This is a genomic window from Allobosea lathyri, assembly GCF_900108245.1.
GTDB classification, from domain to species: domain Bacteria; phylum Pseudomonadota; class Alphaproteobacteria; order Rhizobiales; family Beijerinckiaceae; genus Allobosea; species Allobosea lathyri.
On record NZ_FNUY01000005.1, the window covers coordinates 280,560 to 393,598 of the forward strand.

General features: G+C 64.6%; 109 protein-coding genes and 1 tRNA gene (2 of these 110 cut by a window edge). 64 read left to right on the plus strand and 46 right to left on the minus strand.

What is annotated here, in order from left to right; genetic code table 11:
• The 3 genes from C4S73_RS14265 to C4S73_RS14275 form a co-directional block, all read left to right on the plus strand.
• Positions 1–933, plus strand: the 3' portion of a protein-coding gene (locus C4S73_RS14265; RefSeq protein ID WP_160115770.1) for an ABC transporter ATP-binding protein/permease. The gene continues 876 nt to the left of window position 1, outside the view; the window shows 933 of its 1,809 coding nt (coding positions 877–1,809); the start codon falls outside the window, past its left edge; it ends in the stop codon at positions 931–933.
• Positions 934–1,044: 111 nt separating this feature from the next.
• Positions 1,045–1,338 carry a hypothetical protein gene (locus C4S73_RS14270; protein ID WP_103873160.1) on the plus strand — a complete coding sequence of 98 codons (294 nt, stop codon included), beginning with the start codon at positions 1,045–1,047 and terminating at the stop codon, positions 1,336–1,338.
• A gap of 189 nt (positions 1,339–1,527) precedes the next feature.
• A complete protein-coding gene (locus tag C4S73_RS14275; protein ID WP_103873161.1) occupies positions 1,528–2,406 on the plus strand; it encodes a transglutaminase family protein in 879 nt (292 codons plus the stop codon).
• An 11-nt stretch (positions 2,407–2,417) separates the two neighbouring features.
• On the opposite strand, the gene C4S73_RS14280 is transcribed toward C4S73_RS14275, so the two are convergent.
• The 3 genes from C4S73_RS14280 to C4S73_RS14290 are packed head-to-tail and all read right to left on the minus strand — an operon-like array spanning position 2,418 to position 4,814.
• Positions 2,418–4,064, minus strand: coding sequence for a histidine kinase dimerization/phosphoacceptor domain -containing protein (locus tag C4S73_RS14280; RefSeq protein WP_103873162.1), 1,647 nt, complete (start codon positions 4,062–4,064; stop codon positions 2,418–2,420).
• Positions 4,064–4,624, minus strand: coding sequence for a sigma-70 family RNA polymerase sigma factor (locus C4S73_RS14285; protein WP_103873163.1), 561 nt, complete (start codon positions 4,622–4,624; stop codon positions 4,064–4,066). Before C4S73_RS14285 ends, C4S73_RS14280 begins: the two co-directional genes overlap by 1 nt.
• Positions 4,611–4,814 (minus strand): NepR family anti-sigma factor, encoded by a 204-nt coding sequence (locus C4S73_RS14290; RefSeq protein ID WP_103873297.1) that lies wholly within the window; start codon positions 4,812–4,814, stop codon positions 4,611–4,613. The genes C4S73_RS14285 and C4S73_RS14290 overlap by 14 nt, the downstream gene beginning before the upstream one ends.
• Positions 4,815–5,044: 230 nt before the next feature.
• Here C4S73_RS14290 and C4S73_RS14295 point away from each other — a divergent pair, with 230 nt between their 5' ends.
• Together C4S73_RS14295 and C4S73_RS14300 are read left to right on the plus strand one after the other, a co-directional pair.
• Entirely contained in the window at positions 5,045–5,842 is a 798-nt protein-coding gene (locus C4S73_RS14295) for a response regulator (RefSeq protein ID WP_103873164.1), read from the plus strand.
• Positions 5,843–6,568: 726 nt separating this feature from the next.
• Positions 6,569–7,132, plus strand: coding sequence for an extensin-like domain-containing protein (locus C4S73_RS14300; protein ID WP_160115771.1), 564 nt, complete (start codon positions 6,569–6,571; stop codon positions 7,130–7,132).
• Here the strand turns inward: C4S73_RS14300 and C4S73_RS14305 are convergent.
• The gene (locus C4S73_RS14305; protein ID WP_146071355.1) at positions 7,126–7,473 is read right to left on the minus strand and encodes a hypothetical protein; all 348 of its coding nucleotides are present in this window, start codon (positions 7,471–7,473) and stop codon (positions 7,126–7,128) included. The genes C4S73_RS14300 and C4S73_RS14305 overlap by 7 nt on opposite strands.
• Positions 7,474–7,547: 74 nt before the next feature.
• On the opposite strand from C4S73_RS14305, the gene C4S73_RS14310 reads away from it, so the two are divergent.
• On the plus strand, positions 7,548–8,051 hold the full coding sequence (locus C4S73_RS14310; RefSeq protein WP_103873167.1) for a DUF992 domain-containing protein: 504 nt from the start codon (positions 7,548–7,550) through the stop codon (positions 8,049–8,051).
• 119 nt (positions 8,052–8,170) lie between these two features.
• Complete coding sequence (locus tag C4S73_RS14315) at positions 8,171–8,608, plus strand: response regulator (RefSeq protein WP_146071356.1); 438 nt, start codon at positions 8,171–8,173, stop codon at positions 8,606–8,608.
• An 18-nt stretch (positions 8,609–8,626) separates the two neighbouring features.
• Here C4S73_RS14315 and C4S73_RS14320 read toward each other — a convergent pair whose 3' ends face one another.
• The 8 genes from C4S73_RS14320 to C4S73_RS14355 form a co-directional block, all read right to left on the minus strand.
• Positions 8,627–9,985 (minus strand): sensor histidine kinase, encoded by a 1,359-nt coding sequence (locus tag C4S73_RS14320; RefSeq protein ID WP_160115772.1) that lies wholly within the window; start codon positions 9,983–9,985, stop codon positions 8,627–8,629.
• A 94-nt stretch (positions 9,986–10,079) separates the two neighbouring features.
• A complete protein-coding gene (locus C4S73_RS14325) occupies positions 10,080–10,505 on the minus strand; it encodes a hypothetical protein (RefSeq protein WP_146071357.1) in 426 nt (141 codons plus the stop codon).
• 4 nt (positions 10,506–10,509) lie between these two features.
• Positions 10,510–10,869 carry a DUF883 C-terminal domain-containing protein gene (locus tag C4S73_RS14330; RefSeq protein WP_103873171.1) on the minus strand — a complete coding sequence of 120 codons (360 nt, stop codon included), beginning with the start codon at positions 10,867–10,869 and terminating at the stop codon, positions 10,510–10,512.
• Between the two features lie 119 nt (positions 10,870–10,988).
• Positions 10,989–12,119 carry an AI-2E family transporter gene (locus C4S73_RS14335; protein ID WP_160115773.1) on the minus strand — a complete coding sequence of 377 codons (1,131 nt, stop codon included), beginning with the start codon at positions 12,117–12,119 and terminating at the stop codon, positions 10,989–10,991.
• Positions 12,120–12,197: 78 nt separating this feature from the next.
• Positions 12,198–15,239 (minus strand): DNA polymerase I, encoded by a 3,042-nt coding sequence (gene polA / locus C4S73_RS14340; protein ID WP_103873298.1) that lies wholly within the window; start codon positions 15,237–15,239, stop codon positions 12,198–12,200.
• A gap of 192 nt (positions 15,240–15,431) precedes the next feature.
• Entirely contained in the window at positions 15,432–16,370 is a 939-nt protein-coding gene (locus tag C4S73_RS14345) for an aldo/keto reductase (protein ID WP_103873173.1), read from the minus strand.
• 208 nt (positions 16,371–16,578) lie between these two features.
• Complete coding sequence (typA, locus tag C4S73_RS14350) at positions 16,579–18,402, minus strand: translational GTPase TypA (RefSeq protein WP_103873174.1); 1,824 nt, start codon at positions 18,400–18,402, stop codon at positions 16,579–16,581.
• A gap of 260 nt (positions 18,403–18,662) precedes the next feature.
• Entirely contained in the window at positions 18,663–20,027 is a 1,365-nt protein-coding gene (locus C4S73_RS14355; RefSeq protein ID WP_160115774.1) for a TAXI family TRAP transporter solute-binding subunit, read from the minus strand.
• 195 nt (positions 20,028–20,222) lie between these two features.
• On the opposite strand from C4S73_RS14355, the gene C4S73_RS14360 reads away from it, so the two are divergent.
• The 4 genes from C4S73_RS14360 to C4S73_RS14375 all read left to right on the plus strand — a co-directional run bounded on the left by C4S73_RS14360 (position 20,223) and on the right by C4S73_RS14375 (position 25,152).
• Complete coding sequence (locus C4S73_RS14360; RefSeq protein ID WP_103873176.1) at positions 20,223–20,909, plus strand: phosphoribosylanthranilate isomerase; 687 nt, start codon at positions 20,223–20,225, stop codon at positions 20,907–20,909.
• Positions 20,906–22,153, plus strand: coding sequence for a tryptophan synthase subunit beta (trpB, locus tag C4S73_RS14365; RefSeq protein WP_103873177.1), 1,248 nt, complete (start codon positions 20,906–20,908; stop codon positions 22,151–22,153). Before C4S73_RS14360 ends, trpB begins: the two co-directional genes overlap by 4 nt.
• A gap of 192 nt (positions 22,154–22,345) precedes the next feature.
• Positions 22,346–23,083, plus strand: a complete 738-nt coding sequence (locus C4S73_RS14370) for an SIMPL domain-containing protein (protein ID WP_103873178.1) — start codon at positions 22,346–22,348, stop codon at positions 23,081–23,083.
• A 167-nt stretch (positions 23,084–23,250) separates the two neighbouring features.
• Positions 23,251–25,152: a glycosyltransferase family 2 protein gene (locus tag C4S73_RS14375; RefSeq protein WP_103873179.1), complete on the plus strand. Its 1,902-nt coding sequence runs from the start codon at positions 23,251–23,253 to the stop codon at positions 25,150–25,152.
• Positions 25,153–25,178: 26 nt separating this feature from the next.
• On the opposite strand, the gene C4S73_RS14380 is transcribed toward C4S73_RS14375, so the two are convergent.
• Both C4S73_RS14380 and C4S73_RS28245 read right to left on the minus strand, forming a co-directional pair.
• Positions 25,179–25,766: an SCO family protein gene (locus C4S73_RS14380; protein ID WP_244595597.1), complete on the minus strand. Its 588-nt coding sequence runs from the start codon at positions 25,764–25,766 to the stop codon at positions 25,179–25,181.
• Positions 25,767–25,812: 46 nt separating this feature from the next.
• Complete coding sequence (locus C4S73_RS28245; protein ID WP_160115775.1) at positions 25,813–25,989, minus strand: hypothetical protein; 177 nt, start codon at positions 25,987–25,989, stop codon at positions 25,813–25,815.
• Positions 25,990–26,215: 226 nt separating this feature from the next.
• On the opposite strand from C4S73_RS28245, the gene C4S73_RS14390 reads away from it, so the two are divergent.
• A complete protein-coding gene (locus C4S73_RS14390) occupies positions 26,216–27,418 on the plus strand; it encodes a BaiN/RdsA family NAD(P)/FAD-dependent oxidoreductase (protein ID WP_103873299.1) in 1,203 nt (400 codons plus the stop codon).
• A gap of 29 nt (positions 27,419–27,447) precedes the next feature.
• On the opposite strand, the gene C4S73_RS14395 is transcribed toward C4S73_RS14390, so the two are convergent.
• From C4S73_RS14395 to C4S73_RS14400, 3 genes are all read right to left on the minus strand, one after another.
• A tRNA-Gly gene (locus tag C4S73_RS14395) sits at positions 27,448–27,522 on the minus strand.
• Positions 27,523–27,600: 78 nt separating this feature from the next.
• Entirely contained in the window at positions 27,601–27,726 is a 126-nt protein-coding gene (locus C4S73_RS28915) for a hypothetical protein (RefSeq protein ID WP_280177597.1), read from the minus strand.
• Between the two features lie 56 nt (positions 27,727–27,782).
• Entirely contained in the window at positions 27,783–28,871 is a 1,089-nt protein-coding gene (locus C4S73_RS14400) for a 2'-deoxycytidine 5'-triphosphate deaminase (protein ID WP_103873182.1), read from the minus strand.
• A 257-nt stretch (positions 28,872–29,128) separates the two neighbouring features.
• Between C4S73_RS14400 and apaG the strand changes: the two genes are divergently transcribed.
• Together apaG and argE are read left to right on the plus strand one after the other, a co-directional pair.
• Positions 29,129–29,521: a Co2+/Mg2+ efflux protein ApaG gene (apaG, locus tag C4S73_RS14405; protein WP_103873183.1), complete on the plus strand. Its 393-nt coding sequence runs from the start codon at positions 29,129–29,131 to the stop codon at positions 29,519–29,521.
• Positions 29,522–29,565: 44 nt separating this feature from the next.
• Entirely contained in the window at positions 29,566–30,696 is a 1,131-nt protein-coding gene (gene argE, locus C4S73_RS14410; protein ID WP_103873184.1) for an acetylornithine deacetylase, read from the plus strand.
• A 64-nt stretch (positions 30,697–30,760) separates the two neighbouring features.
• Here the strand turns inward: argE and C4S73_RS14415 are convergent, their stop codons facing one another.
• Genes C4S73_RS14415 through C4S73_RS14425 form a run of 3 tightly spaced genes read right to left on the minus strand, consistent with a single transcriptional unit; the run spans position 30,761 to position 33,947 of the window.
• Positions 30,761–31,765: an Hsp33 family molecular chaperone gene (locus C4S73_RS14415; protein WP_103873185.1), complete on the minus strand. Its 1,005-nt coding sequence runs from the start codon at positions 31,763–31,765 to the stop codon at positions 30,761–30,763.
• Entirely contained in the window at positions 31,765–32,682 is a 918-nt protein-coding gene (gene argF, locus C4S73_RS14420) for an ornithine carbamoyltransferase (protein WP_103873300.1), read from the minus strand. The genes C4S73_RS14415 and argF overlap by 1 nt, the downstream gene beginning before the upstream one ends.
• 44 nt (positions 32,683–32,726) lie before the next feature.
• Positions 32,727–33,947 carry an aspartate aminotransferase family protein gene (locus C4S73_RS14425; protein WP_103873186.1) on the minus strand — a complete coding sequence of 407 codons (1,221 nt, stop codon included), beginning with the start codon at positions 33,945–33,947 and terminating at the stop codon, positions 32,727–32,729.
• 539 nt (positions 33,948–34,486) lie between these two features.
• Between C4S73_RS14425 and C4S73_RS14430 the strand changes: the two genes are divergently transcribed.
• Entirely contained in the window at positions 34,487–35,047 is a 561-nt protein-coding gene (locus tag C4S73_RS14430; protein ID WP_103873301.1) for a GcrA family cell cycle regulator, read from the plus strand.
• Between the two features lie 75 nt (positions 35,048–35,122).
• On the opposite strand, the gene C4S73_RS14435 is transcribed toward C4S73_RS14430, so the two are convergent.
• The 4 genes from C4S73_RS14435 to C4S73_RS14450 form a co-directional block, all read right to left on the minus strand.
• Positions 35,123–36,163, minus strand: a complete 1,041-nt coding sequence (locus C4S73_RS14435; protein ID WP_103873187.1) for an amino acid ABC transporter permease — start codon at positions 36,161–36,163, stop codon at positions 35,123–35,125.
• The gene (locus tag C4S73_RS14440; protein ID WP_103873188.1) at positions 36,160–37,323 is read right to left on the minus strand and encodes an amino acid ABC transporter permease; all 1,164 of its coding nucleotides are present in this window, start codon (positions 37,321–37,323) and stop codon (positions 36,160–36,162) included. Before C4S73_RS14440 ends, C4S73_RS14435 begins: the two co-directional genes overlap by 4 nt.
• A 193-nt stretch (positions 37,324–37,516) precedes the next feature.
• Complete coding sequence (locus C4S73_RS14445; protein ID WP_200828020.1) at positions 37,517–38,548, minus strand: amino acid ABC transporter substrate-binding protein; 1,032 nt, start codon at positions 38,546–38,548, stop codon at positions 37,517–37,519.
• A 96-nt stretch (positions 38,549–38,644) separates the two neighbouring features.
• Complete coding sequence (locus tag C4S73_RS14450; RefSeq protein ID WP_103873302.1) at positions 38,645–39,688, minus strand: GMP reductase; 1,044 nt, start codon at positions 39,686–39,688, stop codon at positions 38,645–38,647.
• A gap of 177 nt (positions 39,689–39,865) precedes the next feature.
• Here C4S73_RS14450 and C4S73_RS14455 point away from each other — a divergent pair, with 177 nt between their 5' ends.
• A complete protein-coding gene (locus C4S73_RS14455; RefSeq protein WP_103873190.1) occupies positions 39,866–40,519 on the plus strand; it encodes a glutathione S-transferase family protein in 654 nt (217 codons plus the stop codon).
• Here the strand turns inward: C4S73_RS14455 and C4S73_RS14460 are convergent.
• Positions 40,486–41,043, minus strand: coding sequence for a winged helix-turn-helix transcriptional regulator (locus C4S73_RS14460; RefSeq protein WP_103873303.1), 558 nt, complete (start codon positions 41,041–41,043; stop codon positions 40,486–40,488). The genes C4S73_RS14455 and C4S73_RS14460 overlap by 34 nt on opposite strands.
• 214 nt (positions 41,044–41,257) lie before the next feature.
• Between C4S73_RS14460 and C4S73_RS14465 the strand changes: the two genes are divergently transcribed.
• Complete coding sequence (locus tag C4S73_RS14465; protein WP_103873191.1) at positions 41,258–41,617, plus strand: nuclear transport factor 2 family protein; 360 nt, start codon at positions 41,258–41,260, stop codon at positions 41,615–41,617.
• 12 nt (positions 41,618–41,629) lie between these two features.
• On the opposite strand, the gene C4S73_RS14470 is transcribed toward C4S73_RS14465, so the two are convergent.
• Both C4S73_RS14470 and C4S73_RS14475 read right to left on the minus strand, forming a co-directional pair.
• Positions 41,630–42,565 (minus strand): acetamidase/formamidase family protein, encoded by a 936-nt coding sequence (locus C4S73_RS14470; protein WP_103873192.1) that lies wholly within the window; start codon positions 42,563–42,565, stop codon positions 41,630–41,632.
• A gap of 23 nt (positions 42,566–42,588) precedes the next feature.
• Positions 42,589–43,686: a DMT family transporter gene (locus C4S73_RS14475; protein WP_160115776.1), complete on the minus strand. Its 1,098-nt coding sequence runs from the start codon at positions 43,684–43,686 to the stop codon at positions 42,589–42,591.
• Between the two features lie 372 nt (positions 43,687–44,058).
• On the opposite strand from C4S73_RS14475, the gene C4S73_RS14480 reads away from it, so the two are divergent.
• Positions 44,059–45,177: an AbrB family transcriptional regulator gene (locus C4S73_RS14480; RefSeq protein WP_103873194.1), complete on the plus strand. Its 1,119-nt coding sequence runs from the start codon at positions 44,059–44,061 to the stop codon at positions 45,175–45,177.
• 26 nt (positions 45,178–45,203) lie between these two features.
• On the opposite strand, the gene C4S73_RS14485 is transcribed toward C4S73_RS14480, so the two are convergent.
• Complete coding sequence (locus C4S73_RS14485; RefSeq protein WP_244595598.1) at positions 45,204–46,007, minus strand: WecB/TagA/CpsF family glycosyltransferase; 804 nt, start codon at positions 46,005–46,007, stop codon at positions 45,204–45,206.
• 419 nt (positions 46,008–46,426) lie between these two features.
• Between C4S73_RS14485 and C4S73_RS14490 the strand changes: the two genes are divergently transcribed.
• From C4S73_RS14490 to trmB, 23 genes are all read left to right on the plus strand, one after another.
• A complete protein-coding gene (locus C4S73_RS14490) occupies positions 46,427–47,173 on the plus strand; it encodes an SDR family NAD(P)-dependent oxidoreductase (protein ID WP_103873195.1) in 747 nt (248 codons plus the stop codon).
• Positions 47,174–47,249: 76 nt separating this feature from the next.
• A complete protein-coding gene (locus C4S73_RS14495) occupies positions 47,250–48,509 on the plus strand; it encodes an allantoate amidohydrolase (protein ID WP_103873196.1) in 1,260 nt (419 codons plus the stop codon).
• A gap of 96 nt (positions 48,510–48,605) precedes the next feature.
• Positions 48,606–49,817 (plus strand): 5-aminolevulinate synthase, encoded by a 1,212-nt coding sequence (hemA, locus tag C4S73_RS14500; protein WP_103873197.1) that lies wholly within the window; start codon positions 48,606–48,608, stop codon positions 49,815–49,817.
• 161 nt (positions 49,818–49,978) lie between these two features.
• Positions 49,979–50,545: an ATP-dependent protease subunit HslV gene (gene hslV, locus C4S73_RS14505; protein ID WP_280177599.1), complete on the plus strand. Its 567-nt coding sequence runs from the start codon at positions 49,979–49,981 to the stop codon at positions 50,543–50,545.
• Positions 50,545–51,552 carry a hypothetical protein gene (locus C4S73_RS14510; protein WP_146071358.1) on the plus strand — a complete coding sequence of 336 codons (1,008 nt, stop codon included), beginning with the start codon at positions 50,545–50,547 and terminating at the stop codon, positions 51,550–51,552. The genes hslV and C4S73_RS14510 overlap by 1 nt, the downstream gene beginning before the upstream one ends.
• A gap of 50 nt (positions 51,553–51,602) precedes the next feature.
• Complete coding sequence (gene hslU, locus C4S73_RS14515) at positions 51,603–52,910, plus strand: ATP-dependent protease ATPase subunit HslU (RefSeq protein ID WP_103873199.1); 1,308 nt, start codon at positions 51,603–51,605, stop codon at positions 52,908–52,910.
• Positions 52,911–52,967: 57 nt separating this feature from the next.
• Positions 52,968–53,222 (plus strand): ribbon-helix-helix domain-containing protein, encoded by a 255-nt coding sequence (locus tag C4S73_RS14520; RefSeq protein WP_103873200.1) that lies wholly within the window; start codon positions 52,968–52,970, stop codon positions 53,220–53,222.
• 7 nt (positions 53,223–53,229) lie between these two features.
• Positions 53,230–53,544, plus strand: coding sequence for a type II toxin-antitoxin system RelE/ParE family toxin (locus C4S73_RS14525; RefSeq protein WP_103873201.1), 315 nt, complete (start codon positions 53,230–53,232; stop codon positions 53,542–53,544).
• Between the two features lie 22 nt (positions 53,545–53,566).
• A complete protein-coding gene (gene murJ / locus C4S73_RS14530) occupies positions 53,567–55,141 on the plus strand; it encodes a murein biosynthesis integral membrane protein MurJ (RefSeq protein WP_160115777.1) in 1,575 nt (524 codons plus the stop codon).
• 46 nt (positions 55,142–55,187) lie between these two features.
• Entirely contained in the window at positions 55,188–56,234 is a 1,047-nt protein-coding gene (gene trpS, locus C4S73_RS14535; RefSeq protein ID WP_103873203.1) for a tryptophan--tRNA ligase, read from the plus strand.
• An 83-nt stretch (positions 56,235–56,317) separates the two neighbouring features.
• The gene (locus tag C4S73_RS14540; RefSeq protein WP_103873204.1) at positions 56,318–56,812 is read left to right on the plus strand and encodes a universal stress protein; all 495 of its coding nucleotides are present in this window, start codon (positions 56,318–56,320) and stop codon (positions 56,810–56,812) included.
• A 104-nt stretch (positions 56,813–56,916) separates the two neighbouring features.
• Entirely contained in the window at positions 56,917–57,477 is a 561-nt protein-coding gene (locus C4S73_RS14545) for a NifU family protein (protein ID WP_103873205.1), read from the plus strand.
• Between the two features lie 185 nt (positions 57,478–57,662).
• Positions 57,663–58,346, plus strand: a complete 684-nt coding sequence (gene tsaB / locus C4S73_RS14550; RefSeq protein WP_103873206.1) for a tRNA (adenosine(37)-N6)-threonylcarbamoyltransferase complex dimerization subunit type 1 TsaB — start codon at positions 57,663–57,665, stop codon at positions 58,344–58,346.
• Positions 58,347–58,436: 90 nt separating this feature from the next.
• Positions 58,437–58,949: a GNAT family N-acetyltransferase gene (locus tag C4S73_RS14555; RefSeq protein ID WP_103873207.1), complete on the plus strand. Its 513-nt coding sequence runs from the start codon at positions 58,437–58,439 to the stop codon at positions 58,947–58,949.
• A 16-nt stretch (positions 58,950–58,965) separates the two neighbouring features.
• The gene (locus C4S73_RS14560; protein ID WP_160115778.1) at positions 58,966–59,772 is read left to right on the plus strand and encodes a lysophospholipid acyltransferase family protein; all 807 of its coding nucleotides are present in this window, start codon (positions 58,966–58,968) and stop codon (positions 59,770–59,772) included.
• Between the two features lie 106 nt (positions 59,773–59,878).
• Complete coding sequence (gene miaB, locus C4S73_RS14565) at positions 59,879–61,258, plus strand: tRNA (N6-isopentenyl adenosine(37)-C2)-methylthiotransferase MiaB (RefSeq protein ID WP_103873209.1); 1,380 nt, start codon at positions 59,879–59,881, stop codon at positions 61,256–61,258.
• A 294-nt stretch (positions 61,259–61,552) separates the two neighbouring features.
• Entirely contained in the window at positions 61,553–62,650 is a 1,098-nt protein-coding gene (locus C4S73_RS14570; protein WP_103873210.1) for a PhoH family protein, read from the plus strand.
• Positions 62,647–63,237, plus strand: coding sequence for an rRNA maturation RNase YbeY (gene ybeY / locus C4S73_RS14575; protein ID WP_103873211.1), 591 nt, complete (start codon positions 62,647–62,649; stop codon positions 63,235–63,237). Before C4S73_RS14570 ends, ybeY begins: the two co-directional genes overlap by 4 nt.
• Positions 63,234–64,217, plus strand: coding sequence for a hemolysin family protein (locus C4S73_RS14580; protein WP_103873212.1), 984 nt, complete (start codon positions 63,234–63,236; stop codon positions 64,215–64,217). The genes ybeY and C4S73_RS14580 overlap by 4 nt, the downstream gene beginning before the upstream one ends.
• Complete coding sequence (gene lnt / locus C4S73_RS14585) at positions 64,217–65,812, plus strand: apolipoprotein N-acyltransferase (RefSeq protein ID WP_103873213.1); 1,596 nt, start codon at positions 64,217–64,219, stop codon at positions 65,810–65,812. Before C4S73_RS14580 ends, lnt begins: the two co-directional genes overlap by 1 nt.
• A 127-nt stretch (positions 65,813–65,939) precedes the next feature.
• A complete protein-coding gene (locus C4S73_RS14590; protein ID WP_103873214.1) occupies positions 65,940–66,353 on the plus strand; it encodes a helix-turn-helix domain-containing protein in 414 nt (137 codons plus the stop codon).
• A 175-nt stretch (positions 66,354–66,528) separates the two neighbouring features.
• A complete protein-coding gene (gene metK / locus C4S73_RS14595) occupies positions 66,529–67,734 on the plus strand; it encodes a methionine adenosyltransferase (protein WP_103873215.1) in 1,206 nt (401 codons plus the stop codon).
• A gap of 250 nt (positions 67,735–67,984) precedes the next feature.
• Entirely contained in the window at positions 67,985–68,677 is a 693-nt protein-coding gene (gene trmB, locus C4S73_RS14600; protein WP_103873216.1) for a tRNA (guanine(46)-N(7))-methyltransferase TrmB, read from the plus strand.
• On the opposite strand, the gene C4S73_RS14605 is transcribed toward trmB, so the two are convergent.
• The gene (locus C4S73_RS14605) at positions 68,652–69,737 is read right to left on the minus strand and encodes a DUF2336 domain-containing protein (RefSeq protein ID WP_103873217.1); all 1,086 of its coding nucleotides are present in this window, start codon (positions 69,735–69,737) and stop codon (positions 68,652–68,654) included. The two genes, trmB and C4S73_RS14605, sit on opposite strands and share 26 nt — an antisense overlap.
• Positions 69,738–70,072: 335 nt before the next feature.
• Between C4S73_RS14605 and rimP the strand changes: the two genes are divergently transcribed.
• The 7 genes from rimP to C4S73_RS14640 all read left to right on the plus strand — a co-directional run bounded on the left by rimP (position 70,073) and on the right by C4S73_RS14640 (position 80,454).
• Positions 70,073–70,756: a ribosome maturation factor RimP gene (gene rimP / locus C4S73_RS14610; protein WP_103873218.1), complete on the plus strand. Its 684-nt coding sequence runs from the start codon at positions 70,073–70,075 to the stop codon at positions 70,754–70,756.
• A gap of 5 nt (positions 70,757–70,761) precedes the next feature.
• Positions 70,762–72,363, plus strand: a complete 1,602-nt coding sequence (gene nusA, locus C4S73_RS14615) for a transcription termination factor NusA (RefSeq protein ID WP_103873219.1) — start codon at positions 70,762–70,764, stop codon at positions 72,361–72,363.
• A gap of 32 nt (positions 72,364–72,395) precedes the next feature.
• Positions 72,396–73,106, plus strand: coding sequence for an RNA-binding protein (locus tag C4S73_RS14620; RefSeq protein ID WP_160115779.1), 711 nt, complete (start codon positions 72,396–72,398; stop codon positions 73,104–73,106).
• Positions 73,103–75,958, plus strand: a complete 2,856-nt coding sequence (gene infB / locus C4S73_RS14625) for a translation initiation factor IF-2 (protein WP_103873221.1) — start codon at positions 73,103–73,105, stop codon at positions 75,956–75,958. The genes C4S73_RS14620 and infB overlap by 4 nt, the downstream gene beginning before the upstream one ends.
• 155 nt (positions 75,959–76,113) lie before the next feature.
• Positions 76,114–76,542 (plus strand): 30S ribosome-binding factor RbfA, encoded by a 429-nt coding sequence (gene rbfA, locus C4S73_RS14630; RefSeq protein ID WP_103873222.1) that lies wholly within the window; start codon positions 76,114–76,116, stop codon positions 76,540–76,542.
• Positions 76,535–77,500 carry a tRNA pseudouridine(55) synthase TruB gene (gene truB / locus C4S73_RS14635; protein WP_103873223.1) on the plus strand — a complete coding sequence of 322 codons (966 nt, stop codon included), beginning with the start codon at positions 76,535–76,537 and terminating at the stop codon, positions 77,498–77,500. Before rbfA ends, truB begins: the two co-directional genes overlap by 8 nt.
• 524 nt (positions 77,501–78,024) lie before the next feature.
• Positions 78,025–80,454 carry a methyl-accepting chemotaxis protein gene (locus C4S73_RS14640; RefSeq protein ID WP_160115780.1) on the plus strand — a complete coding sequence of 810 codons (2,430 nt, stop codon included), beginning with the start codon at positions 78,025–78,027 and terminating at the stop codon, positions 80,452–80,454.
• A gap of 13 nt (positions 80,455–80,467) precedes the next feature.
• On the opposite strand, the gene C4S73_RS14645 is transcribed toward C4S73_RS14640, so the two are convergent.
• Complete coding sequence (locus tag C4S73_RS14645) at positions 80,468–81,388, minus strand: AraC family transcriptional regulator (protein ID WP_103873225.1); 921 nt, start codon at positions 81,386–81,388, stop codon at positions 80,468–80,470.
• Positions 81,389–81,710: 322 nt separating this feature from the next.
• Here C4S73_RS14645 and C4S73_RS14650 point away from each other — a divergent pair, with 322 nt between their 5' ends.
• Positions 81,711–82,076 (plus strand): Atu4866 domain-containing protein, encoded by a 366-nt coding sequence (locus C4S73_RS14650; RefSeq protein ID WP_244595600.1) that lies wholly within the window; start codon positions 81,711–81,713, stop codon positions 82,074–82,076.
• 42 nt (positions 82,077–82,118) lie between these two features.
• Here the strand turns inward: C4S73_RS14650 and C4S73_RS14655 are convergent, their stop codons facing one another.
• Positions 82,119–82,730 (minus strand): NAD(P)-dependent oxidoreductase, encoded by a 612-nt coding sequence (locus C4S73_RS14655; RefSeq protein ID WP_103873226.1) that lies wholly within the window; start codon positions 82,728–82,730, stop codon positions 82,119–82,121.
• 124 nt (positions 82,731–82,854) lie between these two features.
• Between C4S73_RS14655 and C4S73_RS14660 the strand changes: the two genes are divergently transcribed.
• The 3 genes from C4S73_RS14660 (at position 82,855) to pnp (ending at position 86,117) form a co-directional block, all read left to right on the plus strand.
• The gene (locus C4S73_RS14660) at positions 82,855–83,256 is read left to right on the plus strand and encodes a winged helix-turn-helix transcriptional regulator (protein ID WP_103873227.1); all 402 of its coding nucleotides are present in this window, start codon (positions 82,855–82,857) and stop codon (positions 83,254–83,256) included.
• Positions 83,257–83,409: 153 nt separating this feature from the next.
• The gene (rpsO, locus tag C4S73_RS14665) at positions 83,410–83,679 is read left to right on the plus strand and encodes a 30S ribosomal protein S15 (RefSeq protein ID WP_056803628.1); all 270 of its coding nucleotides are present in this window, start codon (positions 83,410–83,412) and stop codon (positions 83,677–83,679) included.
• Positions 83,680–83,948: 269 nt separating this feature from the next.
• The gene (gene pnp, locus C4S73_RS14670; protein ID WP_103873228.1) at positions 83,949–86,117 is read left to right on the plus strand and encodes a polyribonucleotide nucleotidyltransferase; all 2,169 of its coding nucleotides are present in this window, start codon (positions 83,949–83,951) and stop codon (positions 86,115–86,117) included.
• Between the two features lie 39 nt (positions 86,118–86,156).
• Here the strand turns inward: pnp and C4S73_RS14675 are convergent, their stop codons facing one another.
• Positions 86,157–87,701, minus strand: coding sequence for an anti-phage dCTP deaminase (locus tag C4S73_RS14675; RefSeq protein WP_103873229.1), 1,545 nt, complete (start codon positions 87,699–87,701; stop codon positions 86,157–86,159).
• 78 nt (positions 87,702–87,779) lie between these two features.
• Between C4S73_RS14675 and C4S73_RS27935 the strand changes: the two genes are divergently transcribed.
• The gene (locus tag C4S73_RS27935; RefSeq protein ID WP_146071359.1) at positions 87,780–87,986 is read left to right on the plus strand and encodes a hypothetical protein; all 207 of its coding nucleotides are present in this window, start codon (positions 87,780–87,782) and stop codon (positions 87,984–87,986) included.
• A gap of 18 nt (positions 87,987–88,004) precedes the next feature.
• Positions 88,005–88,634, plus strand: a complete 630-nt coding sequence (locus C4S73_RS14680) for a pyridoxamine 5'-phosphate oxidase family protein (RefSeq protein WP_103873230.1) — start codon at positions 88,005–88,007, stop codon at positions 88,632–88,634.
• A gap of 157 nt (positions 88,635–88,791) precedes the next feature.
• Here C4S73_RS14680 and C4S73_RS14685 read toward each other — a convergent pair whose 3' ends face one another.
• The 5 genes from C4S73_RS14685 to C4S73_RS14705 all read right to left on the minus strand — a co-directional run bounded on the left by C4S73_RS14685 (position 88,792) and on the right by C4S73_RS14705 (position 92,712).
• Positions 88,792–89,790 (minus strand): adenosine kinase, encoded by a 999-nt coding sequence (locus tag C4S73_RS14685; RefSeq protein ID WP_103873231.1) that lies wholly within the window; start codon positions 89,788–89,790, stop codon positions 88,792–88,794.
• A gap of 87 nt (positions 89,791–89,877) precedes the next feature.
• Positions 89,878–90,255, minus strand: coding sequence for a helix-turn-helix domain-containing protein (locus tag C4S73_RS14690; RefSeq protein WP_103873232.1), 378 nt, complete (start codon positions 90,253–90,255; stop codon positions 89,878–89,880).
• Positions 90,252–90,791, minus strand: coding sequence for a Smr/MutS family protein (locus tag C4S73_RS14695; RefSeq protein WP_342210574.1), 540 nt, complete (start codon positions 90,789–90,791; stop codon positions 90,252–90,254). Before C4S73_RS14695 ends, C4S73_RS14690 begins: the two co-directional genes overlap by 4 nt.
• Positions 90,792–90,817: 26 nt before the next feature.
• Entirely contained in the window at positions 90,818–91,921 is a 1,104-nt protein-coding gene (mltA, locus tag C4S73_RS14700) for a murein transglycosylase A (RefSeq protein ID WP_160115781.1), read from the minus strand.
• A gap of 59 nt (positions 91,922–91,980) precedes the next feature.
• Positions 91,981–92,712: a Tim44/TimA family putative adaptor protein gene (locus C4S73_RS14705; RefSeq protein ID WP_103873307.1), complete on the minus strand. Its 732-nt coding sequence runs from the start codon at positions 92,710–92,712 to the stop codon at positions 91,981–91,983.
• 253 nt (positions 92,713–92,965) lie between these two features.
• Between C4S73_RS14705 and secB the strand changes: the two genes are divergently transcribed.
• Together secB and C4S73_RS14715 are read left to right on the plus strand one after the other, a co-directional pair.
• Entirely contained in the window at positions 92,966–93,463 is a 498-nt protein-coding gene (secB, locus tag C4S73_RS14710; protein WP_103873235.1) for a protein-export chaperone SecB, read from the plus strand.
• A 165-nt stretch (positions 93,464–93,628) separates the two neighbouring features.
• Entirely contained in the window at positions 93,629–94,372 is a 744-nt protein-coding gene (locus C4S73_RS14715; protein WP_103873236.1) for a TerC family protein, read from the plus strand.
• A 301-nt stretch (positions 94,373–94,673) separates the two neighbouring features.
• Here C4S73_RS14715 and dnaQ read toward each other — a convergent pair whose 3' ends face one another.
• The 5 genes from dnaQ to C4S73_RS14740 are packed head-to-tail and all read right to left on the minus strand — an operon-like array spanning position 94,674 to position 98,342.
• On the minus strand, positions 94,674–95,384 hold the full coding sequence (gene dnaQ / locus C4S73_RS14720) for a DNA polymerase III subunit epsilon (protein ID WP_103873237.1): 711 nt from the start codon (positions 95,382–95,384) through the stop codon (positions 94,674–94,676).
• Positions 95,377–96,003 carry a dephospho-CoA kinase gene (gene coaE, locus C4S73_RS14725; RefSeq protein WP_103873238.1) on the minus strand — a complete coding sequence of 209 codons (627 nt, stop codon included), beginning with the start codon at positions 96,001–96,003 and terminating at the stop codon, positions 95,377–95,379. Before coaE ends, dnaQ begins: the two co-directional genes overlap by 8 nt.
• 31 nt (positions 96,004–96,034) lie before the next feature.
• A complete protein-coding gene (locus tag C4S73_RS14730; RefSeq protein ID WP_103873239.1) occupies positions 96,035–96,868 on the minus strand; it encodes a shikimate dehydrogenase in 834 nt (277 codons plus the stop codon).
• A 20-nt stretch (positions 96,869–96,888) separates the two neighbouring features.
• Complete coding sequence (locus tag C4S73_RS14735) at positions 96,889–97,515, minus strand: Maf family protein (protein ID WP_103873240.1); 627 nt, start codon at positions 97,513–97,515, stop codon at positions 96,889–96,891.
• Positions 97,512–98,342: a pyruvate, water dikinase regulatory protein gene (locus C4S73_RS14740; protein ID WP_103873241.1), complete on the minus strand. Its 831-nt coding sequence runs from the start codon at positions 98,340–98,342 to the stop codon at positions 97,512–97,514. The genes C4S73_RS14735 and C4S73_RS14740 overlap by 4 nt, the downstream gene beginning before the upstream one ends.
• Positions 98,343–98,803: 461 nt before the next feature.
• On the opposite strand from C4S73_RS14740, the gene hemE reads away from it, so the two are divergent.
• The 3 genes from hemE (at position 98,804) to rho (ending at position 101,763) form a co-directional block, all read left to right on the plus strand.
• Positions 98,804–99,838, plus strand: a complete 1,035-nt coding sequence (gene hemE, locus C4S73_RS14745; RefSeq protein WP_103873308.1) for a uroporphyrinogen decarboxylase — start codon at positions 98,804–98,806, stop codon at positions 99,836–99,838.
• A gap of 15 nt (positions 99,839–99,853) precedes the next feature.
• The gene (gene hemJ / locus C4S73_RS14750) at positions 99,854–100,276 is read left to right on the plus strand and encodes a protoporphyrinogen oxidase HemJ (RefSeq protein ID WP_103873242.1); all 423 of its coding nucleotides are present in this window, start codon (positions 99,854–99,856) and stop codon (positions 100,274–100,276) included.
• A 221-nt stretch (positions 100,277–100,497) separates the two neighbouring features.
• On the plus strand, positions 100,498–101,763 hold the full coding sequence (gene rho / locus C4S73_RS14755) for a transcription termination factor Rho (protein WP_103873243.1): 1,266 nt from the start codon (positions 100,498–100,500) through the stop codon (positions 101,761–101,763).
• Between the two features lie 38 nt (positions 101,764–101,801).
• On the opposite strand, the gene C4S73_RS14760 is transcribed toward rho, so the two are convergent.
• Complete coding sequence (locus C4S73_RS14760) at positions 101,802–103,802, minus strand: thioredoxin domain-containing protein (RefSeq protein ID WP_103873244.1); 2,001 nt, start codon at positions 103,800–103,802, stop codon at positions 101,802–101,804.
• Positions 103,803–103,836: 34 nt separating this feature from the next.
• Between C4S73_RS14760 and mnmE the strand changes: the two genes are divergently transcribed.
• From mnmE to C4S73_RS14785, 5 genes are all read left to right on the plus strand, one after another.
• Entirely contained in the window at positions 103,837–105,150 is a 1,314-nt protein-coding gene (mnmE, locus tag C4S73_RS14765) for a tRNA uridine-5-carboxymethylaminomethyl(34) synthesis GTPase MnmE (protein ID WP_103873245.1), read from the plus strand.
• Positions 105,151–105,228: 78 nt separating this feature from the next.
• Entirely contained in the window at positions 105,229–107,121 is a 1,893-nt protein-coding gene (mnmG, locus tag C4S73_RS14770) for a tRNA uridine-5-carboxymethylaminomethyl(34) synthesis enzyme MnmG (RefSeq protein ID WP_103873246.1), read from the plus strand.
• A gap of 3 nt (positions 107,122–107,124) precedes the next feature.
• Positions 107,125–107,772: a 16S rRNA (guanine(527)-N(7))-methyltransferase RsmG gene (rsmG, locus tag C4S73_RS14775; RefSeq protein WP_103873247.1), complete on the plus strand. Its 648-nt coding sequence runs from the start codon at positions 107,125–107,127 to the stop codon at positions 107,770–107,772.
• Positions 107,769–108,599 carry a ParA family protein gene (locus C4S73_RS14780; protein ID WP_103873248.1) on the plus strand — a complete coding sequence of 277 codons (831 nt, stop codon included), beginning with the start codon at positions 107,769–107,771 and terminating at the stop codon, positions 108,597–108,599. Before rsmG ends, C4S73_RS14780 begins: the two co-directional genes overlap by 4 nt.
• Before the next feature lie 29 nt (positions 108,600–108,628).
• A complete protein-coding gene (locus tag C4S73_RS14785; protein WP_103873249.1) occupies positions 108,629–109,507 on the plus strand; it encodes a ParB/RepB/Spo0J family partition protein in 879 nt (292 codons plus the stop codon).
• Between the two features lie 69 nt (positions 109,508–109,576).
• Here the strand turns inward: C4S73_RS14785 and holA are convergent, their stop codons facing one another.
• The 3 genes in view from holA to leuS are tightly spaced (at most 11 nt apart) and all read right to left on the minus strand, a layout consistent with a single transcriptional unit that may run on beyond the window.
• Complete coding sequence (holA, locus tag C4S73_RS14790) at positions 109,577–110,608, minus strand: DNA polymerase III subunit delta (protein ID WP_103873250.1); 1,032 nt, start codon at positions 110,606–110,608, stop codon at positions 109,577–109,579.
• 11 nt (positions 110,609–110,619) lie between these two features.
• A complete protein-coding gene (lptE, locus tag C4S73_RS14795; protein ID WP_103873251.1) occupies positions 110,620–111,171 on the minus strand; it encodes an LPS assembly lipoprotein LptE in 552 nt (183 codons plus the stop codon).
• A protein-coding gene (gene leuS, locus C4S73_RS14800; RefSeq protein WP_103873252.1) for a leucine--tRNA ligase crosses the window boundary here: on the minus strand, positions 111,158–113,039 show its 3' portion. Its footprint extends 743 nt past the window's final position; only the last 1,882 of its 2,625 coding nucleotides appear in the window; its start codon lies off the right edge, out of view; its stop codon occupies positions 111,158–111,160. The genes lptE and leuS overlap by 14 nt, the downstream gene beginning before the upstream one ends.

The following is a 113,039-nucleotide window of genomic DNA, read 5'->3' on the forward strand; positions in this document are numbered from 1 at the left end:
CTGCTCCTGATCGCGCCGAAATACCTTTCGGGGGAGGTCTCGCTCGGCGCGGTGATGCAGGTGGTCGCGGCGTTCAGCGCCGTTCAGGCGGCTCTGATCTGGTTCGTCGACAACTTCGTCAGGCTGGCTGAGTGGTTTGCCTCGGTCGGCCGCGTCGACGAGTTGCAGGAGGCGCTGGAGGGGCTCGACGTCGCCACCGTCATGGAGGGCGAAACGCAGATCCAGCTCGGCGAAAGCCAGGATGGCGCGATTCATATCGAGAAGCTCTCGATTGCCCACAGCAATGGCCGCGTCGTCATCAGCGACGCTTCGGTTGTGATCGAGCTTGGCGAAAAGGTCCTGATCGTCGGCGAGAGCGGCACCGGCAAGAGCACGTTGATCCGCGCCTTGGCCGGCCTCTGGCCCTGGGGCTCGGGCACCATCGAGATGCCACAGGGCAAATCGGTCGCCTTCGTGCCGCAGAAACCCTATCTGCCGATCGGCAGCCTACGGACGGTGCTGCTTTATCCGGAGGCGGACAAGCCCGTTTCCGACGAAATCGTGACCGCTGCGCTCAAGCGCTCCGGGCTGGGCTATCTCGGCAAACGGCTCGACGACGAGGACAAGTGGGACCGCATCCTGTCGGGCGGCGAGAGGCAGCGCGTCGCCTTCGCGCGCCTGCTGATCCAGCGCCCCGACATCATCATCATGGACGAGGCGACATCGGCGCTGGACGAGGACAGCCAGAATTCCCTGCTGGGCCTGTTCGAGAGCGAGCTCGCACATGCGACGGTCATCAGCGTCGGCCATCGGCCGGGCCTCGAGGATTTCCACGACCGCAAGATCACCCTTGAGAAGCGGCTTGCGGGCGCGGAACTGACGTCGCGCCGCCTCGGAAAATCACTGTGGCGCCTGTTCAAGACCCGCCTTGCTGCCAATGACGAGGCCGCCTGAATCATCGTCGATCGAGTCACCCCGTCCCGAAATGGAACCCTGGCGGCCTGCCCGCGTTCACTCTTTCGGAAGCCGGTCGATTTTGCCCGGTCATGGCGACGGGAGAGACAGATGTTGAATAACAGCCTTGCCCCCATCAAGCGCGCCTTCGTTTTCTTCGGGCTGATGGGCACCGCCGTAGCGTGCCTGACCTTCGGCGCTGACTTGCAGGGCTCGACCGACCAGAGTTCCGCTACCGTCGCTTTGGCCAAGGCCGAGCGCCAGGAGCCTGCCGATACCCGCTATGCCGCCGTTGACCCCGGCCAGAAGGTCGTTAGCAGCGCGAAGCGCGCCATTGCCACGTTGCATCAGGCGACGTCGCAGCAGGCGATGCTCGACCGGCCGAACGCGACTGTCACGCGTTGAATTTCGGATCAAGGCTCTCACGGCTACAGAATTTGTCCCGACATCTGGAACCTCCGACAGGTTTCAGCGTTTCAGATCCAGCGCAGCCCTCGTGCGCCACACTGCGAGCCGCCTTCGGGCGGCTTGTTTTTTGAGTGTCTTGTTCTTTGACTATCGTGCGGCTTGGACGAGCGGCAGGCTGGGGAAGCGATGTATCTGCGTATTCGGCACGCGACCACCTACCGCTATGCGGGGCCCGTGCAGTTCGGGCCACACCGGCTGATGCTGCGGCCGCGGGACAGCTTCGATCTGCGCGTCGTCGATACCTCCTTGTCGATCGCGCCGCAGGCCCGGTTGCGCTGGATGCACGACGCCTATGGCAACTCCGTCGCCGTCGCGAATTTCAATGGCCCCGCCGATAAGCTCGACATCGTCAGCGAGCTGCTGATCCAGCGCTTCGGCTCGGCCTTGCCGCGCACCGAAATCGAGCCGACCGCCAGCGTCATGCAGGTGGTCTATAGCCAGGCCGAGCGCGCCGTCCTCCAGCCGTACCTGAACCTGGCAGCCGCCGATCCCGATGGTGTGCTCGACCAATGGCTCGCCGATTTCCAGCAGCGGACGGTGGAAGGTTCCGGCCATCTGCTGAAGGATCTGGCGCATGCGATCTATACGGGACTGAGCTATGCCGTTCGGTATGACGAAGGCACCCAGCATCCCGCCGACACCATCCGCCAGGCAGCGGGATCCTGCCGCGACTATGCCTGGCTATTCATCGAACTCGCCCGGCGAATGGGCTTCGCGAGCCGCTTCGTCACCGGCTATATCCATGACCGGACACCTGACGCGACCGGACTCGTTTCCGCCGTCGGGCTGACGCATGCCTGGGCCGATGTGTTCATCCCCGGCGATGGCTGGGTGGAGTTCGACCCGACCAACGACCTTGTCGCCGACCGGCAGCTTCTGCGCGTCGCCGTCGCGCGCGTACCGGAGGACGCCTCGCCGGTATCGGGCAGTTTCACGGGGCTGGCAGGTTCGTTTCTCGGCCTCAGCGTCGGCGTGACCATCGAAGCCGTGAACGAACCAAAATAGGCCCGCCAGCTTCAGGCGCGATGCCTGACACGCCAGCTGCCGAGCCTGCGCCCCTCGGCACCGCCCGCCTGCACGGCTTCGATCTGCGCGAGCAGGCCGGCGAAGAGCTTCGGCGGCTGGCTATGGGCGATATCGCGATCGGCCTCCAGCGCGATTTCGATGGTGGATGCGTCGATATCGCTGACGATGATGGTGATGCTGACCCCCGGCGTGCTGCGCAACACGCGCGAGGCCACGTCGACGACCATGAAGCCGAGCGGGATGATGCGGTCGACCGACAGCGAGGCTCCGGTCTCGATCCGGCCTGAAATCCACTGGTCGCGCCGGCGAATGAGGTTTGAAATCATCGTCACGACATCGTCGATGAACAGGTCGACGCGCACCGGCTGCATCTCGCCATCGGCCAGCGTGAAGCGGTAGGCGGCTGAGAGCACGTGAACGCGGCATTCGGCATCGGCCAGCGCCCAGCGGGCCTCGCTGCGATAGTCCCGCTTGGTCAGCCCGATATAGCTCTGGACGACCTGGAGGCTGTTCTTAACCCGGTGATGCAGTTCCCGCACGAGGAAGCGATTATCGTCGAGCGCGGTCTGCAGCCTGCGCTGCCGCACCTCCTGTTCGTCGACCATCGTATTGAACGCCTCGGCGACGCTGCGAATGTCGCTCGGCATCTCCTCTGCAACGACTGCGCGGGCCGTCTTTCCCGTGGAGCGTGCGCGCGCCGCTGCCTCGATGCCGCGCAGCCAGCGCACGCAATGGCTGTCGATCGCCCGCAGATAGACCAGGCACAGCAGCGTCAGCGTCAGCAACGGCGCCAGCAGAAGCACGAGAAACTGAAGACGCGCCGCGCGAACCGGCGCATCGTCGAAGCTGGTGATGACATAGAAGTCCGGGTCGGCCACCATTCTCGCCGCATAGGCGCGCTCGCCGCCGACGCGGCTTGGCGCCTCCCAGCGAAGCTTGGATTCTGGAACGCGTTCCTGCGCCGGCAGCCAGGATATGTCCGGGTCTTCGCCCCGCGAAGCCACGACCCGGCCACCGCGCGCAAGTAGGGCCACGTTCATGCCCTCGCTGTCATCCCCGAGATCGAAGACCTGATCCAGAAGTTCGGTGTTCACCAGCAGGAGCGCTTCCTGCGGCATGGCCCCGCCGATATTGCGAGCATGGATAGCGAGATAGCTGCGCTCTCCCAGCGCAACATGATCGTAGCGCGCCTGCGCCAGCTCGTTGTCCGCCCAGATCCGTGTCGAGGGCAGTTCCTTCAGCTTGGCCGAGATCGCCGCCATGTCGCCTGCGGCAACGCCTGAGTCGAGGGAGGTCGAGCAGACGCGGCCATCGCTCATGACGAGGCGCAAGGCACGAAACCCGCGCACCTGATCCAGCAGCAGCCGACTGGAGGCGTCGCAATCCGCTTTCGAGGGCTGCCCGCTTGCAATCAACGCTCCCGATGCCAGCAACGTGCGCAATGCGCCGCGATACCAGACACGGGTGCGCACGGCGAAATCATCCGCCGCCCGCGCCTGCGACAATTCGATTGCCGCGATGACCGTCCGATAGGTCGTGACGGCGGCGACCGCCGTCAGCCCGGCAATCGGCAACGCAATCGCGATCAGGAGGGCGAGCAACCGCCCCCTGACCGTTTTGAAGCGTGTGAGCCGCATCAGGTCCCGATGATTTCGGAGCCGACCCTTTGCATCGCAGCCGCACTTTTGCGGTCCGGCCCAAGATCGTCCAGGCTGCCTATCGACAGCAATTCGGCGAGCTTCGTCCTGGCCCGGTTGACCCGGCTCTTGATGGTGCCGATCGCAACACCGCAGATTTCGGCGGTCTCTTCATAAGAGAGGCCGGTCGCACCGACCATGATCAGCACTTCGCGCTGTTCTTCGGGCAGCTTGGCGAGCGCCTTGCGAAAATCGGCGAGGTCGAGATGGCTTTCCTGGTTGCCATGCGTGGCCATGCGCTCGGCATAGGTGCCCTCGCTGTCCTGCACCTCGCGCCCGCGCTTGCGATAAAGCGAGTAATAGGTGTTGCGCAGGATTGTGAAGAGCCAGGCGCGCAGGCTGGTTCCGGGCTCGAATTTCTCGGAATTGCCCCAGGCCTTGAGCAGCGTGTCCTGGACCAGATCATCGGCAAGCTGCATCGAACCCGACAGCGAAGCCGCGAAGGCTCGCAAATTCGGGATCTCCTTGATCAGGCCGTCCTTGAACTCAGTTGCGCTCATCGGATGAAGCTCCGGCTGCGCGCTGCTCTGTGGCTTCAAGCTGTGCAAGCAAAACCAGAAACTTGTCGGGCACAGGTGCGTTGACGATGTCGTCGTAATGCGCCTTCAGCGACCGGCCGATCGATTCCTGGACCTTGGGATCGAGGATCAGTTCGACGTCGTCCTCGTCATTGCCGCCGGAATCGGCCATTGCCGCATCCACCTGAATCATATCAGCCCTCGCGCCAAAGCCCGGCCCGCTTTTCCAGCAGGTCCCGGCAATCTAATGTTGGATCGGTCACGCTGGACACGCGATACCGACACTCGTGCGCCGTATTAACAGGGGATTCTGCAAAAGGTTCCCACCGGAACAAAAAATAAAATGCTTGTCAGCGATGCGCGGCGAGTGCTCATTTCCGGCACCAATAAAAGGACGTATCCATGTCGATCGCCAAGGAAATCGCGCCACATCTGCCCTATTTGCGTCGGTTCGCGCGTGCGCTGAATGGCACGCAAGCGAGCGGCGACGCCTATGTGGTCGCCATGCTGGAAGCGCTCGTGCTCGATCCCGACTCGTTCCCCCGGGAGATCAATCCGCGCATTGCGCTTTACCGGACCTTCCTCAAGCTGTGGAGCTCGGTAGGTCTCAATACGACTGATTCGGGAGCAGTCGAACTCAGCCGTTCCTCCGCCGAGCGCAACCTCGAAGCACTGACTCCGCGCCCGCGGCAGGCCTTCCTGCTGCGGACCGTCGAAGGCTTCTCGATCGAGGAGGTCGCGGCCATCATGGACGTCACGCCGCCCGAAGCCGCCGGCCTCGTCCAGACCGCCGGACAGGAGATCGCCGAGCAGGTCGCGACCGATGTGCTGATCATCGAGGACGAGCCGATCATAGCGCTCGACATCGAGACCATGGTCGAGGAGCTCGGGCATACCGTCACCGGCGTCGCCCGGACACAACGTGAAGCGATCGCGCTCGTCGCGAAGAAGCGTCCGGGCCTCGTCCTCGCCGACATCCAGCTTGCCGATGGCAGCTCGGGTCTCGACGCGGTGAACGAGATTCTTGCCACGATCGACGTGCCCGTGATCTTCATCACCGCCTATCCCGAGCGCCTGCTGACCGGCGACCGCCCTGAACCCGCGTTCCTGATCACAAAACCCTTCCAGCCGGAAGCGGTGAAGGCCGCGATCAGCCAGGCGCTGTTCTTCGACCGACGCGCCGGCCGCAGGGCCGCCTAAGCTTTCTCACGCCGATCGGTTTTCCGGCCCGTGGCGCCTCGCGCTGCGGGCCTTTTTCATGCGTTCCGCCCAGCCAAGATTCATGCGAGGGCGGCTGTTCCGATAATTCGCCTGCATCTCGCTGGGAGCCGGGAACAAGCGTTGCGGACCCGCGTTCTCGAAACTGGTGTTGAGTGGAGTTTCGGGTTCGCAGTTCGGGAGGGCGTGAATCGATGGCCATGACATGTCTCACAGCGCTGATCGCGGCAACGTCGATCGGGACGGCGCTTTTCAGCGGAATGGTACCAGTGGGGGCCATGACCTCCGATATCCTGTCATTGGTACTGGCCGGCTTGACCGCCGTTGCGGTCGCCAGCGCTGCAGCGCTTGACAGTTGAGCGGGGTCGCGGCGATCGCGAAGCAACAGAAATCCCGAGATCTCGGACGATCCGGACAGCCCGCGCGATGAGATCAACCGCGGCACGTCTGGTTCTATTCGCGTTTGTGAGTTCTCTGGCGGGCGGCGCTGCTGTGGCGGCGCCGCGTTCGCAGGCCGTCAGGGCCGATGCACCGGTTACGACGAGGCTGCCACCGCCACGCCCTACCGAATTTGCAGCCCCACCGCCTGCGAAGGCGCCCGTCCAAGCGCCGGAGCCGGATGCGGGAAAGCCTGCTGCAACCCTCCAACCGCCGGTCAGCGCGCAGCCGGAAGGGCCACCGGTTCCGCAGGAGCCGAGCTGCCTTGCCATGCTGACCGCGATCTCGGGCAATCGCGTGCGCGCAGCCGACACGGGCGTGAATGGGGGCAAGGACGCGGCGTGCCATGTGGTCGAGCCGGTGGTGGTCGAAGCACTCTCGGTCCGGAGCGCGAATGGCGAACGCCAGATCGCCTTCGATCCGCCGGTGACTCTGAGCTGCACCATGGCGAGCACTGTCGCGACCTGGCTCGACACCAGCGTCCAGCCGCTGGTGCGCGGGCATTTCGACCGCGACCTGGCTGGTCTGAGGGTTGGTGGAGGGCATGAGTGCCGGCGCCGCAACAGGGCCGTAGCCGGGCCGCTCAGCGAGCACGCCACCGGCAAGGCACTCGATATCTTCGCGTTCACGCTGACAGGGGAAAAGACGGGTCAGACAGTGGTGGTCGAGAAGCCCGACGGACCAGCGCAGAGCAATTTCCTGCAAGCCATCAGACAGTCAGCCTGCGGCGCCTTCAACACCAGTCTCGGGCCCGGTTCCGACAGCGCGCACGCAAACCATCTCCATGTCGATACGCAGGAGCGCCGCTCGCCCTCCAGCCACTTCTGTCAGTGATGGGCCTGCCGGAGATCGTCGATGAGCGGCTCATCTCCCGGGGCCTGCGCGTCCGACGAGGCTTGCGGTTCAGACGAGGCTTGCGGTTCAGACGAGGCTTGCGGGTCGGAAATAATCCAGGTCGTCCGCGCGCAGGGCTCAGGTCGCCGCATCGCCATGATCTGAAGGGCGGTATCGTGATCGAAACCGCGCTCGATCAAATCTTCCAGCTCCCAGAATGGCGGAATCGTGACGCCGGGCCCGCGACCGATCGGCAGGATATCGGGGATTTCTTCCCTGCGGCGTCTAACGGACATCGAGGTTCCCATGCGATGATGAAGCGTTAACGCAACAGCCTTCACGAGGTTCCCAATAATTGGGAACTGTGGAAGCTCTGCGGCGTTTTCTGGTCACCCTTACGTCAGGAGCATTTGAGATGATCATTCGGCCTTCGCGAGCCTGCCTCGCCGCCATTGCCGCCGCAGCCGGCGTTCTGGGGTTCCTGACGCCCGCAGCCGCCCAGTCCGGTGCGCCGACCGGCCGCCTGAGCTGCAGTGTCGGGGCCGGCCTCGGACTGGTGATAACATCGCAGCGCCCGATGGATTGCCGTTTCCGGCCGCGTCGCGGTCCGATTCAGCGCTATGTCGGCGTCGTCAGAAATTTTGGGCTCGATCTCGGGACGATCCGCAGCACCAACATGTCCTGGCGCGTCTACGGTCCCTATGCACGCGCGCCGCTCGGCGCCCTCACCGGCCACTATGTCGGCGCGACCGCAGGAGCCTCTGCCGGCGTCGGCGCGACCGGTAATCTGCTGGTCGGTGGCGACAACAATGAGGTCACGCTCCAGCCGCTTTCGCTTCAGGGATCGCGCGGGATCAATGTGGCGGTCGGCGTCACAGGCTTCGAATTGTCGCTGGTTTCGCCAGGCAGGCGTCGCTAGGAATCGCCGCTTCATCAGCCAAAAGGCTTACGCTTCGCTAACCCTGTTCCTGCAAATTGAATCGAGTTTGACGGTTTCTCAAGTCTCTTTCGAGATAATGCAGGAACATCGCCATCTTTGTGACGTTGATTGCTTGCGTCACAAGATTGCAGTTAGTGAGAGTGCCGGATTCAATGGCTGATATCCGTGTCCTGATCGTCGAAGATGACCCTTTTATCGCCATGGACATCGAGTCCGCCGTGGCAGATGAACTGGGCGACAAAGCAGAGTTGATCGTCGTCGGATCAGTTGCAGAAGCGCTGCGCGCCACTGCTTCACGGCTATCCTGCGCGTTTCTCGATATCGACGTCATCGGCGGCAAGACCTTCGATCTCGCCGCTGCGCTGCTGCAGGCAGGAACCCCGTTCGCCTTCGTCTCCGGCTCATCGCCCAGCGATGTGCCGAAGGCGCTGCGCCAGGCGCGCTTCCTGCGCAAGCCATTCTCGACGCGCGAGATCGCCACTTTCCTGCTCGGAGCCATCTCGCCGCTGAAACCACGCCGGAGCCGGAACCACTGACGAAAAGGGCGGGCGGGTTTAATCGCGTTTCGGAAAGGTCAACGTCACCCGGCAGCCGGGGCGCTCCGTACCCGGTTCAAGCGGCTCCGACACCATTTTCGCGCGCATGCTGCGAAGCAGGCTGGCGATCACGGTCTGGCCGAGCCCCTTGGACTCGACCTCAGTGGGCATGCCGACGCCGTTATCCTCGATCGTCATGGCCAGGCCAGGCGCGCCATCGATCTCGACCTGATCGAAGCGAATCACGATTTTTCCCGCCATGTCGCCGGGAAAGGCGTGCTTGATCGCGTTCGTTACCAGCTCGTTGACGATCACGACGAAGGATACGGCGTCCCGACCCGGCAGGCGGATCGCGTCCATCACGAGTTCGATATCGATCCTGCGCCCCTCGGCCGCCTTGCCGATCTCGTCGAGCAGGTCCTCCATATAGGGCCGCGCGTCGATCTCGTCGGTCTCGATGTCCAGGCGCAGACGGCGCTGGCCTGCCGCGATCGCCTGAATGCGCGATTGGGCCTGCGCCAAAGCGTTGCGGACGGCCGGCTCCCGGGTCTGGCGGCTCTGGACATTGAGCAGGGCCGAGACCATCGCGAGGTTGTTGCCGACACGGTGATTGACGTCGCGCAGCAGCGCCTCGATCCGCAGGCGCTCGCTTTCGAGCTGCCTGGTGCGTTCGCCCACGATCAGCTCAAGCTGCGCGTTGCTTCCGGCCAGAAGGGCGCTACGGCGCTGGCGGGTGCGAAGCTGCTGCCAGGCGGCAAAAGCGAGGCCTGCGAGCGCCACGACGATGCCGACGCTGGCCCAGAGACGTCGACGCGCCTCGTTGCGCGAGAGTGCGACGAGGCGAATGTTCTCGGCCAGTTGCAGCTGCTGCACGGAGGCGCGCAGCGCCTCCATCGCGGCGACACCACTGCCGTTGCGCATACGTGCCAGCGCCTCGCTTTGACGCCCGGCCTTGACCAGCGCCACGGTCGCATCGAGTTCCCCAAGCTTTTGGAGCGTTTCCTCGCGTGCCCTCGCAACCCGCTCCTTCTGCGCGACATCCTCAGTGACGAGCTTATCGAGCGCGTCCAGCTCAGGCAGTGCAGCGGCACGACCGCTGGTGAACGGCTCCAGATAGGCGCTGTCGCCTGTCAGGAGATAGCCCCGCTGGCCGGTTTCAGCATCGCGCATATGACCCAGAAAGCGCTCCGCGCGTTCGCGGATCTCGATCGACTGGGAAACGCGCTCAGAGGTTCTCAATGCCTGGGCATTGATCCAGGCTGCCAGAACCACCGCGACGGCGACGACCCCGATCGCCACGATCGTGATCGTGGCGGAGCGCAGGCGCGCGCCGATGGCGGACAAATCGAGGAGGGAGAATCGGGCGCGGGGCCTCACCTGAGATAACATGCAGACCGTGTTACAGGACGGAATCCCCAATCCCTATGTAAAAAGACAGGGGCCGTCCATCGCCGATCCATGCTCGCGCGCCTCAGCTCTGGTCGTCTTCGGCATCGCCCCCGCTGAAGAACTGCCTGCCGAGCACGGTCCCCAGCACCAGAATTCCGCCGACCATGGCCATGCGCCAGCTCATGCGCGAGCCCAGCAGCTTGGCTGCGATGGGGGCTGCCGCTAGCGCCGTGGTCGCGAGCGGACGTGGCGGGCGACGGCGGTTCTTGACGAAGAGCGCCACGCAAAAGGCCAGCAGCGCCGTGGCGAGCAGGCCGCCTGCGATCCACAGGCTCGCCGCGACCGGGCCGTAGTGAATCAACAGCACCGTATGCAGTGCATTCAGTGCATAGCCGACCGAGCAGACGACGAGCAGGGCCGTCAGCCCGAAAAGCCCGTACACGATGACGTTGCGCTTCACCGCGCCGGAGACCTCCGACGCAATGAATGATCCCAATCCCCCCAGCATCGGCTTATCGTGCCGAAAGGAAGCCAACGAAGAGGCCCACCGCCGCCGCGAGCCCCAGCGCGCGCAAGGGCCGCTCCTGGATTTCCTGGGCGATCAGGCGCTGAAGATCGGTGGCCTGCTCGCGCGCGACATCGACCATCTTGTCGGTATCGACGCCGACCGACTTCAGCCGGTCACTAACGGTGGCGGCCAGTTCCTCGGCACTGCGCGTGATGCTGTCTTCGAAGGCGCCAGCCTCGCGCTTGGCATGGCGGACGGCCGCGCGCGCCTCGTTGGCGACGTCCTCGGCGCCGGCGGCGATCTCATCCTTGGCACGCTTCACGGCCGAGCTCGCCTGACGCTTCGCGGAAGTTGTGGTTGCCATAGCGGTTGTTTCCCTGTCGCCTGATCTTCGATCAATCTCTGGAATAATCTGCCCGCCGAGAGTCCGACGCGCTTGCAAGGCCAACGCATCCGTTGGCCTTGGGTTCCTTTTTGGCCGCCTCAGCCCGCCTGCGCCTGTTCGGCATCTTCGGCCTGGGCCTTGCGGTAGCGGGCAAACTCCTCCTGCGCCACCATGGCGACGAGCAGGATCGGAGTCGAGAGCACCGCGCCGACCGGACCCCAGAGCCAAAGCCAGAAGATGAAGCCGATGAACACCAGGAAGGGCGAGACGGTGAGCCTGCGTCCGACGAAGACCGGCGTCACCGCGTTGCCCTCGATGAGATGCAGCATGAAAAAGGCGGCCGCCGGCCAGATCGCCGCGACCAGCGACGGCGCATCGAGCAGCGCTCCGGCAAACAGCAGCACGGTGACGATGATCGGCCCGATGAAGGCGAGGTAATTCATGAGGAAGGCGAGCGCGCCCCAGAACACCGGAAAGGGCAGCCCGGCAAACCAGGCGATCGTCATGGTCAGCAGGCCCATGCCGAGGTTGATCAGCGTCACCAGCCCGAAATACTGCGCCACCCGCGTCTCGATCTCCTGAAAGAACGCGCCGGCGGATTTGCGTGCGCCGCGCCCCAGGCACAGCCGCAAGGCGCGCGCCTTGAGATGGCGGCGGGTCGCCAGCCAGAAATACACGGTCGCGACGAAAACCAGCATGCCGCCCGCCGCCGCCGAGGACGACATCGCTATGTCGAGCAGCGGGTTGCCCTGGGAGACACTCAGTTCGGTGCCGCTCTTTCCGGTCAGCGCAGCTGCGGCGCGTTTCAACTCCTCGATCATGGCGAAGGCACCGGCGAGCTTGCGCTGCAGCGCTCCCAGCATGGCCGGCAACTGATCGCTCCAGCCTGCGATGGGCACGGCCAGAACGGTGATCGACGCCATCAAAACGGCCAGTCCGAACAGGACGACGATCGCGGCCGCCAGATGCTGCGGCACGCCCCGGCGTACCATCCAGTCGACGACCGGACCCAGTACCAGCCCGAAAATGATGCCAGCCGTGATCGGCAGCGCAATGACCTTGGTCAGATAGAGCGACGCGGTGGCCAGAATGACGAAGATGCCGACAATGGCGTAGCGCAGGATGAGGTCGTGCTCGTAAGGGGTGACGTCCTCATGCGTCTCCTCGACCTCCGGTTCCGGCTCCGCCACGTAGCGCGGGAACGGTTTCCAGGAGGACGAGTTGAGCATCTTTGCGGTTCCCATGCGCGAACCGGCATCGGGCGCGTCACATTACAACGTAATGGCGCCAGGCAAAGTTCCTGCGCCTCAATGCGCCTCGTCCCAGTTGCCGGCGGCGCGCGCATCGACCTGCAGCGGCACGCGCAGCTGCAGCGCCGGATGCGGCGCGTCGACCATCACCTTGGTGATCACCGGCAGCGCCGCCTCGACCTGCGCTTCGGGCACCTCGAAGACGAGTTCGTCATGCACCTGCAGCAGCATCCGCGCATCGAGCCTAGCCGCCGTCAGCGCGGCGTCCATCCGGATCATGGCGCGGCGGATGATGTCGGCGGCCGAGCCCTGGATCGGCGCGTTGATCGCCTGCCGTTCGACGAAGGCGCGCTCGGAGGGATTCTTCGAGGCCACCGCGGGGAAATGGCAGACCCGGCCGAAGATCGTCGTGACATGGCCATTGGCCCGCACGAAGGTCTTGGTCTGGTCCATATAGTCGCGGATGCCGGGGAAGCGCTCGAAATATTTGCGGATATAGGCGCCGGCCTCCTCGCGGCTGATCGCAAGCTGGTTTGCCAGGCCGAAGGCCGAGATGCCGTAGATGATGCCAAAATTGATCGCCTTGGCCCGGCGACGAACTTCGCTCGGCATGCCCGCGACGGGCACGCCGAACATTTCCGAGGCGGTCATCGCGTGAATGTCGATGCCATCGGCGAAAGCCTGCCGAAGCTGCGGAATCTCGGCGATATGGGCGAGCAGGCGCAGTTCGATCTGGCTGTAGTCGGCAGAGATCAGCTTGTAGCCCTTTTCGGCTACGAAGGCGGTGCGGATCTTGCGCCCGGCCTCGGTACGGATCGGGATGTTCTGCAGGTTGGGCTCCGAGGAGGAGAGCCGGCCCGTCGTCGTCGCCGCCAGCGCAAACGAGGTGTGCACCCGGTTGGTCGTCGGGTTCACATAGGCCGGCAGCGAATCCGTGTAGGTCGATTTCAGCTTGGCGAGCTGACGCCATTCCAGGATCTTCGAGGGCAGCTCATGGCCCTGCTCGGCCAGCTCCTCGAGCACGCCGGCCCCCGTCGCCCATTGCCCGGTCGCGGTCTTCTTGGCGCCGGCGAGGCCCATCCTGCCGAACAGGATGTCGCCGAGCTGTTTTGGGCTGCCGATCAGGAATTTTTCGCCCGCGAGCGTGTGGATCTCGTCTTCCAGCCGGGCCAGCGACTGCGCGAATTCGCCCGACAACCGAGACAGGATCTGCCTGTCGATGGCGATGCCGCGGCCTTCCATGCGGGCGAGCACCTCGACCAGCGGACGCTCGAGCGTCTCGTAGACCGTGACCTTGCCCTCGGCGGCGAGCCTGGGTTTCAGCGCGCGCCAGAGCCGGAAGGTGACGTCGGCGTCCTCGGCGGCATAGTCCGTCGCCTTGTCGAGCGCGACCTTGTCGAAGGAGACCTGCGCCTTGCCGGTGCCGGCGACCTGCGCGAAGGTGATGGTCTCATGGCCGAGATGCAGCTCCGACAGCCGGTCCATGCCGTGGTTGTTGACGCCGGCATCGAGGGCATAGGAAATCAGCATGGTGTCCTCGACCGGGGACAGCTCGATGCCGTAGCGCGCCAGCAGGACCAGATCGTATTTCAGGTTCTGCCCGACCTTGAGCACGCCATCATCCGTCAGCAGCGGCTTGAGCGCGGCGACAGCCTCGGCCACCGGGATCTGGCCCTCCAGCATGCCGCCGCCGAACAGATCCGTGCCGCCACGATGCTGAAGCGGAATATAGCAGGCGCGGCCCGGCGCGACGGCGAGCGAGATGCCCACGAGATCCGCCTGCATCGCGTCGAGCGCGCTGGTCTCGGTATCGATTGCGACGACGCCGGCCTCATAGGCCCAGCCGATCCAACGTTCGAGATCCGCCAGCGTCCGCACGCATTCATAGCCCGTACGGTCGACCTTGGCGGCAATCGCCTCGTTCTTGCGGGCGGCGGCGAGATCGGCCGGCTTCAGCCAGCCATCGCCGGCGGGGGCTCCAGCCGCCGGCTGAGTGACCGCGGCGCTGGCCGCAGTCGAGAGCATTGGCTGGCTATCGGCTGCGTCGGCGCCGATATAGAGCGCCTTGAGCTCGGCCGCGCGCGAGCCGCCCGGCGCCAGCGCAGGGTCTGCGTCGATCGCTGCGACATCGGCCTCATAGGCTTCGCCGACGCGCTTGGTGATGGTGGTGAATTCCATCGCCTTCAGGAAGGCGATGAGCGGCACAGGATCCGGCTGGCTCAGCGTCAAATGCGACAGCGGCGTCTCGACCGCGACATCGTCGACCAGCGTGACGAGCTTGTGGGAGATGCGGACCTTCTCGACGATCTCGGGATTGGTCAGCGTCTCCCGGCGCTTGGGCTGCTTGATTTCGCCCGCGCGCGCCAGCAGCGTCTCCAGATCGCCATACTCCGCAATGAGCTGGGCGGCCGTCTTGATGCCGATGCCGGGAGCGCCGGGCACATTGTCGGTGGCGTCGCCGGCCAGCGCCTGCACATCCACGACCCTGTTCGGCATCACGCCGAAATATTCGACCACCTCGGGCTCGCCGATCTTGCGCTCGGCGCGAAAGCCCGCGCCCTTCTTGGCGTCGCCGGAGGCGGGGTCGTACATGGCGACGCCCGGCCCCACGAGCTGCATCAGGTCCTTGTCGGCCGACACGATCAGCACATCGGCGCCGGCCTCGCGCGCCTGCCTGGCATAGGTCGCGATCAGATCATCGGCCTCGTAGACATCCTGCTCGACCGGGATCAGCCCGAAAGCCCGCACCGCCTCGCGCATCAGCGGGAATTGCGGGATCAGGTCCGGCGGCGGCTCCGAGCGGTTGCCCTTATAGGCGGGGTAGAGCGCCTTGCGGAACGAGTTCTCGGTCTTGTCGAAGACAATGGCGAGATGCGTCGGCTTTACGCCGAGCACGCCGTCCTTGACGAACTGGAACAGCTTGGTCGCGAACAGCCGGACCGCGCCCGAGGGCAAACCGTCCGAACGGGCATTGTATTTCCGGTCCTGATTGATCGATTGGAAATAGGCCCGGAAAATGAAGTTCGAGCCGTCGACCAGAAAGAGATGGTCGCCGGGCTTGAGATCGGGCGCGGAGGTCTTCGGGGCTGTCTCGCTCATGGCGCGGACCATAAGCGGCTGGCGCGAGGCGGTCCATTGCGACGGTGCGGCGATTCGCAAGAACTTGTCAGGAGCGGCCATCAGACGTCATGGTCGGGCTTGACCCGACCATCTCTGAAACCAGGGCTTTCTCGTCACGAGATTCTCGGGTCTGCGCTTCGCTTCGCCCGAGAATGACGGAGCCGCCGGCGCCTATTTCGTGATCGTGTCGATCTCGGCGAGATCTTCCGGCGTCAGCGCCCATTCGGCGGCCTTCACATTGGCGGCGACCTGCTCAGGCCTGGTCGCGCCGGCGATGACGCTGGAGATCACCGGCTGGGCTGCGAGCCATGAGAAGGCGAGCTCGACCAGCGTCTTGCCGCGCGCCTCGGCGAAGACGGCGAGCTTTTCCGTCTTCTCCCAATTGGCATCGGTGAGGACTTCGCTGGCGCGCTGCGCCTCCCTGGTCATGCGCGCGCCTTCCGGCATCGGCGCATTGCGCTTGTACTTGCCGGTGAGCAAGCCATTGGCGAGTGGGAAATAGGGCAAAAGCCCCATCCCGTAGCGCTCAGCTGCCGGGATCAGATAGTTCTCGGCGCCGCGCTTGAGCAGGCTGTATTCGTCTTGGGCCGAGGCGAATTCGGTGACGCCAAGATGGCGCGCGGTCCAGGCTGCGTCCGCGACCTGCCAGGGCGCGAAATTGGAACAGCCGATATAGCGCACCTTGCCCTGGTGGATAAGGTCCTCGAGCGTGCGCAGCGTTTCCTCTATAGGCGTCAGCGGATCGAAGCGGTGCATCTGGTAGAGGTCGATCCAGTCGGTCTTGAGCCGCTTCAGCGACGCTTCGACCGCGTTCATGATGTAGTGCCGCGAACCGCCCTTCATCGTGCCGGCATCGTTCATGTCCATGCCGAATTTGGTGGCAAGCACGATGTCCTTGCGGCGCGCGCCGAGCAATTCGCCGAGTGCGGTCTCAGAGCCACCGCGGTTGCCGTAGATATCGGCCGTGTCGAACAGCGTGATGCCATGCTCGATCGCGGCATCGACGACCTTGCGTGCCGACTCGTTATCGATGCGGCCGCCGAAATTGTTGCAGCCGAGGCCGACGAGCGAAACGCGCAGGCCGGAGCGGCCGAGATTGCGGGTGAGCATGGTGTGGTCCTTCCCTGGGAAGGACGCAGAGGATCAGAGCCGGGCGCGCAGCGCAATTGCCGCTGGCGCAGGGCGGCTGCTCGTCGTTCTCGGGCTCGGGCCGGCAACGACGGCCACACAACACTTCAAACGAAAATGCCCGGCACGCGGCCGGGCATTTCCTGTCCTGGGATGCCCGGGCCGAACCCGGGCACGAAGCGAGCCCTGATCAGGCCACCGCTTCCTTGATCTTCTGCGAGCGCTTGCGCTCGTTGGGGTCGAGCACGCCCTTGCGCAGGCGGATCGACTTCGGGGTGACCTCGACCAGTTCGTCGTCGTCGATCCAGGCCAGCGAACGCTCCAGCGTCATGCGGATCGGCGGGGTCAGGCGCACCGCCTCGTCCTTCGACGTCGTGCGGATGTTGGTGAGCTTCTTGCCCTTGAGCACGTTCACCTCGAGATCGTTCTCGCGGGTGTGCTCGCCGACGATCATGCCCTGATAGACCTTCCAGCCGGGCTCGATCATCATCGGGCCGCGATCTTCGAGGTTCCACAGCGCGTAGGCCACGGCCTCGCCGGTTTCCATGGCGATCAGCACGCCGTTGCGGCGCCCGCCGATCTCGCCCTTATAGGGCAGGTAGTCGTGGAACAGCCGGTTCATGATGGCCGTGCCGCGCGTATCGGTGAGCAATTCGCCCTGATAGCCGATCAGGCCACGCGTCGGAGCGTGGAAGACCAGACGCAGGCGATTGCCGCCGGAGGGACGCATCTCCAGCATGTCGGCCTTGCGCTCGGACATCTTCTGCACGACGACGCCGGAATGCTCCTCGTCGACGTCGATGATGACCTCCTCGATCGGCTCCAGCAGCTGGCCGGCCTCGTCGCGCTTCAGCACGACGCGCGGACGCGAGACGCCGAGCTCGAAGCCTTCGCGGCGCATCTGCTCGATCAGGATCGCGAGCTGCAATTCGCCGCGGCCCGAGACGATGTAGCTGTCCTTGTCGGTCGCTTCCTCGATCTTCAGCGCGACATTGCCCTCGGCCTCCTTGAACAGGCGGTCGCGGATGACGCGGGTCGTGACCTTGTCGCCCTCGGTGCCGGCCAGCGGCGAGTCGTTGACCATGAAGGTCATCGACACGGTCGGCGGGTCGATCGGCTGGGCCTTGATCGGGGTCTCGACGGCCGGGTCGCAGAAGGTGTCGGCAACCGAACCCTTCACCAGGCCGGCGATGGAGACGATGTCGCCGGGAATGGCCTCTTCGATCGGCGTGCGCTCAAGGCCACGGAAGGCCAGGATCTTCGTGATGCGGCCGGTCTCGACCAGCGTGCCGTCACCCGAAAGAACCTTGATCATCTGGTTCGGCTTGGCCGAGCCCGAGACGACGCGGCCGGTGATGATGCGGCCGAGATAGGGGTTGGCTTCGAGCAGCGTGCCGAGCATGCGGAACGGACCCTCCTCGATGCGCGGCTCCGGCACATGGCTGAGGATGAGGTCGTACATCGGGGCCAGGCCCTGGTCCTGCGGACCAGCCGGGTCATGCGCCATCCAGCCCTGCTTGCCCGAACCGTAGAGGATCGGGAAATCGAGCTGCTCGTCATTGGCGTCGAGCGCGGCAAAGAGATCGAAGACCTCGTTGATGACTTCCTGGACGCGGGCGTCGGGCTTGTCGACCTTGTTGATCGCCACGATCGGACGAAGGCCGAGCTTCAGGGCCTTGGAGACCACGAACTTGGTCTGCGGCATCGGGCCCTCGGCGGCATCGACCAGCACGATGGCCGAGTCGACCATGTTCAGGATGCGCTCGACCTCGCCACCGAAATCGGCGTGGCCGGGAGTGTCGACGATATTGATGCGCGTATCCTTCCAGACGACCGAGGTCGCCTTGGCCAGGATGGTGATGCCGCGCTCCTTCTCGAGCTCGTTGGAATCCATCACGCGCTCGATCACGCGCTGGTTGTCGCGGTAGGTGCCCGACTGCTGCAGAAGCTTGTCGACGAGCGTGGTTTTGCCGTGGTCAACGTGGGCGATGATGGCGATATTGCGCATGGACATGCGGGTCAGGGCCTTGTTTCAAGACCGCGAGCCGGCGGGGAAAGTCCCGGCCGGCGCAGCCCGTTCGTGAGTGGAATCTGGAATTCGTTGCGCTGCACATAAACGCTGAAGGCCGTTTGGGCAACCACAACGGTTTCAGTCTCTTCGCCGAGCGCGCCGATAAAGCCGTCTTGACGGCTCCAAGGTCAGATAAAGTGTACTATCGCAGCTGGCGAGGCGCCCACCTTTTGGGCATTCGAGCGCCGCCCATGGCCGGTCGATCAGCGCGACGTCTCGTCCGCGATTTCGAGCATCCGCCGCCTTTCGACGAGCGCGCGACCGACCTGATCCATCACCAGCCGGTACGCCGCGAGACCGGAGCCGCCGAGATCGCCCCGGGCGAAATCGCCGAGAACCTTGGTCAGGATCGCATCGGCCTCGGAATCCAGTTGCGCGAGCTGGTCTTCATCGTCGCAGATCCTGATTTCGGGCAGCAGCGCCAGCAGCCGGTCGAGGCCCGCCATCGCCTTGCGCCGGCGCGCCGCGCTCTCGCGGCCGAGGATCGCGGCCCCTCCGGTTCCCAGCATGGAAAGCCCCATCACGGCGAGATAGAACCAGTCGCCATAACGCTCGAAAAAGGTTTCCTGCTCGCCGTCGATGAAGGCCGCTGCGCCCGAATGCACCGGGAGGGGAGCGTCCTTGTCGGTCGAGGGTGTCTCCAACCCCTGGATCGAGGGCAGTTCGGCAGCCAGCGTCAGGCGCAGGCCGAGGATCTCCTTGACCAGCTGGCCGACGAGGTTGTCGTCGAGGTTCTGCGACGCCATCAATCGCGAGGTCACCGAGATCGTCGGCAGGCTTTCCGAGGGACGCGGCGGATCACCGCCGAGCGCACCGCGCACGATCTCGCCGGACTCGATCGCACGGTCGCGTGCGGCGATGGCATCGGCCTCGCGGATGGGGATCAGCACGGGGTCCTCGCCCCAGGCCGAGCGCAACTTGCCAAGGCCATCATTATTGGTGCGCGCGCCCACGGCATTGATCGAGAAGAAGGCGTCGATGCGCCCCTCCTTCGCCGCCGAGACGACCTCATCGGGGCCGAGGCCGACGATCTCGATCTCCTCGGGCCTGACCTCATATTGCGCCAGAACGCGCCTCAGCAGCGCGAAATTGCCACTGGGATTGCGGACGACGCCAACCCGGCGCCCGCGCAGATCCGCGATGCGGCCGATTGCGGTTTCTTTCGTCGTGATCAGGAAGGGAAAGGTCCGCCGCGTGATCAGGGCCGTGTCTGCATTGGCCGGCAGAGCGATATCGGCCCTGACGATGGCAAGCTCGGCTGCGCCCTCGTCGACGCGTTTGGCGCTCTCCGCCGAGCCCTCCGTCAGGATCAGCCTGATCCTGACCTGCGACTTCTCGCGATTGAGCCCCTGTACGAAGCCGGCGGCCATCCGGGCATCCTCGGAGCCGAGCGGCCCCACGGCAAGCCGCAGGGTCCGTGGCTGGCTGAGGAGGTAGAAGACAGCCGTGGCGATGCCGAACATCGCCAGCAGCCCCGCCAGAGCCGTGAAACCGCGCCGCCCCATGCCGAAACCGATCCCGCCCCGTCCTGCCGTCGCCACGCCCGTCACAATGGCTTCACCCGCCATCATGTCGCAAGTGCGGCGCCCACCACCTTCGTGCTAAAGCTCCCCTTGAAAACTCCCTGAGCCCTCATCCTGAGGAGCCATTTCGTGAAATGGCGTCTCGAAGGAGGCTCCAGCATACACTGGAACCATCCTTCGAGACGCCGCTACGCGGCTCCTCAGGATGAGGGCTGAACTCTTGTCGCAAGCTCAGCTCCCATGTCCGACCTCTCTGCTCCCTTTACGGTCAAGATCTGCGGCCTCTCGACGCCGGAGACGCTGCTTGCAGCGCTCGACGCCGGCGCCGACATGATCGGCCTCGTCTTTCACCCCCGTAGCCCGCGCTTCATCAGCATGGAACGCGCGATCTCGCTGGCCGCGCTGGCGCGGGGACGGGCGGAGATCGTCGCGCTGATCGTCGACTGGGACGAGAAGCAAGCCAGCGGTCTCGTCGAGGCGCTCAACCCCGACTGGCTGCAATTGCACGGAACGGAGCCGCCCGCTCTGGTCGAGGCGATCAAGACGGCAACCGGGCGGCGCGTGATGAAGGCCCTCGGTGTCGCCGAGAAGGGCGACCTTGCGCGCATTCCGGCCTATGCCGGCGTGGCCGACCGCATCCTGCTCGATGCCAAGCCGCCGAAGGACGCCGCCTATCCCGGCGGCCACGGCCGGCCCTTCGACTGGAGCCTGCTCGCCGGTCTCGACCCGGCTTTCCGCTTCATGCTATCGGGCGGGCTCGATCCGGCCAATGTCGCGGAGGCGATCGCGATCACGAAGCCGGCAGGCGTCGACGTCTCCTCGGGAGTCGAGAGCGCGGCGGGCATCAAGGATACCGGACGGATCGCCGAATTCGTCGCGGCTGCCCGCAAGGCGGCCGATGATTTGCAGAAGGCAGGACAGGCATGAACGCGCCCCATAACCCGAACACCTACCGCAGCGGCCCCGACGAGAACGGCCGCTTTGGCATGTTTGGCGGCCGCTTCGTCGCGGAAACGTTGATGCCGCTGATCCTTGAGCTGGAACAGGCCTATGAGGCCGCCAAGGCCGACCCTGCCTACCATGCCGAGACGGCCTACGGGCTGAAGCACTATGTCGGCCGCCCCTCGCCGCTCTATTTCGCCGAGCGCCTCACGGAGCACTTTCGTAGTCTGGCGACGGCCTCCGGCCTATCGGGCGGAGCCAAGATCTACCTGAAGCGCGAGGAGCTGAACCACACCGGCTCGCACAAGGTGAACAATGTTCTCGGCCAGATCCTGCTGGCGCGGCGCATGGGCAAGAAGCGCATCATCGCCGAAACCGGCGCCGGCCAGCACGGCGTCGCGACCGCCACGCTCTGCGCCCGCTACGGGCTCGAATGCATCGTCTATATGGGCGCGGTCGACGTCGCCCGGCAGGCGCCCAATGTCTTCCGCATGCAGATGCTCGGCGCAACGGTCATCCCAGTCGAATCCGGCACGAAGACGCTGAAGGACGCGATGAACGAGGCGCTGCGCGACTGGGTCACCAATGTCGCAACGACCTTCTACTGCATCGGCACGGTCGCAGGTCCGCATCCCTACCCGGCGATGGTGCGCGATTTCCAGTCGATCATCGGCACCGAGACGCGCGCCCAGATGCAGGAGCTGGAAGGCCGGTTGCCGGATTCGCTGATCGCCTGCATCGGCGGCGGCTCCAACGCGATGGGCCTGTTCCACCCGTTCCTCGACGACGCATCCGTCGAGATCTACGGCGTGGAGGCGGCCGGTCACGGCATTCCCTCGGGGCTCCATGCGGCGTCACTGACCGGCGGACGCCCCGGCGTGCTGCACGGCAATCGCACTTATCTGCTGATGGATGATGACGGACAGATCAAGGACGCGCATTCGATCTCGGCCGGGCTCGACTATCCCGGCATCGGCCCGGAACATTCCTGGCTCCACGATGTCGGCCGCGCCACCTATCTCTCGGCCACCGACGAGGAGGCGCTGGAAGCCTTCCAGCTGATCTCGAAGCTTGAGGGCATCATTCCCGCGCTTGAATCCGCTCATGCGCTCGCCCGCGTCGCCGAGCTCGCCCCGAAGAAGCCGAAGGACCATCTGATGGTCGTCAATCTTTCGGGACGCGGCGACAAGGACATTCCGCAGGTCGCGGAGATTCTCGCGGCGCGGTGACGAGCGGCGCCCGGAGCGGACGAGCGGAGCGCACCACTTCTGATCGAAGCGCGGGGCTGCACTTGGCCATTTGTGCCGAGCCGTTTGCCCCGAGTCGTTTGCCCCAAGCCGGACACTTTGGCTGGCAATAACGGGCTCCGATATGTCGGAGATCGATCGCGCGCTTGGCGCGGTCGACAATGGAGCCAGGCGATGACGATGAAGAAGACGATCCTGCTTGCGGCCATGATGGCCCTGTCGAGCCAGGCCCATGCCCAGACCGCGAGCCCACTGGCACCGGCCGAAGGTATCGTCATTCGCACCGAAGGCGAAATCCGGGTCAGGCCCGACATCGCGGTCATTCAGGCGGGGGTCGTCAGCGAGGGCAAGACCGCCGCTGAGGCGCTCGGCCAGAACACCCCGGCACTGGCCAAGCTGGTCGAGGCGGTGAAGGCGGCGGGCATCGCGCCGGCCGATCTCATGACCTCGCAGGTTTCGCTGACGCCTCGCATGACGCAGCCGCCCGTATCGCCCGGTCCCAAGCCGCCGCGCGCCGCCGCCATCGACGGCTACGAGGCCCGCACCGGATTGACAGTCACCGTCCGCGATCTCGCCAAGGCTGGGCCGCTGATCGATGCGCTGGTCAAGGCCGGCGCGAACGAGATGTCCGGAATCAGCTTCGGCCTCGCCGACGAGAGCAAGGCCAAGGATGCTGCACGGCTGAAAGCCGCCGAGGCCGCCCGTGCGCGGGCCGCTCTCCATGCCGGCGCGCTCGGCGTCAAGGTCGGCGAGCTCGTCTCGATCGTCGAGGCAGAAGCCGAGACGCCCGGCCGCGCCGCGGGCGACATGCGCACCTTCCGCATGGCGGCGGGCGCCGCGCCGATCTCGGTCGAGCCGGGCGAAATCACGATCACCAGTTCGCTGCGCACGGTCTGGCGCATCGAGAAATAAGCGGCCGACGAAGCGGACCGCTCACGGCCCCCTCTTTCTCGGTGGGCCCTTCTCGGCGAGAGGGCTGAAAGCAGTCTGTCTCGGTGCTGTCATGGGGATCGGCAACGATAGGTTGCCCGGTCTACGATCTGCCCGGCTCAAGCGTTGCGTGAGACGGGACCGGGCCATTGGGCGGCGGCGGGAACGAGGACGGTGCGATCCGCCAGGAGCAGGCCCTTGCCGGCCTGCCCATCGAGATCGCTTTTCTCTGGCGGCACGGCATTGCTCCATCCGAACTCGCGGCCGCCGCCCGCCGCGCGATCCGGATCGGGTCCGAGCCCGCCCGCGAGCTCATGGCGCTCGGATCGATCGATGAGGCTGGCTTCTATCGCGCTCTTGCCGCCGAGCTCGGTGTTGCCTTTCACAAGGGCCCGCTGGCCTTGCGGCCAGGCGGAGAATATGGCGCCATTCTGCGTGCGGGGATGGCGCCAGTGCTGGAGCATCCGGACCTGGACTTCGCGTTGGCGCCGGAAGGTCCCGCGCTGCGCCGCCTTCTGGACTCGGGACTGCGAAACCGCCTCGACATCGCAGTCACGACGCCAACCGACTTCGCCGCCTGCCTTCGCGAGGCGAATTCCACGGGGCTGGCGCGCCACATTGCTGGGCTCGACCAGGCCGGGCTGGCACGCGACAGCGCCCGCACCGGCGCGACGCGGGGCCAACGCATCGCGCTTGGAGGCGGCACGGTCCTCTCGGCGCTTTGCGGCGTGATGGCGCCGCTCGAGGCGTTCTTTGCGCTGGCCACGCTGGTCGGTCCGCTTTTCCTCTGCGTGATCGTCCTGCGGCTGGCTGCGACCCTCGAAGAACCCGATGGCGAACTCGCGAGCCATCGTCGCTGGCGCGTCGATGACAGCCGCCTTCCGGTCTATACCGTCGCCATCCCGCTCTTCCGGGAAGAGGCTGTGCTGCCCCAGATCGTGCAGTCCCTGACTGCGCTCGATTACCCGGCCGCCAAGCTCGACATCAAACTGCTGGTCGAGGCCGAAGATGCCGGCCTGCGCAATGCCCTGAGCCAGATCGTCCTGCCCGCACATTTCAGCGTCGTCATCGTGCCCGAAGGCCAGCCGCGTACCAAGCCCCGCGCGCTCAACCTCGCCTTGCTCGAGGCACGCGGTTCGCTCTTCACCATCTTCGACGCCGAGGACATTCCCGATCCCCGGCAATTGCGGCTGGCCGCCGCCCGTTTCCTGCGCGCGCCCGACGAGCTTGCCTGCCTGCAGGCGCGGCTCGTGATCGATAATGCCGGCGACGGGATTCTGCCGGCGTTGTTCGCTTTCGAATATGCCGGATTGTTCGATGTGCTGAACCCGGGCCTGCTGCGTTCGCAGCTGCCTATCATGCTGGGCGGGACCTCAAACCATTTTCGCACCAGCGTGCTCCGGGCGATCGGCGGCTGGGACGCCTGGAACGTCACCGAGGATGCCGATCTGGGCGTGCGTCTCGCACGGGCCGGTTATCGTGTGGGCGACCTGCCGTCTAACACCTTCGAGGAAGCGCCGCTGTCCATGTCTGCATGGCGCAAGCAGCGTTCGCGCTGGATCAAGGGCTATATTCAGACGCTGGCGACGCATTCACGCGCGCCTGCCCGGCTGTTGCGCGAGGCCGGCCTGTCGGCGACGCTCGCCTTCACTGCGCAGGCGCTGGGAACCATCGTGGCTGCCCTGGGCTATCCGATCTTCGCGATCGCCGCCGTCTATGCCTGGAGCGGGGGGTCGCTGATGACGCCCTCGGGCACGCTCCTCAGCCTGGTCACGACACTGGCGCTGACCATCGCGATACTCGGGATATTCGCGATGATCGCGCCGCCTGTCCTGGGCGCGCTCAGGCGCGGCTCGCCCAGGCTTCTCCTGCTGCTGCCAGCGCTGCCGCTCTACTATGGCCTCGTCTCGGTCGCGGCCTGGGTCGCCCTATACGAGTATTTCACCCGTCCCTTCGTCTGGAACAAGACCACGCATGGGCTGGCGCGACAGCGCGGCGCCGGGCAAATCGCGTTCAAACCCGCGCGGAAAACCGCTCCATCCAGGAGCTGAAGTCGTCTCCGGCGCCGGACGGCTGATCAAAGATGCCGCAGCCACTCGGCAGCGGCCTCGGCCGGCGGCCGCTCGATATTGAAGGCGCCGATGAAGCTGCCATCCTTGCCCATCAGATAGACCAGCGCGGTATGGTCCATGGTGTAGTCGCCATCCTTCAGCGGCACTTTCTTCGAATAGGCGCGGTAGGCCTTGATCGTGGCATCGATCGCAGCGCGATCTCCGGTCAGGCCGACGATGCGCGGGTCGAAGGAGCCGAGATAGCTCTTCATCACCTCGGCCGTATCGCGCTCGGGATCGACGCTGACGAAGAGCGCGCGCAGCTTCTCGCCCTTCGGGCCGGCGGCACGCAGCGTCTCGGAAATCTCGAACAGCTTGGTCGGGCAGATGTCGGGGCAATGGGTGAAGCCGAAGAACACCAGGAAGGGCGCTCCGCGCAGATCCTTTTCGGTCAGCGTCTTGCCGTCCTGAGTGGTGAGGGCGAAGGGGCCGCCGACGCTGGCCGTTCCGCTTTGTCCCTGCCGCGCGGGCGAGAAGGTGATGATCGCCGCGGCCGCAAGCGCGAGCGCACCGACAAGGAAGACGACGAAAGGCAGGACGAGGCGGCGGTTCACGGGACGGTATCCTGATTGGAGCTTGCGGCGCTGGGCGAGTGTCGCTTCAGAAACAGGCGACGATGCTGGCGATGAGGCCATCGGTGAAAAGCCGGTCACCCTCGCGCCACCAGAGCAGCAGCCCGGTCAGGAGAAGGGCAAACGCTCCTCCCGCGAGCAACATGATGCCCATCCGCGACGGCGGGGCGGCATCGGGCTCGCTGCTGTGGTCGGCCTGCGTCATGGCGGAACCATAGCTCCACGCGCTCGCCGCCGGAAGCGGCTTCCGTGACGCAGGGTCGGCGCGCCAATTTTTCAGGAAATAGGAATGCACGGCGATTAAACGCCCGATCGCGGTCTCATCGGTTGATGGGCAGCCGCGGATCATCTACCCGAAGCATCGCGCGATACCAGCGGGAACGCGCGCAATGCCATTGGGGCTGTTCTGGGGCTAGCAGCATTCGATGCCGATCGAGCGTTTCGACACTGTCATCCTGGGAGCCGGTGCTGCGGGCATGATGTGCGCGATCCATGCCGCATCGCGCGGTGGCCGCGTTCTCATCGTCGATCACGCCAAGGCACCCGGCGAAAAAATCCGCATTTCCGGCGGGGGCCGCTGCAACTTCACCAATATCGGAACGAGCGCGCGCAATTTCCTGTCGGACAATCCGCATTTCGCAAAATCTGCGCTTGGCCGATACACCCAGCATGATTTCGTCGCCCTGGTCGAAAAGCACGGCATTGCCTATCACGAGAAAACGCTCGGGCAGCTTTTCTGCGATGAGTCCGCCAAGGACATCATCGCCATGCTGCTGGACGAGATGGCGCGTGCGGCCTGCGAATTGCGCCTGGGAACGACGCTGGAAAGCCTTGAGCGGGTTGATGATGGCTTTGCGATCACGCTTGGCGGCGATGGCGCTGCAGGAATTCGGTGCCGGCAGTTCGTCGTTGCGTCCGGAGGAAAATCCATCCCGAAAATGGGGGCATCCAGCCTTGGTTATCAGATCGCCGGCCAGTTTGGCCTGGCGGTGACGGAAACACGCCCGGCTCTGGTGCCGCTGGCATTCGGTGAAGACGTTCTTGCCGGGTTTCGCGAGATCGCCGGCGTCGCCGCAGATGCGCGGGTCTCCTGCGGCAAGACCTCATTCGAAGAGGCGCTGCTGTTCACGCATCGCGGGCTTTCCGGTCCTGCGATTCTGCAGATTTCATCCTATTGGCGCGAGAAAGCCCCGCTCAGGATCGCTTTTCTGCCCAGCCATGATGTTTTCGCCGACTTGCGTGCCTCCAGGCAGGAAAATGGCCGCAGAAGCATCGCCAACACGCTTGGCGATATCCTGCCGAAGCGATTGGCGACTTATCTTGCAGATGCCCATGGTTGGGCGGGTCCCATCGGCGACGCCAGCGACAAGAAGCTCGCGGCGATCGCAGCAATCATTCAGGGCTGGGACGTATTGCCCATCGGATCGGAAGGGTACCGGACCGCGGAAGTGACGCTCGGTGGCGTCGATACGTCCGGCCTGAACTCACGGACGATGGAATCAAGGGCAGTCGACGGCCTGTATTTCATCGGCGAAGTCGTCGACGTAACCGGCTGGCTTGGCGGCTACAACTTCCAATGGGCCTGGTCATCGGGCTGGGCGGCAGGAACCGCCATCGCGGAACGCACCGCCTGATAGGCTGAGCCGATTGCTGTCAGAGGATTTGGAGCGGGCGATCGGGATCGAACCGACGACATTCAGCTTGGGAAGCTGACGTTCTACCACTGAACTACGCCCGCATGCACCCTCGCGCCGAAGTGCCGCGCGCCGGGAGGCAGGCGTTCATAGCGGCTTCGGGAGCGGGTGTCATCCGGGAATCACGCGTCGGGGCGCGGGTTTCGGTCCGGCTGCTCGTCAGCCCTCGTTGCCCAGCGGACCACGGCGAGATAGCCAACGATCAGGACGGGAACGGCTACGATGCCGGCATAGTGAAATAGGGTCATGCTGCGATCATGACCCTGCATTGCAGTGCAATAATGGCGACGAAAAAGGCGTCGGCTCAGTCGTGGAAATGCTTCGAGAGCTTGAGCGCCTGGCCCTGATAGTTCGACTTCAAGCCGGCGCCATAGAGTGCGTCGGGCCGGGCCGCCATCGCCTCATAGACCAGCCGGCCGACGATCTGGCCGTCCTCGATGATGAAGGGCACATCGCGCGAGCGTACTTCGAGGACGGCGCGCGCGCCCTGCCCGCCGGCCGCGCCATGGCCGAAGCCAGGATCGAAGAAGCCGGCATAATGCACCCGGAACTCGCCGACGAGGGCATCGAACGGCGTCATCTCGGCGGCGAAATCCGGCGGCACATGCACGGCTTCCTTGGAGGCGAGGATATAGAACTGGTCGGGATCGAGGATCAGCGCGCGCGAGCCGTCGGACGGGATCGGCTCCCAGAAATCGGCGGCACGATAGGCGCCGACCCGGTCGACATCGATCAGCGCCGTATGATGCTTGCCGCGATAGCCGATCAGCCCGTCGAAACCGGAGAGGTCGACACTGACGGCAACGCCACCCTGGAAGGACGGCTCGGCCGCGCTGACCAGGGTCTCGCGCAGATGCAATTCGCCCAGCGTCCTGTCGTCGAGCTTGCTCTCGCCGGCGCGGAAACGGATCTGCGACAGCCGCGAGCCCGAGCGAACCAGCACCGGGAAGGTGCGCGGCGAGATCTCGATGAAGAGCGGTCCCTCATAACCGTCCTCGACAAGGTCGAACTCGCGGGCACGGTCAGTGATGACGCGGGTGAAGACGTCGAGCCGTCCGGTCGAGCTCTTCGGATTCGCGGCGGCGCGCAAGCCCTTGGGCATCGCCAGGCCTTCCATCAGCTCCGCGACATAAACGCAGCCGGTTTCAAGCACGGCACCGCGTGTCAGGTCGATCTCGTGCAGGGCCAGATGATCGAGCCGGTGCTTCACCGTGCGATCGGGGCCGGGCAGGAAGCTCGCGCGGACGCGGTAAGCGCGGTCGCCAAGGCGCAGGTCGAGGCTCGCCGGCTGGATCTGGCCATCGGCCGGCGGCTGGGCGAGCCTGATCGCGCCCTGCTCGATGAAGGCGCGAATGCTACTGTCGGGCTGAATGCCGGGCTGGAAGGTCAGCATGCTATGTCCGGAGGCGATCGGTTACTGCTAGCGAAACGCGGAGCAAAGGCCAAGCATGGCCGCCATGCGCAAGGGCTGGAACACGCAGTTGTCCACGCGAGAATCAGGCTTTTGCCGGTCACGCGGGGCTGTCACTGCGCAGGGATCGGGGCAGCGAACACCCGCTTCGGCATTGACGCTGACGGCTGCCGGCTCATAACAAAGCTGCCACGTGGCATGGCAGCCGGAGCGGGCGCGTCAGGGATGGAGCCGTCGCGATGTATCAAGCGGAAACGCATGGCGTACGCGTGACGGCCGTGCCGAGCTTCATGGAGGGTGAATCCTCACATGAACAGGGTCGCTATTTCTGGTCCTACACCATCGAGATCGTGAACCTCTCGCTCCAGACCGTGCAGTTGATGTCCCGACACTGGTTCATCACCGATGGACGTGGCGAGGTGCATCAGGTGCGTGGCGAAGGTGTCATCGGCCAGCAGCCGGTGCTCAGGCCAGGCGAGAGCTTCAGCTATACATCCGGCTGCCCGCTGATGACGCCGGACGGCTCGATGCGCGGCTTCTATGCCATGCTTGGCGAGAAGGGCGAGATCTTCGATGTCGAGGTGCCGCTGTTCCCGCTCGATTCCCCTTATGTGAAGAAGGTCCTGCATTGACTGCCTCCTCCCCGTCAGCCGGGCAGCGCTACGCGCCGCTCGACATGCTCGCCCGTCTCGTTGCTTTCGACACGGTCAGCCATAAATCCAATCTGGAGCTGATCGCCTTCGTCGAGGACTATCTCGCCGGCTGGGGCGTGGCCTCCATCCGCATCCCCAATGCGGCCGGCGACAAGGCGGCGCTCTTCGCGACGATCGGGCCGTCGGATCGCGGCGGGATCGTGCTGTCGGGACATACCGACGTCGTTCCGGTCGAGGGCCAGAGCTGGAGCCGCGATCCGTTCACGCTGCATATTGCAGACGGGCGCGCCTATGGTCGCGGCGCCGTCGATATGAAGGGTTTTATCGCGCTCGCGCTGGCGCTCGTGCCGGATTTCCTCGCAGCCGAGCTGAAAACGCCGATCCACCTCTTCCTGTCCTATGATGAGGAGGTCACTTGCCTCGGCGTGGTCGACGGCATCGCGCGCATGGGCAAGGACTTGCCGCGCCCGCGCGCCGTCATCGTCGGCGAGCCGACCTCGCTCGAGCTTGCTGACGCGCATAAGGGCATCCGCACCTTCTTCACGACGATCACCGGCTTCGCGGCGCATTCCTCAAAACCGCATCTGGGCGCCAGCGCGGTGCATGCGGGCGTGCGGCTGGCGGCCGGGCTGGTCGGTATCGCCGACGAGCGCGAAGAGCAGCTCGATCCGAGCGGGCGCTTCGACCCGCCTTACGACACCGTCCATGTCGGAAAATTCCATGGCGGCATCGCCCGCAACATCCTGGCGGATCGATGCGAATTGTCCTGGGAGGTCCGCACCTTGCCGGGCTCGAATCCCGAGGATGTGCCCGCGCGCTTTGCCACGCTATCGGACGAGGTCCTTGCCCGGATGCGCAAGACCGCGCCGTCCTCCACGATCCAGACCGTGATGAGCTCGGATGTTCCCGGCCTCGCGCCCGATCCGGGTTCGGAAGCCGAGACGCTGGTAATGCGCCTCGCCGGCAAGAACAGCACCATCGCGGTCGCCTATGCGACCGAGGCCGGGCATTTCCAGCGGGCCGGACTGCCCACCATCGTCTGCGGACCCGGCTCGATCGATCAGGCGCATCAGCCCGACGAATACATCACGCTGGAACAGTTCGCGGCCGGCGAGGCTTTTATGCGCCGGCTGATGGCGGAGTGCCGGGCTTAGAGCACGTCTGAAGGAGGCGCGAGAGTGGCCCTCTCCGTAGAGGGCTACTTTCGGTGCCCGAGCTTTATTCCGCCGCCAAGCCGTCCTCGACTTCCGACGCCTCGAACACGTAGCGCCGCGAGCAGAACTCGCAGGTGACGCCGAGCGTGCCGTCATCGGCGACCATCGCCTTGCGGTCCTCGGAGGAGAAGCCGCGCAGCATGCCGAGCACGCGCTCGCGCGAGCAGCGGCAGGCCTCCTGCACCAGCACCGGCTCGAACACCCGCGCGCCGCGCTCGTGGAAGAGCCGGTACAGCAGACGCTCGCTTTCGAGCAGCGGGTCGAGCAGTTCGTGGTCCTCGACGGTCTCGACCAGCGAGCGGGCTTCCGCCCAGGCATCGTCGCTGATGCCGTCGGGATCGGTATTCGCCATGATCTCATGGCCCTGGGGCGCATCGCCGGGATGCAGGTCGGCGGCACGCAGCCGATCGATCGAATGCGGCATGAACTGCACGAGCAGGCCGCCCGCGCGCCATTGCCGGCCCTCGCCTGTAACGATCGAGCCGACGCTGAGCCGAATGCGGCTTGGAATCTGTTCGGACTGGCGGAAATACTGATGCGCCGCCTCTTCCAGGCCCTGGCGGGTTAGCGCCACCACGCCCTGATAGCGCGACGCCTGCGAACCCTGATCGACGGTCATGGCAAGATGGCCCTCGCCCAGCAGCTCGCCGGTGCTCAGCGCGCCCGAAGCCATGGCGTCGTCGAACTTGGCCTGATCGATATGGGCCACGGCGCGATAGGTATCGGGCGCATTGAAATCGACGACCATCATCGAGATCGGCCCGTCGCTCTTGGTCTGGAGCTGGAAGCGGCCCTCGAATTTCAGCGCCGTGCCAAGCAGCACGGTCAAAGCCGCCGCTTCGCCGAGCACGCGCGCGACGGGCTCGGGATAATTATGCCGGCCGAGGATGGTGTCGATCGAGGAACCAAGCCGCACGACGCGACCGCGGATATCGAGATCGGGCACCGTGAACGGCACGACCCGATCGTCGAGCGCCGCGACGCCAGCACTGGCGATATCGGCCGCCATCAGGCCGAAACCCCGCCGAAGCACCAGGCGAGAATGCCCTTCTGCGCATGCAGACGGTTCTCGGCCTCGTCGAACACGGCCGATTGCGGCCCGTCCATGACGGCGTCGGTCACCTCCTCGCCGCGGCTCGCGGGCAGGCAGTGCATGAAGATCGCATCCTTTTCGGCGCGGCCTAGCAGGCGCTCGTCGACCTGATAGGGCCGCAGCAGGTTATGGCGCGTGCCTTCCTCGTCGCCCATCGAGACCCAGCAATCGGTGATGACGCAGTCGGCGCCCTCGACTGCGGCTTCCGGGCGGCTCGTCAGCGTCAGCTTGGCGCCCTGCTTGCGGGCCCAGTCGATCAGCGCCGGCGGCGGAGCCAGCTCCTCGGGCGTCGCGATGGCGAGCTCGAAATCGAGCCTGCCGGCCGCATGGACCCAGGAGGTCAGCACGTTGTTGGTGTCGCCGGTCCAGGCGATGCGCTTGCCCTTGATCGGCCCCTTGCGCTCCTCGAAGGTCATGACATCGGCCATGACCTGGCAGGGGTGCTGGCGCTTGGTCAGCCCGTTGATCACCGGCACGGTTGCGTATTTCGCCATTTCGACCACGGAATCATGGTCGAGCATGCGGATCATGATCGCATCGACATAGCGCGACAGCACGCGGGCGGTATCGGCGATGGTCTCGCGCTCGCCGAGTTCGATCTCCTGGCCGGTCACCATCATCGGCGAGCCGCCGAGCTCGCGGATGCCGACATCGAAGGAGACCCGGGTGCGAAGCGAAGGCTGCTCGAAGATCATGGCGATGACCTTGCCTTCGAGCAGGCGATCGCCCGCCGCATCGGGCGTGCGGCGTCGCGTCTTGATCTCTTCGCCAGCGCGCAGGATGGCGCGCAGCTCCGTGCCGGAGAAATCGGAAATATCGAGGAAATGGCGCATCAGGGGCGCTTCCTTCACGTCGGGGATAAGAAAGGGCTCAAGCGCTATTCGGCAGCCGGGCGCTTGAGCGTGGCTTCGATCGCGCTCGCGGCACGATCAAGCCGCGACACGGCCTCGGAGACATCAGCCTCGCTGATGATCAGCGGCGGCAGCAGGCGCACGACGTTATCGCCCGCACCGACGACCAGCAGGCCGGCAGCACGTGCCTCGGTGACGAAATCGGTATTCAGCGTGTGCAGCTTCAGGCCGAGCATCAGGCCCTCGCCGCGGATCTCGGCGATGACATCGGGATGCTGGTCCTTGAGCTGGGCCAGCGACTGGCGCAACCGCAGGCCGATCTGCGCGACATGGTCGAGGAAGCCCGGAGCCAGTACGACATCCAGCACCGCATTCCCGACGGCCATGGCGAGCGGATTGCCGCCGAAGGTCGTGCCGTGAGTGCCCAGCGTCATGCCCGACGCCGCCTCTTCTGTTGCGAGGCAGGCGCCCATCGGGAAGCCACCGCCGATGCCCTTGGCGATCGACATGATGTCGGGCGTGACGCCGTAAAGCTCATAGGAGAAGAACTTGCCGGTGCGGCCGACGCCGGTCTGGATCTCGTCGAAGATCAGCATCAGGCCGTGCTCGTCGCAGAGTTCGCGCAGCAGCTTGAGGAAGCGCGGCGGCACGGAGCGCAAGCCACCCTCGCCCTGGATCGTCTCGATCATCAGCGCGGCCGTCTCGGGTCCGATCGCAGCCTTCAGGGCCTTCTCGTCATCGAACGGCACCTGGTCGAAGCCGTCGACCTTGGGGCCGAAGCCGTCGATATATTTCTGCTGCCCGCCGGCGGCGATGGTCGCCAGCGTGCGGCCATGAAAGGCACCCTCGAAGGTGATGATACGGAAGCGCTCGGGAGCGCCCTTCGCGGCGTGGTATTTGCGCGCCATCTTAATGGCGCACTCGTTCGCCTCGGCGCCCGAATTGGTGAAGAAGACGCGCTCCGCGAAAGTCGCCTCGCAGAGCCGGCACGCCAGCTTCTCACCCTCCGGCATCGTGTAGAGGTTCGAGGTGTGCCAGATCTTGCCGGCCTGCTCGGTCAGCGCCTTCACCAGATGCGGATGGGCGTGGCCCAGCGCGTTGACCGCGATGCCGGCGCCGAAATCGAGGTAGCGCGTGCCATCGGCCGTGATCGCCCAGGGGCCTTCACCGCGCTCGAAGGCGACGGGAGCGCGGGCATAGGTCGGCAGCAGAACGGAGGGGGCAGCGGAAACGGGAGCAGAAGCCATGGAATGCGATCCTCGCGACGGGACGGTTGAGAACGGATTGGTGCTGGACTGACAACGGTGTTCCAGGGCGAACAGGCTTCTTGCAGCCACGTTACGACCCCGCGACGACGTTATCGTCGCAGCCAGCTCCCGACATCTCGTCGCGCCGTCATCCGCATCATCGCAGGTCCTGATCTGCAAAAACATAAGCGCCGCCCGGAGGGGCGGCGTCAGCTGGTAGTCGGAGTATGCTAAAGGGGCTGGCCGCTGTCAATTCCATGCCGCTGCGTCAGGAAAATGGCAGCGAGCCCCTTGACGAAAATTTTGCGAATGGCCTGGGGAAAAGACGATTTCTGATTCGCGGACTCTTGTCGCCGAGTCCGGCCATCTTGTATGGTCTCGTTCGTCAGATACGACATCTCGTGCGGCGTCCCCAGTACCGTCAGTTCCGGGTGTAACGGCCTCCGTCTAGCGACGGGCGCTGCCGGCTTCGGATTCCGCCACGATCCGCCCATAGGACAGCTCCGTCAGGGGCCGTCCGGACAAGACAGGTGACGCCGATGAACGAAGCCGGAGCATGGACGGAAGAACGCGTCGAGCTTCTGAAGAAGCTCTGGAGCGACGGGTTGAGCGCGAGCCAGATCGCGGGCGAACTCGGCTCGGTGACGCGTAACGCCGTGATCGGAAAGGTCCATCGTCTCGGTCTTTCCGGCCGGGCCAAGAACCCTGCTGCCCCGAGCACGCCGCGCAACAACGCCCCCCGCAAGGCGCCGACCCGCTCGCCCAGCCACCCGATGACCGGGAACCAGGGCGCAACGGCCGGCATGACCCGCGGCGCCAATGCGCTGGCACCGCAATATGCTCCCGAGGAGGAGCCGGAGACGCAGCAGGCGCCGACACCGTCCGAGGATGTGGTCGTGCCGTTCTCCGAACGCGTCACCATCATGGACCTGCGCGAATATATGTGCCGCTGGCCCATGGGCGATCCGACCACACCGGAATTCCGCTTCTGCGGCGGCCGCTCGCAGACCGGCATGCCCTATTGCAGCCACCACGCGCAGATCGCCTATCAGCCCGCCGCCGATCGCAGGCGCGACCGCAGCCGGGTTGCACGCGGCTGAACTTATCGAGATGATAATGACGCAAAAAGCCGGCCGCGAGGCCGGCTTTTTCGTATGTGGAATTTGACTGGCAGCTTAAAGCCGCCGTCGGCTCTCGAGATGCCGGCTCCAGCGCGAGAGCGCGAAGCAGATCAGCCAGTAGATCGCGCCTGAGAACGCGTAGGCCTCCATGTTCATGCCGACCCAGGCGGGGTCGGCGAGCGAGGCCTGCGCGATGCCGAGCAGGTCGAGGATCGAGACCACCAGGACCAGCGTCGTGTTCTTCACCAGGGCGATGAACTCGTTGGTCATTGCCGGCAGCGAGATGCGCAATGCCTGCGGCAGGACGATGAGGCCGGTCGCCTTCCAGTAGTTCAGCCCGAGCGCGGTCGCGGCCTCCCTCTGGCCCGATGGCAGGGCCTGCAGGCCCCCGCGCACGGCTTCGGCCATATAGGCGGCGATAACGAAGCCGAGCCCGATCACGGCGCGCGCCAACCTGTCGATGCCGATGCCGCCGGGCAGGATCAAAGGCAGCAGGAGAGAGGCGAGAAAGATTACCGCGATGATCGGCACGCCCCGCCAGAACTCGATGAACAGGATGCTGATCAGACGGATGACGCGCAGCTGCGACTGGCGCCCGAGCGCGAAGATGATGCCGAGCGGGATCGCGATCAGGCTCGAATAGACCGAGATGAACAGGGTCAGCATCAGGCCGCCCCATTCGCGCGTCTCGACGGGGCGCAGCCCAAACCCACCCGCGAGCAGCCAGATGCCCAGCGGCGGAAGCACGACAAGCGCAGCGAGGCCGGCCCTCAGGCGCAGCCGCTGCGGCGCGAAGACGATGCCTAATACCGACACAAGGAAGATGATCCCGGTCAGGTCGACGCGCCAGCGTTGGTCGACCGGATAGAGCCCGTACATGAACTGGCCGAAACGGGCGCGGATGAAGACCCAGCAGGCGCCACCCGCCGTGCAGTCCGCCCGCGTGGTGCCGACCCAGTTCGCATCGATCAGGGCCCAGCGGATGATCGGAATCGCGACCCAGGCCAGCACGAAGGCCAGCACGACCGTGACGATGCCGGTCGCCGGGGTGCCGAACAGGCGCTGTCTCCAGAGCGGGAGCGAGGCGCTACTCATCGCGTCACCAGCGCGATCCTGGCATTGTACCAGTTCATGAAGGCCGAAACGGCCAGTCCGATGACGAGGTAGACCGCCAGCGTCATTGCGATGATCTCGATAGCCTGGCCGGTATTGTTGAGGGCCGAGCCCATGAACAGGCTGACCACATCGGGATAGGCGATGGCCGCGCCGAAGGACGAGTTCTTGAGCACGTTGAGATACTGGTTCGTCAGCGGCGGGATCATCACCCTCAATGCCTGCGGGATGGTGACGAGGCGCAGGATTCGGCCGGGGCGCAGGCCCAGCGCCGAGGCCGCCTCGATCTGGCCATGTGGCACGGCCTGGATGCCGCCGCGCACGATCTCGGCGATGAAGCCGGCGGTATAGGTGACCAGCGCCGCCAGCAGCGCCACGAATTCCGGGATCACGACGAAGCCGCCGCGATAGTTGAAGCCCCGTAGCACCGGCACGTCCCAGCGCGTCGCGAGGCTGGCCCAGGCGATGGCGAGAGCCGGCACGAGCACGACGAGGACGAGCCCGATCGCCAGCATCGGCGCGTCCTGGCCGGTGCGATCCTTGCGTCGCCGCGCCCAGCGCGCCACCAGCCATTGCGCGAACCATGACAGGAGAATCGCGCCCAGCGCCCAACGGAAGTTCGAGGGCGCGTCGGGCAGCGGGATCGTCAGGCCGCGATTGTTGAGGAAGGCGATGCCGAACAGTTTTACGCTGTCACGCGGGGCCGGCAGCGAGGCGATGACGCCGAAATACCAGAACAGCACGAAGAACAGCAGCGGGATGTTGCGGACGAACTCGATATAGGCGCCCGCCAGCGTCGAGAGCAGCCAGTGCGAGGACAGGCGCGCGATGCCGACGACGAAGCCGAGCAGCGTCGCGAGCACCATCGCGATCACCGTCACCAGCATGGTATTGGCGACGCCGACCCAGAACAGACCCATGATCGTGTCTGATCGCGTGTAGTTCGTGAGCACGAAGGGCACGTCGATGCCCGATGCCCGCCACAGGAAATCGAAGCCGGAGGCGATGCCGGCCTTGACCATGTTCTCCGACGCATTGCGCACGAAGAAGATGGTCAGGCCGACGAGCAGCGCCACGACCGCGATCTGGTAGATCCAGTCGCGGACGCGTTTGTCGTTGAGAAGGGCAAGTGCCTTGGCCATGCCGCGCGGCCTTATTGAGATTGATGCGCGAAACGCGCCGTCATCCCGGGCGAAGCGCAGCGCAGACCCGGGACCCATGCCTGAGCATCAACCGGCAGTGTTCCGGCATGGATCCCGGATCGGCGCCGCTTCGCGGCTTGTCCGGGATGACGGTGCGCTTCCATCAAGGGCTACCAACGATACGCAAGCGCTCTCACTGGAAAGGCGGGGTGAACAGCAGGCCGCCCTTGGTCCAGAGCTGGTTCTGGCCGCGCTCCAGCTTCAGCGTCGAGCCCGCGCCGACGGAGCGGTCGAAGCTTTCGCCGTAATTCCCGACCTGCTTGATGGCGTTGTACATCCAGTCGTTCGGAAGCCCCATCATGGCGCCGAAATCACCCTCGGCTCCGAGCAGGCGGCGGACTTCCGAATTCTTCGAGTTGGCCTTCATCTCGTCGACATTGGCGGAGGTCACGCCGAGCATTTCGGCCGCGATCGTGCCGTTCAGCACCCAGCGCACGATCAGCTGCCAGCGCTCGTCGCCCCAGCGCGTCACCGGCCCCTGCGGATCGTTCGAGATCGGCTGGGTCAGGATGATGTGCTCGTCGGGCACCTTCAGCTTGACGCGCTGGCCGGCGAGCGCGCCGACACCGGCGGTGTAGGCGTCGCAACGGCCGGCGTCATAGGCGGCGATGGCGTCGTCGTTCTTCTGGAAGTTGGTGATGGTCACCTTGAGGTTGCGCTCGCGGAACCAGTCGGAGGCGTTCTTCTCCTCGGTCGAGCCGGCGGCGACGCAGACCGACGCGCCGTCGAGATCGGCGGCCGTCTTGGCATTGGTCGACTTGCGGACGAGGAAGGTCTGGCCCTCGTAGAAATTGATGCCCTGGAAGTTCAGGCCAAGCGAGGCGTTGCGCGAGAAGGTGATGGTCGAATTGCGCGCGAGCACATCGACCTGGCCCGATTGCAGGATCGGCCAGCGCTGCTGCACCGAGGTCGGCGTGTACTTCACCTTCTTGGCGTCACCGAGGACGGCGGCCGCGAGCGCCCGGCAATAATCGACATCGAGCCCGGTCCACTCGCCCTTGTCATTGGCGAAGGAGAAGCCGGGCAGGCCGAGATGCACGCCGCATTCGAGATTGCCGCGCGCCTTGACGGCATCCAGCGTCGGGCTCGGTGTCAGCTGCTGCGCGCTCGCAAGCGAAGCGCTCGCCGCCAGCAGAACCGTCGCGCCCAGAATCCTCATTCTCATCACATCATCTCCCCGAAACCGTAAGCGGTTTTCTGTGTTGCCCGCGCGACTATGCAACAGGCGGGCCGTCAGCGGTAGTCGACCATAGGACGGAGATCAGCCACCGAAAATCGTGTTCAGCTGGCTTCCGACCATGATGAAGGTGGTGCGCTTGGGCACCTCCTTCAGCCTGACTGCGCCGATATAGGTCATCGCCGAGCGGACGCCGCCCATCAGCTCCTGCATCGTGCCCTCGACAGGACCGCGATAGGGCACCTCCACGGTCTTGCCTTCCGAGGCCCGGTATTTCGCAACGCCGCCGGAATAGCGCTTCATCGCCGTGTCCGAGGACATGCCGTAGAAGGTCATGCCGACCGCGACCTTCTCGCCGTCGCGTTCCTCGTAGCGGATATCGCCCTCGCATTCGTCATGGCCGGCGAGCATGCCGCCGAGCATCATGAAATCCGCGCCCGCGCCGTAACCTTTCGCGAGGTCGCCGGGAACGGTGACGCCGCCATCGCCGCAGACCAGCCCCTTCAGGCCATGCGCCGCATCCGAGCATTCGATGATCGCGGAGAGCTGCGGATAGCCGACGCCGGTCATCTTCCGTGTCGTGCAGACAGAGCCCGGCCCGATGCCGACCTTGACGATATCCGCGCCGGCCAGGATCAGCGCTTCCGTCATATCGCCCGTGACGACATTGCCGGCCATGATCGCGGCGTCGGGAAAAGCCTCCCGAGTCGCCTTGACGGTATCGACGAATTTCTCGGTGTAGCCATTGGCGACGTCGAGGCAGATCTTGGTGATCGGCGACTTCGCGTGCACGGCCTTGAGCTTGTCGTGGTCGGCCTCGGTCGTGCCGAGCGAATAGAAGGCGTTGGCCGCTTCCGCCTCGCTGAAGAAGGCGACAAGTTCGTCGGCGTCATAATGTTTGTGCAGCGCCACCATCGCGCCATGCTTCAGCAGCGCGCGGGCTATCGCCATCGTGCCGACCACGTCCATATTCGCTGCGATCAGCGGAAAGCCGGACCAGTCCTTGCCGGTATGGGCGAAGCGGAAGCTCCTGGTGACATCGACATGGGCGCGGCTCCCCAGCGTCGAGCGCTTGGGCCGGATCAGCACGTCACGGAAGTCGAGTTTCGGGTCGTTCTCGATGCGCATGGTCTGGCCTCGGCTGATGGGCGATGACGGCGCACGCAGACTCAGAAGCGTGCCCGGATTCATAGCCGCTCGCCCCGCAAGGAGGCAATCCGAGGCTTGGCACGTCAAAACCGATTGCAAAACGATATCGGTTTGATAGTCTCCCGCTCGACACGATCTGATCGGGAGCGAAACGGCATGACTCTCACACTTCATTTTCATCCGCTGTCGAGCTTCTGCCACAAGGTGCTGATCGCGCTTTACGAGGCGGGGACGCCGTTCACGCCGCAGATCGTCGATCTCACCGATCCCGGCGAACGCGCGGCGCTGCTCAAGCTCTGGCCGATCGGCAAGTTTCCGGTGCTGGAGGATTCGGCGAAGGGACGGATCGTGCCGGAATCGAGCCTGATCATCGAATATCTCAACCAAAATCATCCCGGAGCATCGGCGCTAATCCCGCAGGAGCCGGCCGCCGCCCTAGAGGTGCGCCACTGGGACCGGTTCTTCGATCTCCATGTCCATGACGCCATGCAGAAGATCGTTGGCGACCGCCTGAGGCCCCACGGCCAGCGTGACCCGATGGGCGTCGCGCATGCACGCGAGCGCCTGAAAATAGCCTATGGCGTGCTCGAAGACGCGCTTGGCGAGCGCTGGGTCGCCGGCGAGACGTTCTCGATGGCTGATTGCGCGGCGGCGCCCGCCTTGTTCTATTCCGACAAGGTCATGCCTTTCGGCGCCGATTACCCTGCCGTCGCAGCCTATTTCGCGCGCCTTCTGGAGCGGCCCTCCTATGCCCGCGTGCTCCGGGAGGCAGAGCCCTATTTTGCGATGTTCCCAGCCGATCCAGGCTGAGCGGCGGCTCGCTGGGCCTGCTGGCGCGCCACGACTGCCTCATAGGCAGCGCGCAACCGCGAGCCGACACTGGTCCAGCCGGGATTGACCCGTGCGGGGTTGGGCCAGCCGAGATGGCTCTCGCGCAATTCGTCCATGAACTCCTCCCAGAGCGGAGGCCCGCCCTGCGCCAGCACTTCGGCGCGGATCGAAAGTTCCTCGCTCACGGGCAGGAATTTCAGCCCCCAGCCCGACATCTGCGCCAGCACGGGCAGGAGCTGGATGCCCTTCTCGGTCAGGCTGTAGGTCACTTTCTGCTTATGCGTCGGGTCTTCGGCCCGAGTGAGGATATCCTGCTCGAGCAGGGTCTTCAGCCGGTCGGCGAGGATGTTGGAGGAGATGGCTTCCTCCGATTGCAGCAGTAATTCGCGGAAATGCCGGCGATTGCCGAACATCATGTCGCGCAGGATGAGCAGGCTCCATTTGTCGCCGACGACTTCCAGAGTGAGGTTGATCGGGCAGCCCGACCGGGGATCGTCGCTCACAAACACGGCTCCAAAGCGGAATTCGAAAACCGCTTGCAATATCGCACCGGTCTTTTTAGCTTACAACTGCTTGTAAACCGCAACTGGTGTGGAGGAAACCGCTGACCCGTCTTCGCGCAGGCCGCATTTCCCGGCGCCAAGGATCAGGCGGCCAATCAAGAGGCGGGTTGCCCCAAAACCTCGGCCGCGAACTCGAACCGGTGGGAGCACGACAATGGCACGCAGCAAGGCCGCCATCATCCGCAGTCTGTTCGACGCCTATCTGACGAAGCAGCGCGATGTCGTCGAGGCGAGCATGAGCCCCGACCTGCGCTTCACCAGCCCCTATGACGATGCGATCGACCGGGCGACCTATTTCGAGCGCTGCTGGCCGACCAGCGAGACGATGGACGCCGTCGATATCGAGCGCATTTTCGAGGAGGGGAACGAGGCGTTCGTGACCTACAAGACGACGGTCGGTGGCAAGACCTTCCGCAACACCGAATTCTTCGTCTTCGACGGCGATCTCGTCAGGGAAATCACCGTCTATTTCGGCGCGAGCTACAAGGACGGTATCTTCGTCAAGCAGGTGTGAGTCAGCGCGCGTTCACGGAACCAGGCTCTTCGCCAGCATGCAGTGGACGCCCTTGGAGCCGTTGACTGTCTGGGTGATCCGCAGATCGGCAGCGAGGCTGCACAGCATATAGGCCTGCTCGCGCGACAGTTTGGTGCGCTCGACGATCAGCCCGATCATGTCGCGCAGCGCGTCCTTGGCGCAGATGTCGAGGTCGGGATCGATGCCCATGGTGATGTGATGCGTCGGCGTCTCCGCGCGGGGCATCCCGAAGCTCAGATCCTCGCGCAGGATGAACTCGAAGGTGCCCTCCAGCGCGGTCTCGATCGCGGTGACGCAGACCTCGCCATCGCCCTGCGCACCATGGCCGTCGCCGCAGGAGAACAGGCCTCCCTCGACGAAAACAGGCAGATAGAGCGTTGCGCCGGCGACGAGTTCCTTGTTGTCGAGATTGCCGCCGAAGGCGCGTGGTACCAGAGAGGTCTGCCGGCCCCAATGAGGCGGCGGCGCTGTGCCCATTACGCCGAAAAAGGGCGAAAGCGGCAGATCCATGCCCCAGGGCAGATGGGCGAGATTGGTTTTCGCGTCGAGGCCGATATGGATCAGGCTGTGCTGGTCGAACTCCTCGGGGAGTGTACCGGCCAGCGGCTTAATCATGGTGTAGCCCCAGTCGGTGCGTAGCTTCACCTCGCGGATACGCACCTCCAGCACATGGCCGGGCCTGGCCCCCTTCACCGCGACCGGGCCGGTGAGGATATGGCCGGGCACCATGCGCTCGGCCTTGGCATGGATCTCGTGGATCTCCGGCAGCACATGGAAACCCGATTTCGGCTGGGCATCGGCCGGTCCCGTCACGGTACGGATCGTGACGCTGTCGCCGCTCTCGATCGTCAGAACGGGTTTGAGCGCCGCCTCGAAGAATCCCCAATGGCAGGTCGCAAGGCCTGCCTCGACAAGATGATGCGTCACGGGCAGCTCTCCAGGCGAAGGGTTCAGGCCGAGGCCGTTGGCACGACCAGCGGCCGCGCGTTCTTGCGGATGGTGTAGAGCGTAGCGCCGATGACGATCGCCGCGCCGATCCAGGTCGAGAGCGCCGGGATCTCGGCGAAGAAAACGAAACCAGTCAGGCTCGCCAGGATCAGGCGGCTGAAATCCAGCGGCGCCAGCGCTGCCGCCTCGCCGACCTGATAGGCACGCGTGATCAGCCATTGGCCGGCCGTGCCGAACAGGCTGAGCACGAGAAGCCAGAGCCATTGCTCGGTTGTCGGCGGCACCCAGAACAGCCAGCCGGGAACCGCGAGCAGCGCGATCAGCACCAGCCCCTGATAGATCAGGATCGTGTCCGTGCGCTCGGTCGCCGCCAGCATGCGCACGCTGACAGTGATGCCGGCGCCGAACACCGCGCCGCCGACTGCCATCATGGCGTAGAGATCGAGCCCGTCTCCGCTCGGGCGCAGCATGATCAGGACGCCGGCAAAACCGATGATGGTTGCAGCCCAACGCCTGGCATCCACGACCTCCTTCAGCACCAGAACGGCGGCGATCGTCACGAACAGCACCTGGCTGAAACCGATCGCGGTGGCCTGGGCCAGCGGAATCTTGATGATGGCGGTGAAGCCGCACAGCATCGAGATCAGCGTGAGCACGCTGCGGACAACCTGCAGACCCGGCCGCGTGGTGCGCAGCATCGGGCCCAGGGAACCGGCCGAAAACGCAACGATGATCACGCTCATGATGATCTGCCGGATCAGCAGGATCTGGACGAGAGGAATCACGCCGCCGACATGTTTGATCGAGCCGACCATCACCGCGTAAACCAGCAGCGCCGACATCATGTAGACCGAGCCGCGCAGATTATGGCTCGCTCCACGCCACCAGCGCTGGAGCCTGTGCCGGCGCCGGGCGAGCCAACCTATCGGCGAGGGATCGGCGACCTGTGGAATCGCGGCGAGAACGACAGGCTCGTCCGCAAGCCAGTCCGAGGCGGGAGAACCCGATTCAGCTGGCGAAGACGGGGCGAACGTCGCCTCGGCGACGTCATCTTCGAACCCCGAACGGTCCTGCCGCCCGGTCTGCCGGTCTTCGCTCATCGCCCCAACCATCAGCCGGGGCTACGATGCCCGGCTCAGTGTCCATCCCTGGTTCGAAATCATTGAATAATCGTGCATCTTTCGCCAGAGACCGGCGGACATGGCGGGGTTGTGCCGGCAACGGGCGGCGGCGCCTCGCAGCGGCCGATGCGCCGGCAGGGCAAGGGCGGCATTCGCAAGCGGCCCTATGCAGTGCACGCATGACGCTCTAGGAGGTGGCTCTTCTCTGGAACACGGATTTGCAGGAACGATGAACTCCGGCTGCCACGCGGACGAGGCGGGATGTCCTTTTGACCCATGCGCTTGGGCGGGCGTCGTCGAGGCCACCGGACCGCTTTACATCGGGCAATGTCACAACGCGGCGGCTTGCCCATGAAAGTGCTCCTGTCCGATTTCGTCAACGGCATCCGCGCGCTCGCACCGGCCCGCTTTCCCTATCGCCGCTTCGCGCTGGCGCTGTTGCTGGGCGGCTTCGGCGGCTGGCTTTTCGTTCAGTTGCGCCTGCCGCTGCCCTGGATGCTGGGCTCGATGGTCTTCTGCACCGTGGCGGCGCTGCTGCGCATGCCGGTCGCCGCGCCGCCCGTCATCCGGCCGCCGATGACCGTCGTGATCGGCGTCATGCTCGGCGCGAGCTTCAAGCCGGAGGTCGTGGCGCAATTGCCGAACTGGCTACCGACGCTGATCGGGCTAGTGCTGTTCATGTGCGCCTGCGGCTTCGCCTGCGTCGGCTATTTCCGCCGCATCGCCGGTTTTGACCCGGTCACCGCCTTTTTCGCGGGCATGCCCGGCGGATTGGTCGAGATGGTCACGGTCGGCGAAGAAAAGGGCGGCGACGCCCGGATCATCGCGCTGATCCATTCCGCCCGCATCCTGCTGGTGGTGATGACGCTGCCCTTCATCGTGCAGTGGATCGGTGGCGTTCCTCTCGGTGGAACGCGGATCGCCGGGCCGTCCTTCTCGCAGACTCCCCTCTTTGCCGAGCTCTGGCTGCTGGGGTGCGGGCTGCTGGGCGTCCTCGTCGGCCACTGGCTGAGATTGCCGGCTAAATATCTGCTCGGTCCTATGCTGGTCAGCGCGATCGTCCATGTGGTGGGTTTGAGCGACTCGGTCCCGCCCTTCGAGATCGTCAACGCCGCGCAGCTCATTCTCGGCGTCACCATCGGCTGCCGTTTCGTGGGCACGCCCGCCCGCATCATCTTCCGCGTGCTGACCCTGTCGGTCGGCTCCACCATCATCCTGCTGGCGCTGACGCTCGCCTTCGCCTGGATCGTGGCGCAGCTCTCGGTGCACGGCCATGTGCCGCTGATCCTGGCCTATTCGCCGGGCGGCCTCGCCGAAATGAGCCTGATCGCCCTGGCGTTGCATACCGAGGTCGCCTTCGTGGCGGCGCACCACATCATCCGGGTCTTCCTGGTTATGGTCGCGGCAGGGCCGCTGTTCGGGCTGATCCTCGGGCGCAGCAAGGCTAGCGAGACAGCGCCGGCCGAATAGGACTCAGCGCGTCACATCGCCTGGATTTACTGTGCTGATCTGCCGACGAACAGCCGCTGCCGGACCATGCGCAACATAAAGACGGGATTGCCGACGACATAGCGCCGCCAGAGCCGGCCGGGCTCCAGCCAGAGCCGGTATGCCCATTCCAGCCGGAATTGGCGGATCAGCTCCGGCGCACGCGAGACTTCGCCTGCAAAGAAATCGAACAGGGCACCGACGCCGGCAGCGACAGTGCAATGCTGCAGGCCGAGCTTGTCGGCGATCCAACGCTCCTGCCGTGGATTGCCCATCGCCACCAGCAGCAGGTCCGGCGGGGCGGCCTTCAGCCGGGCCAGCAACCCGGCCTCTTCATTGGGTGCGAAGTAACCATGGCTGACCACGCTGAAGCGGTGTGCGGGATACTTCCGCGCCAGAGCCGACGCCGCGCGTTCGGCGACTCCCGGCCGTCCGCCGACCAGCCCGACCCGCAAGGACCGCGTTTCCGACGCCAACAGCACGGGGAAGAAATCCGTGCCGTTGAGGTTCGCCGGGAAGGGCGCGCCATGCAGCAGCCAGCTGGCGATATCCACGCCCAGACCATCGGCCAGCACGAGAAAATCCGTCAGCCGCTGCAACAACGCGGGATCGTGCGCTCCGACATTCACGAGGTTGGCGTTGCAGAAGGCGAGCTTTACATGCCGCCCGCTCGCCATTGCGTCGGATAGCTCCGACAAAGCAGCCTCCCAGGTCAGGGCGGCGATGCCGATGCCGCCGATATCGCGCGTGGCAATGGCGACCCGTGTCGGGGCCTCATCATCCGCGATAGCGAGGGAAAGGGCAGCAGGCACGGCAGGGCTCGATCCAGATGACCACGACAGGCGATTTCGCCATCATGTCATGGCGCAACCGCCGCGCCGGTCAAGCTGATCCAAGCCGAAGGGTGAACGGCTTCTTCCCTAAATCCGCGACGCGGAGTTAATCCGAACCCGCAGTGAAACCAATGGGTTGTCTCGTTACGAAACGTGGCCGCAACGTCCGGCTGGGCGAGGGTTCGAGCTTGCCGCGAAGCTGTCAGACAATGGCACGACAGCGCCCCGAATGACCCGTTCCGGCACATGCCGCGCGACACACAAAACCCGCTGCCTTTTTGCCGGAATGGTTACCGCCCTCTGCCGCTCCTGCCGAAGTTCTTAACAAGCTTCTTCGCCTCTGGCCGGGCCGTCGATCTCCGGCTAGCCTGCCGCCCCATCGACGACAAGGGCTGGCCATGAACCAAATCGATCTCAAAGAGCGTGTCGCCATCATAACCGGCGGGGCGCAGGGCATTGGCCGCGCTGTTGCGGAACGGTTTGCAGCCAGCGGCGCCAAGGTCGCGATCTGGGACCTAGACGGCGATCTCGCCCGCAAGGCGGCGATCGAGATCGGTGGCGCAGCGAGCGGGCTTGCCATCGACGTCACCGACGCAGACGCCGTGAAGGCCGCAGCCGACGCGCTGGAAGCCCAGCATGGCAGCGTCGACATCCTCGTCACCAGCGCCGGCATCGCCGGGCCGAACCTGAAGACCTGGGAATATCCGCTCGACGAATGGGCCCGCGTCATGCGCCTCAATGTCGACGGCACGCTGCATTGCTGCCAGGCGGTCATCCCCGGCATGATCAAGCGCAACTACGGACGTCTCGTCCTTGTCGCCTCGATCGCCGGCAAGGAGGGCAACCCCAACGCATCCGCCTATTCGGCCTCGAAGGCAGCGGTGATCGCCCTGACGAAATCGCTCGGCAAGGAGCTCGCGACGCAGGACATCGCGGTCAACTGCATCACGCCGGCCGCCGCGCGCACCCGCATCTTCGACCAGATGAGCGAGGAGCATATCGGCTACATGCTGGCGAAAATCCCGCGCGGGCGCTTCCTCCTGCCCGACGAGGTCGCGGCGATGGTCGCCTTCCTCGCCTCGTCGGAGAACAGCTTCACCACCGGCGGCGTGTTCGATCTTTCGGGCGGCCGCGCGACTTACTAGAAGACCACCAGCCTAGAAGACCATCAGCGCAAAACCGGCTCCCGGTTTTGCGCACCCTGCTCCAGAGTCGGCCCAGATGACCCAGACGCTTCCCTCCGCCGCTGTGCTCGGCGCGCGCGCCTTCGCCGCACTTCAGGGCCTGAACCGCTTCAGCGACGAGCCGGGCAAGCTGACCCGGCTCTATCTGTCGCCGGCGCACAGGCAGGCGGCCGAATGGACCAAGGGCGCGATGGAAGTGGCGGGGCTGACCGCCTTCATCGATGCGGCCGGCTCCGTGCAGGGCCGGCGTGAAGGGCCGGTGCCGGGTGGGCCTTCGGTAGTGATCGGCTCGCATATCGACACGGTGAAGGATGGCGGCCGCTTCGACGGCAATCTCGGCGTCGTCGCGGGTATCCTGACCGCGCAGGCGCTGCGCGACGCCGGCATCGTCTTGCCGTTTGCGCTCGAGGTCGTCGCTTTCGGCGATGAGGAGAATGTCCGCTTCCCTACCCATCTCTCCACTTCCCTCGCGTTGACCGGCGAATACGACCCGGCCTGGCTCGATGCCCGCGACAGCGAGGGGGCCCGTCTGGCCGAAGCGCTGGTCGAATTCGGCGGAAATCCTGCCGGAATTCCCGCTCTCGCCCGCAAGCCCGGCTCGGTGAAGGCCTATCTCGAGGTCCATATCGAGCAGGGGCCGGTGCTCGAGGTGGAGAACGAGGCGGTGGGCATCGTCACCGCGATCAACGCCCAGAGCCGCGCCCGCATCCAGGTGACCGGTGAGGCCGGCCATGCCGGCACGGTGCCGATGAGCCTGCGCAAGGATGCGCTGACGGCAGGCGCTGAAATGGCGCTGGCGCTGGAGGAGATCGCGGCGGGGCACGACCAGGCGGTCGGCACGGTCGGCGTGTTCTCGCCTAATCCCGGCGCCACCAATGTCGTGCCGGGCGCCGTCGAGTTCACCATCGACTTCCGCTGCCCGTCCAACGCGACGCTGGCGAGCATGAATGCGGCCATCCACGAACGTTTTGCGGCCATTGCCGAGCGGCGTGGCGTCGGGCTCGCCATCACCCCCTATGCGACGGCCGCCGCCGTGCCGATGAATCCCGGGTTGCAGGATGCATTGGCGGCCGGCGTGACGCGGGCCGGAGGCAATCTCAGCGTGCGCCGCCTGCCTTCGGGCGCCGGGCATGACGCCATGGCCATGGCGACGCTGTGCCCCGCCGCGATGCTGTTCGTGCGCAACGAGAAGGGCATCAGCCATTCGCCACTGGAGAACATGACCGAGGCCGATGCCGGCATCGCGATCCGTGTTCTCATCGAAACCATCCTGGAACTGGCCAAAAAGGGCGCCTGAAGGCTATGTTTCTCATCCACGGGAGACCGCGACACCGCGTGCCATTCCCCAGTACGGCCCGGTTGCGTAGGAGAAGGAAGCCGTAGGAGGCTGCCGATGGACTTTGAGACATTCTTCAGCACGGAGCTCGACGCACTTCGTAGCGAAGGCCGCTATCGGGTCTTCGCCGATCTCGAGCGGCAGGCCGGGCGCTTCCCGCGCGCGACCTATCACGGCGCGGATACGCCCCGCGAGGTCACCGTCTGGTGCTCCAACGACTATCTCGGCATGGGGCAGCACCCCGATGTGCTCGCGGCAATGCATGCCGCGATCGACGAATGCGGCGCCGGCACCGGCGGCACCCGCAATATCGGCGGCACCAATCATTATCATATCCTGCTCGAGCAGGAGCTGGCCGATCTGCACGGCAAGGAATCGGCCCTGCTGTTCAACTCCGGCTACATGTCGAACTGGACGTCGCTGTCGACGCTGGCCTCGCGCATTCCCGGCTGCGTTGTACTGACGGACGCGCTGAACCATGCCTCGATGATCGAGGGCATCCGGCACTCGCGCGCCGAGAAGCTGATCTTCGCTCATAACGACCCGGATGATCTGCGCCGCAAGCTCGCGGGGCTCGATCCGGCACGGCCGAAGCTGATCGCCTTCGAGTCGGTCTATTCGATGGATGGCGACATCGCCCCGATCGCCGCATTCTGCGACATTGCCGACGAATTCGGCGCGATGACCTATATCGACGAGGTCCATGCGGTCGGCCTGTATGGCCCGCGTGGCGGCGGCGTCAGCGAGCGCGAGGGCCTGAGCCATCGCCTGACGCTGATCGAGGGCACGCTGGCGAAGTCCTTCGGCGTGATGGGCGGTTATATCGCGGGATCGGCAGCGCTTTGCGACTATATCCGCAGCTTCGCCTCTGGTTTCATCTTCTCAAGCTCCCTGCCGCCGACGCTGGCGGCCGGCGCGCTCGCCTCGATCCGCCATCTCAAGGCGAGTTCGAGCGAGCGAGAGCGTCAGCAGGACCGCGTGGCGGCGCTGCGGCGCAGGCTCGACGCGATCGGCATCCCGCATCTCGACAATCCCAGCCATATCGTGCCGGTGATGGTCGGCGATCCCGTGCTCTGCAAGAAGATCAGCGACGACCTGCTGGCGCGCTTCGACATCTATGTCCAGCCGATCAACTACCCGACCGTGCCGCGCGGCACCGAGCGGCTGCGCATCACCCCATCGCCCCTCCACAGCGATGCCGATATCGACCATCTGGTCTCGGCGTTGACCGCGATCTGGGGCCAGGTCGGGCTCAAGCGCGCCGCGTGACGTCCCGCGGCGGTCGGTGTTTCCCGTGAAACATCGGGAAAATAACCCGCGATATCCGACGCCACGCGCCGGCAAATAGCCGAGTTGCGCCGGCGCGCCCTTGATACCGGGCCTCAGCCTGAACATGTTGGCGGCTCCTGTTCACGCAAGGCCCGAATCGCATGTCCGACAATCACGCCGCTCCCCTGATGCACGCGACCACCATCCTGATGGTGCGCAAGGGCGGTCGCGTCGTGATCGGCGGCGACGGGCAGGTATCGCTGGGCCCGACGATCATGAAGGGCAATGCCAAGAAGGTCCGCCGGCTCGCCAAGGGCGCGGTGATCGCCGGTTTCGCCGGCGCGACCGCCGACGCCTTCACGCTGTTCGAGCGGTTGGAAACCAAGCTGGAGCAGTATCCGACGCAATTGCTGCGCGCCTGCGTCGAACTCGCCAAGGACTGGCGCACCGACCGCTACCTGCGCCGGCTCGAGGCCATGCTGCTGGTTGCCGACAAGGAGGTCTCGCTGCTGATCTCGGGCACGGGCGACGTGCTGGAACCGGAAACCAGCGAACATGGCGCGGTCATGGCAATCGGATCGGGCGGGAATTTCGCTCTGGCTGCGGCCCGCGCATTGGTTGACACCGATCTCGACGCGGAGGCCATCGTGCGCAAGGCGATGAAGATCGCCGGCGACATCTGCGTCTACACCAACCACAGCCTCGTGATCGAGACGCTGGAGGCATGATGTTCGAGGATATTCGCTCTGTGGCCGCAGCCGCGCGCGCAGAGCGGGTTGTAGAAGCCAAGTTCCGCTCACAGCCAAAAGTTCGAGAGTGGCCTATGACGATGGTGCTTGGCTTGCTCCTGCTCGGTCTGGCTTTCGAGCTTCAAAAAGGCGGCTCACTGACTTTGGGTATCGGGCTGGCAAGCGTCAGCTGGATACTGGCAGAATTTGCGACACGCCTGCTGAGGTTGGGCTTGCCAAGCATCCCTTTGCTTTTAGGGTTTTTCGCCGGTAGCCAATTCATCAATCTTGCAACGCTCAACGAAACCGTCACGCGGGTTACAGAGCAGCGCGTCGCGATTGCACCGGGGATCGACAACTACGCGGCGCTGAACGTCGCGAGCGTCACGTTGCCGACCGTAATTTTCCTCGCTCTATATTACTGGCGATTTCGTGTACCGCTGACAATTGCGGTTGGAGTCGGTTATCTGCTCTTCGGATCACTCTGCCTTGGCTTGTTCTTTTTCGAAGGCGCTTTCGTCACTTGGATGGAACCGCTGTCATGGGCAGGAGGAGTTGCGGTTCTGGGGCTCGCAATTCGCATCGATCTATCGGATCGTTTCCGGACAACAACGCGAAGCGAGATAGCATTCTGGCTGTACGTTCTCGCCGCCTTTATCATCCTAAATCCGATTGTAGGCGAGTTCGGCAAGATGACGGCAATGCCGGCGTTGCCCTCGCAAGCCGGTCTGCTTGGCGTGCTTGCCGCCCTCGCCATATGCGGATTATTGATCGATCGGCGGATTCTGATCTTAGGCGGTGCGCTCTATTCCGGGCTGTCCCTGACCTATTTGGCCGTCAAATCCGAATTGTCGGGTTTCGGCATCCCATTTGTTGTGCTGCTGACTCTGTTCTGCATCCTCGGCCTCGCGCTTTACTGGCGCCCGCTCCGTCAGTGGCTTGTTCTCGCATCACCGTTCCGCAACCTACAGCACAAGCTTCCACCTCTGACGCTGGAGTCGCCTTAGTTCTCCTTCGTCAATCGGAACCCACCACCTCAGAAACCGTGACAGAACGAATGACCTCCTTTTCCCCCCGCGAGATCGTTTCCGAACTCGACCGTTTCATCGTCGGCCAGAACGACGCCAAGCGCGCCGTCGCCATCGCGCTGCGCAATCGCTGGCGCCGGCAGCAATTGGAGGGGCCGCTGCGCGAAGAGGTTTCGCCTAAGAACATCCTGATGATCGGGCCGACCGGCTGCGGCAAGACCGAGATCGCGCGCCGCCTCGCCCGACTCGCCAACGCCCCCTTCCTCAAGGTCGAGGCAACCAAGTTCACCGAGGTCGGCTATGTCGGCCGCGATGTCGAATCGATCATCCGCGACCTCGTCGAGATCGCGATCGCGCTGGTGCGCGACAGCCGGCGCAAGGACGTACAGGCGAAGGCGCATCTCGCCGCCGAGGAGCGGGTGCTGGACGCGCTGGTCGGCGCCACCGCCAGCCCGGCTACGCGCGATTCCTTCCGCAAGAAGCTGCGCGCCAACGAGCTCGACGACAAGGAGATCGAGGTCGAGATCGCGGCCGGGAGCTCAAACACGCCGATGTTCGAATTGCCGGGCATGCCTGGCGCCTCGATCGGTGCGATCTCGCTCGGCGACATGTTCGGCAAGGCGTTCGGTAAAACCGGCAAGCCCAAGCGCATCCTGGTGAAGGACGCCTATGGCCCGCTGGTGACCGAGGAGAGCGACAAGCTGATCGATCAGGACGCTATCGTGCAGACGGCGATCCGCGAGGTCGAGAACAACGGCATCGTCTTCCTCGACGAGATCGACAAGATCTGCTCGCGCGAGGGCAAAAGCGGGGCCGACGTTTCGCGCGAGGGCGTGCAGCGCGATCTGCTGCCGCTGATCGAAGGCACGACAGTCGCCACCAAGCATGGCGCGGTGAAGAGCGACCACATCCTCTTCATCGCGTCGGGCGCCTTCCACGTCTCGCGGCCTTCCGACCTGCTGCCGGAACTGCAGGGGCGCCTGCCGATCCGGGTCGAATTGCACCCGCTCGATATCGAGGATTTCAAGCGCATCCTGACCGAGACGGAAGCGAGCCTGATCAAGCAGTCGGTCGCGCTGATGGCGACGGAAGAAGTCACGATCGAGTTTACGCCCGACGCGATCGACGCCATCGCGCGCATCGCCGTCGATGTGAATTCGACGGTCGAGAATATCGGCGCGCGGAGGCTCCAGACCGTGATCGAGCGCATTCTCGACGAGATCTCCTTCACAGCGCCCGACCGGTCCGGTGACAAGGTCACGATCGACGCCGCCTATGTCGAGGCCCGCATCGGCGATCTCGCGAAGAATGCCGATCTGAGCCGGTTCATTTTGTGACGCTCGACTCGTGTCTTCATTCTTGGTTATATTGAAGACCAATGAAGGGAGGCCGCATTGTCCCGCACCACAACCATGACCGTTCGGCTCAGCGGCGCGCTTAGCGAGTTCGTCGCTGCGAATGTCGGCGAAAACGGCGCTTACGAGAACATCAGCGAATATGTTCGCGATCTCATCCGGCGCGACAGGCAACGGTCCGAGCAGGAGGCCTTCGAGCGGTTGAAGGCGGAGTTGACCCATGCTTTCGCGGCGCCGGACGCTTCCTATGTTCCCCTGACGGCAGCCGAGATCATCGCGCGAAACAAGGTGTGAGATCGATATGGCCGCCGTCCGCGTCCAGCAGGCGGCTTCGCACCGCCTCGACGAAATCTATCGCTACACACGCGATCGCTGGGGCCCTGAACAGGCCGAGCACTATATCTCCGGCCTGTTCGCGTCGTTCGGCAAGATCGAATCCCACGCCGTCTTGTCGCGCCCCGTCCCGGCGGAATTCGGCGTCGAGGGTTATTTGTTTCGCTATGAGCAGCACTTCGTCTATTGGCGCAGGCTGGCCAACGGCGATGTCGGCATCGTGACGATCCTGCATGAGCGGATGCATCAGATCGATCGATTCCGCGAGGATTTCGGATCGTGACGCGGCGGCGAAGGACGCAGTCTTGACCGAGCCTGTGCCGCAGCGTTCCCGCCTTGCCCGCGATTCGCTGATCGTCGGAGCCGCGACGATCCTGTCGCGCCTGCTCGGCTTCGCCCGCGATGTCCTGATCGCGCGATTGCTCGGCGCTGGTCCCGTCGCCGATGCGTTCCTGGCCGCGCTGAGGCTGCCCAATCTGGTTCGCCGTGTGCTCGGCGAAGGCGGGCTCAATGCGCCGTTCGTGCCTGTTTATCTGGGCGTCAAGGCAGAGCGCGGCGATGCAGCTGCGCGGCGCTTCGCCGGGCAGGCGGCGGGACAGCTTGGGCTGCTGCTGATCCTTCTGGTCGCGCTTGGCGAGATCGCCGCGCCCTGGCTTGTGCTCGGACTGGCTGGGGGCTTTGCCGACGAACCCGCAACGCTGGCTCTCGCCGCGCATTACACCCGGCTGATGCTGCCTTTCCTGCTGCTGACGACGCTGGCGGCCATGCTGGCGGCCATGCTCAATGCCGAGCGGCGCTTCACCATGGCGGCGCTGGCTCCGGCCCTGATGAATGCGATCCTGCTGACGATCCTGATCGTGCAGCTCGCGCGGGGAACGGAACCCGCCCTGGGCGCGCAATGGCTGGCCGTATGCGTCAGCCTGACCGGGCTCGCGCATCTCGGGCTGATCCTGTTCGCCTTGCGGGAGACCGGCCTGCCGCGCCTCAGCCTGGTCTGGTCGCCCGACATGACGCAGCTGGTGCGCAAGGGTGGCGCGACCCTGCTTGCGGCCTCGGCGGCACAGCTCGTGCTGCTGGTCGCGACGCAGATCGCCTCGACCGAGCCCGGCGCCGTGTCCGCGCTTTACTATGCCGACCGTGTCTTCCAGCTGCCGTTGAGCTTCGTCGGTGTGGCGATGGGAACCGTAGTGCTCTCGGAAATGGCCGCCGCTGCGAACGCGGACGGACAGGATGCGATGCTCGGGCATTCGCTTGCCCTGGGGTTGATGCTGGCCTTGCCCGCAGCAACGGCGCTGGCGGCCCTGGCGGGCCCGATCATCTCGGTGCTGTTCGAGCATGGCCGCTTCGGGGTCGAGGATCGGGACCGCACAGCCGCAGCACTCGCAGCCTTCGCGCTCGGCCTGCCCTTCGCCGTCGTCGCCAAGGTCTTCGGGCAGGTCTATTTTGCAAGGCAGAAGCCCAAGCTGCCGCTGCTCGCGGGCTGCCTCGCCGTCCTCGTCGCCGCGCTTGCCGGCTATGGCCTCGCCGGCGACGGCAATGCCGCCCGCATGGCCGCCTTGGCGGCCAGCCTCGCCTTCTTCATGCAGGCCGCGCTGCTCGGCCTTGCGCTGCTGCGCGACGGAATCTGGCGCCCAGGCGTCGCAAGCTTGCGTCCAATCGTCGCCAGCCTGATCGCCAGCGCCGTTATGCTCGGCGTTCTCTTGGGTCTTTCCTCCGTTCTTGCCGCCATGCTCTCGCCGGGCGAGCCGACGCTCTGGCGGGTCTCCGCCCTGCTTTTCCTGTGCGGCGGCGGTGTCGTCACCTATGGCTGCGCGGGCTGGCTGCTCGGTGCGTTCGGGGCTCTCCCGCTGCCGCGCTACTTGCGCAAGTGGCGGGCATAAGCCAGAAGCCCCCCTCCTTTCCTGGTTCGTGATGACGGAGCGCCCCATGGCGACCTTTCACCAGCGCGTCTTCTCGGGCATGCAGCCCACCTCGACGCTTCATCTCGGCAATTATCTGGGCGCGCTGACCAACTGGGTCGCGATGCAGAAGACGCATGAGTGCATTTATTGCGTCGTCGACATGCACGCGATCACCGTCTGGCAGGATCCGGCCGACCTGACACGCGCGATTCGTGAGGTGACGGCGGCTTACGTCGCAGCCGGCGTCGATCCCAAGCAGAGCATCATCTTCAACCAGAGCCAGGTGCATCAGCACGCCGAGCTTGCCTGGGTGTTCAACTGCGTCGCACGGCTCGGCTGGCTCAACCGCATGACCCAGTTCAAGGAGAAGGCCGGCAAGGACAAGGAGAATGCCTCGATCGGCCTTTACGCCTATCCGTCGCTGATGGCGGCCGACATCCTGCTCTACAAGGCGACACATGTGCCTGTCGGCGAGGACCAGAAGCAGCATCTCGAGCTCGCCCGCGACATCGCCCAGAAGTTCAACAATGATTTCGGCGACCAGATCGCGGCGCGGCATCTCGGAACGGGCAATCTCGGCTTCTTTCCGCAGCCGGAACCGATGATCCAGGGGCCGGCGCCGCGCGTGATGAGCCTGCGCGACGGCACCAAGAAGATGTCGAAGTCCGATCCCTCGGATTATTCGCGCATCAACCTGACCGATGATGCCGAGACCATCGCCACCAAGGTGCGCAAGGCCAAGACAGATCCCGAAGCGCTGCCCTCCGAGGAAAAGGGGCTGGAGGGCCGGCCGGAGGCCGAAAATCTCGTCGGCATCTATGCCGGGCTGAACGGCGAGACCAAGGCGCAGGTTCTAAGCCAGTTCGGCGGCGGCCAGTTCTCCGGTTTCAAGGCGGCCCTGGTCGATCTTGCGGTCGCCAAACTCGCGCCGATCGCTGGCGACATGCGTCGCCTGCTCGCCGAGCCCAGTCATATCGACGCCATTCTCGGCGAAGGTGCGGAGCGCGCCGAAGCTATCGCCGCGCCGATCATGCGCGACGTCAAGGACATCGTCGGCTTCGTCCGGCGCTGACATCGCGCCATTGCGGCGGGCTTGCGCTGACGTAGCGGCGCAGGCCACCATGCCACCTCTCGAAGCGGCGACAGGCAACACTCATGGTCAAGCGTCGGCGGTCCTATGAAACGGGCCATCGCCCGAAATTTCTCGCGGTTGTCGACGACAGCCCCGAATGCGCCAAGGCCGTGCGCTTCGCGGCGCGGCGCTGCGCACGCGTCGGCGCCTCCATCGTCCTGCTCGGCGTGGTCACCCCGCCCGAACACGAGACCTGGCTCGGCGTCGGCGAGGTCATGCAGGCCGAGGCCGAAGCTGCCGCCGAGAAACTGATCGACACCGCCGCGGCGTCGGTCCGCGGCCTCGCGGGGCTGGAGCCCGAGCGTGTCGTGCGCACCGGCGACAAGGCCGACGAGGTGGTCAAGCTGATCGAGGCCGACGAGGATATCTCGCTGCTGGTTCTGGCTGCGGGCACCGGACGAGACGGGCCGGGCCCGCTTGTGAGCGCGCTTGCCGGAAAATCCGCCGGCACCTTCCCGATCCCGGTCGCGATCGTGCCAGGCTTCCTGGAAGACGAGGAAATCGACGCGCTGGCCTGAACGCATCGGGCCCGCATCGCGCTTGGTGCTGGAATCATTCCAGCCGTCAGCCTATATCGGGAGCAGGAACGGCGGCCTTGACCCGCCGGCACCGGAGGTTACCCATGTTCATCCAGACCGAAGCCACACCCAATCCCGCGACCCTGAAATTCCTGCCCGGCCGGACCGTGATGCCGGACGGGACGCTCGAACTGCGCGACGCCGACCAGGCCGAGCGCTCGCCGCTGGCCCAGCGACTGTTTGGCGTCAACGGCGTCTCCGGCGTCTTCCTCGGCTCCGATTTCATCACCGTGACCAAATCCGATGGCGAATGGCCTCATCTGAAGCCGGCCATCCTCGGCGCGATCATGGAGCATTTCATGTCCGGCGCGCCGGTACTCGCGAACGGCTCCGAAGCCGACGTGATCGAGGAGGGCGAGTTCTTCGCGCCCGAGGACGCGCAGACGGTCGAGACCATCAAGGACCTGCTGGAAACCCGCATCCGCCCGGCTGTCGCCGGCGATGGCGGCGACATCACCTTCCGCGGCTTCAAGGACGGCACCGTCTATCTCGCGATGAAGGGCTCCTGCTCCGGCTGCCCCTCCTCGACCGCGACACTGAAGCACGGCATCCAGAACCTGCTGCGCCACTTCCTGCCGGATGTGCGCGAGGTCGAGGCGGTCTGAGCGGAGCAATTTTCGCCCTAAGTGATTAACCCGCGTCGTCATTCCGGGCGCAGCGAAGCGGAGACCCGGAATCCATCGTAGAACTCGACGCCCTTCGATGGATCCCGGATCGGCGCGACTTTGCCGCTTGTCCGGGATGACGGCAAGTCCCATTCACCTTCCATGACCGGCTTGGCATATCCCTGATGCGCATCCTCGCGATCGACACAGCGCTTGGCGCCTGCTCGGCCTGCGTCCTCGACGCCGGCGAGACGACGCCCTTGGCGCATGAGCAGATCGCGATGGAGCGAGGTCATGCCGAAGCGCTCATGCCGCTGATCGAGCGTGTGATGAACGCGGTCGAGGGCGGATTCTCATCGCTGGATCGTGTCGCGGTCACGGTTGGCCCGGGCAGCTATACCGGCCTGCGCGTCGGCGTCAGCGCGGCGCGCGCCATCGCTCTGGCGGCCGACATACCCGCTGTCGGCGTCACCACGCTGGCTGCAACCGCCGCTCCGCTGATCGGACGCGAATCCGGCCGCGTCATTGCCGCCGCACTCGACGCCAAGCACGGCCAGGTCTGGTTCCAGGCGCTGACTTCGGAAGGCAAGCAGCTCGTCTCGCTGCGCCAGGTCAATTACCGCGACGCCGCCCGCGCGATCGGGGCCGGCCCTGTCAGTCTCGTCGGCTCCTCTGCGCTGGCAGTCGCCAACGAAGCCTGGGCGATCGGGCTCGATGCCCTCGTACTGGACGATGCGCGCGCGCCCGACGTGACCTGGGTCGCGCGCCTCGGCCTGATAGCCGATCCCGAAACCGCGCCGCCGCGCCCGCTTTACCTCAAGGCGCCGGAGACGACCCCGCAGGATCGCGCCCGCCTGCCACGGCGCTAAAAGCGCAACGTCAGCTGCTGAAATCACCGGGCTCCAGAGCATCGCATGGCGCGTATGCCTGCAATCAGGGGGTTGCCAGAGCATGCGACTATGCCATCAAGCGCCATGGACTGGCTGCGCAGACTTCTCCACCCCGAATCGGCACCGGCACGAACCGGCCGGCTCGATGTCCGCCATGCCCGGCATGTCGCGGCGCTGCATCATCTGGGCGGCTTCGCGCGCGGCTGGGAGCCCGGCGAATGCGCGGCGCTGCTTGCCGACCCTGCCGTGATGACCGATGGCGTCTTTGCGGCAAGCGCGGCCCATCCCGATGGTTTCGTGATGTCGCGCAAGGCAGCCGACGAGGCGGAAATCCTCAGCATCGTGGTGTCACCGGCGCGGCGGCGCGACGGGCTCGCCCGGACGCTGCTCGGCGCCCACCTTGCCGGGCTTGCCGCAAAAGGGGTCGTTCAGGTCTTCCTCGAGGTCGAGGACGGCAATCTGCCGGCCGAAAAGCTCTACCGGCATTTCGGCTTTCGCGAAGTGGGCCGCCGGAAGGGCTACTATCCCAAGCCCGATGGCAGCCGCGTGGCCGCGATCGCGATGCGGCTCGATCTCGCATGAGCGGACCCCGTCAGCCATGAATGGACTTCATCCCGGCGCGATCCTGCGGCTCGTCCTGCTGGCACTCGGCACGTTTGCGCTGCTGCCCTGGCATCTCATCGCGATGCGTCTCAGCCCGCAGCGCCACGGCCAGGTGCTGCCGATGCTGTTTCACCGCCTCGTCTGCCGCTGCCTCGGCGTGCGCCGGCGCGTGCGGGGGACGCCGCCTGCGCACGGCGCCGGTGGGTTGATCGTCGCGAACCACGTCTCCTGGCTCGATATTTCCGTGATCGGCGCAACGCGGCCGCTTTCGTTCGTGGCGAAGAGCGAGGTTTCGAAATGGCCGGTGATCGGTTGGCTCGCCAGCCTGCAGCGCACCGTCTTCATCGACCGCCAGCGTCGCACGGCGACAGCGGGCGTCGCCGCTGAAATGGGCGCACGCATTTCCGCGGGAGAGGCGGTCGTGCTCTTCGCCGAGGGGACCACCGGCGATGGCACCCGCATCCTGCCGCTGCGTTCGTCGCTTCTTGGCGCCGCGCATCAGGCGCTCGACACCAACGGCAACGGCGATGTGACGATCTATCCGCTGACGCTGACCTATACCGGCTATCACGGCATGGCGGGCGGGCGGGCGGAACGTAGCGCGCTGGCCTGGCATGGCGATACCGAGCTCGCGCCGCATCTGCGGGCTATGCTCGATATCGGGGCGATCGATGTCGAGCTCGCCTGGGGTGAGCCGATCACGATGCACGCCAAGACCTCGCGCAAGGAAGCGACCCGCCTCGCCGGGATCGCGATCCGCCGCGCACGCCAGGAAGCGGTCAGCGGGCGCGCACTCGGCTGAGCCTGAACTGGCTCGGATGTTGCTTCCACATCCGAACAGGAACGCGGTCATTTCCACGAGGCGCAATCCGGAGTAAGGAGACGGTTTGGAGACCCGATCCGCTACGATGAAGAAAGTCCACATCAAGTCCTTCGGCTGCCAGATGAACGTCTATGACGGGCAGCGCATGGCCGATATCCTGAGCCATCAGGGCTATGAGGAGACGGCGACGCCTGAAGGCGCGGACCTGATCCTGCTCAATACCTGCCATATCCGCGATCGCGCGGTGCAGAAGGTCTATACCGAGCTCGGCAAGCTGCGCGACCTGAAGATCGAGCAGAAGGCCAATGGCCAGTACACGAAGATCGTCGTCGCCGGCTGCGTCGCGCAAGCCGAAGGCGCCGAGATTCAGCGCCGTCAGCCGGCTGTCGACCTCGTCGTGGGGCCACAGGCCTATCATCGCCTGCCGGAACTGTTGGCGCAGACGGGACGCGTCGTCGATACCGACCTGCCGATCGACGACAAGTTCGGATATCTGCCCGCGCCCAAGCCGGCCGCGATCGTGGCGCGCGGCATCTCGGCTTTCGTCACGGTGCAGGAAGGCTGCGACAAATTCTGCGCCTTCTGCGTCGTGCCCTATACGCGCGGCGCGGAGTTCTCGCGCCCGGCCGCCCAGGTTCTCGTCGAGGTCGAGCGGCTCGCGGCAGCCGGCGTGCAGGACGTCACGCTGATCGGCCAGAACGTCAACGCCTATCATGGCGAGGGGCCGGACGGCGCCGTCTGGGGCCTGGCGCGGCTGATGCAGCGCGTCGCCGAGGTGCCCGGAATCACCCGCATCCGCTACACCACCAGCCATCCGCGCGACATGGGAGATGACCTCATCGCCGCCCATCGCGACCTGCCGCAGCTGATGCCCTTCCTGCATCTCCCGGTACAGGCCGGCTCGGACCGGATCCTCGCCGCGATGAACCGCAAGCATACCGGCGACGAATATCGCCGGCTGATCGACAAAATCCGGCAGGCGAGGCCCGATATTGCGCTGTCATCGGATTTCATCGTCGGCTTCCCCGGTGAGAGCGACGATGATTTCGAGGATACGATCAAGCTCGTCGACGAAATCGGCTTCGCCTCCAGCTATTCCTTCAAATACTCGCCGCGGCCCGGCACGCCGGCCGCCGATCTCCGCGCGCAGGTCCCCGCCGCGGCGATGCATGAGCGCCTGCTGCGCCTGCAAGAGCGTATCGAGCACCATCGGCAGGCCTTCAACCACGCCATGGTCGGGCGAACGGTGGAAATCCTGCTCGAACGCGTCGGTCGCCACCCCGGCCAGCTTGCGGGAAAATCGCCCTACCTTCAGGCTGTGCAGATCGAGACGCAGGCGAATCAGATCGGCGACAGGGTGCAGGTGGTGATCGAGCGCGCGGGGTCGAACTCGCTGTTCGGCCGCAAGGCCGGGCCGGAGGATCTTGCCGCGAAGGATCTTGCCACCAAGGAGCTGGCCGCGTGAGCGCGCGCCATTCCCTGTTCATCCGGACGGCGACCTTGAGCGTCTGTCATCAGACTGAAATCGTCGCATCCGCTCATGCCAACGGATCGGCAAGATTGCGCGATGCAAGACGGCCTACTGCAAGACCGCGTACTGCAAGACTGCCTGCCCCGAGACTACATATGACAGGACGAACCGGCCCCACGCTCATGTCCGGCCGGAACAGGCGCCAGGGAGACGACGCTTTTGGCACAGGCTGACTCGACGACCCCGAGACCGGAACGAAGCCCACGCCGCGATACGGCATCCACACGCGTGGAAAGCCTGACGCGCGACGGATTGCCTGCCACAGAGGTCCTGCTGTCATTCGACGACAACCGGCTGGCAAGCCTGGTGTTCGGCGATTACGACCAGAATCTCGCGCATCTGGAGCGGCGCCTGGGCGTCGTGATCAGCCCCAACGGCAATCACGCCACCATCAAGGGGCCGCGCGAGACCGCCGAACAGGCCGGGCGCGTGCTGAAGACGCTCTACACGCGCGCCAAGGCCGGAGCCTCCGTCACGCTCGGCGAGGTCGACGGCGCGATCGAGGAGAGCAACGTGCAGCGTTCGTTCTTCCCGGCCGATAATGCCGGCAAGGCTTCCTTCGAGGCGATCGTGACCCGCAAGCGCGGGCCGGTGCGGGCGCGCAATGCAGCGCAGGACGCCTATCTGCGCCAGCTCAAGCGTCACGAACTCGTGCTCGCCGAGGGACCTGCCGGCACCGGCAAGACCTGGCTTGCGGTCGGTCATGCCGTATCCCTGATCGAGCAGGGCGTGGTCGAGCGCATGGTGCTGTCGCGCCCGGCGGTCGAGGCCGGCGAAAGGCTGGGATTCCTGCCCGGCGACATGCGCGAGAAGGTCGACCCTTATCTGCGGCCGATCTACGACGCGCTCAACGATTTCATGGAGGCGCGCCATGTCGAACGCGCGCTGCAGACGGGCATGATCGAGATCGCGCCGCTGGCCTTCATGCGCGGGCGGACCTTGAGCAACGCCGTCGTGCTGCTCGACGAGGCGCAGAATGCGACCTCGGTGCAGATGAAGATGTTCCTGACCCGCCTCGGCGAAGGGTCGCGGATGATCATCACCGGCGATCCCTCGCAGATCGACCTGCCGCCGGGCCAGCGCTCCGGGCTGATCGAAGCGGTGAAATTGCTTTCGGGGGTCGAAGGCGTCGGCCATGCCAAGTTCGAGGAGGGCGACGTTGTCCGCCACGATCTGGTGCGCCGCATCGTCATGGCCTATGAGAGCGCCTCGCGCCGTGAGCGCGAGGAACGGGAAGAACGTTTGCGCGCGCCAATGTCCGAAATCCCCGTCGAGAGCGACAGCGAAGGATTGAAGCGGACATTGTCGCGGGAGCGGCCGCGATGAAGGATCGACCTCGTTCGCGGCGCTCCGCGCCGCGAACGCCAAAGGCAGAGCCGACGCTCGCCATCGCGCTCAGAGCCCAATCGCGGCGCTGGCGCGATCTGGGCGATCTGGCGGCCCTGCGCGAGCGCGTGACGCAGGCGACGGAAGCGGCCCTGGCAGTGGCGCCGCTCAAGCCGCTGACCGGAGCCGAAGTCAGCCTGCTCCTGACCGACGACAAGCGCATCCGCATCGTCAACCGCGACTGGCGCGGCATCGACAAGGCGACCAACGTGCTCTCCTTCCCCGCCGCGCCACCGGAGCGGATCGCTGCAAGCCCCCTTCTCGGCGACATCGTGCTGGCCTACGAGACCGTGGCACGCGAGGCCCTGTCGGAAGGTAAGAGCGCCAGTGACCATCTCAGCCATCTCGTGATCCACGGGCTGCTGCATCTGCTCGGCGAAGATCACGAGACCGAAGCCGAGGCGCAGCGCATGGAAAGCCTCGAAGTGGCGGCGCTCGCCCGGCTCGGCATCGCCGACCCCTATGCCGACGGCGAGCTCCTGACCAACCCGCATCCCCCGCTTCCGGACCAGCCGCCAAGACCATGAGCGACGACAGTCGACAGAACCAGACCGAAGCCGCCGGGCGCGGACTTTCCCATTGGCTCAGCCAATTCCTCGACCGGCTCGGTTTTCGCGGCGGCGGCACCATCCGGGAGGACATCACCGAAGCCCTGGCGCAGGGCGGCGACCAGCTCGCCGATCTCAGCGCCCAGGAACGGGCGATGCTCTCCAATGTGCTGAGCCTGCGCGAGCGGCGGGTCGGCGACGTGATGATCCCGCGCGCCGACATCGTCGCAGTCCCCGCCGATGCCACGTTGGACGAGTTGCTCGCGCTGTTCCGGACGGCCGGACACTCGCGCCTGCCGGTCTTCGACGATTCCCTCGACGACCCCCGCGGCATGGTCCATATCCGCGACTTCCTCGAATTCATCGCCGAGAAGGCGAAGGCCGAGCATAGCGCAGGCCTGACCGAAACCGCCTTCCACGACCTGGCCGCGGTCGACCTCTCGGTCACGCTCGCCACGACCAAGATCCTGCGCCCTGTCCTCTATGTCCCGCCTTCGATGCCGGCGGTCGACCTGCTGGTGAAGATGCAGGCGACACGAACCCATATAGCACTCGTCATCGACGAGTATGGCGGCACGGACGGGCTGGTCTCGATGGAGGATCTGGTCGAGATCGTCGTCGGCGACATCGAAGACGAGCACGATCTCGACGAGGCCCCGACCATTGCGCCTGTCGGTGACGACCGCTTCGTCGCCGATGCACGCGCGACGCTGGACGAGTTGAGGGACGCCACCGGCATCGACCTCTCCGAGACCGAGATCGCTGAGGATATCGATACGCTGGGCGGGCTGATCGTGACGCTTGCCGGCCGCGTGCCGGCCAAGGGCGAGTTGATCGAGGGGCCGCACGGCCTCGAATTCGAGATTATCGATGCTGATTCGCGCCGCATCAAGCGGCTGAACATCCATCGACGCAGCCCCGCCTCTCCCGACACGGTATCGCCGGTGGAACCCGGCTGATGCGTATGGCTTCGCTGGCCGACAGGGTCATCCTCGCCTGGGGATGGCCCAGGCGCCTGATCGCGCTCGCTGCAGGGGCCAGCGGCGCGCTGGCGCTGCCGCCGCTCGATCTCTGGCCGCTGATCGTCGTGCCGATGACGGTCGCCATATGGCTGATCGACGGCGCCGTCGGCACCAGCGCAGTCGCCCGCTTTCGGGCGGCCGCTGCTGCCGGATGGTGGTGGGGTTTCGGCTTTTTTCTCGCGGGTTTGTGGTGGCTGGGGGCCGCCTTTCTGGTCGAGGCCGATAAATTCGCCTGGGCGATGCCGCTGGGCGTCGTCGCACTGCCGGCCTTTCTCGCGCTTTTTCCAGCACTGGCCTTCGGCTGCGCGCGACTCGCCTGGCCAAGCGGAGCCGGCCGCATCCTGATGCTGGCGGTGGCCCTGTCGCTGAGCGAATGGCTGCGCGGCCATGTGCTCACCGGCTTTCCCTGGAACGTCTACGGCATGATGCTCGCCGGGCAGGGTTTCATCGCCCAGTTCGCCGCGATCGCCGGGCTCTACGGACTTACCGTGGTCGCGGTCGCGATCGGGGCCGCGCCCGCAACGCTGGGAACGGCGGAGACCGCGGCCGGACGCTGGCGCGCACCCGTGCTGGCGCTGCTCGGGCTTGCGGGTTTGGTCGGTTTCGGAATCTGGCGCGTGCCGCCGGAAGCCTCCCCCTCGGTCGCCGGCGTCAGGCTGCGACTGATGCAGCCCAATTTGCCGCAGGACGCCAAGTTCAGCCCGCGCAATGGCGAAGCGATCCTGAACCAGTACCTCGCATTGAGCGACCGGGCGACGAGCCCGACCACGCTCGGCGTCCAGAATGTGACGCATCTGATCTGGCCGGAATCGGCTTTTCCCTTCCTGCTCGGACGCACGCCTGCCGCGCTTTCGCGGATCGCTGCGCTGCTACCGCCCGATGTGACGCTGATCACAGGGGCGGCCCGCGCCGGAGAGGCGCTGCCTGGCGAAAGCCGGCCGCCGATCTTCAATTCGATTCAGGTGGTGAACGATGAAGGCACCATCGTCTCGAGCTACGACAAGGTGCACCTTGTACCCTTCGGCGAATATCTGCCGCCGATCCTGGAAACCCTTATCCGCAAGGTTGGTCTGTCGGAGTTCGTCTCGGTGCCCGGCGGGTTCGCTTCGGGGACGCGGCGGATGCCGCTTGCCATTCGCGGCCTGCCGGTCGCGGCGCCGCTGATCTGCTACGAAGTCGTGTTCCCGGGCGCGGTCGCGCCGCAAGGGCCGCGCGCCGGCTTTTTCCTCAACCTCACCAATGACGGATGGTTCGGCCAGACCAGCGGACCGTATCAGCATCTGGCGCAGGCCCGGCTGCGCAGTATCGAGGAAGGATTGCCGCTCGTGCGCGTGGCCAATACCGGGATTTCGGCTGTCGTCGACGCCTATGGCCGGATCGTTGCCAGTCTGCCGCTCGGCACCACCGGCGTGCTCGACGCAAACCTGCCGCAAAGAGCGCCCAATACCCTCTATGGACGCTGGGGAGATGTCATTTTCGCGGCACTTCTAGTATTGTCCTTGCTGCTCTCGCGGGCCCATTTTGGCAGGTGATCCCATTTGGAACTTTTTCGGCGGCAAAGGATGGTGGTTCGATCTGGAACCATGTAAAACTTCACAACTTACGCGCCAGCCGGACCACGGCACCTGGCCACGCAACTGACGTAAGGGCCGCCAACTCATGCTGAAGAAAGTCCCCAACCCAATCGATCGCCATGTCGGCAGCCGCGTGCGAATGCGCCGCATGCTGGCCAGCGTGAGCCAGGAAAAATTGGGTGAAGCGCTCGGGCTGACTTTCCAGCAGATCCAGAAATACGAAAAGGGCTCGAACCGCATCAGCGCGAGCCGCCTGCAGCAGATCGCCAAGATGCTGGACGTGCCGGTGTCGTTCTTCTTCGACGGCGCCCCGACAGGGGACATGCCGGCCGGCGGTTTCTCCGACGCGGCCTCGACGGCCTATGTTTCCGACTTCATGTCGACCAGCGAAGGCGTGCAGCTGACCAAGGCTTTCGTACGCATCAAGAGCGCCCGCGTGAGGCGACGGATCGTCGACCTCGTCGAGGCTCTCGCCGAGGATGATAGCGAAACCACGTGATTTCGCGCAGATTTCGTTCGGCCTGACGAACGTTGATCCCGATAAAAGAATTATTGCGCTTGACGGCGAACGCGTCCGCTGCAAAGAGGGTGCCCGTTTTCGTTGGCCGACCGCGTCGTCACGCCGGTCTCTTGCCAGTCCCGACTTGCAGTCCCGATCCGAAGGGTTCCTGACCGTGTCACGCCAGAATTACCTGTTCACCAGCGAATCCGTCGGCGAAGGCCATCCCGACAAGATCTGCGACCGGATCTCCGATGAAGTCGTCGATCTGTTCTTCAAGGAAGCCGCCAAAGCCGGCATGGATTCGGCGCAGGTCCGCGTCGCCTGCGAGACGCTGGCGACGACCAACCGCGTCATCATCGCCGGCGAGGTCCGCACCTCGCTCGACGAGAAGGCGATGAAGAGCAAGGTCAAGTCGGCCGCCCGCAAGGCGATCAAGGCGATCGGCTACGAGCAGGACGGCTTCCACTGGAAGAAGTGCAAGATCGACGTGCTGCTGCACGCCCAGTCGGCGGATATCGCCCAGGGCGTCGACGCCGACGGCAACAAGGATGAAGGCGCCGGCGACCAGGGCATCATGTTCGGCTATGCCTGCCGCGAGACGCCCGAGCTGATGCCGGCGCCGATCTACTACGCCCACAAGATCCTCGAAGTGCTGGCCAAGGCCCGCCATGCCAAGGAAGGCGGCGCCGCCAAGCTCGGCCCCGACGCCAAGAGCCAGGTCACGGTCAAGTACGAGAACGGCAAGCCGGTCGGCGTGACGCAGATCGTGCTCTCAACCCAGCATACCGACGAAAGCCTGACCTCGGCGGATGTCCGCAAGATCGTCGAGCCCTATATCCGCTCCACGCTTCCCGAGGGCTGGATCTCCAAGGAGACAGTCTGGCACGTCAACCCGACCGGCAAGTTCGTGATCGGCGGTCCCGATGGCGATTGCGGCCTGACCGGCCGCAAGATCATCGTCGACACCTATGGCGGTGCTGCCCCCCATGGCGGCGGTGCGTTCTCCGGCAAGGACCCGACCAAGGTCGACCGTTCGGCTGCCTATGCCGCGCGCTACCTCGCCAAGAACGTCGTTGCAGCCAAGCTCGCAGACCGCTGCACGATCCAGCTCGCCTACGCCATCGGCGTCGCCAAGCCGCTCTCGATCTATGTCGATCTCTACGGCACCGGCAAAGTCGACGAAGCCAAGCTCGAGGCCGTGCTCGGCGAGGTCATGGACCTGACGCCGCGCGGGATCCGAAATCATCTCCAGCTCAACAAGCCGATCTATGCCAAATCGGCAGCCTATGGCCATTTCGGCCGCAAGGCCGGCCGCGACGGCAGCTTCTCCTGGGAGAAGACCGATCTCGTCGACGCGCTGAAGAAGGCCGTTGCCTGATCAGCCGGTTTCGACCGATGTCGATGAAGGCCGGGCTCGTCCCGGCCTTTTTCTTTTGCCAGAAATCTCTAGAGCACAGCGACTGGCTCAATACGCGTCGTCATCCTGGACCAGCGGCCCAGCCGCGCAGCTCCGGGATCCATCGAAGGGCACGGTCATTGCTCTATGATGGATCCCGGCACTCCGCTTCGCTGCGGCCAGGATGACGGCGCGTTTCTGCAAGAAAACCCCGGCTTCAAAGACGATTGACATGACAGACGATTACGAACCCGACCGCGCCTTCTTCGGCCGCCGCAAGGGCAAGGCCCTGCGCGAGGGCCAGAATGCGATGATCGAAGGCGTGCTGCCCCGCCTGCGTCTGCCGGAGGGCGAGATCGCCGATCTGCGGACGCTGTTTCCTCATCCCGTGACGGCGGTGCGGCTCGAGATCGGCTTCGGAGGCGGCGAGCATCTGCTGCACAGGATGCGCGAAAGCCCCGAGATCGGCTTCATCGGGGTCGAGCCCTTCATCAACGGGATGGCGAAGTTCCTGGCCATCATCGAACGCGAAGGGCTGACCAATATCCGGCTCTGGGACGCAGACGCTGCGCTGATGCTGCCGCGCCTGCCGGCAGGCAGCCTCGACGCGATCGACCTGCTCTATCCCGATCCATGGCCCAAGCGCCGCCAGCGCAAGCGCCGCTTCGTCTCCGAGCGGACCCTATCGCTGTTTGCTCGTGCGCTGCGGGAGGGCGGACGCTTCCGCTTCGCCAGCGATATCGACGACTATGTCGGCTGGACATTGTCGCGGCTGCTGCGCTCGGCCGATTTCGACTGGACGGACGCGCGTGCCGATGACTGGCGCGTGCCCTATCCCGGGTGGATACGCACGCGCTACGAGGCCAAGGCGATCGCGGCCGGGCGCGTCCCGAGCTATCTCACAGCCTTGCGTCGCGCATCCTGAGGAAGCCGAGCACGCGTTGCGCCGTGGTCTGCGCGAGGTTGCGGAAGCTCTGGCGCGCCCGCTCGATCGCGGCCTCCGACTTGCCGTAGTCCTTGCGCAGGGCGATCAGCCCGGCCGTGGTCTCCCAGGACCAGCCCAGTCCGCGGGCCACGAGCAGGATCGCCTCGCGATCCGGCCCCATGATGATCTGTTCCGTCGCCGGCAGTCCGAGCTGGGCCAGCGCCGCAACCGCGCACATGGCGTGTTCGGTCGAGCCTGCTCTCGCGAACTCGGCGACCTTGGATTCATTGAGCTCGCCGGCTTCGTTGAGACGCTTGATCTCTTCCAGCGCGCCGCTGAAGAGGCCGAAATCCTCGTCGATCTGCGTCTCGGCCGCGACCGCCTGGGCTCCGCGCTCGACGGCACCTGCAACCGCGCTCGCAAGCCCGGGCTCGAGATTGACGCTTATGCGGCGGCGAGCGGCATTCTTCGCGGCGGCCATGAGCTGCTCGCTGAGTTCGGACGGAATGTCACGGCGCATGCCCAGCGTCGCCTGTAGCGCATCGTCCTGGACGGCGCGCATCACGAGCACGCCCATGCCATGGCGGGAAAAACGTGCGGTCTGGTTCGCCGCGACGGCGTGAGTGACGACACGACCGCCACGCAGGATCAGGAAATCCGTGACCGGCTCGCCAAGATCGGGGCGCTCGGTGATCGCCAGCATGTGATCGCGGCCCTTGGCAGCCGATACGGCAACGAGATCCTGATCCGTCAGCCGCTTCGAGCCGACCAGAACCGGGCGCGCGACGGCGATCTCATCGAGCGCGAGTTGACGCACGACACCGCTAGGTGCGTTCGAGACCGGCGCGAGACGTTCCGACAATTCGATGCGGGCGCGCAATTCGATGGCGCGCGAAAGCCTGCCGATCACGACGTCGAAGACGCTGACCTGGTCGTCATCCATACCCGCGGCGGTGCTGAGGAACAGATCCGTCAACCGGGACAGAATCTGGGCGCGATCATCGGTCGAGCCACGCAACATCGTCGCTTCGAGATCACGCAAAAGCGTACTGACACTCATCCCGCATCCCCATAGAGCGCGTAAGACTCCTTTGTGACGCAGAAGGATGACCAGCCGGTTAGCATCATCCCAGAATCCTCGCCTATCGTGATGAAGGCGAATCAGCGGAGAGCTTGCATGCGCCGCCAAGGCGGATTAAATAGCGCGCAACAGCTCTGGTTTCGGTATCAGCCGATGACAAGAGCGGGCCTGCCGGCCCGCTCTTTTTTTATTGGCCGGAACCCCGCCAGCGCAAAAGCATGGTGCCGGAACCTGAAACCGGTTTTCGGATGCCATCATGCTCTCTTCTTTGGTTGGAGACGGATGAGATCCGACTCTAGGCAGGCGGCCCAGGCATGAACGAGCCAACAGCGATACCTGAGCGGGACGACCGCATTGTCGTCGAGACCGGCGTGGCCGCACGCGTGGCGGCAATCGTCGAGCCCGCGATCGCCGATCTCGGCTATCGGCTGGTGCGCGTCCGCGTCACCGGCCAGAACGGCTGCACCGTGCAGATCATGGCCGAGAAGCCCGACGGAACCATGAATGTCGAGGGCTGCGAAGCCGTCAGCCAGGCGGTCTCGCCGGCGCTCGATGTCGACGACCCCGTCCAGGTCGCCTATCATCTCGAAGTGTCGTCGCCGGGAATCGACCGGCCGCTGGTGCGGGCTGGCGATTTCGTGCGCTGGGCCGGGCACCTCGCCAAGATCGATACCGAGGCTGTCGTTGCCGGGCGAAAGCGCTTCCGCGGCATCCTGCTCGGGGTCGAGGGCGCCAATGCGCTTCTAGCCCGTGACGACGCGAAGAGCGAGGAAGAGCGCAACGTCGCCATTCCGCTTGCGCTCATCGCCGACGCCCGTCTCGTCCTGACCGACGAGCTGGTCACCGAATCGCTGCGTCGCGGCAAATCGGGCCTGCCGCCCGAGATGCCGCTGGCCGAAGAGATCGCCAGCCCGAAAAAGGGCAAGGGAAAATCGCTGGGTCCACGCCCGGCTAAGACGCGCGGACCTGATCCGCAAGACACAACGGAAGAGGAGTGAGCGTCATGGTCGTCAGCGCCAACAGGCTCGAACTGCTGCAGATCGCCGATGCGGTCGCGCGCGAGAAGTCGATCGATCGTCAGATCGTCGTCGACGCGATGCAGGACGCGATCGCCAAGGCCGCCCGCTCGCGCTACGGCGCCGAGACCGACGTCCATGCCGAGATCAACACCAAGACTGGTGAGCTCCGGCTCGCCCGCCACCTTCAGGTGGTCGAGCTCGTCGAAAACGGCGCCACCGAGATCACCGTCGACGAGGCGAAGCGCCACAATCCGGCGGCCCAGGTCGGCGACGTCATTGCCGATCCGCTGCCGCCCTTCGATTTCGGCCGCATCGCGGCCCAGTCGGCCAAGCAGGTCATCGTGCAGAAGGTGCGCGAGGCCGAGCGTGACCGCCAGTACGACGAATACAAGGATCGCATCGGCGAGATCGTCAACGGCGCCGTCAAGCGCGTCGAATACGGCAATGTCTTCGTCGATCTCGGACGTGGCGAGGCGATCATCCGCCGCGACGAGATGATCCCGCGCGAGACCTTCAAGGTCGGCGACCGCGCTCGCGCCTATGTTTACGACGTGCGCCGCGAGCCGCGCGGCCCGCAGATCTTCCTTTCGCGCACGCATCCGCAGTTCATGGCCAAGCTGTTCGGCCAGGAAGTGCCCGAGATCTATGACGGAATCGTCGAGGTGAAGGCCGTTGCCCGCGATCCGGGTTCGCGCGCCAAGATCGCCGTGATCTCGCGCGATTCCTCGATCGATCCGGTCGGCGCTTGCGTCGGTATGCGGGGATCGCGCGTGCAGGCCGTCGTCGGCGAACTCCAGGGCGAGAAGATCGACATCATCCCGTGGTCGCCGGATATCGCGACCTTCGTCGTCAACGCGCTGCAGCCGGCCGAGGTCGCCAAGGTCGTGCTCGACGAGGAAGCCGACAAGATCGAGGTCGTGGTGCCCGACGAGCAGCTCTCGCTGGCCATCGGCCGTCGCGGCCAGAACGTCCGCCTCGCCTCGCAGCTGACCGGCTGGGATATCGACATCCTGACCGAGGCCGAGGAATCGGAGCGCCGCCAGAAGGAGTTCCTGTCGCGCACCGAGATCTTCATGAACGCGCTGAATGTCGACGAGACCGTCGGCCAGCTGCTGGCGTCGGAAGGTTTCCGCACGGTCGAGGAAGTCGCCTATGTCGAGCCCTCCGAGTTGGCCTCGATCGAGGGCTTCGACGAGGACACCGGCGCCGAGATCCAGGCCCGTGCGCAGGAGTATCTTGCCGCGGTCGAGGCGGAGTTCGACGAGAAGCGCCGCGCGCTCGGCGTCGAAGACGACTTGCGCGAGGTCGAAGGCATCACCACATCCATGATGGTCGCGCTGGGCGAGAACGACGTGAAGAGCGTCGAAGACCTCGCTGGCTGCGCGACCGACGACCTCGTCGGCTGGACCGAGCGCAAGGATGGCGAGTCCACCCGCCACGCCGGTTATCTCGACGGCTACGACCTATCCCGACAGGATGCCGAGGCCATCATCATGGCCGCGCGCGTCAAGGCGGGCTGGATCGAAGCTCCGGCAGAGGTCGAGGCTACCGAAGCGGACGCCGATAACGTGGCGGCCGAGGCCTGAGCCGGGTTGCGACGATGCGCCAGGCTGTCTCGATGAGCGAGACGCGGAAAGACGGTCCGGAGCGAAGTTGCGTCGTGAGCCGGGCAGTCAAATCGCCTGACGACCTGATCCGTTTCGTGGTCGGGCCAGACGGCATGCTGACGCCTGATCTGCGACGCAAGCTGCCAGGCCGCGGCGTCTGGACGAGCCTGAGCGCGAAGACCGTCACCGAGGCGGTCAAGCGCAAGGCGTTCGAGCGCTCGCTCAAGGCGAAGATCACCGTGCCGGACGGCCTGGTCGCGATGATCGACGCGTTGATGCTGCGCGATGCGCTGCAGGCTCTGGCGATGGCGAACAAGGCCGGGCTCGTCTCGAGCGGCTTTGCCAAGGTCGAGGCTGTGATCGGTTCAGGCCGCTGCGCAGCGGTTATCGAGGCCAGCGATGGCGCCGATGACGGACGACGCAAGATCGGCCAGGCCATGAAGCGGGCCGAGATTGCCCGAGAGACGAGCGGGCTGAAGGCCCGGAAGACCCCCGTAGTCGCAATTTTCGCGGCGGCGGATTTGGAATTGGCGTTGGGGCGGGCACATGTGATACATGCGGCCCTTGCTCCGGGACCGGCGGCCGAGGGTTTCCTCTCCCGCTGGCGTCGACTCGTCCGATATCGGACAGACGATGCCGGTGCGACGGAGCCGGAAAGCCCGGCTAATTCCGATCTGTTAGACGAACGAACGACCGAACCGGCAGGACCGAAAGCGGAATGAGCGATACCAAGACCCCGGGCGACAAGACTTTGACCGTCAGTCCCCCGAAGACCCTGACGTTGAAGCGTCCTGTCGAACAGAGCACTGTCCGGCAGAGCTTCTCGCATGGGCGCTCCAAGCAGGTTGTCGTCGAGGTCAAGCGACGCACTGCTGGCTCCGACGTCAAGGAGCAGCCGGTCGCTCGCGCGCCGCAGCCCCCGGTCCAGCAGCAGCCCGCACCGCGCCCTGCCCCTCCGGTTCCGACACCGGCACCGCGTTCCGGCGGCATGCTGCTCCGCACGCTTTCGGAAGACGAGAAGGACGCCCGTCAGCGCGCCCTCTCCGACTCGCGCAGTCGTGAGGCGGAAGCCCGCCGCATTGCCGAGGACGAAGCCCGCCAGCGCGCCCTTGCCGCCGAACGCGAACGCCAGGAGCGCGAAGCCGCCCTTGCTCGCCAGCGCGAGGAAGAAGAGCGTCGCCGCCAGGAAGACGATCGCAAGCGCCGCGCCGAAAGCGCCGCCCGCCAACGCATGGACGAGCCGCAGGCTCCGCGCCCGCCGCAGCCCGTGCAGCCGCCTCGCGAGCAGACGCCCGCTCCGCAGGCTGATGGCGCGCCGACACCTGCGCCGGCGGCAACCGCCGCTCCGGCACCTCGCCCGGCCCCTTCTGGCCCGCGCCCCGATTTCGCACCGCGTACGCCGATGCGCGATATCGGCGCCCGGCCTCCCCGGCTGGATTCGCGTCCGCCGCGTCTCGAAACCCCGCGCCCGCCGCGTCCCGTCGATACGACGGCCCCGGCCGAGCCCGCCGTTATCCGCCCGACACGCCAGGCCCCGTCGACTGCTGCCCCGCGCAGCCGTCCCGATGATGGCGAAGCGCGTCCCGCTTTCCGCCGTCCCGGCGGCTTTGCCGGCGGCCCGCCCCGTGGCGCTCCCGTGCCCGCCCCCAAGACACCCAAGGTCGGCGAGAAGCCGCGCGGCCGCCTGACGCTCTCGACCGCCACCGGTGGCGACGACGAGCGCACGCGTTCGGTCGCGGCCTTCCGCCGCCGCGTCCAGCGCATGACGGGGCACCGCGCCTCTGACGTCGCCAAGGAGCGCGTGATGCGCGAGGTGATCGTCCCCGAGACGATCACCATCCAGGAACTGGCCAACCGCATGACCGAGCGCGGCGTCGATGTCATCCGCCTGCTGATGAAGCAGGGCGCGATGCACAAGATCACCGATGTGATCGACGCCGACACGGCCCAGCTCGTGGCCGAGGAAATGGGCCACACCGTCAAGCGCGTCGCCGATTCCGACGTTGAAGGCGGCCTGTTCGATGTGCCCGATACCGACGACACCCTGGTGACGCGGCCGGCCGTCGTCACCATCATGGGCCATGTCGACCACGGCAAGACTTCACTGCTCGACGCGATCCGCCAGACCCATGTCGTCACCGGCGAGGCCGGCGGCATCACCCAGCATATCGGTGCCTATCAGGTCACGACGCCGTCCGGCGCCAAGGTGACCTTCATCGATACGCCCGGCCACGCCGCCTTCACGGCGATGCGCGCTCGTGGCGCCAAGGTGACTGACGTCGTCGTGCTCGTGGTCGCGGCCGATGACGGCGTCATGCCGCAGACGGTCGAGGCCATCAACCACGCCAAGGCAGCCGGCGTGCCGCTGATCGTGGCGATCAACAAGATCGACAAGTCGGATGCCTCGCCTGAGCGCGTGCGCTCCGAGTTGTTGCAATACGAGATCCAGGTCGAGACGCTCGGCGGCGAGACGCTCGAGATCGAAGTCTCGGCCAAGACCGGCAAGAATCTCGACAAGCTGCTGGAAGCCATCGCGCTGCAGGCCGAACTGCTCGACCTGAAGGCCAATCCCGACAGGCCGGCCGAAGGCACCGTGATCGAGGCCAAGCTCGACCGCGGCCGTGGTCCGGTCGCGACCGTGCTCGTCCAGCGCGGCACGCTGCGCACCGGCGACATCGTCGTGGCGGGTTCCGAATGGGGCCGCGTCCGCGCCCTGATCGGCGACACAGGCGCTCATATCAAGGAGGCCCCGCCTTCGCTTCCCGTCGAGGTGCTCGGCTTTAACGGTACGCCCGAGGCCGGCGACCGCGTTGCGGTTGTCGAATCCGAGGCGCGCGCCCGCGAGATCACCGATTACCGCGAGCGCCAGAAGCGCGACCGCATCGCCGCCCGCGGCGGCGGCTCGGCGGCGGGACGTTCGCTCGCCGACATGATGCGCGATCTCAAGGAAGGCGCCGGCCGCAAGGAGTTCCCGCTCGTCGTCAAGGGTGACGTGCAGGGCTCGGTCGAGGCCATCGTCGGCACGCTCGAGAAGGTCGGCAACGACGAGGTGCGCGCCCGGGTGCTTCAGTCGGGCGTCGGCGGCATCACCGAATCCGACATCACGCTGGCCCAGGCTTCGGGCGCGGCCGTGATCGGCTTCAACGTGCGTGCCCATAAGGAAGCGCGCGAGGCGGCCGAACGGGCCGGCGTCGAAATCCGCTACTACAACATCATCTACAACCTCGTGGATGACGTGAAGGCGGCGATGTCGGGCCTGCTGGCCCCCACCTTGCGCGAAACCATGCTTGGCAATGCGCAGATCCTCGAGATCTTCGCGGTCTCGAAGGTCGGCAAGATCGCCGGTTGCCGCGTTACCGACGGCACGATCGAGCGCGGCGCCAATGTCCGCCTGATCCGCGACAACGTCGTGGTTCACGAGGGCAAGCTCGCTCAGCTCAAGCGCTTCAAGGACGACGCCAAGGAAGTGGTGGCGGGCCAGGAGTGCGGCATGTCCTTCGAGAACTACCAGGACATGCGCGCTGGCGACGTCATCGAGTGCTACCGCGTCGAGGAAATCAAGCGGACGCTGTAAGGCGCATCGCTTCCCAAAGGCAGCGCGTCATGGCCGGGCTCGACCCGGCCATCTCGTGACGATAAGAGCGCGTCCAGCGCCTCATCTTTCAGGAGATGGTCGGGTCATGCCCGACCATGACGTTTGATCCGGTCCGATCCCGGAGAACGAGAACCATGGCAAAACCTGCAAAAACCTCCGGCCCGTCGCAGCGGCAACTGCGTATCGCCGAATTGATCCGCCATGCCCTAGCGGAGATGCTGGCGCGTGGCGACATCCATGACGAGGTGCTGGCCAAGCATGTCGTGACCGTCCCGGAGGTCCGGCTCTCGACCGATCTCAAGCTTGCGACCTGTTACATCATGCCGCTCGGCGGCGGCGACGTGAAGCCGGTGCTCAAGGCGCTGACCGACCACAAGCGCTATATCCGCGGCGAGATCGCTCATCGCGTGAACGCCAAATATGCCCCCGATGTCCGTTTTCTGGCCGATCAGAGCTTTGCGGAGGCCGAGCGCGTCGATGCGCTGCTCTATTCCGACAAGGTCCGTCAGGACATCCTGAAGCAGCCGCTGCGGATCCAAGAGGAGGGTGAGGGCGATGAGTGACATCACCACCTCCGAAGACGAAGTCGTGCAGGACCAGGTTCAGGATCAGGGCCGCAGCTTCGCGCCGCGCCCGAAGAAGCGCGACGTTCATGGCTGGATCGTGCTCGACAAGCCGGTCGGCATGACATCGACACATGCCGTGAGCGTGGTGAAGCGCGCTTTTTCCGCCAAGAAAGCCGGCCATGCCGGCACGCTCGACCCGCTGGCCTCCGGCCTGCTGCCGATCGCGCTCGGCGAAGCCACCAAGACCGTTCCCTTCGTCATGGACGGGCGCAAGGCCTATCAGTTCACCGTGGCCTGGGGCACGCAGACCGACACCGACGATACCGAAGGCAAGGTCATCGCCACCTCCGAGGCGCGTCCGCAGGAGGCTGCCATCACGGCCCTGCTGCCGCGTTTCACCGGCACGATCAGCCAGGTCCCACCGAAATTCTCCGCCATCAAGATCGCCGGCGAGCGCGCCTATGATCTGGCGCGGGAAGGCAGCGAAGTGACGCTGCAAGCGCGGCCAGTCGAAATCGACGCGCTGCGCATCGTCAGCCATGACGGCGCCACCACGACGTTCGAGGCCGAATGTGGCAAGGGCACCTATGTCCGCGCCATCGCCCGCGACCTCGGCGTCCAACTCGGTTGCCTGGGCCATGTCGCACATCTCCGGCGCACCCGTGTCGGGCCGTTCAGTATTGCGGATGCGGCGAGCGTCGAAACCTTGCGCGAGAGCCCGGAGGCCGCAGCTGCAGCGCTTCTGCCGGTCAAGGCGGCGCTCTCGCTGATCCCCGAGATCGCGATCCATCGCGATGCAGCGCTGCGCCTCAAGCGCGGCCAGAGCGTCCTGCTGCGCGGGCGCGATGCGCCGGTGGAAGCCGGTGCAGTCTATACGACCTCGGGCGGAACGCTGATCGCGACCGGCTCGATCGAGAACGGCGAGTTCGTACCGCACCGGGTCTTCAATCTCTGACCACGACGTCGCCATCGTCTCGATTGCGACGATCCATCCTTTAGAAATCGTTGCTCCCGGTCAGACCCGGTCGTCCTCTTGACGATATTACCGGGCGCGTCGGGAATGGATCGTCGCTGCGTGCCGCGCTTTTACTTGACTATCCTCGTCCGAATCTGTGGGGTTATTCCGATACCGGGCCAAACCTGCTTGCTGCCGGGCGCGCTGACAAGCAACTAGCCGGCCAGTCGAATCGAGTGATGCCCTCGGGCCAATTCAATGGCCGGTTCTAGCCGGTTATACCGATTATAAACCCTTTCGAAGTAACATTTTACAAAATCCCCACACGGAACTGTAAAATGATTCGGAATATTTTGACGGCTAATGGCTGGTCGATAAGGAGCACTCTCCTTGCCGTCATTTCCTTCCTCGGGATTATTATCGCTCTCTTCTGTATCGAAGGTCTCAATACAACTTATAGTATATACAACTCGGCAAAGCGAGTTTCCACCCTTACCGAGATCAACAAAAATCTCTTCGAAGCCTTGGTCAATTTCCGCTCCGAGCGCGGCGACACGCCCAGCGCGCTGACCCTGCCGAGCGATAAGAATCAGGAATCGGTTCGTGGCGTCCTGCAGCGCCGCGAGAAGGTCGATAGCGCGATGGGCGCTACCCAGACGATCTTCTCGGGACTCGATGCGGGCAGCATCGGGCCGGCCTATGGCGAGCTGAAAAAGAGCTATGCCGAGCTGAAGCAATTGCGCGAGGCGATCGACAGCGATCTCAAGCAGCCGCTCGCAAGCCGCGACGCGGCTCTGCCCAACCGCGTCCTCAGCTTCGGAGCCAAGCTCCTCCAGAATCTGGAAGACACCGTCAACGTCGTCGAAGCCGAGATGCGGGCGCTCAACCCAGCCCTGTCCGACCTGATCACGGCCCGCTCGATGAGCTGGTCCACCCGTGCCCTGGGCGGCGGCGTCGCGGTCGTGCTCAACCCGGCAGTCGCCCAGCAGCGGCCGCTCGACGCCAAGGAAACCAGCACGCTGATGGCTGCCGATGCCAGGATGAGCTTCGCCTGGAATGTGGTCCGGGACATCGTGGCGACGCCGCAATCCTCGGCGGTTCTGAAGGAGGCGTTCACGAAGGCCGACAACGCGTATTTCTCCGGGCCATTCAAAGCCCTGCGTGAATCTCTCGTGCAAACGGTCACAACCGGCGGAAAACCGCAGATCGACGTTGTCAAATGGCGCGACGAGGTGACCGGAGCCCTCGACCATATTGCCGCGGTCACGCGCATCACGATCCAAATTCTCAACCAGACGGCAGCAGCGCAGGCCCAGACTGCATTCCTGCATCTTCTCGGCTATCTCGGTCTCCTGGCCGCCACGGCGCTGATCGCCGTCTTCAGCCTGAGCATGGTTCGCTCCCGCGTGATCGCCCCACTGGCGGCGATTACGGCGGCCATGGGCAAGCTTGCCAACGGCCAGTCGGATGTCGCGATCCCCTATTCCGATCGCCAGGACGAAATCGGCCAGATGGGCGCGGCCCTGACAGTCTTCCAGGACAATCTCGGCAAGGTTCGCAAGCTTGAGGAGCAGGAGCGCGCGGCGGCGACTGTGCGCCTTGCCCGAGCCCAGTCGATGGAAGCGGTGGTTTCGGATGTGGGCGACGTCGTTGCGGCGACGGCGGCGGGCGATTTCAGCGCGCGGCTGCAGATCGAGCAGGCCGACGAGCAGATGCAGAAGCTGGTCAGCGGCATCAACGAGATCAATGCGGTGGTCGATTCCGCCACGACCGAGTTCGCGGAAGCGCTGCGCTCGATTGCAGCCGGCGACCTGACCCAGCGCATCGACACCGCCTATCGCGGCAAGTTCGCCGATCTGAAGGGCGCCATCAACGATACCGTCGAGCGCCTGTCATCGACCGTCCAGACCATCCAGATGACCTCGGCCGATGTCGGCCTGGCCGCCCGCGAGATCAATATGGGCGCCGACGATCTGTCGAAGCGCACCGAGGAGCAGGCCTCCTCGCTGGAGGAAACCGCAGCCACGACCGAGGAACTCGCAGCATCCGTCAAGGCCTCGGCCCAGGCTTCGAAAGAGGCCGCCGCAATCGCCGACGAGGCGATGCAGGCCGCGCAATCGGGCGGCGTGATCGCCAGCCAGGCGGTCGAGGCGATGGCGCGCATCGAGAGCGCTTCGCAGAAGATCTCCGACATCATCCGCGTCATCGACGACATCGCCTTCCAGACCAATCTGCTGGCGCTGAATGCCGCAGTCGAAGCGGCCCGCGCCGGCGACGCCGGCAAGGGCTTTGCCGTCGTGGCCTCCGAGGTGCGCACGCTGGCGCAGCGCTCGGGCGCAGCCGCCAAGGATATTTCGGGGCTGATCTCCTCCTCCAATGCCGAGGTCGGCGAGGGCGTGAAGCTGGTGCGTCAGGCCGGCCAGCAGCTCGACCAGATCCTCCAAGCCTCGCAGAAGGTCGCCGTCACCATCGCCGACATCTCGGCGGCGGCGGGCGAGCAGGCCGGCGGCATCGACGAGATGAGCCAGGCCGTCGCCCATCTCGACGAGATGACCCAGCAGAACGCGGCGCTCGCCGAGCAGAGCGCCGCCAGCGCCAGCTCGCTGACGGGCAAGATCGGCCAGCTCAACGACCTCGTCGCCGCATTCAAGACGGGCCATGAGGCGGAAAACCCGCCCGCCCGCTACCAGCCGGCACTTATCGTTCCCGCACGAGCCCCGGCTCCCCCGGCGCGCACCCAGGCCGCCAGGCCAGTTCCCGTCGGCAAGCCGGCCGCGGTGGCTGCGTCCGCCCCGCGCGCCAGCGCCAAGGCAGTCGGCGCTGGTTCCGAGCCGGAGCGGCTGCGCAACCTCGCCGAAGCCGCCTTCGCCCAGACCAAGGCCACGACCAACAAGCCCGCACCACGCAAGGTCGCGAATGGTCGCGCAAACGATGCCGGCTGGGAGGAGTTTTAGCGGCGAAAGCCGCTCAGGCTCCGAGCATATCGACGGCCCGGGCGCTTCGCAGCCTTGCGACATCGCGTAGGGGCGGAGCGCCGAAGAGCCGGCGATACTCCCGACTGAACTGCGACGGGCTTTCATAGCCAACCCTGAACCCCGCGGAGGCGGCATCGAGCGCCGCGCCCAGGATCAGGCGCCGGGCTTCCTGCAGGCGCAATTGCTTCTGGTATTGCAGCGGGCTCATCGCAGTGACCGCCTTGAAATGCTGATGCAGCGCCGAGGGGCTCATGCTCGCCTCGGATGCCAGCGCCTCAATGCTGAAGGCTTTATCGTAGTTGCGTCTGATCCAGCCGATGGCCCGGTTCACCTGTTGCAGCTTGCTTTCGGCCGTCGCGATCTGGCGCAGGCGGGCCGCCTGTTCGCCATTCATCAGGCGATAGAGGATTTCGCGCTCGGCCAAAGGCGCCAGGACGGAAATGTCGCGGGGCGTCTCAAGCAGCCTCACCAGGCGCAGCACAGCATCGAGCAATTCGGGCGCGGCGGGGTTCACGGCAAGGCAAGGCCCGGCGTCGGTATGGCCGCCCTCGCTCTGCTTGTTGGAGTCTGTTTTGCTCTCCAGCATCAGCGCGCCAAGCTGGACCGGGTCGATATCGAGCCGCAGGCAGAGATAGGGCACCTCGGCACTGGCCTCGATGACCTGGCCGACGACCGGCAGATCGACGGACACGACGAGATATCGCGTGCGGTCATAAAGATAAATCCGCTCGCCCAGCATGACCTGTTTGCGGCCCTGCACGATGATGCACAAGGCGGGCTCATGCACCGCGTGCACGGGCTCCGTTGGCTGACAGGCGCGGATCAACGCCAGTCGCGGGATCGCCGTCTCGTGCACGCCATCCGAGGTCACAAGGCGCCCGATCAGCGCCGCCAGTTCATCCGCCTGCCGCATCGATCTGCTCCATCGCAGCGCCTACACTGACCGGGCCAGCGCGGCCATCTGGACTTTCATATAATGAAACCGGCGCGAGAGGCGATCTGAAAACCGCTTTTCTGGAGGATCAGGCAATCCTTACGGCGCTTCGGTCTACCGCCGGCAAGCTCCGATGCGGCATTTCTCTCCTCAGCCGGATAAGCCCGTCGCGCGCCCTCGCCTTCGCAATCGGAAAGCCCCGGCGATGTCGACGTCAGCGAGATCAGCGTCCGGCCGACCGCCAGCGCTATCGCGCGTCAACACTCACATTTTCACCTGCAACCGCGAACAGGAGCAAGCCATGCAGTTCAATCGCGTTTTCACAGCATTCAGCGCGCTCGCCGGTTCCATGCGCGCCAGCGGCAGCTCGCGTGCCCTTGAGATCGATCTTGGCGATTTTAATCAGCCCAGCGCCGCCGAGCGCGCAATGATGGGCGTCTGGGTGGCCGATGGCGGGGCGACCCGGCTGTCGCTGCTGCCCAACGGCCGCTATGACAAGACTCTCGAAACCGGCCGGGACATCTATCACGGCCGCTACGAGGTCGACGGGTCGCGGCTCTATTTCGAGGGCGATACCGGACGCACGGCGATCGGCGAGACCCGCCGCGGCATCCTCGTCCTGGGCGATCATCGCTTCGTCAGGCCGGGCGCGCGCAGCGCCGCATGAGAAAGGGCCGGCGTGCTTTGGCGCGCCGACTCTTCGTCCTTGTCAGTAACCGACGGTGAAGCGCTTGCGGCTATGGGCCGGCTTTTCCAGCTCATCGACCAGCGCAACTGCATAATCCTCGGTCGAGATCGCGCTCTTGCCGGCGGCGTCGACGAGCAGCTGATCGCCGCCCAGGCGGAACTTGCCGGTGCGCTCGCCCGGTTGAATCAGCGCCGAGGGCGAGAGGAAGGTCCAGTCCAGCGCCGGCTCCTGCTTCAGCAGGTCGAGGAAAGCGCCGCCCTTCCTGGCCTCGTCGAGATAGATGGCGGGGAATTCCGGCGTGTCGAACAGCTTTGCGCCCGGGGCGACTTCAAGGCTGCCGGCGCCGCCAACCGCGAGATAACGCTTCGCTCCGGACTGTTTCACCGCTGCAATCAGGGCCTTCGGGTCGCTCGCCGTGAAATGCACGGCGCTGATCACGACGTCATGCCCGGCCAGCAGCTTGGCCAGCCCATCCTTATCGAAGACATCGCCCTTCACGGCGGCCACACCGGGCAGCACCGGCACGTTCTCGGGGTTGCGGACGATGGCCGTGACCTTGTGGCCGCGCGAGGAGAGTTCGGCGAGCAGGCGCGAGCCGATATGGCCGGTGGCGCCGATGAGTGCGATCGTCATGACAAGGTCCTTTTCATCTGGTAACTGTTGGATACTACCACTCCAATGGAACCTAGATGGATCGCCTGTTCCCTTCCGTAAAGAAGGCACTTTCGCGAGACATGGTCACCTCCGGGAAACCGCCATGCTACACCGCCCCGACCCGTTCAATGCGCAATGTCCGACGCGGCGCGTGCTCGACCGTATCGGCGACAAATGGGCGGTGCTGATCCTGATCCTGCTCGAGCGCGAGACTCTCCGTTTCAACGAGCTGCGGCGGCGCATCGAGGCGATTTCCCAGAAAATGCTGTCCCAGACGCTGAAAAGCCTGGAGCGGGACGGGTTGATCCGCCGCGAGGTGTTCGCGACCGTGCCAGTGACCGTGGAGTATTCGCTGACCGATCTCGGGCGGACGTTGGCTTCGACCGTCGATACGCTGCGGCTCTGGGCGGAGGCTCATATCGGGGCTGTCGAGGAGGCGCAGCGCCGCTATGATCGTGGACTACCGGCGGGCGAAGCGATCCTGCCTGAAACGGCGTTGCGCTAGCCTTTCCCGCGATTTCGTGTATACCCCGCGCCAACCGGCTTAAAATGCCGGCTGCGCATCCTCTCCTCGATGAGAGCGATTGCGGGCTTCGGACCTTGCTGGACGACATCCCGGCCTGGCCCGCCAGATCAACCCCAATATGAGGATCTCACGATGTCGATCACTGCCGAGCGCAAGACCGCGCTCATGAAAGAGCATGCCACCAAGCCGAACGACACCGGCTCGCCGGAAGTCCAGGTCGCGATCCTCACGGAGCGCATTAACAACCTGACCGGCCACTTCAAGTCGCACACCAAGGACAACCATTCGCGTCGTGGTCTGCTCAAGATGGTTTCGCAGCGTCGTTCGCTGCTCGACTATCTCAAGAGCAAGAGCGAGCCGCGCTATCGCACGCTGATCGAGAAGCTCGGCATCCGCCGCTGATCGACGCCTGACGACTTTACGCCCGGTGCGACATCGCTCCGGGCGGTTTTTACAAACGGGGCCGGCCGCAATGGTGCGGTGACAAGCCCCGGTCCAACGCGGGAGCCGCATGGGGCGGACTTCCGCATGATCCCCCGGGCGCCCTCGACGCCCATGGCAGGATCGCCAAGCGCTCGGGTGCCTTTTTTGCGCATAGCCCGAGAGTTTCGCCGTCTTGCCCATGGGCTTGAGACGCCAGGCTGGGTCGCATCCGATCCGAAAGAAAATCCATGTTCGACATTCAAACCGAAGAACTGATCTGGGGCGGGCGCAAGCTCGTGCTCGAAACCGGCAAGATCGCCCGCCAGGCCGACGCCGCCGTGCTCGCCACCTATGGCGAGACCGTGGTGCTTGCCACCGTCGTCTCGGCCAAGGAGCCCAAGGCCGGGATCGACTTCTTCCCGCTGACCGTGAACTACCAGGAAAAGACCTTCGCCGCCGGCCGCATTCCCGGCGGTTATTTCAAGCGCGAGGGACGCCCGACCGAGAAGGAGACGCTGGTCTCGCGCCTGATCGACCGGCCGATCCGCCCCCTCTTCGTCGCTGGCTATCGCAACGAGACGCAGGTCGTCTGCACCGTGCTGCAGCATGACCTCGAGAACGATCCGGACGTCGTCGCGATGGTCGCCGCCTCCGCCGCCCTGACCCTGTCGGGCGTGCCCTTCATGGGCCCGGTCGGCGCCGCCCGCGTCGGCTATTTCGACGGCGCCTACAAGCTCAACCCGCTGGTCGACGAGATCAAGGATTCCGAGCTCGACCTCGTCGTCGCCGGCACGCCGGACGCCGTGCTGATGGTTGAATCGGAAGCCAAGCAGCTGTCGGAAGACATCATGCTGGGCGCCGTGATGTTCGGCCACAAGCACTTCCAGCCGGTGATCGACGCGATCATCCGCCTCGCCGAGAAGGCCGCCAAGGAGCCGCGCGACTACGTGCCGGCCGACAACTCCGTCGTTCTCGACGCGGTGCTCAAGCTGGTGGATGGCGACCTGCGCGCCGCCTACAAGATCACCACCAAGGCCGAGCGCTACAAGGCTCTCGACGCTGCCAAGGCCAAGGTCGCCTCGCTGATCTCGGCCGAGCCGGACGGCAAGACCACCTTCTCCAAGGAGCAGGTCGGCGGCCAGTTCAAGGAGGCGCAGGCCAAGGTCGTGCGCTGGACGATCCTCGACGACGGCGTCCGCATCGACGGCCGCGATCTCAAGACGGTCCGCAAGATCGTGGCGGAAGCTGGCATCCTGCCGCGCACCCACGGTTCGGCGCTGTTCACCCGCGGCGAGACGCAGGCGCTGGTCGTGACCACGCTGGGCACCGGCGACGACGAGCAGTACATCGACTCGCTGGAGGGCACCTACAAGGAGACCTTCCTGCTGCACTACAACTTCCCTCCCTATTCGGTTGGTGAAGCTGGCCGCATGGGCTCGCCCGGCCGTCGCGAAATCGGCCATGGCAAGCTCGCCTGGCGCGCGATCCGGCCGATGCTGCCGGCGAAGTCGGAATTCCCCTACACCATCCGCGTCGTCTCGGAGATCACCGAGTCGAACGGCTCCTCCTCGATGGCCACCGTCTGCGGCACCTCGCTTGCCCTGATGGATGCCGGCGTGCCGCTGAAGGCGCCGGTTGCGGGCATCGCGATGGGCCTGATCCTGGAAGGCGAGCGCTTCGCGGTGCTCTCCGACATCCTGGGTGACGAAGATCATCTCGGCGACATGGACTTCAAGGTCGCCGGAACGGCCGAGGGCATCACCTCGCTGCAGATGGACATCAAGATCGCCGGCATCACCGAGGAGATCATGAAGGTCGCCCTCGACCAGGCCAAGGGCGGTCGCGACCACATCCTCGGCGAGATGAACAAGGCGCTTTCGGTGTCGCGTGGTCAGCTCGGCGAGTATGCTCCGCGCATCGAGACGATGAAGATCCCGGTCGACAAGATCCGTGAAGTCATCGGCTCCGGCGGCAAGGTCATTCGCGAAATCGTCGAGAAGACCGGCGCGAAGGTCAACATCGAGGACGACGGCACCATCAAGATCGCCTCGGCCGATGGCAAGTCGATCGAAGCGGCGATCAAGTGGATCAAGTCGATCGTCTCCGAAGCCGAAGTCGGCATGATCTATGACGGCACCGTGGTGAAGATCATGGAGTTCGGCGCCTTCGTGAACTTCTTCGGCGCCAAGGACGGTCTCGTCCACATCTCCGAACTTGCCGCCGCCCGGGTCCAGAAGGTCTCGGACGTCGTCAAGGAAGGCGACAAGGTCAAGGTCAAGTTCCTGGGCCAGGACGATCGCGGCAAGATCCGCCTGTCGATGAAGGTCGTCGACCAGGAGACCGGCGAGGACCTGACCGAGAAGCTCAAGGCGCAGCGCGACGCCGAGAAGACCCGCGAGAAGCAGCAGGCCGAGTGATACGTTTACAAGTAGCAGCCTAAAAGAAGTCCACGGCAGTTACGCTGCCGTGGACTTCTTTTTCATCACGGCAATCAAAATCGCCGCGAAGCCCTCGTCTCGATAGGCTTTCTCCAATTCGATGTATGAAATGTAAAGCGCCCTATCGCTGGCGTGAATTGGTTCAGGCTTCCCTGTTTTCCATTCCTGCGCGTTTCCGTCGCCGTCTTTACGCTTACGTCGTTCGAACAGCTCTCTGTAGCGATAAGGGGCAATCCCCGTAAAAGGTTCGAACTTAATTCGCTTCTCCCCTTTATCGGTCGTTTTTGCGACTATAATTTCGTCCGCGTACAATTCGAGAGCGTAACTTTTTGGGTAAGGCTCAATAAAAACCACACGCTTAATGCCCGACGCAATTATATGCTTTGCACAGAGGTGGCATGGAAATGTCGTACAAAACATAATTGAATTTTTTAAAGCGACCCCATTTCTGGCAGCATCCGTTATCGCATTCATTTCAGCATGGATTATTCTGCCAAATTCGATCGTATCCATCATTATTAGATTTTTATATTTAAACTTGAATTCAGAGACTTGAATTCTTTTTAGTAGTGTTTTCCCATCCGTGTCTTTAAATTCTTCTGTTAACGCATTTTGTTCCTTTAAACATAGCAGCACATCATCAAGCATTCGTATTTTCATATCATCATTTGTATCATAGCCTTTTGTGTACTCTCTGCTATCGGCTGAATCTCCAGACCAGTACGTACCCCCCTCTAAGCTGGGAACTTCGTTGCAACCTAAAGTATGAACTTCTCCTCGCAACGAGAATATCGCAGCCCCTACCTGCCTCGAAAGGTCGAGAGATCTGAGAGATGCAGATTTGGCCATATACATGCCATACTCATCTCGAGTCGGACTTTCGAAATTCGTTCCAAATAATAACTTGCAAAACCTATCTACTTGATTATTTATCGAATTGCTGACGGTTGAATCTATAAACGCATCTGCAAGCGGAAAAGCATCTCTCAGTTTTTGGCCATAATCATTTTCTTCCTCAAATTCATCCTTGTCGATTAGCTTCTGCGCAAGGTCTTTTACGACTTTTTCATCTATCCTTCCTTTTTCTTTCTTTTTTATAGACTTATAAACCCTCTGAAGACGTGTTTGCACGTCACTATAAATATATATTGTGTAATATGATCTGCCATATGCTTTCCTGAAAACATCGATCTCTTCAGGCCTTTTTATTTGCCGGATTAGGTAGGCAACGCGCTTTAATCGTGGCTTTATTACAAGATCAGACCTTTTTTGATCGATCGCCGCAAAAGCTAATCTGGCCATTATATCTTTTAGATCTGTATCTTTTCTGGTTTCATTTCCTAGTTCTATTAATCCATCATATCGATCATTATAACTTAGTTTGCTATAATCCTTTTTATATAGATCTTGTAATCCATCTGTAATGTGAATTACGATGGGCTCAAAATCATATATTTTTAGATATTTTTTAAAACCTAAAATTACATCTTCCATGTTGGAGCCGATCGGCCCGGCGAACCCCAAGAAAATCTCTTGCGGAAAATATGTATCTTTGTCACTCAATCGGATTCCCCCCGGCAGGAACAAATGTTAACTTGATTCGTCTCAATAAATAACAAGCTAACCCACGCGGAGGCTACCATGACGCGCATCCGGCTGGAACATGAAGGATGGGTTGTAGCGAGTTTGCGGCAGATACTCGAACTAGGCGATCAGGCGAATTTTCGTTTGCTTGATGCGAACTCCGCAGAAATTTTCAAAGAGAATATTCGTACGTTTCTCGATAATCGGACTCAGGGTCCCGAAGAGGGACGGCATCGCGCCCATAATGCGCGCGTCCACGAATAATTCGGCCGAGTTAGCACATTGAGTACAATAAGCTCCGTTGAAGCTCTCGCGGCGCTCTACCCCAACCCGGTCGCGCCGGCATCGATCGCCAAGGAGATCGATCATGTCGATGACAACTATGCGGCGCTGATCGCCGCTTCGCCGTTTTTCGTGCTCGCGACCAATGGTCCGGAGGGCCTGGATTGCTCGCCGCGCGGGGATATGCCGGGCTTTGTCAGATTCCGGGACGCGAAAACGCTCCTGATTCCCGACCGAAGAGGCAATAACCGTCTGGATTCGTTGAAGAATATCCTGTTCGATCCGAGAATCGGAATGCTCTTCCTGGTGCCCGGTTATGGCGAGACCCTGCGCGTGAATGGAACAGCATTGCTTTCCAGCGACCCTGAGTTGTGCGGGCAGTTCGAGATGGCCGGAAAGCTCCCGGCCTGCGTCATCGTGGTCACAGTGGAGAGCGTCTACTTCCAGTGCTCGCGCGCGGTGGTGCGGGCCGACCTCTGGAACCCATCGACCCAGGTCGACAGGCGCAGGCTGCCCAGCGCCGGACAGATCCTGCGCGACATCACGGCGAAGAACGTCGAGGTCGAGACCTTCGATGGCGAGGCCTATGACAAGGCGCTGCCCGAGCGGGTGAAGGCGACGCTGTATTGAAGGGCCGACTTGTCCTTCTCCCCTCGGGGGAGAAGGTGGCAGCGCGAAGCGCTGACGGATGAGGGCAGACCTCGACCGAAAAGAAAAAGGGCCGCTTGCGCGACCCTTCCCTCATCCGTCTGCTTCGCAGACACCTTCTCCCCCGAGGGGAGAAGGGTCACAGCAAGCCTTCGTTGCCCGCCAGCACCTTCAAGTTCACATCCGGCCGCGCGCCGACATGGCTGATGATCTCGGCCGCCGCGAGCGCGCCGAGGCGCAGCGCGTCCCGCACCTCGCGGCCCGAGGTGAGGCCGAAGAGGAAGCCGGCGGCGAAGAGATCGCCCGCGCCGGTTGAATCGACCACGCGCTCGACCGGGAAGACCGGCTCGACGACGATGCCGTCCTGCGTCACGGCCAGTGCGCCGTTCTCGGAACGGGTCACTGCCGCCAGGATGTTCTCGGCCCGCAGAGCCGCCAGAGCCGTTTCGAAATCGCCGGTCTGATACAGGCTCTTGAGCTCATGCTCATTGGCGAAGACGATATCGACCATGCGGTTCCGGATCAGGCCCAGGAACTCGTCGCGGTACCGGTCCACGCAGAAGGAGTCCGACAGGGTGATGGCGACGCGACCGCCGGCCTTGTGGGCGATCTCGGAAGCCTTGCGGAACGCCTCCTTGGCGGCCGGCGGATCCCAGAGATAGCCTTCGAGATAGATGATGTCGGCATTCTCGACCGCCTTGGCGTCGACATCGGCCACCGAGAGGCCCTGGCAGGCCCCGAGATAGGTGTTCATCGTGCGCTCCCCATCTGGCGTCACGATGATGAAGGAGCGCGCCGTGGCGGCTCCCTGCGTCGCCGCAGCCGTCTCGAAGGAGACGCCGAGCGAGGCCAGATCATGCCGGTAGAGCGCTCCGAGTTCGTCGGCCTTGACCTTGCCGATGAAAGCGCCCTTGCCGCCGAACGAGGCAAGTCCGGCGATGGTGTTGGCGGCGGAGCCGCCCGAGATCACCTTGGCAGGCCCCATGGCTGCGTAGAGCGCCTCGGCCCTGGCCTCGTCGATCAGCATCATCGCGCCCTTGGCGAGGTCGTGCTGCCTCAGAAAATCCTCCTCGGCGGAAGCGATGACGTCGACAATGGCATTGCCGAGGGCGAGGACGTCGGTGCGCTTGCTGGTCATTGGGGATCCGGATGCTGGTGAGGATGAGATCGAGGAGGCGAATACTGGCGCGGCGTGTCGCATCCGCACAGTTTGCGGTCAAGCCGATCAGCCCGTCTGGCTATGCCGGGCCGCCGCTTCGTCGAGAATGCCGGCGAGGCGCTGAAGCTCGTCCTTCTCCAGCGTCGCAATCTCCCGGGAAAGGCGGTTGGCCAGCAGCGTCGCCTCCGGATCGAGGCCGGCGGTGTCCACCGTGACGCGCGGATGCGAGAGGTCGGCAAGGCGCACCAGCTCGTCGGCCTCGTCCCAGATCACCCCGAGCAGGTGAATGGCGCCCTGGATCAGGGTGAAGGTCGGGCGGCCGCGCTTGCCGTGTTCGAGCGCCGAGAGATAGGCCGGCGTCACGCCGAGACCCTCGGCCATCTGCGCCAGCGTAATGCCGCGCTGGCTCCTGAGATCGCGCACACGCTGGCCAAACGGCGTCACAGCCCGGCCTCGCGGGTGCGCCGGAGCCTGATATAGAGCGCCCCGCCACCGCCATGGCGTTGCTCGGCCTCCTCGAAACCGACCACGAAGGGTCGCAGATCGGGCAGGCGCAGCCAATGCGGCACCATCCGACGCAGCACGCCGCGCTCGTCTCCGAACAGGCTGGCACCAGCCGCCCCCTTGCCGGTCACGACGAGCGCGAGTTTGGTGCCGCGCATCTGCTCGCGGCGCAGAAACGACCGCAACGCCAGATGCGCCTCGTCCTGGCGCATGCCGTGAAGATCGATAACCGCCTCGACCGATTGCTGTCCGCGCCGCAGCTGCGTTCGCAGGCGACGCTCCAGGGGTGCGAGCGGCGGCGGGGCCGGCTTTGCCGGCATCGTTCGCACGGAAACCGTCAAAGTGAGCGTCGCCGTCTCTATCTCAAGCGATGGGATGGGAGGTGCGACGGGATCGGGCTCGATCGGGGCACGGCCGGGCAGCGGCTTCACGGAGCGCGCGACCTGCCGCCAGAGCGCGATGTCAGCCTCCGACAATACTTTCCCTCGCCGCGAACGCATCGCTAGCGCGGCCAGAGCACGGTGAAATCAAAGGGGTGACGGACGAGCCCGGCGCGATGCCCCGCGACCGGCCCCGATCCGACGAAGAGATCGACCCGGGCCGGACCGAGAATGGCCGAGCCGGTGTCCTGAGCGATCATCAGGCGCGCGAGGTGCTCGCCTCCGCCCGTGCCGTCGGGCAGCGTCGCGTCGATCCAGGCCGGCACGCCATAAGGCCAGACATTACGATCAATCGCGATGCTGCGCAGCGGAGTCAGCGGCAGGCCAGCGCCACCGATCGGGCCCGAACCCGCCGGCAGATCATCGCGACGCGCGAAGAAGACGAAGGAGCGGTTCAGCCGGATCAGGTCGCGGGCGAACGCGGCATCCGCCTTCAGGCGGGCAATGAGGCGGTCCATCGTCATCTGCTCGGGAGGGATGGCTTCGCGCTCGCTCAGCACGCGGCCGAGCGAGGTGTAGGCGTGGCCGTTGCGGCCGGAATAGACCAGCCGCGTCACCGAGCCATCGGGCAGCCGTACCCGGCCTGAGCCTTGGACCTGCAGGACGAAGCGGTCGACGGGGTCGCGCAGCCAGAGGATTTCGAGGCCCTGACCGTCCAGCGCTCCGGTCTCGATCGCGGTGCGGTCAGGGAAGACCTCGTGGCCCTTCGCCGTGCGGCGCGCAGCCGAGAACGATGCGTCCAATCCGGGCCAGTCATCGCCGGGATTGCGGGTCACGAGATCGGCAGGGCGGCCGTAGAGCGGTGTGGGGAAGGTGGCCGACGGGGTGAGCGCGCCTTCGAATTCGGGCTCGAAATAGCCGGTCATGAAGCCGGTTTCGGAATTTGCCGGTCGTATCCGCCAGAACGAAAAATTCTGCTCGAAAAAGGTGCGGGCCTGATCGCGGTCGATCGGCGCTGCCTTCTGCAGGCGTTGCGCCTTCGCGCAGACAGCGTCGAGCGCATCCGGCAGAGGCACCGCCGTCCGCAAGGGCGGCTTTGCCTGGCAGCCCCGGGCAAAGAGGCCGAACGCGATGCGATGATCGTCAGCCGCCCAGCCCGGAAGCTGCGGCGCCGAGAGAAGCTCGGCGCGGGCACCGGGAGGAAGGGGCGGCTTCGAGGCAGCCATGCCGCTCATGGACGTGCCACAGGCCGTAAGCAGCGCCAGTGCGAAACCGGCGCCACGAATCACGCCGCGGATTCGGTCGCGACCAGCAGCCAGTTCGGATCGCGGCTGCCGAGCTGACGCGAGAAGGTCCAGATATCATTGACCTCGGACACCGCTTCCGCGCTGCCATCGACGACGGCACCCTGGGCATCGCGGGTAACGCTGATCAGCTGCGAGACGAAGGCGATCGTGACCTGGCCGGTCTTGCCCTTGACCTCGACGGCGGCGATGTCGGCCTTGTCGATCGAGACGAAGGTCGACTCGGCCTTCTCGCCGCGCTTCTCACGATCGGTGATCGCCTGCTCGAAGCCCTCATAGACTTCCTTGGCAAGCAGGCCCTTCAGCGTCTTGCGGTCGCCACGGGCGAAGGCGGTGACGATGGTCTCATAGGCTGCCTTGGCGCCGCCGATAAAAGCCCGCGGATCGAAGGAGGGCTCCTGGCGGATTACATCCTCGATGCCCGCTATGATCGGCGAGTCCGGCGGAGCAATATCCTTCCAGCGGTCAGCAGCCGGCTGCACAGGCGCGACCGGATCGTTGGCGGCGCCGGGAAGGCGGATGACATTGTCGCGCTTGGCGTCGTTGGGCTGCGCCTGATCGGGCCGCACCGAAGTATTGTCGCGGCGGGCGAAAGGATCGGTAGGCGGCTGCTCGTGGCCGGTTTTCTGACCGAGGACGGAGCGCAGCTTCCAGGCGACGAAAACGGCCAGGGCCACAAAGAGCAGAGTCGTCATGTCGAAGGAATTTTGCATCGAAAGCTGACCCGAAGCTCCAGTCACGAAATTGTAAATCAGCCGTTCCTTCACAAGGAGTTCGGCCGCGTGGTGTCATATGGTGTCCAAGGCTCGTAACATCCACCCCCCTGCTTGTGAAGGCAGCTTCTTGTGCGGGGCAGGCGTCCATGATAGCCGACGCCCGCGTTGCACCGGAGAGCGGAGCGCAATCCCGAACGTCTGATGTGGCGCGGGATTTCCCGAGACAGCCTGCCAGAACAAGATGGGACCGATGGCCAACGAACTCCCCAACGGTAATGGCGCGGGTGCCGCAGACGCGGCTCCGAGCATGAACGCCTTGATGCAGTACACCAAGGACTTCTCGTTCGAGAATCCGAAGGCGCCGCGCGCACTCAGCCAGCAGCAGGCTCAGCAGGGCCCGCAGATGTCGCTGCAGGTCAATGTCTCGAGCTCCGCGCTGGGCGACAATGATTACGAGACCGTGCTGCAGCTCGAGGGCAAGGCCGAGATCAACAACGAGACGCTGTTCGCCTTCGACCTGAGCTATGGCGGCGTGTTCCGCCTGCTCAACGTGCCCCAGGAGCACATCCACCCCGTGCTGGTGATCGACTGCGCCCGCCTGCTCTTCCCCTTCGCGCGCCAGATCATTGCCGAAGCGGTTCAGAACGGCGGCTTCCCGCCTTTCTACGTGCCGCCGATCGATTTCGCGGCGCTGTTCCAGCAGCGGCTGCAGGAGATGCAGGCTCAGCAGGGCGCCCCCAACGCCTGATATTCCTGCCTGACGAGACGACGCGAAAGGGCCCTTCCGGGCCCTTTTTCGTATTCGAATGCCGGGGCCGCCCTTGCGAGCGGGCTGATGAACCTCCACTTCGCGGACTGGTCGAGGGCTGGCGGCTGACACGTCGCCAGCCTTCCTGTCATTTGTGGAGAACCGATGGACTACCTTCTGACGCTTGCCGCCGACCCCGCCATCTGGGCCGCGCTCGGGGCATTGATCGCCATGGAAGTGGTTCTCGGAATCGACAACCTGATCTTCATCTCGATCCTCACCAACAAGCTGCCGGAGGCGCAGCGCTCGCGTGGCCGCAAGATCGGCATCGGGCTCGCGCTCATCCTGCGGCTTGGACTGCTCAGCACCGTCGCCATTATCGTGCAGTTGACCGAGCCGATCGTCACGCTGTTCGGCAAGGCATTCTCCTGGCGCGACATCATCCTGATCGCCGGCGGCCTCTTCCTGGTCTGGAAGGCCACAGCGGAGATCCATCACAAGGTCGATGTCGATCACGGGCCTGATGTCTTCGACGGCGGCAAGGCCGTCGCCGTCACCTTCGGCGGCGTCATCATGCAGATCCTGCTGCTCGACCTCGTCTTCTCCATCGACAGCATCATCACCGCCGTCGGCATGACCGATCATATTCCGGTGATGGTGATCGCCGTCCTCGTCGCCGTGCTGACCATGCTACTCGCGGCCGATCCGCTGGCGCATTTCATCGAGAAGAACCCGACCATCGTGATGCTGGCGCTCGGCTTCCTGCTGATGATCGGCGCGACGCTGATCGGCGAGGGTTTTGGCGTGCATGTGCCCAAGGGCTACATCTACGCCGCCATGGCCTTCTCGGCGGGAATCGAGGCGCTCAACATGCTGTCGCGCCGGGCGACGCGGAAGAACAAGCGCTGAGGCCGAAGACTGAGAGCGCATGCCAAAAGCATGCGCGATTTGCCGGATGGATGACGGCGCCATCGCGGCCAGACGTGCCGTGTTCGCATTGAAACACGCCGTCATTCCGGGGCAGGCCGACGGCCTGAGCCCGGAACCCAGAACCAATGAGCCTCGTCGCGAGGGGCTCTATTCGGATTCTTACGATAGCGGAATCGGTTCTGGGTTCCGGGCTCTTCGCTACGCGAAGCCCCGGAATGACGGCGCGGTTAAACTCGCTTGTGCGGGATGACTCGGGGCCGTCTCCGTATCAGTGCAGCCTCTATGCCTCGTCGGTCAGGCCGAGATAGCCGCGCCAGAGCTGGGCCTTGCCGAGCGAGCGGATGAAAGCCTCATGGGCGGCGATGGCGGCCTCGTCGAGGCGCGGCGCCAGCGGACGCAGACGCTGCGGCCGTTCGATCACCGCGTCGGCAAGGCCGTTCTGGCCGCCGTTCATCTGTACGCCCAGACCAAGCGTGGTCTGCTTGCCGCCGATGAGCTCGATATAGACCTCGGCCAGGATCTCGGCGTCCAGGAGCGCGCCGTGCTTGGTGCGGCGGCCATTGTCGATGCCATAGCGGGAGCAGAGTGCGTCCAGGCTGTTGGAGGCGCCGGGATGCTTGCGGCGCGCCATAGCCAGCGTATCGACGACCAGCGAGGGCTCGATCGGGCCACGGCCGATCCGCTTCAGCTCCATGTTGAGGAAGCCGACGTCGAAGGCGGCGTTGTGGATCACCAGCCTGGCATCCGCGATGAAGCTGACGAACTCCTCGGCGATGGCCGCAAAGAGCGGCTTGTCGGAGAGAAAGGCATCGGAGAGGCCATGGACCCTGAACGCTCCGTCCGACATCGGTCGCTCGGGATTCATGTAGACGTGGAAGCTGCGACCGCTCGGGCAATGATTGACCAGCTCGACGCAGCCGATTTCGACAATGCGATCCCCGCCATTGGCTTCGACGCCGGTGGTTTCGGTATCGAGAACGATCTCACGCATGCTGGCTGGCCTCGACTGCCCGCGCGTGGCCAGGCCGGCCGGCGAGCACGGCCAGGATAGACCCGACCTGCCTTTGCGCGACCAGCAAGCCATGCGAGGTGTCCACAAGGAAATGGGCGCGGCGGCGCTTCTCCGCATCCGGCATCTGCCGGGCCAGGATCGCCGCGAGCTTGTCCCGCGTCATCTCCGGCCGGGCGAGCACGCGACGATGCTGCACATCGGCTGGTGCGGTCACGACGAGTACGGCATCGCAACGGCGCTCACCGCCGGTCTCCAGCAGCAGCGGCACATCGAGCACGACCAGCCCGTGACCGGCCTTGCGGCAGGCGCTCAGGAAGCGCTCCTCCTCCTCGCGCACCAGCGGATGGATGATCGCTTCGAGCTTTTTCAACGCCTCGGGCTTGCCCAGTACGGCCGCAGAGAGACGGGCCCGGTCGACGGCATCGTCATTGATGACACCAGGAAAGGCCGCGCCGATCGGCGCTACGGCGCGGCCGCGATAGAGCCGGTGCACCGAAGCATCGGCGTCGTGAACGGGAATGCCGCGCTCGCGAAACAGGTTCGCGGTGGTGGACTTCCCCATCCCGATCGAACCGGTCAGGCCAAGAATGAACGTCATGGTAGGAACGCCCTATTTTCGCCTGCGCGAATCACGCGCGCAGGATATCGGCTTCGAGCAGTTCGCGCAGTGCGGGTGTGACCGAAGGTGTGACACCAAACCAGCGGGCGAAGCCGGGCACGGCCTGATGCAGCAGCATGCCCAACCCATCGACCGGAACGCCGCCGCGGCGCTTGGCCTCGAGCAGCAGCGGGGTCATCAGGGGCACATAGACGATATCGTCGACGAGGGTTCCCGGGCGCAGCGCGGCGAGATCGAGATCGAGCGGCGGTTGGCCGTTCATGCCGAGCGCAGTCGTATTGACGATGAGATCGGCGGAGCCGACGAGCTCGCCGCGTGCAGCCCAATCGGCCGCTTCGAGCGGTGCGCCCAGCGCAGTGGCCAGTTCCACGGCCCGATCGAGGCTGCGGTTGACGATGGTGATCCGGCCCAGGCCACGCAGCTTCAGCCCGTAGCAGACTGCCCGGGCCGCGCCGCCCGCGCCCAAGATCAGCGCTGTCCGCACTCTTTGATCCCAGCCCGGCACCGTGGCGTCGAGATGATCGAGAAAACCCGAAGCATCGGTATTGTCGCCGCACAGTCGACCGCCCTCGCGCCAGAGCGTGTTGACGGCGCCCATGGCGCGCGCGACGTCGCTGACCTCGTCCAGCAGGGGCAAGGCTGCTTCCTTGAGCGGCACCGTGACATTGCCTCCGGTGAATTCGCCAGCGCGAAGCCGCCCAATAAAGGCGGGAAGGTCGGCCGGGGCGACGTCGATCCGCTCATAGGATCCGGCGAGTCCATGCTCTTCGATCCAGCGTCCGTGAATGAGCGGCGAGCGCGAGTGAGCGATGGGATGGCCGATGACGAAGCAGCGTGGAGACATGGCGGAGGTCGGGTCCGGATTCAGCGGGCTAGAAGATCGAGGTCGCGCAGCGCGGCGAGAACGGCAAAGAGGGGCAGGCCAAGGATGGTGAAATGGTCGCCATCGATCGATGCGAAGAGCTGGGCGCCCGGCCCTTCGATCTGGTAGCCGCCAACGCTGGCCAAGGCGGCCGGCCCCACCATGTCGAGATAGGTCGCAATGAAAGCCGGGGTCAGCGGACGCATGCTCAGCCGAGCCGAGCCGAGATCCTCGACAAGCACTGCGCCGTCGCGCGCCAGCACGAAGGCAGCGTGCAGTTCATGCGTCCTGCCGGACAGGACGTCGATCTGGCTCGCGGCTTCGGCCCGGTTGCCGGGCTTGTGGAAGGCGATCCCCTCGCAGGTCAGCGTCTGATCGGCGCCGAGTACCGTGCGCCCCGGATGGCGTTGCGAGACTGCAAGCGCCTTGGCACGAGCAAGCGTCAGCGCGATGGTGCTGGCAGCCGCCCCTTGATCCTGAAGCGGGACCTCGATCGCGCGTTCATCGACATCGGGGCTGATCGTCTCGACGGGTACGCCAGCCGCCAGAAGCATATCGCGCCGCGTCGCGCTGCCGGATGCCAGCAGCAAGGGTTGGCTTCCCAGCCACAGCCTGGACTCAAGGCTCATGTCGCGATGAACTTCATGCGGTGATCGCGCAACAGGTCGAGAATGCCGGCAGCCGTTTCCTCGATCGAACGGCGGGTCACGTCGATCACCGGCCAGCCCTTGCGGGAACAGAGCCGGCGCGATTGCATGATCTCGTCGGCAACGGATGTCGGGTCGACATAGGCGGTTTCGTCATCGGCCCGCAAAGACAGCAGGCGGTTCTGCCGGATCTGGACGATTCGGTCGGCACTGGCGACGAGGCCGACGATCAGGGGTTTGTGCAATTGCTCCAGCTCGGCGGGCAGCGGGACATTCGGCACCAGCGGAATGTTGGCCGTCTTGATACCGCGATTGGCCAGGTAAATGCTGGTCGGCGTTTTCGACGTGCGGCTGATCCCGACGAGAATCACATCGGCACTTTCGAGGTCGCCGCCGAGCTGGCCGTCATCATGCAGCAGCGTGTAGTTCATCGCGTCGATGCGCCGGAAATACTCGGCATTGAGCACGTGCTGGGCGCCCGGCCGAGGGGCCGAAGCCTGACCCAGATAGGACTGGAACAGCGAGAGCACTGGCTGAAGCACCGACAGGCAGGGGCAGCCGAGATCGCGGCAGAATGTCTCCAGGCGCTCCTGCCATTCCGGCTCGACCAGCGTGTAAAGCACGACGCCGGGCGAGGCCTCGATTTCCGCCAGAACGCGAGCGAGCTGCGCTTCCGAGCGCACCAGCGGGTAGACGTGCTCGATCGCGGAGACCGTCTCATATTGTGCGGCGGCGGCGCGACTGACCGCGATCAGGGTTTCGCCGGTCGCATCCGAGACCAGGTGGAGATGGAAATAGTTGCGGGCCACGATGGCTCCCGGGTGATGGCGACGTTAGTCACCTCTATCGCGGCGCGCCTGCAATGCAAATTGCGACAAGCCCGAATTGGCCGGCTTTGGGGCCTTCGAAGGGCCTGGGGAGGAGTGTGGACAACTGATCATCCCGGAAGGGTCAGATCGAGGGTCTGTATAACCCCCTCAAACCATCAACAGCTCCGCGCCTGTGGGGACAGAGAGGAATGTTTCACGTGAATCATTTTCGGGGAGCCCAGGCCCAACGCAGATTCGCATTAGTTAAGAAACCATTAACGACCTCGGTCGGGTTGATTCCAGAGCCGGTCGGCAGGCCCCATGCCTGTGGACCGGTTGTGGACATGATTGCGCCGGGCTATTTGCCCCCCTCCAAGAGTCTCAAAAGAAGATTCTCTCTATAAGAGTTCTATTTAAGAGATAGCGATATGGATGACCGGACTGGCATGACCGAGGCAGAGATGGCCAAGACCAATGAACCTGCCTTCCTTCGGGCCCTCTCCGGCGAAAGCCTTGCGACGCCACCGATCTGGATGATGCGGCAGGCTGGCCGGTATCTGCCTGAGTATCGTGAGCTTCGCGCCAAGGCCGGGAGCTTCCTCGCTCTGTGCTACAATCCCGAGCTTGCAGCCGAAGTGACCTTGCAGCCGATCCGGCGCTTCGGTTTCGATGCCGCCATTCTTTTCTCTGACATTCTCGTCGTGCCCCAGGCGCTCGGCCAGAAGCTCTGGTTCGTCGAAGGCGAGGGCCCGCGGCTGGAGCCTGTTGCCGACGAAGCAAGGCTTGGCGAGATCGACCGCTTTGCCGATCAGGACGTCCTCAGGCCGGTGCTGGAGACCGTGCGACGGGTTCGTGCGGCACTGCCCAGGGAGAAGGCGCTGATCGGCTTCTGTGGCGCGCCCTGGACTGTGGCGACCTATATGGTCGCTGGTCGCGGCACGCCGGACCAGGGGCCGGCCAAGGCGCTGTTCACGCGTGACCCGGCGCTGTTCCAGAAGCTGATCGACCGCATCGTCGTCAGCTCGGTCCGCTATCTGTCCGCGCAGATCGAGGCCGGTGTCGATGCCGTGCAGGTTTTCGACAGCTGGGCGGGTTCGCTCGGTCGCGACGATTTCGAGCGTTGGTGCGTCGCGCCGACGAAACGGATCGTCGATGGCGTGCGGGCGCTCCATCCCGAGGCGCGCATCATCGGATTCCCGCGTGGCGCCGGCCAATTGATCCCGCACTACGTCAAAGCGACGGGGGTCGATGCGGTCGGTCTCGAGACCGATATCGATCGTGATTTTGCGCGGCGCGAGATCCAGACGCTTGTGCCGGTCCAGGGCAATCTCGATCCGCTGCTGCTGCGCGCCGGTGGGCCTGAGCTCGAGCGCGAGATCGAAGCGGTGCGTGCGGCATTCGGCGCAGGTCCGTTCATCTTCAATCTGGGTCACGGTATTTTGCCGGACACGCCGATCGCGCATGTCGAGCGGCTGCTGGCGGCGATACGGACCTGACGGAGCGACAAGCCGATGTATGAATGGATCAAGGCCTTTCACGTCATGGCGGTGATCGCCTGGATGGCCGGCATGCTCTATCTGCCGCGCCTGATGGTCTATCACGCAGAGGCTCAGATCGGTTCGATCCAGTCCGAGACGTTCAAGCTCATGGAGCGCCGGCTGCTCAAGGGCATCATCAATCCCGCGATGATCCTGACCTGGGTCCTCGGCCTTTACCTGGCCTGGACCGCGTTCGGTTTCAAAGGTGGCTGGCTGCACGGCAAGATCCTGCTGGTCATCCTGCTCTCCGGCATCCATGGTTTCCTGGTTGGGCGAGTGCGGGCCTTTGCCGAGGATCGCAACGACAAGTCGCCGCGCTTCTATCGGATCATCAACGAGGTTCCGGCCGTTCTGATGGCCTTGATCGTCATTCTCGTCATCGTGAAGCCCTTCTGAAGCGATCTGTCGTTTCCGACTTGAGCCCGGCGAAAATTCCCGCTATCAGGAGGCGCGCTTCTCCAGCGTCCTCCCTGTTGCCGATGGTTTATGAGCTGGCTGCCGTTGCAGACGCTCATGGCGCGCAACGATCGCGCTGGTCCGTTCTGGGCCTGCTGTTCCTTCCAATACCGTCCTGATTCCTGCCTCCCTCGCAGGAACGTTCACGATCCGGGTGCCCCATGCGGGAAATCAAACTCCAAGACCTCAAGATCAAATCGCCGACCGAGCTCGTGACCTTTTCCGAAGGGCTCGAGGTCGAGAACGCCAGCACGATGCGCAAGCAGGAGCTGATGTTCGCGATCCTGAAGCAGCTCGCGGCGCGGGAGACGGAAATTCTCGGCGAGGGCGTGGTCGAGGTTCTCCCCGACGGTTTCGGCTTCCTGCGCTCATCGGATTCGAACTATCTGCCTGGTCCCGACGACATCTATGTCTCGCCGACGCAGATCAGGAAGTTCGGCCTGCGCACCGGCGATACGGTCGAAGGACCGATCCGGGGACCGAAGGATGGCGAGCGCTATTTCGCGCTGCTGAAGGTCAACACGATCAATTTCGAAGACCCTGAGAAGATCAAGCACAAGATCAACTTCGACAACCTGACGCCGCTTTATCCCGACGAGCGCTTGCGGCTCGAAGTTCAGGATCCGACGAAAAAGGACTTTTCGCCGCGGGTCATCGACATCGTGGCGCCCATCGGCAAGGGCCAGCGTGCGCTGATCGTGGCGCCGCCGCGGACCGGCAAGACCGTGCTGCTGCAGAACATCGCGCAGTCGATCACGACCAATCACCCGGAATGCTATCTGATCGTGCTGCTGATCGACGAGCGGCCCGAGGAAGTCACGGACATGCAGCGTTCTGTGAAGGGCGAGGTGGTGTCCTCGACCTTCGACGAGCCTGCCTCGCGTCACGTTCAGGTCGCGGAGATGGTGATCGAAAAGGCCAAGCGCCTGGTCGAGCATGGCCGCGATGTCGTCATTCTCCTCGATTCGATCACCCGTCTCGGCCGCGCCTACAACACCGTCGTGCCGTCTTCGGGCAAGGTGCTGACCGGCGGTGTCGATGCCAACGCCCTGCAGCGGCCGAAGCGCTTCTTCGGCGCCGCGCGCAATATCGAGGAAGGCGGCTCGCTGACCATCGTCGCGACCGCGCTGATCGATACCGGCAGCCGGATGGACGAGGTGATCTTCGAAGAGTTCAAGGGCACCGGTAACTCGGAAATCATCCTCGACCGCAAGGTGGCGGACAAGCGCATCTTCCCGGCGATCGACATCCTCAAGTCGGGCACGCGTAAGGAAGAGCTCATCACGCCCAAGGACGTGCTGCAGAAGACCTATGTGCTGCGCCGCATCCTGAACCCAATGGGCCCGCAGGACGCCATCGAGTTCCTGATGGACAAGCTGCGCCAGACCAAACAGAACTCGGACTTCTTCGACTCGATGAACACCTGACCGACTTGGGAACACCTGACCGAGTTAGCCGCCTGGCGTCAGCGCCCGGCGGCTATCGCTTCAGCCAATCGATTCGGGTCCGTGACGGGCGGCAGGCAGCGCCCGGCAAAGCAGATGAAGGCGGCACCCTGCCCCGCCTGTCTCACCATCGCGGCCGCAGGATGGCCCGCCGGCAGGCTGTCCGGCTCAGGGCAATCGATCAGTATCGTCGTGGTGTAAGGCAGCTTACGAGCGGCAGCATGGAAGGCTGCGCGCTCCGGCCCCGCCAGAACGATCTCCGCGCCGTTTCGTAGGAGATCGTAGCCGTTCACAATCGAGCCATGTGCCAGCGCTGAGCGCGCGGCAGCGGCCAGTGCCGCATCCAGAAATCCGTCGGCCTCGTCACGATCCTCGTCGTTGCCCGTCTTGGCCGCGATGTGGATAAGATTGCTGGCATGCACGCCATTGGCGTTGGGGACAGCATCGTCATGAGTCGGCCTCGGTATGACCGGTAGGCCCACGCTATCCACCCGAGTCATACCAAGTAGCCCGGTATCCTGGCTACGGTAGTGCCGATCCAAGTGGCCCGACCAGCGTTTGGCGTCATCAAGGTAGTGCTGCTCGAATGTCGCGTCGTGGAGCGCCAGAGCCGCGTCGATCATGGCCGCGTGGTCCAGTGCGAAGCCCGGTTTGATCAACCGGCCTTGCCGATAGGAATGCGCCAGGCCATCGCCATCGGCCATTGATTCGGCGACGAAATGGTAAGCCGACCTCGCAAGCCCCAAGCATTCCGGACGCTCCATCAATCCTGCGGAGCGTGCAAGCGCGGCGATCATCAACCCGTTCCAATCGGCAAGGATCTTGTCGTCGCGAGCCGGTGGGATACGTCTCGACCGGATTTCCAGCAACCTGGCTCGGATCTGTGCGAGCTCGGCCTCTGTTGCGGCGTCAGGGTCGGGCATCTCCAGCCGGTTCAGGATGGTGACCTCTTCCCAATTGCCATGTGGCGTCACGTCGTAATGGTTCGCGAACAGATTGGCTTCGCCGGCCGTGAGATGTGTGGCGAGTTCTGCTGCGGTCCAGACGTAGAACTTGCCTTCGACACCCTCCGAATCCGCATCGAGGCTGGCGGCGAACGCGCCTTCCGGCAGCAGCATGTCGCGCTTGAGCCAGGTCACTATGCCTTCAGCCGCCGTCCGCGCGATCGGATCGCTGCTGCGGCTGACTTCGAGCGCATAGAGCCCGAGGAGCTGGGCATTGTCGTAAAGCATTTTCTCGAAATGCGGAGCGAGCCAGCGCTCGTCGACCGAGTAGCGCGCGAAGCCACCGCCGAGATGATCATGGATGCCACCTCGTGCCATCCGCTCCAAGGTCCGTGTCGCCGGCTCGAGCGTGCCTTGCGAGCCGGTTCGGGAGCCGTGCCGCCAGAGAAGCTCGACGAGACCAGGATTGGGAAATTTCGGCGCGCCCCGCAGGCCGCCATGGTGCGGATCGAAGGCCCGGGCTGTCTGCGCCGCGACAGCGTCGAGATCGGGTTCGCTGGACGAGCTAAAGTCAGACGCTTCGGCCTGCTTCAGCGCTGCGCCTATGGCGGCGGCGTTGCGTTCTATCCGCTCGGGATCCTGCTGGTGGATCGCGGCAAGCTGTCTGAGCACGGTGGTGAAGGCCGGGCGGCCGTGGCGCGCTTCGGGGGGGAAATATGTGCCGCCCCAGAACGCATCGCCGCTGGGCGTCAGAAACATGGTCAGCGGCCAGCCACCCTGCTCGCCCAGACTGTGCAGCGCGGTCATATAGACATGGTCGATGTCGGGCCGTTCCTCGCGGTCGACCTTGATGTTCACGAAGAGCTCGTTCATCACCGCGGCCGTCGCGGGGTCCTCGAAACTCTCATGCGCCATGACGTGACACCAATGGCAGGCGGCGTAGCCGACGGAGAGCAGTATGGGTCTGCCGCTGCGCTTTGCCTCGGCAAAAGCGGCGTCGCTCCATTCCCACCAGTGGACGGGGTTGTCCTTATGTTGCAGCAGATAGGGGCTGGCGGCGTCGGCAAGGCGGTTCATCGGCTGAGCTTTCCGGTCGGCAGAAAGAGCGACTATGAGTGTATCTGATGCATATCCCACGATTGTGGCCTTGTCCTCGGCCGGAGGTCGGGCCGGCGTCGCAGTCGTCCGTATTTCCGGTCAACGGGTTCGATTCGTTCTCGAAACAATTGCGGGTACCATTCCACAGCCCCGACTGGCCGCGCTCCGTCGTTTGCGCGATGCAGCTGGCGACGCGATCGACAGCGCGCTTGTGCTCTATTTCCCGGGACCCGCCAGCTTTACGGGCGAGGATGTCGCGGAGTTTCACATTCACGGCTCGCGGGCCGTGCTGGCCCGATTGCTGTCCACGCTGACGCAACTATCCGGCGTCCGATTGGCCGAAGCGGGCGAATTCACCAGACGCGCCTTCGAGGCTGGCAAGCTGGACCTTGCGGCGGTCGAGGGACTTGCGGACCTGATCGATTCGGAAACGGAATGGCAGCGGCGACAGGCGCTCCGCCAAATGGAAGGCGCGCTCGGCGACGTCGCCTCGCAATGGCGGCTGCGCCTGGTCGAGGCCATGGCGCTGCTGGCGGCCGAGATTGACTTCTCGGATGAAGGGGATGTTTTCGGCCCGCTCGCCGACGACGCCCTGGCGATTGTCGCTATCGTCGCGGCCGAACTGCGAGCGGCGCTCGGTAGCTTCGGCATGGGGGAGCGGGTCCGCGAAGGCTTTGTGGTCGTTCTCGCAGGGGCTCCGAATGCCGGCAAGTCGAGCCTGCTGAATGCGCTGGCGCGGCGCGATGTGGCGATCGTGTCACCGATCGCCGGGACAACGCGCGATGCGATCGAGGTCAGGTTGGACCTAGCCGGCTTGCCGGTGATCCTTGTCGACACAGCAGGTCTGCGCGACAGCGACGACCCGATTGAGTCCGAAGGCGTAAGGAGGGCGCGGGCGCTGGTCGAGCGCGCCGATCTGGTCCTGAGCCTGCGCGCAACCGATTCGGACCCGGATCGAATGCGAAGCGATGTCAGGACCCTCCCGATCGCCACCAAGGCCGACCTCAATGGGTTGATCCTGCCCGGCGAATTGCCGATTTCCGTCAAGACAGGCGCTGGAATCGAGGATCTTCTATCGGTTGTCGTCGACCGTCTTGGCGCAATCGCCAATCCGGAGCCGGCGCTGCTCACACGTGAACGCCACCGCGTAGCCGTCACCGACGCAATTCTGTCCCTGGAGCGGGCTATGGCAGCCGGCCACGGCCAGGCGGAGCTGTTGGCGGAAGATGTTCGCCTTGCGGTCGTTGCGCTTGAGCGACTGGTCGGTCGCATCGACGTAGAGGATGTTCTTGACCAGCTCTTTTCGGGATTCTGCATCGGCAAGTAGGATCCCTCCGTTTCACGTGAAACGCTCGTGGAATCCGATAATCATTGACCTGAGAATCGGGGTTCGGTAGCGAAAGGCATGTCTTACACTTCTGTCGAAAGCCGATATGACGTGATCGTCGTCGGCGGCGGCCATGCCGGCGTCGAGGCGGCTGCGGCGGCCGCGCGTCTGGGCGCGCGCACCGCGCTGGTGACGCATCAGATCGACACCATCGGCGTAATGTCCTGCAATCCCGCTATTGGCGGGCTGGGCAAGGGCCATCTCGTTCGCGAGATCGATGCGCTCGACGGTTTGATGGCGAGGGCTGCTGACCGCGCCGGCATCCAGTTCCGCATGCTCAACCGGCGCAAGGGCCCAGCCGTACGCGGGCCCAGAGCCCAGGCCGACCGCAAGCTCTATCGCCAGGCCATCCAGGATCTTCTTGCCGAGCAGGCAGATCTCGACCTGATCGAGGGTGAGGTGTTCGACCTCGATATCGAGCGCGGACAGGTCACGGGCGTCATTTTTGCCGACGGCCGTCGATTCGGTACCGGAACGGTTGTGCTGACCACAGGTACGTTCCTGCGGGGCTTGATCCATATCGGTGAATCGAAGATTCCGGCCGGGCGTGTCGGCGAAGCGCCTTCACTGGGACTGTCTGCGACGCTGGAGCGCTACGGTTTTCCGCTCGGAAGGCTCAAGACGGGCACGCCACCAAGGCTCGACGGCCGCACGATCGATTGGGCCTCACTGGAGATGCAGGCTGGCGATGATCCGCCGGAACCGTTCTCTGCGCTGACGCAGGCGATCACGACGCCACAGATCTCCTGCGGCATCACGCGTACGACCTTGGCGACGCATGACCTGATCCGCGCCAATCTGCATCTTGCGCCGATGTTTTCAGGCCAGATCGAAGGGCGCGGCCCGCGCTATTGCCCTTCGATCGAGGACAAGGTCGGCCGCTTCGGCGATCGTGACGGGCACCAGATCTTTCTGGAGCCGGAAGGCCTGGACGATCCCACGGTCTATCCCAACGGCATTTCGACCTCGCTGCCGGAGGATGTGCAGCTTGGCGTGCTCAAGACGATCCCGGGTCTCGAGCGGGCCGTCATGCTCCGTCCCGGCTACGCGATCGAGTATGATTTCGTCGATCCGCGTGCCCTGAACAATACGCTGGAGACGCGGGCGGTAAGTGGTCTCTTCCTGGCTGGCCAGATCAATGGCACGACAGGCTATGAGGAGGCCGGGGCGCAAGGCCTGTTTGCCGGCCTCAACGCGGCAAGGCGGGCCGGTGGGGCCGATCCTGTCGTTCTGGAACGCACCACCTCTTATATCGGGGTGCTCGTCGACGACCTCGTCACCCGCGGCGTTACGGAACCGTATCGAATGTTCACCTCGCGGGCGGAATTTCGCCTGTCATTACGGGTGGATAATGCGGACGAGCGCCTGACGCCGCTGGGCTTGACGCTTGGCCTGGTCGGCTCGGCCCGAAAGGCCCAGTTCGACGAGCGCAGCATAGCGATCGAGGGACTGCGCAGCCGTCTCAAGAGCCTGTGGCTCACACCTCAGCAGGCCGATGCCGTGGGGCTTCAGCTCAACCGGGATGGTTTGAAGCGCAGCGCCTATCAGCTGCTGTCCTATCCCGATATCGGGATCGAGCGCCTTGCCGGCATATGGCCGGAACTTCAGGCCTTTTCGAAGTCGGTATCGGCGCGAGTGACCGCGGATGCCGTCTATGCGGTCTATCTTGATCGGCAGTCGGCGGAGATTCAGGCCTATCAGCGCGATCAGGCCTTGAAGGTCCCGGCGGACCTCGATCTGAACGGAATTTCGGGCCTGTCCAACGAATTGAAGGCCAAGCTGGCGAGCGAGCGGCCCGCCGATCTGGCTCAGGCTGGGCGGATCGAGGGCATGACGCCGGCCGCGCTGACCCTGCTAGCCGCGCATGCGCGGCGCGGTCGTCGATCGCAACCTGTTGAATCGGTCGCGTGATCCGTGACTGTTGAAAACGCCGGCCGTCAGCGCGCTTTGCGCTTGACTCCTGTTTCACGTGAAACAGAGGAACGCCTGGAACTGCTCGTATCGGAATTGGTGCGCTGGCAGGCTGCAAAAAACCTGGTTTCCTCGTCGACATTGCGCGACGTTTGGACCCGCCATATTGCCGACTCGCTTCAGCTCCATAGCTTAGCGCCAGAGGCCGCGAACTGGCTCGATCTTGGCTCTGGCGGGGGGTTTCCCGGGTTGGTGATCGGGATTTGCCTTGCGGAAAAAGCTAATGGGCATATCGATCTCGTCGAGAGCAATAGCCGCAAATGCGCTTTCCTGCGACATGCGGCGCGGATAACCGGCGCTCCGGTCACAGTTCACTGCGCTCGGATCGAGGATGTGATCGCTGACTTCGTCGGGACGGTCGATGTGGTCACGGCTCGCGCCCTTGCTCCGCTGCCTCTTCTGCTGGGCTGGTGCGAACAGTTGTTGAGAACTGGCACGATGGGGCTTTTTCCCAAGGGACAACATCTAGACGCTGAATTGACCGAAGCGTCTAAATATTGGATGATTCAGGCATCGACGGTTTCCTCCGTGACAGATGATGCCGCCCGGATCCTGCTGGTTCGCGCGGCCGAGAAACGGGCCGATTCATGACTGATCTGACACCTGTTGCGTTGCCGCGCCGCCCGCGTGTGCTGGCGCTAGCGAATCAGAAGGGCGGCGTCGGCAAGACGACGACCGCTATCAATCTTGGCACGGCTCTGGCAGCGACCGGCGAGAAGGTGCTGATCGTCGACCTGGACCCGCAAGGCAATGCCTCGACTGGCCTTGGCATCGATCGCAAGAGCCGCAAGTCCTCGACCTATGATGTGCTTTGCGGGGATGTCGGTCTCGGGCAGGCGATGCAGGAAACGGCTGTGCCGGGCCTGTTTCTGGCGCCATCGACGCTCGACCTGCTCGGCGTCGAGCTTGAGATTGCATCCTCCAAGGATCGTGCGCATCGCCTGAAGCATGCGATCGACGAGCTGATGTATGACCAGCGCTGCTCAGATCTGACTTATGTGCTGATCGATTGCCCGCCCTCACTCAGCCTGATCACCATTAATGCGATGACGGCCTCGGATGCCGTTCTGGTGCCATTGCAGTGCGAGTTCTTCGCATTGGAGGGTCTGAGCCAGCTGCTCAAGACCGTCGAACAGGTGCGCGCCGGTCTCAACCCTCGCCTCGCCATCCAGGGCGTCGTGCTGACGATGTACGATGCGCGCAACAATCTATCCGGCCAGGTTATGGCCGATGTTCGCGAGTTCCTCGGCGACAAGGTCTATGAGACCGTCATTCCGCGGAATGTCAGGATTTCCGAAGCGCCGTCCTATGGCAAGCCGGCCTTGCTCTACGATCTGCGTTGCTCGGGGTCGCAGGCTTATCTGAGACTGGCATCGGAAGTGATCAAGCGCGAGCGTGCCCTGCGCGCCGCGGCTTGAGCCTAGTGTAGAGATTGACGAGGATGGCTATGGCCGAAGAACAGGGGCGTTCACGCCTTGGCCGCGGTCTGGCGGCATTGATCGGTGATGTCGGCGACGAGATCGGCGCGCTCGACAGGGCTCGCGGCCAGCGCCGCGTTCCCGTCGAATTCCTGCGTCCCAGCGCGCGAAATCCGCGTCGAACCTTCGGCGAGGACGATCTCGAAGAGCTGACGGCGTCAGTCCGAGAGCGAGGTATCCTGCAGCCGATCATCGTGCGGCCCATCTCGGGCATGCTCGACGCTTACGAGATCATCGCCGGCGAGCGTCGCTGGCGCGCCGCGCAGCGCGCTGGCCTGCATGACGTTCCGATCATCCTGGTCGAGGCCGATGATCGCGAGGCCCTCGAGATCGCGATCGTCGAGAACGTTCAGCGGACTGATCTCAATGCGATTGAGGAGGCGGCGGGCTACGAGCGCTTGATCGCCGAGTTCAGCTACACCCAGAACGATCTGGCTCGTGTTATCGGCAAAAGCCGCAGTCATGTCGCCAATACCCTGCGGTTGTCGAAGCTTCCAGAATCGGTTCGCCAGATGGTGAGCGAGGGAGCGGTCTCAGCCGGTCATGCCCGCGCGCTGCTATCTGTTTCGGACCCGGAACTGATGGCTCGCAAGATCATCGATGAAGGCTTGAGCGTTCGCGATATCGAGCGGATCGTGCAGGATGAATCGCGCGGTGAGAGCAAAAGCGTTCCCGGCAAGCCGAAGGTCGATAAGGATCCCGATACCAGGGCTGTCGAGAAAGCGCTGGAGGAGGCGCTTGGCCTTTCCGTCTCGATCGTGCATCGGGCCAATGGCGGTGGCGAGATGAAGATCAGCTATAAGACGCTGGAACAGCTCGACGCCTTGTGCCGGCGCCTGAAGGCCTGATTTGCTGTAGGTCTTTGATCTTGCAGCGGCTTATTTCGAAGGCCGCATGACACTTTTCGGGTCGGTGCCTTATTCACTGCGACCGTTCGACCTAGCCAGCCTGGCCATCGTCCACAGCGCGCGCGTGGCGGTGGCCTTTCCCGTTTCGGCGTCCCGTCGTGTCGCAAGCGTCGCTGCGCCAAGCAGGCTTACAGCTTCGGTCAGCTTCGCGGTTGTCCAGCTGTTCAGCGCGGCTTCAGTCGTGGCGATACGGGGATAAGGCAGGCGCATCGTGGAGACCGCATCCTTCGCGCTGCGGCCGGCATCCATGCTTTGCCGGGCCTTCAGCAGCGCCAGGGCCTGACGCATGACCGCCCCGAGCATGACACCGGCATCAAGGCCCTCACTGCTCAGCTTGGCCTGGGCAAGATCGAGCGCCGGCATCTTTCCGGCGAATACGGCATCGACCAGCATGGCTTGTTCGCGTTGAGCGGTGTCACCGACCACCGCAGCAATATGATCCTCGCCGATGGCGCTATCCGATCCCGCGTAAAGCAGCAGCTTCTCGATTTCGCGCCGCGATGTCTGGCGATCCCCCCCCAGCAGGCTGGCCAGATGGTCGCGGCTGGCGCGGTCTATCGTCTTCCCCGCCGCCCGGATCATTTCGTCGATAATGCTGCTCAGATCGCGTGCGGCATCGCCATAGCAGGGCACTGCGAGCGCCGTACGGGCCTTCTCGCAGGCGGTACGCAGGGGATTGCTGCGCTGGAGGTCGCCGGCCTCGATGATGACGATGGCATCCCGGGAGGGCGTCGCCAGCAGCGGCTCGACGGCGGCCAGCAATGGCTTCGAGGTCGGCGAGACCCGAATTGCGCGGCGTCCGCCGAACAAGCCGATCGTATTGGCTTCATCGGCGAGCTTCAGCGGATCGGACGCGATATTGTCGCCGTCCATGCGGACGAGTTGGAAGGCATCATTTGCGTCGTCGACATTGGCGCGGGCCAGCGCAGCAGCGCGCTCCGAGACCAGGCCGGCGTCAGGGCCGTAGATCAGCACCAGCCGCCAGGCAGGGTCGAGCCGTGCCAGCGCTCGGTCGGCCTCATGAGCCTTGATAGAGGCCATGACCTGTCCGATCAGCCGGCGACGAGATCGGCTGCCATTTGCCCGCGAATGATTGTGGCGAGGTTCTTGGCAGCTCGCACCTGGGCGTCCCGCGCTGCGCGCACCGTGGCGAAACGCTGCGAGGAGCGCTCATAGGGCGCGCGTACGACGCTGGTGCCTGAGGAGACGACTTCATCCGTGCCTGAGCGCGTCACCGTCCATGTGGCGGTCGCGATAAGAATAGCCGAATCGGCGCGGCCGTTGGTGTAGTCGACGGTGACGACTTCCAGAGACTCCGCGATCGTCGCGTTGAACTTCAAGCGCTTGGCCCGGTCGGGCTCGCCGCCGCCATCGAGCTCGAAGACCAGCTCATTGCGGAGATAGTGCCCGACCAGGCCCTTGATCTCGGGAATTTCGACATCCCGCAGGGCGTTTTTGACGCTGCCGCCGATGGTGCTGGTGGTGTTCTCGGCATAGAGCGGCTGAAAGCAGCCGCCAGCCAGTGCGGCCGACATCAGCGCGGCTGCGAGCAGGCTAAGGCGAGCCGGCGGAGCGCCACGCTTCTCGGTCTCAGGCAACGACATTCACGATTCTCCCGGGAACCACGATGATCTTACGGATCGGGCGGTCTTCGAGAGCCCGGATAACGGACTCGTTGGCACGCACGATCGCTTCGACCGCCACCGTATCCGCATCGGCGGGCACGGTCACCTCCGCACGCTTCTTGCCGTTGATCTGCACGGGGAGGACAAGGCTGTCGTCCTTGAGCAGCGCTACGTCCGCGACGGGCCAGGATGCCTCGCCGGCGAGGCCCGGCAGGGCAAGCGCCTGCCAGCATTCCTCGGCCAGATGGGGCATCATCGGCGCGACAAGCTGCGTTGCGATCGTGGCGGCCTCATGGAGCGCAAAGCCCATGTCGGCATCGAGCGCGGCATGTTCGGCCGCTGCATCCAGCGCTTTGCCGATGGCGTTGGTCAAAGTGTAGATATGCGCGACGCAGCGGTTGAAGCCTAGGCGCTCGATATCGGCACCGACAGCCTCCAAGGCGCGATGGCTCGCCTTGCGCAAGGCAAGGGCTGTTTCGCCGAAGTTTTCCGGCGATGCAACCTTGTTGCCGGTACGCTCCGCGATCTCTCCGACCAGCCGCCAGAGGCGCTGCACGAAGCGGGCGGCACCCTGCACACCCTCATCGGTCCAGATCACGTCCCGGTCGGGCGGGGAGTCGGACAGCATGAACCAGCGCGCGGTGTCGGCCCCGTAGGAGGCGATGATATCGTCGGGGTCGACGACATTCTTCTTCGACTTCGACATCTTCTCGATCGAGCCGATCTCGATCGGCGCACCGGTATCGACATGGAAGCCCAGCCGTTCGGTGCCGGTGGCCTCGATCCGGACATCGCCGGGCTCGACCCAGGTGCCGTCCGCCGCCCGGTAGGTCTCGTGCACGACCATGCCCTGGGTGAACAGCCCCGCGAAAGGCTCATCCAGCCCGGCATGGCCGGTCTTCTTCATCGCGCGGGTGAAGAAGCGCGAATAGAGCAGGTGCAGAATCGCGTGCTCGACGCCGCCGATATACTGGTCGACCGGCAGGAAGCGATCGACCACCGGGCGGTTGGTCGGACTTTCGGTCCGCCATGGGTCGGTGAAGCGGGCGAAATACCAGGACGAATCGACGAAAGTGTCCATCGTGTCGGTCTCGCGCCGAGCCGGCTTGCCGCATTGCGGGCAGTGGACATGCTTCCAGCTCGGGTGATGGTCGAGCGGGTTGCCCGGCCGCTCGAAGGAGACGTCGTCGGGCAGCTTGACCGGCAGATCGGCATCCGGAACCGGCACGGTGCCGCAATCCGCGCAATGGATCACCGGGATCGGGCAACCCCAATAGCGCTGGCGCGAGATGCCCCAGTCGCGCAGGCGGAAATTGACCTTGCGCGCCCCGACAGGCCGGTTGCCGCGTGTTTCGGCTTCCAGCTTGCGGGCGACTGATTCTTTCGCCTCCGGAATGGTCAGTCCATCCAGGAAGCGCGAATTGATCATGCGACCGTCATCGACATAGGCCGTGTCGGTGATCACGAATGTCGCGGGGTCGACGCCCTCGGGGCAAACCACAGGCGTATTGCCGAGGCCGTATTTATTGACGAAGTCGAGGTCGCGCTGATCATGCGCCGGGCAGCCGAAAATCGCGCCCGTGCCGTATTCCAGCAGGACGAAATTCGCGACATAGACCGGCAAAGTCCATGACGGATCAAGCGGATGCACCGCGCGGATGCCGGTATCGAAACCGAGCTTCTCGGCCTTGTCGATATTCTCCTGGGCCGTGCCGGTGCGCTTGCACTCCTCGATGAAAGCCTGCAGCGCCGGGTTGTTTGCGGCAGCAGCCTTCGCAAGCGGGTGGTCCGGGGCGACTGCCACGAATTTGGCTCCGAACAGCGTGTCTGGGCGCGTGGTGTAGACC

Coding starts and splice junctions, on each gene's coding strand:
- C4S73_RS14270 (WP_103873160.1), top strand. CDS start 1,045: ATGTTGAATAACAGCCTTGCCCCCATCAAGCGCGCCTTCGTTTTCTTC.
- C4S73_RS14275 (WP_103873161.1), top strand. CDS start 1,528: ATGTATCTGCGTATTCGGCACGCGACCACCTACCGCTATGCGGGGCCC.
- C4S73_RS14280 (WP_103873162.1), bottom strand. CDS start 4,064: ATGCGGCTCACACGCTTCAAAACGGTCAGGGGGCGGTTGCTCGCCCTC.
- C4S73_RS14285 (WP_103873163.1), bottom strand. CDS start 4,624: ATGAGCGCAACTGAGTTCAAGGACGGCCTGATCAAGGAGATCCCGAAT.
- C4S73_RS14290 (WP_103873297.1), bottom strand. CDS start 4,814: ATGGCCGATTCCGGCGGCAATGACGAGGACGACGTCGAACTGATCCTC.
- C4S73_RS14295 (WP_103873164.1), top strand. CDS start 5,045: ATGTCGATCGCCAAGGAAATCGCGCCACATCTGCCCTATTTGCGTCGG.
- C4S73_RS14300 (WP_160115771.1), top strand. CDS start 6,569: ATGCTGACCGCGATCTCGGGCAATCGCGTGCGCGCAGCCGACACGGGC.
- C4S73_RS14310 (WP_103873167.1), top strand. CDS start 7,548: ATGATCATTCGGCCTTCGCGAGCCTGCCTCGCCGCCATTGCCGCCGCA.
- C4S73_RS14325 (WP_146071357.1), bottom strand. CDS start 10,505: ATGCTGGGGGGATTGGGATCATTCATTGCGTCGGAGGTCTCCGGCGCG.
- C4S73_RS14330 (WP_103873171.1), bottom strand. CDS start 10,869: ATGGCAACCACAACTTCCGCGAAGCGTCAGGCGAGCTCGGCCGTGAAG.
- C4S73_RS14335 (WP_160115773.1), bottom strand. CDS start 12,119: ATGCTCAACTCGTCCTCCTGGAAACCGTTCCCGCGCTACGTGGCGGAG.
- polA (WP_103873298.1), bottom strand. CDS start 15,239: ATGAGCGAGACAGCCCCGAAGACCTCCGCGCCCGATCTCAAGCCCGGC.
- C4S73_RS14345 (WP_103873173.1), bottom strand. CDS start 16,370: ATGCTCACCCGCAATCTCGGCCGCTCCGGCCTGCGCGTTTCGCTCGTC.
- typA (WP_103873174.1), bottom strand. CDS start 18,402: ATGTCCATGCGCAATATCGCCATCATCGCCCACGTTGACCACGGCAAA.
- C4S73_RS14355 (WP_160115774.1), bottom strand. CDS start 20,027: ATGGCGGGTGAAGCCATTGTGACGGGCGTGGCGACGGCAGGACGGGGC.
- C4S73_RS14360 (WP_103873176.1), top strand. CDS start 20,223: ATGTCCGACCTCTCTGCTCCCTTTACGGTCAAGATCTGCGGCCTCTCG.
- trpB (WP_103873177.1), top strand. CDS start 20,906: ATGAACGCGCCCCATAACCCGAACACCTACCGCAGCGGCCCCGACGAG.
- C4S73_RS14370 (WP_103873178.1), top strand. CDS start 22,346: ATGACGATGAAGAAGACGATCCTGCTTGCGGCCATGATGGCCCTGTCG.
- C4S73_RS28245 (WP_160115775.1), bottom strand. CDS start 25,989: ATGACGCAGGCCGACCACAGCAGCGAGCCCGATGCCGCCCCGCCGTCG.
- C4S73_RS28915 (WP_280177597.1), bottom strand. CDS start 27,726: ATGACCCTATTTCACTATGCCGGCATCGTAGCCGTTCCCGTCCTGATC.
- C4S73_RS14400 (WP_103873182.1), bottom strand. CDS start 28,871: ATGCTGACCTTCCAGCCCGGCATTCAGCCCGACAGTAGCATTCGCGCC.
- apaG (WP_103873183.1), top strand. CDS start 29,129: ATGTATCAAGCGGAAACGCATGGCGTACGCGTGACGGCCGTGCCGAGC.
- argE (WP_103873184.1), top strand. CDS start 29,566: ATGCTCGCCCGTCTCGTTGCTTTCGACACGGTCAGCCATAAATCCAAT.
- C4S73_RS14415 (WP_103873185.1), bottom strand. CDS start 31,765: ATGGCGGCCGATATCGCCAGTGCTGGCGTCGCGGCGCTCGACGATCGG.
- argF (WP_103873300.1), bottom strand. CDS start 32,682: ATGCGCCATTTCCTCGATATTTCCGATTTCTCCGGCACGGAGCTGCGC.
- C4S73_RS14425 (WP_103873186.1), bottom strand. CDS start 33,947: ATGGCTTCTGCTCCCGTTTCCGCTGCCCCCTCCGTTCTGCTGCCGACC.
- C4S73_RS14430 (WP_103873301.1), top strand. CDS start 34,487: ATGAACGAAGCCGGAGCATGGACGGAAGAACGCGTCGAGCTTCTGAAG.
- C4S73_RS14435 (WP_103873187.1), bottom strand. CDS start 36,163: ATGAGTAGCGCCTCGCTCCCGCTCTGGAGACAGCGCCTGTTCGGCACC.
- C4S73_RS14440 (WP_103873188.1), bottom strand. CDS start 37,323: ATGGCCAAGGCACTTGCCCTTCTCAACGACAAACGCGTCCGCGACTGG.
- C4S73_RS14445 (WP_200828020.1), bottom strand. CDS start 38,548: ATGAGAATGAGGATTCTGGGCGCGACGGTTCTGCTGGCGGCGAGCGCT.
- C4S73_RS14450 (WP_103873302.1), bottom strand. CDS start 39,688: ATGCGCATCGAGAACGACCCGAAACTCGACTTCCGTGACGTGCTGATC.
- C4S73_RS14455 (WP_103873190.1), top strand. CDS start 39,866: ATGACTCTCACACTTCATTTTCATCCGCTGTCGAGCTTCTGCCACAAG.
- C4S73_RS14465 (WP_103873191.1), top strand. CDS start 41,258: ATGGCACGCAGCAAGGCCGCCATCATCCGCAGTCTGTTCGACGCCTAT.
- C4S73_RS14475 (WP_160115776.1), bottom strand. CDS start 43,686: ATGAGCGAAGACCGGCAGACCGGGCGGCAGGACCGTTCGGGGTTCGAA.
- C4S73_RS14480 (WP_103873194.1), top strand. CDS start 44,059: ATGAAAGTGCTCCTGTCCGATTTCGTCAACGGCATCCGCGCGCTCGCA.
- C4S73_RS14490 (WP_103873195.1), top strand. CDS start 46,427: ATGAACCAAATCGATCTCAAAGAGCGTGTCGCCATCATAACCGGCGGG.
- C4S73_RS14495 (WP_103873196.1), top strand. CDS start 47,250: ATGACCCAGACGCTTCCCTCCGCCGCTGTGCTCGGCGCGCGCGCCTTC.
- hemA (WP_103873197.1), top strand. CDS start 48,606: ATGGACTTTGAGACATTCTTCAGCACGGAGCTCGACGCACTTCGTAGC.
- hslV (WP_280177599.1), top strand. CDS start 49,979: ATGTCCGACAATCACGCCGCTCCCCTGATGCACGCGACCACCATCCTG.
- C4S73_RS14510 (WP_146071358.1), top strand. CDS start 50,545: ATGTTCGAGGATATTCGCTCTGTGGCCGCAGCCGCGCGCGCAGAGCGG.
- hslU (WP_103873199.1), top strand. CDS start 51,603: ATGACCTCCTTTTCCCCCCGCGAGATCGTTTCCGAACTCGACCGTTTC.
- C4S73_RS14525 (WP_103873201.1), top strand. CDS start 53,230: ATGGCCGCCGTCCGCGTCCAGCAGGCGGCTTCGCACCGCCTCGACGAA.
- trpS (WP_103873203.1), top strand. CDS start 55,188: ATGGCGACCTTTCACCAGCGCGTCTTCTCGGGCATGCAGCCCACCTCG.
- C4S73_RS14540 (WP_103873204.1), top strand. CDS start 56,318: ATGGTCAAGCGTCGGCGGTCCTATGAAACGGGCCATCGCCCGAAATTT.
- C4S73_RS14545 (WP_103873205.1), top strand. CDS start 56,917: ATGTTCATCCAGACCGAAGCCACACCCAATCCCGCGACCCTGAAATTC.
- tsaB (WP_103873206.1), top strand. CDS start 57,663: ATGCGCATCCTCGCGATCGACACAGCGCTTGGCGCCTGCTCGGCCTGC.
- C4S73_RS14555 (WP_103873207.1), top strand. CDS start 58,437: ATGCCATCAAGCGCCATGGACTGGCTGCGCAGACTTCTCCACCCCGAA.
- C4S73_RS14560 (WP_160115778.1), top strand. CDS start 58,966: ATGAATGGACTTCATCCCGGCGCGATCCTGCGGCTCGTCCTGCTGGCA.
- miaB (WP_103873209.1), top strand. CDS start 59,879: ATGAAGAAAGTCCACATCAAGTCCTTCGGCTGCCAGATGAACGTCTAT.
- ybeY (WP_103873211.1), top strand. CDS start 62,647: ATGAAGGATCGACCTCGTTCGCGGCGCTCCGCGCCGCGAACGCCAAAG.
- C4S73_RS14580 (WP_103873212.1), top strand. CDS start 63,234: ATGAGCGACGACAGTCGACAGAACCAGACCGAAGCCGCCGGGCGCGGA.
- lnt (WP_103873213.1), top strand. CDS start 64,217: ATGCGTATGGCTTCGCTGGCCGACAGGGTCATCCTCGCCTGGGGATGG.
- C4S73_RS14590 (WP_103873214.1), top strand. CDS start 65,940: ATGCTGAAGAAAGTCCCCAACCCAATCGATCGCCATGTCGGCAGCCGC.
- trmB (WP_103873216.1), top strand. CDS start 67,985: ATGACAGACGATTACGAACCCGACCGCGCCTTCTTCGGCCGCCGCAAG.
- C4S73_RS14605 (WP_103873217.1), bottom strand. CDS start 69,737: ATGAGTGTCAGTACGCTTTTGCGTGATCTCGAAGCGACGATGTTGCGT.
- rimP (WP_103873218.1), top strand. CDS start 70,073: ATGAACGAGCCAACAGCGATACCTGAGCGGGACGACCGCATTGTCGTC.
- nusA (WP_103873219.1), top strand. CDS start 70,762: ATGGTCGTCAGCGCCAACAGGCTCGAACTGCTGCAGATCGCCGATGCG.
- C4S73_RS14620 (WP_160115779.1), top strand. CDS start 72,396: ATGAGCGAGACGCGGAAAGACGGTCCGGAGCGAAGTTGCGTCGTGAGC.
- infB (WP_103873221.1), top strand. CDS start 73,103: ATGAGCGATACCAAGACCCCGGGCGACAAGACTTTGACCGTCAGTCCC.
- rbfA (WP_103873222.1), top strand. CDS start 76,114: ATGGCAAAACCTGCAAAAACCTCCGGCCCGTCGCAGCGGCAACTGCGT.
- truB (WP_103873223.1), top strand. CDS start 76,535: ATGAGTGACATCACCACCTCCGAAGACGAAGTCGTGCAGGACCAGGTT.
- C4S73_RS14645 (WP_103873225.1), bottom strand. CDS start 81,388: ATGCGGCAGGCGGATGAACTGGCGGCGCTGATCGGGCGCCTTGTGACC.
- C4S73_RS14650 (WP_244595600.1), top strand. CDS start 81,711: ATGCAGTTCAATCGCGTTTTCACAGCATTCAGCGCGCTCGCCGGTTCC.
- C4S73_RS14655 (WP_103873226.1), bottom strand. CDS start 82,730: ATGACGATCGCACTCATCGGCGCCACCGGCCATATCGGCTCGCGCCTG.
- C4S73_RS14660 (WP_103873227.1), top strand. CDS start 82,855: ATGCTACACCGCCCCGACCCGTTCAATGCGCAATGTCCGACGCGGCGC.
- rpsO (WP_056803628.1), top strand. CDS start 83,410: ATGTCGATCACTGCCGAGCGCAAGACCGCGCTCATGAAAGAGCATGCC.
- pnp (WP_103873228.1), top strand. CDS start 83,949: ATGTTCGACATTCAAACCGAAGAACTGATCTGGGGCGGGCGCAAGCTC.
- C4S73_RS27935 (WP_146071359.1), top strand. CDS start 87,780: ATGACGCGCATCCGGCTGGAACATGAAGGATGGGTTGTAGCGAGTTTG.
- C4S73_RS14685 (WP_103873231.1), bottom strand. CDS start 89,790: ATGACCAGCAAGCGCACCGACGTCCTCGCCCTCGGCAATGCCATTGTC.
- mltA (WP_160115781.1), bottom strand. CDS start 91,921: ATGGCTGCCTCGAAGCCGCCCCTTCCTCCCGGTGCCCGCGCCGAGCTT.
- C4S73_RS14705 (WP_103873307.1), bottom strand. CDS start 92,712: ATGCAAAATTCCTTCGACATGACGACTCTGCTCTTTGTGGCCCTGGCC.
- secB (WP_103873235.1), top strand. CDS start 92,966: ATGGCCAACGAACTCCCCAACGGTAATGGCGCGGGTGCCGCAGACGCG.
- C4S73_RS14715 (WP_103873236.1), top strand. CDS start 93,629: ATGGACTACCTTCTGACGCTTGCCGCCGACCCCGCCATCTGGGCCGCG.
- dnaQ (WP_103873237.1), bottom strand. CDS start 95,384: ATGCGTGAGATCGTTCTCGATACCGAAACCACCGGCGTCGAAGCCAAT.
- coaE (WP_103873238.1), bottom strand. CDS start 96,003: ATGACGTTCATTCTTGGCCTGACCGGTTCGATCGGGATGGGGAAGTCC.
- C4S73_RS14730 (WP_103873239.1), bottom strand. CDS start 96,868: ATGTCTCCACGCTGCTTCGTCATCGGCCATCCCATCGCTCACTCGCGC.
- C4S73_RS14735 (WP_103873240.1), bottom strand. CDS start 97,515: ATGAGCCTTGAGTCCAGGCTGTGGCTGGGAAGCCAACCCTTGCTGCTG.
- hemE (WP_103873308.1), top strand. CDS start 98,804: ATGGCCAAGACCAATGAACCTGCCTTCCTTCGGGCCCTCTCCGGCGAA.
- hemJ (WP_103873242.1), top strand. CDS start 99,854: ATGTATGAATGGATCAAGGCCTTTCACGTCATGGCGGTGATCGCCTGG.
- rho (WP_103873243.1), top strand. CDS start 100,498: ATGCGGGAAATCAAACTCCAAGACCTCAAGATCAAATCGCCGACCGAG.
- C4S73_RS14760 (WP_103873244.1), bottom strand. CDS start 103,802: ATGAACCGCCTTGCCGACGCCGCCAGCCCCTATCTGCTGCAACATAAG.
- mnmE (WP_103873245.1), top strand. CDS start 103,837: ATGAGTGTATCTGATGCATATCCCACGATTGTGGCCTTGTCCTCGGCC.
- mnmG (WP_103873246.1), top strand. CDS start 105,229: ATGTCTTACACTTCTGTCGAAAGCCGATATGACGTGATCGTCGTCGGC.
- C4S73_RS14780 (WP_103873248.1), top strand. CDS start 107,769: ATGACTGATCTGACACCTGTTGCGTTGCCGCGCCGCCCGCGTGTGCTG.
- C4S73_RS14785 (WP_103873249.1), top strand. CDS start 108,629: ATGGCCGAAGAACAGGGGCGTTCACGCCTTGGCCGCGGTCTGGCGGCA.
- holA (WP_103873250.1), bottom strand. CDS start 110,608: ATGGCCTCTATCAAGGCTCATGAGGCCGACCGAGCGCTGGCACGGCTC.
- lptE (WP_103873251.1), bottom strand. CDS start 111,171: ATGTCGTTGCCTGAGACCGAGAAGCGTGGCGCTCCGCCGGCTCGCCTT.